Here is a 110804-nt window from a genome sequence, read left to right on the forward strand (position 1 = left end):
AACTTTTCCCCGTCTAGGCTGGACATTAAGAAGGGCATATTCCCTTCACCAACTGTCTCGGACGGTGGACCCGCAATGGGTCCGGTGGCGGGCCTGTATGGGATTTTCTTGTAATTGTCACGCGGAATCTCTCCTCCGTCCGTCCTGAGCGAAGTCGAACGGCTGGATTCGACCTAAACCCGATCCGCCTGCACTACCGCATCCAGCGCCCGCAGGGCCGACAGGATGCGGTTGAGGTGCTGCGCGTCGGCCACTTCCAGATCGATGATGTCGGTATGGAACGGCCCTTCGCGATTCACCAGTTGCAGGTTGAGGATGTTCGCCTTGGTCGCGCCGAAGACATTCGCGACGGCGGCGAGCGCGCCCGGCTGGTTCTTGACGATCACCGTAAGGCGCGCCATCCCGCCCTTGGACTTGCTGTCCCAGGCAAGGTCGATCCAGTCGTCGTCCTGCCCGGCTTCCAGCGACCGGCAGTCGATTGTGTGCACCTCAATCGGCTCGCCCGTGCGGCGCACGCCGACGATCCGGTCGCCTGGAACCGGGTGGCAGCAGTCGCCCAGATTATAGGCGATGCCCGGCGTCAGGCCGCGAATGGACACCGGCTCATGCTGGCGCGGATGCGCTTCCTCCACGCCCTCCGCTTCGGTCGAGCCGGGGATGAGCGCCTCCATCACTTCCCTGTCGCGCAGGCGATGGGTCGCGATGGCGATCATCAGCGCCGCGCGATCCTCCAGCTTCAGCCGCTTGAGCGCGGCGGTCAGCGCCTTGTCGCCCAGCTCGCTCGCCAGTTCGAGCGGGAAACGGCCGACGATCTCCTCATAGAGCTTTTCGCCCAGCGCGATCTCCTCGCCCCGCTGCTTCTGCCGGATATAGCGGCGGATGGCGGCGCGCGCCTTGCCGGTGACGGCGAAGGTGAGCCAGCCGGGCTGGGGCTGCTGCCCTTCGGATTTCAGGATTTCCACCTGATCGCCGTTTTCCAGCGCCGTCCGCAACGGCACGACCCGTCCATTGACCTTTGCGCCCACCGTCTGGTCGCCCAATGTCGTGTGCACCGCATAGGCGAAGTCCACCGGCGTCGATCCCTTGGGCAACTGGTGCAGCTCGCCCTTTGGGGAAAAGGCGAAGATGCGGTCCTGATACATCGCCATGCGGGTGTGTTCGAGCAGCTCGTCCGCGTCATGGCTCTGTTCCAGGATTTCGACCAGATCGCGCAGCCATGCCGCCTGATGATCTTTCGCATCGCCCTTCTGTTTATAAGCCCAGTGCGCCGCCAGCCCCAGTTCCGCGTCATGGTGCATGTCGCGGCTGCGGATCTGCACCTCGATGCGGGCATTGTCCTGATGGATGACCGTCGTGTGCAGCGAACGGTATCCGTTGCGTTTGGGGGTGGAGATATAATCCTTGAACCGGCCCGGCACCATCTTGAAGGTGCGGTGGATGACGCCCAGCGCCTTGTAGCAGTCATCGGCCGTCTCTGTGATGACGCGGAAGGCCATTACGTCGGTCAGCTGCTCGAAGCTGATGTGCCGTTCCTGCATCTTCTTCCAGATGGAATAGGGATGCTTTTCCCGCCCCGACACCGTGACGGGCAGGTCGTGGCTGCCCAGCAGCAGTTGCAGTTCAGCGCCGATCCGGTCGACCTTGTCATGGCCGCCTTCCTTCAGTTGCTCCAGCCGCTTGGTGATGCTGTCATAGGCTTCCGGCTCGAGTTCGCGGAAGGCGAGCAGCTGCATCTCGCGCATGAAGTCGTACATGCCGATCCGTTCTGCCAGCGGCGCGTAGATGTCCATCGTTTCGCGCGCTATGCGGCGGCGCTTGGCTTCATTCTTGATGAAATGCAGCGTCCGCATATTGTGCAGCCGGTCGGCGAGCTTCACCAGCAGCACGCGGATATCGTCCGACATGGCGAGCAGGAATTTGCGGAGATTTTCCGCCGCCCGCTCATTTTCGCTCATCGCCTCGATCTTGCTGAGCTTGGTGACGCCGTCGACCATGCGCGCGACATCCTTGCCGAACGCGTGCTCTATCTCCTCATAGGTAACGAGCGTGTCCTCTATCGTGTCGTGCAGCAGCGCGGTCACGATGGTCTGGTCGTCCAGGTTGAAGTCGGTCAAAATGCCTGCGACTTCAATCGGATGGCTGAAATATGGATCGCCGCTGGCGCGCTTTTGCGATCCATGTTTCTGGACGGAAAAGACATAGGCGCGGTTTATCATCGCTTCGTCCGCATCCGGATCGTAGCGCTTCACCCTTTCGACAAGTTCATACTGGCGTAACATCGTTTCCCGATTGTGTGGGAAGTGGGTTGTCGCGCAACAAAAAAATCCCATCTTGAGAGGAATTCTGCTGCGCTTTTGCAACGGAGGCCGCTTTACGCTATCGAGTCACACTCATGAAACACAGTCTGGCGCAGGATCTGGGACAATGCGCGCTGCCGAGCGCGCTGGAGATGATGGGCGAACGCTGGTCGTTCCTGATCTTGCGAGGAGCGATGGGGGGACTTCGGCATTTCGAGGAGTTCCAGTCCGTCCTTGGGATCGCCCGCAACATCCTCGCCAATCGTCTGACGCGCTTGGTCGAAAACGGCATCATGGCCCGCCAGCCGATGCAATGCGACCGGCGCAAGGTCGAATATCGCCTGACGGAAAAGGGGCTGGAGCTGGCCCCGGTCATGGTCGCGCTGCGCCAATGGGGCGAAAGATGGGGCTGCGGTCCGCAATTCTGTCAGGTGCTGGCCGACAGCCGTGACCGCCAGCCGATCCGCCGGATGACGATCCAGTCGCATGACGGCCGCGACCTGGCTGTGGAGGACCTGGTCTGGCTCTGCCCGGACGGCGCCAAGCCGGTGGTGCAGGAATCCGCCGCCGCCTGATATGCGTGCATTGCGCAGCGGCTTCACCGGCGGCATGAAATCCCCTACGCTGCGCGCGATGTCACCGCCTCGTATCCAGCCGCAACCCTTTTTCGCGGACAAGAATCGCGCTTTCTGGAACCTCCAGTCGCTGGGCTGGGCAGGAGCCTTCCTGTTGCGCGGCTCCTCCACCATCGCCAACGGCCAGCCGCTTTCCAGCCTGATCCCGGTGTTGATCTCCACGGTCAGCGGCTATTCGGTCACGCTTCTGATCGCGGTGATCTTCCGCTTTCTGCTGAAGCAGAAGCCGGTCGTCACCTGGGGCGTCTCGATCATCACGGTGCTGGCGGCGGCGGGGCTGGTCGCCTTCATCGACGCCTGGGTCTTCTCCACCCAGAACCGCGCGAGCGAGACGGCCGGCGTCCAGCTTTTCCTTGGTGCCTTCTATCTCTCGGTCACGCTGCTCGGCGCGTGGTCGGCGCTTTACTATGCCATCAATTTCTATCTCACGGTGGAAGAGCAGGCGGATCAGCTCCTACGCCTTGAAACCCAGGCATCCAGCGCGCAATTGGCCATGCTGCGCTATCAGCTCAATCCCCATTTCCTGTTCAATACGCTCAACAGCATCTCGACGCTGGTTCTGCTGAAACAGACCGACCGGGCCAATGCGATGCTTTCGCGCCTGTCGTCCTTCCTGCGCTATACCCTTATCAACGAACCCACCGCGCAGGTCACGATCGAGCAGGAGGTGGAGACGCTCAAACTCTATCTCGAAATCGAAAAGATGCGGTTCGAGGACCGGCTGCGCCCCGTCTTCACCATCGATCCGGCGGTCGCGCAGGCGCGGCTGCCCTCGCTGCTGCTGCAACCGCTGGTCGAAAACGCCATCAAATATGCCGTGACCCCCAAGGAGGAGGGGGCCGAAATCTCCGTCACGGCGCAGCCTGCCGGTGAAAACGTCCGGATCATCGTATCGGACAGCGGCCCGGGATTGAATGAAGGAGCCATGCGTCCGAACAATCCTGTGAGCGCGGGAACAGGCGTTGGGCTGGCGAACATCCGAGATCGGCTTATTCAGGCTTTCGGGGAACGACAGAGCTTCGAAACGCGTTCCACGCCAGGCGGTTTTTCGGTCATCATCGAAATGCCGCTTAATCTGGATGAACCATCGAAAGTGGCTGCATGACCATCAGAACGATCCTCGTCGACGACGAAAGCCTGGCTATTCAGGGCCTCAAGCTTCGTCTGGAAGCGCATGAGGATGTTGAAATCGTCGAAACCTGCTCCAATGGCCGCGAAGCCATTCGCGCCATAAAGACGCATAAACCCGATCTTGTGTTCCTTGATATTCAGATGCCGGGATTTGACGGCTTTTCCGTCGTCCAGGGCATGATGGAGGTCGAACCGCCGCTCTTCATCTTCGTGACCGCTTATAGCGACCATGCGATCCGCGCTTTCGAGGCGCAGGCGGTCGATTACCTGATGAAGCCGGTGGAGGAGGGCCGCCTTGCCGACGCGCTCGACCGCGTACGCCAGCGCCTGTCCGAAAAACGGCAGGTGCAGGAGGCGGAAAAGCTCCGCGAAGTGCTGGCCGAAGTCGCGCCCGACGCGATGAACGAATGGCATAGCGAGGAAGGCGCGCCTGCCTCCAATCGTTTCGAAAAGCTCATCAATATCAAGGACCGCGGCCAGATCTTCCGCGTGGACGTGGATTCGATAGAGCGGATCGACGCGGCGGGCGACTATATGTGCATCTACACCGCCGACAATTCGCTGATCCTGCGGGAGACGATGAAGGATCTGGAAAAGCGCCTCGACCCCCGCAATTTCCAGCGCGTCCACCGCTCCACCATCGTGAACCTGTCGCAGGTGCGTCAGGTGAAGCCCCACACCAACGGCGAATGCTTCCTGGTGCTGGAAAGCGGCGCGCAGGTGAAGGTCAGCCGATCCTATCGCGACGTCGTGGCGCGTTTCGTCCACTAGGAGCTTATCGAAACACCCATTGCCGGTTGAGCAGGAACACCACTGCCGGCGTCACGAAGAGCATCGCCGGGATGGGCGACCATTCCGGCCATTGCATATGGGTGACGCACAGCCACACCCATAGCGCGTTGAGCGCATAGCTCACCAGCGACACCGCGACGAAGCGCGCCCCGCGCCCCGCATGGCCGCTTTCCCCGCCATGCCCGCGGAAGGTGAAGGCGTTGTGGGACACATAGCCGATCGCTACCGCCGCGGCATAGCCGATCCCGTTGGCGATCTGCGCATGCAGCCCCACAGGCGCGGCAAGCACCCAGTAGATCGCCGCCTGGCAAGCCGTGACGAACAGGCCCGTCACGCCGTAGCGGACGATCTGCCACAACAAATCCTGCTGGTCGGCCGACAGTCGCTGGATGATTTTCATATGTCCCCGTTGCGCTTTGATGCGGAGCGTCTAATCCACCACCCATGAACTTGCAAAGCTGGCCAGTCCTGCGCGTCCGCGCAGTCACCATCGCGGCGGGATTTTCCGATTATGCGGCAAGGCACTGGAAATGGCTCACGCTCCTCCTGTGGATCGCCATAGCGGCGGGCTTCCTCGTCAATCGCTGGCCCGCGATCCACTGGTTGGTGCTCAGCGATACGGATGACAATATCCGCTATGTGCAGGTGAAGGACTGGCTGGCGGGGCAGGGTTGGTACGACCTGCGTCAATATCGGCTCGATCCGCCCAGGGGATTCGACATCCACTGGTCGCGGCTGGTGGATTTGCCGATTGCGGGGCTGATACTGTTCTTCCGCGCGTTCCTGGATCAGGGCATGGCGGATCGTCTCGCCTGCGCCGTCGCGCCGTTGCTGCCCCTGCTGCTCCTGATGCTCAGCCTCGGCTTCATCGCCCGCCGTCTGGCCGGGGGTAATGCGTGGATCATCGCCGCGCTCGCGCCGCTCGCCGCGCAGATGGGCCTTGGCATGTTCGCGCCGATGCGGATCGACCATCATGGCTGGCAACTGGCGCTTGCCGTCACCATGCTGGCGGGGCTGGTCGACCGCAACTGGCTGCGCGGGGGCATCGTCGCGGGAATCAGCACCGCGCTGTCGCTGACCATCGGGATGGAGATGATCGTCTATCTGGCGGCTGGCGGCGCGCTGATCGCCTTGCGCTGGGTGTTCAAGGAAGGCGCGGGCCGCCGGATGCTGCCCTATGCGCTCAGCCTGACCGGCGCGACGTCCCTGCTGTTCGTGCTGTTCGCCAGCTACGCAAACCGGCAGATGGTGTGCGATGCGATCTCGCCCATCTGGGTCTCCATCTTCGCGGCGGCTTCGGCGGGCATGGTGCTGCTCGCCCTTATGCCGCTGCGAAGCTGGCAGGCGCGGCTCGTGGCGGGATTGGCCGTCGGCGCGGCGGTCGCGGCCTTCGCCTGGTTCAACTGGCCGCAATGCCTGAGCGGCGCCTATCAGATATCTCCCGAACTCCAGCGTCTCTGGCTCGCCAACATCCGCGAGGCGAAGCCCCTGACGGCGCAGACGCGCGATGTCGCCGTGCCGCTGATGGCGCTCCCGGTCGCGGGGCTCTTGGGTCTGCTCTGGGCCTTGTGGGATTCGCGCCGCGACGCGGATCGCCTGTGGGCATGGGTGACGGTCGGGCTGATGATGCTCTTTTCCACCGCCCTGCTGTTCTGGGCCTTGCGCGCGGGTCCGGCGGCGCAATTGATGGCGATCCCGCCCGCAGCCTGGGCCGCGCATCGCCTGCTCGTGCTCATGGCCACGGGCCGCCCCATGATAAGGGTGGCTGCATGGGCCGCGATGCTGCTGCTTGCCGCCTTTGCCTTCGCCTATCCGCTCTATCCGCAGATCAGGAACGGGGTGGCCGCGATGACGGGCGAAAAGCCGAAGCCATGGCGTCCGCAGGCCAAGGCCCGCACTGACGCGATCAGGAAAGCCAATGGCCGGTGTCGCACCCTGCCCGCGCTGGAGGTGATGAACGACCTGCCGCCGGCCACCATCTTCACCATGGTCGATCTTGGCCCGCGCATCATCGCCACGACGCACCACAGCGCAGTCGCCGGCCCCTATCATCGCAACGGCGCGGTGATCCTGGACATCCATCATGCCTTTGACGGGCCTGCCGATGCCTTCCGCCCCATCGCGGCGAAGCATCATGCGACCTATCTGCTGATCTGCCCCAATTTTCCCGAAGGCACCATCTATCAGACGCGAAGCCCACAGGGTTTCTACGCCGACCTGATGCGCGGCAAGGTGCCGGGCTGGCTGCACCCCATGTCGATCAGGAGCGGAACCGAATTACCCTATACGCTCTATCGGATCGACTATTCAGCGCCGGGCAGCGAAGAAGCCGCGCAAAAGCGCTGACGCCTCCGCCTCTGCCAGGCCGCCATAGACCTCAGGTCGGTGCAGGCATTGCGGCTGGGCGAAGAGGCGCGGTCCCTGCTCCAGCGCGCCGCCCTTGGGGTCCGACACGGCATAATAGAGCCGCGCGATCCGCGCATGGGAAATCGCGCCCGCGCACATCGGGCAAGGTTCCAGCGTCACCCAAAGGTCGCATCCGGTCAGGCGGAAATCTCCGATCCGCCGCGAGGCTTCCCGGATCGCCACCATCTCGGCATGGGCGGTCGGATCCTTGTCGCGCCGGTTGCGGTTCTCGCCCTCGCCGATGATGCGTCCGCCCAGCGTCACCACCGCGCCGATCGGCACTTCGCCTGCCTGCTGCGCCGCATAAGCGAGATCAAGCGCGCGGCGCATCGGATCGGGCAGGGGAAAGGGCGACGCCATGGGCCGCCCTTATCACGGATGCCCTCGCTGGCGAAACGGTCAGGGTTTCTTCACGTCCACGGTCGGCACCTCGACCGTTTCGTTGCGGCTTCCCATTTCCACCTTGGCGACATTCGCATCATATTTGGGAAGCTGGCCGCCCTTGACGGAGATTTCCGGCAGGCTGCCTTCCCGCGTTTTTTGCAGGTCGATAAACCCCGTCGCAATTCCCGCCGCCAGAATCAGCAGCACGATCAGCAATAGCCCACCAATCACTCGCATTTCACCCTCCTATGGGATATGCGGCAAAGAACGCCCCGCCGGTCGGAAAGGTTGCGCTTGCGGCATGATCGCGCGGCGCGGGCGGCTTGACGGGAAAGGGGAATCCCGCTACTGGCGCCGCTTTCCGAACGAAACCGAACAGCAAGGTTGATTATATTATGTCGCGCATTTGCGAGCTGACCGGCAAGGGCCGCCAGGTGGGGCACAATGTTTCCCACGCCAACAACAAGACGAAGCGTGTGTTCCTGCCCAACCTGCAGAACGTCACCCTGATCTCCGAAGCGCTCGAAAAGGGCGTAAAGCTGCGCGTGTCGACGCATGGCCTGCGTTCGGTCGAACATAATGGCGGCTTGGACAATTGGCTGCTGAAAACCGGCGACGACAAGCTGTCGCTCAAGGCCCAGCGCCTGAAGCGCGACATTGTCAAGAAGAAGGCTGCCGCCGCAGCCTGATTTCTTCTGATTCGTTTCGGTAAAGGAGCGGTCTGGCGACAGGCCGCTTTTTTGCGTGAATCATCGCCCCTTCGCCGCACCTTCCCTATTGACGCAGGGCGAATTTCAGCAGCAAGGTTCGCTGGAAGAATTCATGATTGTCGTCCGATACGACCCAGATCATGGTTTCGCCGCCCTCGCGCGTCACGGCCAGCCCTTCGAAATTGTCGGCCAGCAACGGCGGCGCGAGCCGCGCCAGCGGCTGCGCGCGTAATCGCGTGCCGGGTTCCAGCCGCTCGGGCAGTTCCACGATCGCGATGACGCCGGTGAACAATTCCTGCAAGGTCAGCCGCCGGTTCAACACCAGCAGCCGCCGTTCATCCAGCGCCACGGCATCGGTGGGGCGATAGCCCTGCGGGGGCGTATAGCGCAGATGGATCGGAGAGGGCGTGTCCGGGTCCGCCGGGTCGCCGGAAAAGAGCAGGGTGTCATGATGGCCGTCCGCCGTCATCCCCATCTCCGCTATGGCGATGAAGCGCCCATCGGGCAGCCGTGCGAGGGATTCGATGGAGCCGGTTTTCGGCCATGCCTCGATCTCCGGCCATGTCCGGCAAGCCTCTACCCGGGCAAAGCCGGAGGAATAGCGGCAGATCATCTGCTGCAATTCAAAGCCTACCCAATAGCGGTCCGTTGCGGGGTCATGCGTCATGGACTCTGAATCCCACGCCCACCACGGCTTTTCCTTGTCCTGCGGGCGGACGGGCAGGGGCGCGATGAAGGGGCGGCGCCGCGCTTCGCCGGGACCGACGTGAAAGCCCATCAATATGCCCGCGTCGCTCAACCCCAATATCTGTCCCGCCGGTTCCACCAGCAGCGACGATATGCCGCCGAAATTGGGGTTCCGGCTCGTCAATTCCCATCCCGCGATATAGTCGAGCCGGCCCACGCGCCGCATCGCCGGATCGCCCGCGTTCAGCGCCACGGCGCGCGCGGCCACGGGCAACATGCCGGGATGCAGCAATTGCGGCTTGTTCTTGTGGCCCGCCGGCAGCAGCAGAATGGCAAGGGCCAGGACGATCAGGATTCGACGCATCGCGGGTTGCATAGGATAATATCGGGCGGCGCGCAGCATTCGCGTGATGGATCGACATAGCTGAACAGCGCCTGTCACGCTCATTCAGGCTCGGCTCAATGCGAATCGGGCATAAGAGGGATCAATCAGGGCGAATCCGTCTTTCGGCACTGCCCGCACGATGGCTTTTGGAGGAGCAACGCCATGAAGATGAAGTTTCTTGTGAATATGGGAGCTGCGCTGGCCATGGGCGTCGCTTCTCTCGCGGTGACCGCGACCCCTGCCATGGCTCGCGACGGCTGGGGCCGCCATTATGACCGCGGCCACTCCTATAGGGGCGATCGCGGCTACCGTGGCTATCGCGGTGATTATTATCGCGGCAATCGCGGCGACCGCTACTACCGCAACAACTATTATCGCGGCTATCGAGGCGGCTACCGCTGCCGCGACAGCGGCACCGGCGGCACGATCATCGGCGCGATCGCCGGCGGTCTGCTCGGCAATGAAGTAGGCAAGGGCAGCGGCCGCTATGGCAGTGGCGACGGCACCACGGGCGCTATTGTGGGCGCGGGCGTGGGAGCGCTTGCGGGCCGCGCGATCGACCGTGATTGCTAAGCTGACCGTCCTTATCGGACTCGATTGAGACAGGGCCGCTCCGCAAGGGGCGGCCCTGTCCGGTTGGTGTTCATGCGGTGGACACTCCGCGCATGGCTGGCTGTCATGGGGTGGATTCCCGCCATTCATCCGTCATCCCGGCTTTCGCTGGGACGACGGAGGTCGGATGACCGAAAATGGCCGCAAGCGGTCATTGCAAGTGATTGGATTTACGGGATTTTCGCGCCAGAACCGTTTTCGTCGGCAGGCTCGGCCCGATCCCGGTCGGCGCGCAAGGCGGTCATCGCCGCGGGATTGAGGCCCGCTTCTTTGTCCCGTATCTGTCCCGCCCGCGCATCCAGCATTGCCGCTGCATCGTTGAGCGCGCTGGCTTCGCTCGCGCTGACGCCGCCCACCCCATCCGCAGGCCCCGACCCGCAGGCCGTCAGGCAGACCAGTGCCGCCATGCTGGCAAGATAGCGGATCATCTCCATCCTCCTTCGCGCATAAGAAAAGGGCCGCTCCGTTTCCGGCGCGGCCCTTTCACAAAAACTTGCCCGAGACGGGATTACATCGCGTTCGAAGCGGTGTTCGCGGCGGCATTCGAAGCGTTGGCAGCCGCGTTCGACGCATCGTCAGCGGCGTTCAGCGCAGCGTTCATGGCGTTGTCGGCGGCGTTCGATGCGTTATCCGCGGCGTTCGCGGCGGCATTGGCGGCGTTGTCCGCACCGCCCGAGCAGGCGGCGAGGCCGAGCGACGCGGCGAGAACGAGCGAAAGAGCAATCGACTTGGTCATGGGCTAAACCCCTCTCTGAGAATAAAAAACGGTGCAGACCATCTCGGAGAAAAGCTCACCCCCCATTGCGTCTGCCGGGCGATTCGTAATGCGTTGAAGTTCGCAAGGCAATCCTCTTCATGTGGATTAAGGGCGGACTTTCAGCGATTTCATGTAAAATACCCAGCGAAAGAGCGCGATTGACGTATATAAAGTTTTCTTTATATATGGGTGTCATGAGCGCCGCACTCGACATTTTCCGTGCCCTTGGCGATCCCACGCGCCTGCGGATCATCCATTTGCTGCGTGCGATGGAACTGGCCGTGGGCGAAATCGCGCAGGTCGTGGGGCAAAGCCAGCCGCGCGTGTCCCGTCACGTCCGCATCCTCGCCGAAGCCGGTCTTGTCGAGCGGCGCAAGGAAGGAAACTGGGTTTTCCTTCGCCTTGGCAAGGATGCCGCCCTCGCGCCCTATCTCGCTTTGTTCGACCGGATCGAACCGTCGCAGGCCGAACATCTGTGGCAGCAGGCGGACCTCGCCCGCCTGGCCGCCGTGCGGGCGGACCGTTCGCGGGCGGCGGAAAGCTATTTCGCCGAACATGCGGAGGAATGGGACGCGATCCGCTCGCTCCACGTTGCCGAAGCCGATGTGGAAGCAGCCATGACCGCGCTCCTCGCGCAGGAGCCGATCGGCCATCTCCTCGATATCGGCACGGGGACGGGCCGCATGATCGAGCTTTTCGGCCCCGAAGCCGCGCAGGTGACCGCGCTCGACCGCAGCCCCGACATGCTCCGCCTCGCCCGCGCGAAGCTGCCGGAGGATGCGGGCGACAAATATGCGCTGGTGCTGGGCGATTTCGGCGAATTGCCGATGGAGCGGGGCAGTGTCGACACGGTGGTCTTGCATCAGGTGCTGCATTACGCGCAGGCGCCCGAAGCCGTCATCGCCGAAGCTGCCCGCGTCACCGCCGCGCAGGGCCGGGTGCTGATCGCCGATTTCGCCGCTCATGAGCGCGAGGAACTGCGTCTGCGCGATCAACATGCGCGTCTGGGCTTTTCCGACGAGCAGATCGAAAACTGGTTCGCGCAGGCGGGCCTTGACCTGGAACGGGTGGAAAGCCTGCCCGGACAGGAACTTACCGTGCAACTCTGGCTGGGCCGCCGCCGTGGCGCGCGCGTCCTGCCGATCGAAGGACGCATTTCCGCATGACCCTCAGCTTCCCCTCCGTCGAAGAGGCGCGGCGCGCACTGGATGCGCCGCTCTATGCCGATCTGGCGGGCGACCTTAACGTCAGCTTCGAATTCTTCCCGCCCAAGACGGAGAAGATGGAGGAGCAGCTCTGGTCCGCGATCGAGACGCTGACGCCGCTGGGGCCGAAATTCGTTTCCGTCACCTATGGCGCAGGCGGTTCGACGCGGGAGCGCACGCACAACACGGTGGCGCGCATCGCGAAGGAAACGCCGCTCGCCGCCGCCGCGCACCTCACCTGCGTTGCGGCCAGCAAGGATGAGATCGCCGAGGTCGCCGATGCCTATTGGGACGCGGGCGTGCGCCACATCGTCGCCCTGCGCGGTGATCCGCCGGTGGCAGGCGCGAAGTTCGAGGCGCATCCGCAGGGCTATCAGGGCGCGGCCGAACTGGTCGATGGGCTGGTGAAACGCCATCCCTTCGAGATTTCCGTGGCCGCCTATCCCGAAACGCATCCCGATGCGGCGAGCGCCCAAGGCGACCTCGACAATCTCAAGCGCAAGCTGGACGCGGGCGCGACCCGCGCCATCACGCAATTCTTTTTCGAACCGGACACCTTCTTCCGCTTTCGCGATACGGCGGCGGCGGCGGGCATTTCGGCGGACATCATCCCCGGCATCATGCCCGTCAGCAATTTCGCCGCGGTCCAGCGCATGTCGGCCATGTGCAACACCGATGTGCCGCTTTGGATGGGCCGCCTGTTCGAGGGGCTGGACACGCTTCCCGCCGCACGGCAGCTTGTTTCCGCGACGCTGGCGGCGGAGCTTTGCCGCAAGCTTTATGCGGGCGGGGTGCGCGACTTCCATTTCTACACACTCAACCGTGCGGAACTCAGTTACGCCATCTGTCATCTGTTGGGCCTGCGACCGGAGAAAAGTGCATGACCGCCGAGGAACAATTCCGCGCCATCGCGGCGGAAAAGATCATGATATTCGACGGCGGCTATGGCACGTCGATCCAGAAGCATGGCCTGACCGAAGCGGACTATCGCGGCGATCTGGAGCTGCCCAAGGACCAGAAGGGCAATAACGATCTGCTCTGCCTGACCCGCCCCGACATCGTGGAGGGCATCCACGCCGCCTATCTGGAGGCGGGCGCGGACATGGTGGAAACCAACACCTTCTCCTCCACGAAGATCGCCATGGCCGACTATGGCTGTGAACATCTGGTGCGCGACATCAACATCGCCGCCGCGAAACTCGCGCGCAAGGCGTGTGATGCGGCGACCGCGAAGGATGGCCGCCCGCGCTTCGTGGCGGGGTCCATCGGCCCCACGAACAAGACGCTGTCGATCTCGCCGGACGTGAACGACCCCGCTTACCGCGAGGTGGATTATGATACGCTGAAAGCGGACTATCGCGAACAATGCGATGCCCTGATCGAAGGCGGCGTCGATTTCCTGTTGGTCGAAACCTGCTTCGACACGCTCAATGCCAAGGCGGCGGGCATGGCTGCCCGCGAAGCCGAAGCGGCGGCGGGCCGTTCGGTGCCGCTGATGCTCAGCTTTACCATCACCGATATGTCGGGCCGCAACCTGTCGGGGCACACGATCAATGCCTTCTGGTATTCGCTGCGCCATCTGAAGCCGATCACCATCGGCGTGAACTGCGCGTTCGGCGCGGATCTGCTGCGGCCTTATCTCAGCGAACTGGCGAAGAATGCCGACACGCTGATCCTGGCCTATCCCAATGCGGGATTGCCCAACGAACTGGGCCAATATGACGAACTGCCTGAAACCACGGCCAGCCTCATCCGCCAATGGGTGGACGAAGGACTGGTCAACATGGTCGGCGGCTGCTGCGGCACCACGCCCGCGCATATCGGCGCGGTGGCGAAGGCGCTTGCGGGCCACAAGCCGCGCGTCGTGCCGGAACTGCCGGTCGTGACGCGCCTCGCGGGTCTTGAACCGATGCACATCGCGGCCTGATACCCACCTCCGTTCGTGTCGCGCAAAGTCGAGACACGAACGCAACCGCCTCTCGACTTCGCTCGAAGCGAACGGATTGACAGAATGACCACCCAACCTTCCGCCACCAACTTCGTCAACATCGGTGAGCGCACCAACGTCACCGGATCGGCCAAGTTCAAGAAGCTCATCATGGCGGGCGACTATGCCACCGCCATCGACATCGCGCGCGATCAGGTGGAGAACGGCGCGCAGGTGGTGGACGTCAACATGGACGAAGGGCTGCTCGACGCTGTCGAGGCGATGACGACCTTCCTGAAACTCATGACGTCGGAACCGGATATCAGCCGCGTGCCGGTGATGATCGACAGCTCCAAATGGGAAGTCATCGAAGCGGGCCTCAAATGCGTGTCCGGCAAGCCCATCGTCAACTCGATCAGCATGAAGGAAGGGGAGGAAGCCTTCCTTGTTCATGCCCGAAAGGTTATGGCTTACGGCGCGGCGGTGGTCGTCATGGCCTTCGACGAAACGGGCCAGGCCGACACCAAGGAGCGCAAGGTCGAAATCTGCGCCCGCGCCTATGACCTGCTGGTCGGCATCGGTTTTCCGCCGGAAGACATCATCTTCGACCCCAATATCTTCGCCGTCGCGACGGGCATCGAGGAGCATAATAATTACGGCGTCGACTTCATCGAAGCCTGCAAGGAGATCAAGGCCCGCTGCCCGCATGTCCACATTTCGGGCGGCCTGTCGAATCTCAGCTTCTCCTTCCGCGGCAATGAGCCGGTGCGGCGGGCGATGCACTCCATTTTCCTGTATCACGCCATTCCGGCGGGCATGGACATGGGCATCGTCAATGCGGGCCAGCTCGACGTCTATGACGCCATCGACCCCGAACTGCGCGAAGCCTGCGAGGACGTCATCCTCAACCGCCCCCAGCGCGATCCCAGCGTCACGCCCACCGAGCGGCTGGTCGAACTCGCCGAAAAATTCCGGGGCACCGGCGGGGAAGTCGACAAGGCGGCCGAGGAATGGCGCGGCTGGCCGGTCGCCAAGCGCCTCGAACATGCGCTGGTCAAGGGCATCGACATGTATGTGGTCGAGGATACGGAGGAAGCCCGCCTTTCCGCAGACAAGCCTATCGAAGTGATCGAAGGCCCCCTGATGGACGGCATGAACGTGGTCGGCGACCTGTTCGGCGCGGGCAAGATGTTCCTGCCGCAAGTCGTCAAATCCGCCCGCGTCATGAAGAAGGCGGTGGCCCATCTCCTCCCCTATATCGAAGCCGCGAAGGAACCCGGCGCCAAGGGCAAGGGCAAGGTCGTCATGGCGACCGTCAAGGGCGACGTGCACGACATCGGCAAGAACATCGTCGGCGTCGTGCTCCAGTGCAATGGCTTCGAAGTGATCGACCTGGGCGTCATGGTGCCGTGGCAGGACATATTGAAGGCCGCGAACGAGAATGACGCCGACATGATCGGCCTGTCCGGCCTCATCACGCCCTCGCTGGACGAAATGGTGACGGTGGCGCAGGAAATGCAGCGCGCCGACATGTCGATGCCGCTGCTGATCGGCGGAGCCACCACGTCGCGGGTGCACACGGCGCTCCGCATCGACCCGGCCTTCACTGGCCCTGTCGTTCATGTGCTGGACGCCAGCCGGGCGGTGGGCGTGGCGACCGCGCTCGTCTCGCAAACGCAGAAGACCGATTTCGTCCAGAAGACCAAGGACGATTATGAGCATGTCCGCGTCGCCCGCGCGAATAAGGGGCAGAGCGCCCTCCTGTCGCTGGAGGACGCCCGCGCCAATGCCTTCGAGATCGACGAGAATCTGAAGCCGCCCCGTCCGCGCCTGCCCGGCGTTCATCGCTTCCCCGACTGGGACTTGAAGGATCTGCGCGACTATATCGACTGGACCCCTTTCTTCCGCGCCTGGGAACTGGCGGGCAATTATCCCGCGATCCTCACCGATGACATCGTCGGCGAAAGCGCCGCCAGCCTGTTTGCCGACGCGCAGAAGATGCTCGACCGCATCATCGACGAAAAATGGCTGACCGCGCGCGGCGTCGCGGGGCTGTGGCCCTGCGCCCGCGAAGGCGACGACATCATCGTCCATGTCGAGGATGAACGGCATGTCCGCCTCCCCATGCTGCGCCAGCAGATCGCCAAGCGGGAAGGGCGGGCGAATATGTGCCTCGCCGACTTCATCAGCCCGGACGGCGACTGGATCGGCGGTTTCGCGGTGTCGCTCCACGGCATCGAGCCGCATCTGGCCCGCTTCAAGAACGCGATCGACGATTATTCGGACATATTGCTGAAGGCGCTGGCCGACCGCCTGGCCGAAGCCTTCGCCGAGCGGCTCCACCATTATGTCCGCACCGCGCTCTGGGGCTATGCGGAGGGTGAGCAACTCACCAACGAAGCGCTCATCAAGGAGCAATATCGCGGCATCCGTCCCGCGCCGGGCTATCCCGCCTGCCCGGAACACAGCCTGAAACCCTTGCTGTTCGACATGCTGGATGCCCATCACGCGACGGGCATCACGCTGACGGAAAGCTTCGCCATGCTCCCCACGGCGGCGGTCAGCGGCTTCTATTTCGGCCATCCGCAGGCGGAATATTTCGGCGTGGCGCGCATCGGCCGCGACCAGTTGGAGGATTACGCCCAGCGACGCGGCGTCGACGTGGAAACGGCGGAAAGGTGGCTGCGGCCTAATCTGGACTGACCGGATCGCCTTAACGACTATCATATATCCTGTGCCATAACGGGGCAGGAATCCGTTAACCACGTCCCTGCATTGGCCGCGCGCCGGGCAGGGTCTACATGCCGCTCATGCGTATCCTTTCCACGACCGTCCTCGTTTCCGCCGCCGTAGCCGCCACCGCTCTGGCGCAGGTGGCACCCGCGCCCTTCACCGTCGCGGAAACGGGCCAGGCTTTTCAGTCGCTCGCCGATGCCGTCAACGCCATCGGCGACCGCAAGGGCACAGTGGTCATCGCGCCCGGCACCTATCGCCAGTGCGCGGTGCAGCAGGGCGGAGACGTCACCTTCACCGCGGCGGCCCCCGGCACGGCCATATTCGACGGCGCGATCTGCGAGGGCAAGGGCGCGCTCGTCCTGCGCGGCCGCGCGAGCAAGGTGGACGGCATCGTCTTTCAGAACCTGCGCGTGCCCGACGGCAACGGCGCGGGCATCCGTCTGGAAAGCGGCAATCTCACCGTTACGAACAGCCTGTTCCGCAACAGCGAACAAGGCATCCTCGCCGGCGACGCTCCGCAGAACAGCGTCACCATCGACAAGTCGACCTTCCGCCATCTGGGCCGCTGCGACCGCGATCTGGATTGCGCGCACGGCGTCTATATCGGCCGCTATGGCAGCCTCACCGTCACCCGCTCGCGCTTCGATCAGGGCGACGGCGGCCATTATCTGAAAACCCGCACGCCGCGCGTCACGATCACCGACAACAGCTTCGACGATAGCGCCGGGCATCTCACCAATTATATGATCGACCTGTCAAACGGGGCGAGCGGCACGATCAGCGGCAATGAAATGGTGCAGGGCAAGGACAAGGACAATCACAGCGCCTTCATCACCGTCGCGCCCGAAGGACGGGAGCATGACAGTGCGGGCCTCACCATCGCGGACAACAGCGCGTCCTTCGTGCCGGGCCTCCAGCGCAGCAGCAGCTTCGTCGCCAACTTCACCGACGATGCGGTGAAGATCGGCGCGAACAAGCTGGCGAGCGGCATCAAGGTTTCCGACCGCCGCTGATGGCTTGCCAGCGGGGCGCATGGGTCGGATAATCGTCCCCATGCGCACAACTTATGAATCCGCCACCGTCCGCCTCTATCACCTGAGCGACGCGCAGGAGGGTGGGGCGGCCACGACCCTTTTTTACGGCCCGCTGAACGAAGCCCTTCTTATCGCCGAAGGGCAGCCTGCCGATGTGCAGGACAGCCTGTTCCTGGCCACCGACAATGACGTTGTCGCCTATCTCGACCTGATCGGCGGGTGAAAGGATAGTCCCCCGCCTTCAGTCTGGTTTGGGTGGTTTGCGGAGGTTGTGCAGATTTTCTTCCGTCATCCCAGCCATTACCCGTCCGCAAAGCCAAACGGCGCATGGGTCCGCCGGAAATCGTCGGGCAGCACCTCGCGCCCGATGGGCGGAGCGGATCGGGCCATGCACTGACTGCGGTGGCACAGGCGGCAGGTGACGCCGATGGGGGTAGGCTCGCGCCGGGATTCTCCGGGTGCTTCGCCTTGCGTATAGATGAGCCGATGGGCGTGCTCCGCCGCGCAGCAGAGTGCAATCGCCCGGTCGACGCGCGGCGTCCCCCATCCGCCGCCGCCCGCCCGCACCGATCGCGCGATGGAAAAGAAGCGCTCGCCATCGGGCAGTTCCAGCCATTGCGTCACCACCTCGCGCGGCGTTTCGAACACCCGATGCACGGACCAGAGCGGACATGACCCGCCATGCCGCGCAAAGGGAAAGCCCGCCCCGTCCAGCCGCTTGCTGACATTGCCCGCCGGGTCGACCCGGATGAAGAAGAAGGGCACGCACTCCTGCCCCGGCTTCTGCAAGGTCGTTAGCCGGTGCGCCGTCTGCTCGAAACTGGTGCCGAACTGCCGCGCCAGCGCCTCCACATCGTAGCGCCGCGCTTCCACCGCCTTGGCAAAGACCGTGTAGGGCATCAGGATCGCCGCCGCGCCATAGCTTGCCAGCGCCCGCCGCGCGAGCCGCCGCCCGCTTTCGCCGGCGAATTGCCCTTCCTTGAGCAGCGTGTCGAACGCCTTGCGCATCTCCAGATAGGCGATCTGGAGCGCAAGCTGGAAATGGCTGCTCGCCCCGTCCAACGCGTCATCGATCAGCACCGCATCTCGATGCCGGTCCAGCCGCCGCATCGACCCCGCCATCACCTCCGAAGGCAACCGCCGCACCCTGAGGCCATGCTTCGCCTTGAGCCAGCCCTGCAAGCCGCCCGCGCCCTCGATCTCCGCCGCCAGCGTTTCGCCCGCATCGTCCAGCAGCGGAAAGCTGTTCCGCCGCGCCGCCACGAAGCGCCGCGATTCCGCCACCGGATCGGGCGCGTCCCCGGCGTCAGCGCGTTCCGACTCCGCCCCCCTGTCGGCCAGCGCAAGCTGCTCCTCACGATAGGCGGTATAGAGCCGCAGCAGCGCCTCGGTCATGCCCGGATAGTTGACCGCCACATCCTGCGTCGCCAGCGCGGGCAGGTCTATGTCCGCGAACATCGGGTCTTTCAGCACCGCCTGCAATCGCGCGGTCTGCTCCGCGCCGCCGTCGCCCGCCAGTTCGCTCATGTCCAGCCGATAGGTCCGCGCCAGCCGCAGCAGCATATCGGCGGTCAGCGGCCTCTGATTGCGTTCCAGCAGCGCGACATAGGATGCGGAAATCTCCAGATCCGCCGCCATGTCCGCTTGCGTCAGCCCCAATTCCCGCCGCAGCCTCCGCAAGCGCGGCCCCATGTAAACCGGACGATCCTTGGCCATTGTAAAGCGCTCCTGTGCAGGCCTTACAACTTTACACCAGATTTTTGTAAAGATCGACAACTGAACTTCGCAGGGGGTGCCGCCGATGCGCAGCCCCTCATAAAAGCGACGCCAGCTCAACATCATGGAAACGACGCACATGACCTATAACCAGGAAATCGCAAAGGCTGACGCGCTGATCGGCGGACAGGGGAATTGGGATGGCATCGCGCCTGAGTCCGTCGCCCGGATGCGCCTCCAGAATCGCTTTCACACCGGCCTCGACATCGCGCGCTACACCGCCGCGATCATGCGCCGCGACATGGCCGCCTATGACGCCGATCCGTCCGCCTACACCCAGTCGCTCGGCTGCTGGCACGGCTTCATCGGGCAGCAGAAGCTGATTTCCATCAAGAAGCATTTCGGATCGACCAAGGGCAAATATCTCTATCTCTCCGGCTGGATGGTCGCCGCGCTGCGTTCCGACTTCGGCCCGCTCCCCGACCAGTCGATGCATGAGAAGACCAGCGTTCCCGCCCTGATCGAGGAACTCTACACCTTCCTGCGCCAGGCCGACGCCCGCGAACTCAGCCTGCTGTTCCGCGATCTCGACAAAGCGCGTGAAACCGGCAATGCGGTCGAAATCCAGCGCCTGACCCACGCCATCGATACATACGAAACCCATGTCGTTCCCATCATCGCGGATATCGACGCGGGCTTCGGCAATGCGGAGGCGACCTACCTGCTCGCCAAGAAGATGATCCAGGCGGGGGCCTGCGCGCTCCAGATCGAAAACCAGGTGTCCGACGAAAAGCAGTGCGGCCATCAGGACGGCAAGGTCACGGTCCCGCATGAGGACTTCCTGGCGAAGATCCGTGCCTGCCGCTATGCCTTCCTGGAGTTGGGCGTGGACGACGGCATCATCGTCGCCCGCACGGATTCGCTGGGCGCGGGCCTCACCAAGCAGATCGCCTACAGCCGCGAGCCGGGCGATATCGGCGACCAGTATAACAGCTTCCTCGACTGCGAAGAGGTCGACCTGACCGGGATCGGCAATGGCGACGTTATCATCAGCCGCGAAGGCAAGCTGCTGCGCCCCAAGCGTCTGCCGTCGAACCTGTTTCAGTTCCGCTCCGGCACGGGCGAAGACCGCTGCGTCCTCGACTGTATCACCTCGCTGCAAAATGGGGCGGATCTGCTGTGGATCGAGACGGAAAAGCCGCATGTCGAACAGATCGCCGGCATGGTCGACCGCATCCGCGAAGTCATCCCCAACGCCAAGCTGGTCTACAATAATTCGCCCAGCTTCAACTGGACGCTGAACTTCCGCCAGCAGATATTCGACCGCTGGAACGCGGAGGGCAAGGATGTGTCCGCCTATGACCGTGCAAAACTGATGAGCGCGGACTATGACGCGACCGACCTCGCTGCCGAGGCCGATGAGAAGATCCGCACCTTCCAGAAGGACGCGGCCGCGCGCGCGGGCATCTTCCACCACCTCATCACGCTGCCGACCTATCACACGGCGGCGCTCAGCACCGACAATCTGGCCAAGGATTATTTCGGCGAGGCCGGGATGCTGGGCTATGTCGCCGGGGTCCAGCGCAAGGAAATCCGCCAGGGCATCGCCTGCGTCAAGCATCAGAACATGTCGGGTTCGGACATCGGCGACGATCACAAGGAATATTTTGCCGGGGAAGCCGCGCTCAAAGCGGGCGGCGTCCACAACACCATGAACCAGTTCGCGGCCTGACTTCCGCGCGCGTGAATCCATAGTCGCAAGGGTATCGCTGCTCCTTGCGATAAGGGTGGAAAGACTGGCGGCCCGGTGCGCTCCTGCGCCGGGCCGTCTTTTTGCGGGAAAGGAAAAGGTTGCGGTGTAACTTTCTTACCCGATGAAGCGATGAAACAGCAGATTCCGGTCCTTTTCCTCTTTCGTCCCGTGCCTGACGGGTCTAGGGGGAAAGGATCATGGTCAAGCCGAGCACGCTCTACGAAAAAATCTGGGACGCCCACGTCATCGAACGCCGTCCCGACGGAACCTGTCTGATCTATATCGACCGCCACCTTGTGCATGAGGTGACGAGTCCCCAGGCTTTCGAAGGACTACGCCTCGCCGGGCGCAAGGTGCGCCGTCCGGACCTGACGCTGGCGGTGCCGGATCACAACCTGCCTACCACGCCGCGCCGCGACGCGACGGGTCATCGCATCCCCATCGCCGATCCCGAAAGCGCGCAGCAGCTCGCCGCGCTGGAGCGGAACGCGCCTGAATTTGGCGTGCGCCTGTTCGGCGACACCGATCCGCAGCAGGGCATCGTCCATGTCGTCGGCCCCGAACAGGGCTTTACGCTGCCGGGCGCCACGCTGGTCTGCGGGGACAGCCACACCAGCTCGCACGGCGCGCTGGGCGCGTTGGCCTTCGGCATCGGCACCAGCGAGGTGGAGCATGTGCTCGCCACCCAGACGCTGCTGCTCAAGCAGTCGAAGACGATGGAAGTCCGCATCGACGGCGAACTGGGCTTTGGCGTCACGCCCAAGGATGTGGCGCTTGCCATCTGCGCCCGGATCGGCACGGCGGGCGGCACGGGCTATGTCATGGAATATCGCGGGTCCGTCTTCCGCGACATGTCGATCGAGGGCCGCCTGACCGTCGCCAATATGTCGATCGAGGCGGGCGCGCGATCAGGCCTGTTCGCGCCGGACGAAAAGACCTTCGCCTATCTGAAGGGCCGCCCGATGGCTCCCACGGGCGCGGCCTGGGACGCCGCTATCGCCTGGTGGAAGACGCTCAAGACCGACGAAGGCGCGGTTTTCGACAAGGTCGTGGTGATCGATGCTGCCGACATCGTGCCCAACGTCACCTGGGGCACCAGCCCCGAGGATGTGGTGGCCGTGACCGGCGTGGTGCCGGACCCGGAAAGCTTCGCCGACGCCTCCAAGCGCGCCGCCGCGCAGAAATCGCTCGACTATATGGGCCTGACTCCCGGTCAGCGGATGCAGGACGTACCGGTCGAACATATCTTCATCGGCAGTTGCACCAACAGCCGGATCGAGGATTTGCGCGCCGCCGCCGCCCTGCTCAAGGGGCGCCATATCGCCAGCGGCATCAAGCAGGCGATGGTCGTCCCCGGCTCCGGCCTCGTGAAGTTGCAGGCGGAGGCCGAAGGGCTGGACCGCGTCTTCAAGGAAGCGGGCTTCGAATGGCGCGAGCCGGGCTGTTCGGCCTGCCTCGGCATGAACCCGGACAAGGTGCCGGCGGGGGAACGCTGCGCGTCGACCAGCAACCGCAACTTCATGGGGCGGCAGGGTCCGGGGTCGCGCACGCATCTCGTCTCGCCGGTCATGGCGGCGGCGGCGGCGGTGACGGGCCGCCTGACCGATGTGCGCGAACTGTTGGATAAAAAGGTAGGGGCGGTCGCATGAAGAAGATTTTCTGGTTGCTCACGCTGGGCGCGCTGGCAAGCGCCGCCATGGCCGCGACGCTGGGCCGCGCCGAAGACGGCCCTGCCACGGAGACGAAGCAGGTCCGCTGATGGAAAAACTTACTGAAGTCGAAGGCCGGGCCTATCCGTTCGGCATGAAGAATGTCGACACCGACATCGTCATCCCCGCGCATTGGCTCAAGACGATCAGCCGTGCGGGGCTTGGCAAGGGCGCGTTCGAAGTGCTTCGCAAGGAACCAGGCAATGTCTTCGACGATCCGGAATATGCGGGCAGCCCGATCCTGATCGCGGGCGACAATTTCGGCTGCGGCTCCAGCCGCGAACATGCCGCCTGGGCGCTCGCCGACCTGGGCATCAAGGTCGTGATCGCGCCCAGTTTCTCGGATATTTTTTCCGGCAACGCCTTCAAGAACGGCATCCTGACCGTGGTGCTGCCGCAGGATGCCATCGACCGGCTGATGGAGGTCGCGAAGAGCGATCCGATCCATATCGATCTGGAACATCAGACGGTGACGACGCGGTTCCAGGACCGCTTCCAGTTCGAAATCGATCCTTTCCGCAAGCATTGCCTGCTGGGCGGTCTTGACGAGATCGGCCTGACGCTCGGCAACAAGGGTGAGATCGACCGTTTCGAGGACAAGTTGGCCGTCGAAAAGCCTTGGCTCGTTCCGACCGTTGCCTAAGCGCGCGGTTCGGCATATCTGCGATACTGACAACCGGGCTTTTGGACGGGGCATGACATGACCACTTTCGACGATCGTGAACGGGCTTTTGAAAATATGTTCGCGCATGATGCGGAAATGCAGTTCCGCATCCAGGCGCGCCGCAACCGCCTTGTGGGTGAATGGGCCGCGGCCCGCATGGGGCTGACGCCGGAAGAAACCGATGCTTATGCAAAGGCGGTGGTGCAGGCCAATTTCGAGGAAGCGGGCGACGAGGATGTGGTCCGCAAGCTGCTGGGCGACATGATCCAGGCGGGCGTCGACATCGACGAAGCGGGCGTGCGCGCGGCGCTGGATGAGCAGCAGGTCATCGCCCGCCGCCAGTTCATCGAAGCGCAGTAAGGACAGGAACGGGAAAGCCGCCATGCCGATGGCCTCCGATGAAATCGCCGACATGATCCGGGCCGCGATTCCGGATGCGCAGGTGGAGATCACCGACCTTGCCGGCGACGGCGACCATTATGCGGCGCGCGTCGTGTCGGAAAGTTTTCGCGGCCTGACCCGGGTGGCGCAGCAGCGCGCCGTCTATGCCGCGCTGGGCGGCCGGATGGGCGGCGTGCTCCACGCCTTGCAACTGACCACCGCCGTTCCCAACTAAAGCGACGGAAAATATGTTCGCGCCGCGCACGATGCACGGCGCCAGACAGGAATGGACCCAATTACATGACCGACGCCGTGCAGCAGCGGATCGCGCAGATCGTCAACGGCAATGACGTGGTGCTCTTCATGAAGGGCACGCCGCTCTTTCCGCAATGCGGTTTTTCCAGCCGCGCCATCGCCATATTGGAGCATCTGGGCGTCGCCTATGAAAGCGTCGACGTGTTGCAGGACCAGGCGATCCGTCAGGGCATCAAGGCCTTCTCCGACTGGCCGACCATCCCCCAGCTTTATGTGAAGGGCGAATTCGTCGGCGGCAGCGACATCATGATGGAAATGTATGAAGCGGGCGAATTGCACCAATTGATGACCGATCAAGGCGTCGCTTCGGCCAACTGACCTGTTTGCGAGAGTTTCGGGAAGGCGGTCCGATGATTCGGGCCGCTTTTTTCGTGGGTCGCGCGGTTTGCAAGCAAGCGTCGATGACGGTTAAGGACGGTTCGCGGACGCTGTAGAATCCCTCTTTCTTCCGTCATGCCAGCGGAAGCCGGCATCTCTCTTTCTTAGGACGCAACCAAGTTTAAGTGAGATCCCAGTGTCGGCGTATGCCGCCCTTCGGCTCGCTGGGATGACGGACACTGAACCTCCGCTTCTGGCTGAAAACCGCCATCGCAAGATCCTGGATTTGCAATTCGGACAGGACCGGGTGGGGGATGCGGCGGAGATCGGCCTGCATCCCCCAGTAGTTGAACGGTCGGGGACGTCCTGCATGACGCAAACCCCGTGCCAGAGCCGTCAAGCGATGGAAAAGCGCTCCTCCAAAGGTTAACGCGCTTCCCCGGCAGCTACGAAATGTAAAATATCCCGACATTTCCGCGCTTTCGAAACCTATTGACTACATCTGTAATCAATGCGACTACATGTGTAGTTGAAGACTCGCAAGCGAAAGCGCATGATGGCCGTCAGTGAAAAGATCAGCGAAGCCGAACTGGTCGTGATGGAGGCGCTGTGGCAGCGCGCGCCGCTCACCGCCGCGGATGTTGCGGATCAGGTGGCGGCGGATCGCGGCTGGAGCGTCCAGACGGTCAAGACCCTGCTTTCCCGTCTGATGGCGAAGGACATCATCGCCGCCGACCAGGACGGCCGCCGTTTCCTCTACCGCCCGATGGTCGTGCGGGAGGAATATGTCGCGAGCGAATCGGGACGGCTGGTCAATCGCCTGTTCGGCGGGCGCATATCCCCGCTCGTGGCCCAACTCGCCGAGCAGGACCAGCTGACGGCCGACGACATAGCGGAACTGGAAGGGATATTGAAAGGGCTGAGATCATGAGCGTCTGGCTGGCCGAAACCCTGATCGCCACGACCCTGCTGATGGCGCTGGTCATGATGGTGCGCCGTCCCGCCGCCCGCTGGCTGGGGGCTGGGGTCGCCTATTGGCTCTGGGCGCTGCCCCTCGCGCGGATGCTGCTGCCCGCCTTGCCGCAGCAGGTCGTGGCGCCATCCCCGCTTCAGGCCGCCGTCAACCGATCCGGCATTCCCGATTTCATCACCGTTGCATCCGTCGCATCGCCTGCCGATGCCGTTTCCAGTCCGCCATGGCTGGAGATCGCAATAGCGGTCTGGCTGCTGGGCGTGGCCGCCTTCCTGACGGTGCAACTGGTCGGCTATATCCGTTTCCGCCAGCATATGTTGAAGGGCGCGACCCCGATCGGGCAGGAAGGGCGCATCCGCATCGTCACCAGCCCGCAGGCCGGTGGCCCGCTCGCCTTTGGAGTGCTGCGTCCCTATATCGTGCTGCCGGTCGATTTCGCGTTTCGCTTCGAGGTGGAGGAGCAGGCGATGGCCATCGCCCATGAACGCGCGCATCACGATCATGGCGACCTTGCCGCCAACATGGCCGCGCTGCTGTTGCTGGCGCTCCATTGGTGCAATCCCGTCGCCTGGATCGCCTATCGCGCCTATCGCGCCGATCAGGAGCAAGCCTGCGACGCGCGTGTGCTGGCGCTTTACGGGCAGGATCAGGCCCATGCCTATGGCCGCGCCATATTGAAGGCGGCGGGCGGACGGCAGTTCGCCGGAGCCTGCCATCTCACTCATATCGCTGCCTTGAAGGGGAGGCTGATAATGCTTTCGAACCATGAAATGTCGCTCCGGCGGATAAGCTGGGGCATGGCCTTTGTGGGGCTGGTGACGGTCACTGGCCTTGCGCTGACCGCGTCGGGCGGACGCGCCGCGCAGCAGGTCGCCGCGATCACGGAGCAGGTAGATGCCGTCAATCTGGGCCGGCTCGCCACCCTGGTGGCGCAGCCGGCCAACGCAGACGAGCCAGTCGCCGCCGTCGCTTGGCAGGAGTCTGCCGCGCCGCGCGAACCGGTTGCCCCGGTTTCCCTCACGCAGGCGGACGGGATTATTCCGCCCGCGCCGCCAGTTCCCTTGGTTCCCCCGGCGCCCGTCGCCGACATGGTGCCGCCGGTTCCGCCAGTGCCGCCGGTTCCGCCTGTCGCCCTGCACGGGTCCAGTGCCCGGATGGAAGACCATGCCATCTCCAGCGAAGCCGATATCCGCCGCCGGGTGCCCGATGTGGACGTCCGCAACGGCTGCGAAGGCGACCGGACCGTCAGCCATCGCGACACCGTCGACGCCGACGGCCGCCGCCACATCCGTGTCCGCATCTGCGAACCGGCGATAAGGGCGCAGGCCAACACCGCCGTGCGCGCGGGCCTCGTCAAGGCGCGGGCGCAGGTCTCGCGCGCGGCCCGCATGGGCGATGCGATCAAGGCCGAAGTGCTGCGCGATCTGGATGAGGAGATCGCCCGGATCGACACCGGCGCGCCCGACTGACCTCCTTAAACGGCGACGATTTCCGGCAGGATCGCGTCCAGCAGCAGCATCCCCGCCGCCTCGATGCGCAGGTTTTGCCCCGATTGCGCGACAAGGCCATGGGCGGAAAGCCGCGCGACCGCATTCCCGTCGACCAGATCGGCCACCGCCAGCCCGGAAAGCGCCGCGATCCGCTCCAGATCCACGCCTTCCGCCAGACGCAGCCCCATCAGCAACGCCTCGCGCGCACGATCCTGACCACCAAGCGCCTCTTCGCCGTGCAATCCGTGCCCATTGCGCTGGACCGCGCTCATCCAGTTTTCCGGCTTCTTGTGGCGCAGCGTCGCCATGCCCAGCCGCCGCCCATGCGCGCCGGGTCCGATCCCGGCATAGTCGCCATAGCGCCAGTAGATGAGGTTATGGCGGCTTGCCTGCCCCGGCCGGGCGTGATTGCTGATCTCATAGGCAGGAATGCCCGCTGCCGCCGTCATCGCCTGCGTCTGTTCATAGAGCGTCGCGGCATGGTCGCTGTCCGCCGGCGTCAGCTTTCCCTGCGCCACCAGCGTCGCAAAGCGCGTCCCCGGCTCGATGGTCAGTTGATAGAGCGACAGATGATCCGTGCCGAAGGACAGGCCGCGCGCCAGTTCCGTTCCCCAGTCGCCTTCGCTCTGTCCCGGCCGCGCATAGATGAGGTCGAAATTCACCCGCCCGAAAACGGACTGCGCGACGTCCAGCGCCGCAAGCCCCTCGCGCACGTCATGCGCGCGGCCCAGGAAGTGCAGCGCCTCATCCTCCAGCGCCTGTAGCCCCAGCGACACGCGATTGACCCCCGCGGCCGCCAGATCGGCAAAGCGCGCCGCCTCGACCGAACTGGGATTGGCTTCCAGCGTGATCTCCAGGTCGGGAACGGGCCGCCAATATCCCGCCGCCGCCTCGATCAGCGCGGCGACGATGGCGGGCGGCATCAGCGAAGGCGTCCCGCCGCCGAAGAAGATGGACGACAGCGGCCGTCCGCCCGTCAGCGCCGCTTCATGCCGCAGGTCGGCCAGCAGCGCGTCCCGCCATGCGTCGGCATCCACCTGCTCCCGAACATGGCTGTTGAAGTCGCAATAGGGACATTTGGAAACGCAAAATGGCCAGTGCACATATAAGGCAAGCGGGTCGGCCGCAGCCGATGCGGGGATGATGGGGCGGGATGACATGGGCGTGGCGTTCTTAGACCGCTTTGCCAGGCGCGGCCAGCGATTGCGGCTGCCGGGCGCGTCCTTGCGGCGTCGGGCTGCTAGGATTTAGGGGATTATGCAGGTGTAAGCACCGATCTTGCGATGGTTTCGGTCAATTGCGGTCACCCAACCTCCGTCATCCCAGCGACCCGAAGGGCGGCGTAAGCCAATGCTGGGATCTCGTTAGGCCTGGCTGTGTCTTAAGAAGAGAGATGCCCGCTTTTGCTGGCATGACGGAAGAGCGCTTACGCAACGTCCGCTCCCGACCAAACGCGGTCATGCAGCGCGGGTTGGCAAACGGCACCATCCTGCTCCCGCGACGGCAGGGGCATGAATCACATATCCCCTAGAAAACCGCCGCGACCAGCTTCGCGAAGGCGTCCGCCCGGTGGCTCATCGCGTGCTTCTTTTCCGGCTCCATCTCGCCGAAGCTGATTTCATGGCCCAGCGGCTGGAACATCGGGTCGTAGCCGAAGCCCTTGTCCCCGCGCGGCGGCCAGATCAGCGTGCCGTCGACACGCCCTTCGAACGCCTCGACATGCCCGTCGGGCCATGCCAGCGCCAGCGCGCAGACGAAATGCGCGTCATGGCCCGCATCCGGTCCCTTGGCTTCCACCGCGTCCCACACAGTCTGCATGGCCAGCCGGAAATCCTTGTCCAGACCCGCCCAGCGCGCCGAAAAGATGCCCGGATCGCCGTTCAGCGCGTCCACGCACAGGCCGCTGTCATCGGCCAGCGCGGGCAGGCCCGACAGGTCTGCCGCCTGCAACGCCTTCAATTCGGCATTGGCGATGAAGGTCGTGCCGGTCTCATCCGGTTCGGGCAGGTCCAGTGCGCCCGCCGACACCGTCTCGATGCCATAGGACATCAGCAGTTCGCCGATTTCCCGCACCTTGCCCGCATTATGGCTGGCGATCACCAGCTTGCCGGGGCCCAGCTTGCGGATGGCCTGTTCCTGTCCGAAATCGTCGCTCATGCTCGGTCCTAACGATTGGGGGGGAAGGAAGGGGCGTATTTTACCGCCCCGTCGCCTTGTCCTGCGCCGCGAAGATCTTCGCGCAGCCGATCCGCGCCAGGCGCAGCAGCCGCAGCAGTTCTTCCTCGTCATAGGTCGCGCCTTCGGCCGTGGCCTGCACCTCGGCGAACTTGCCGTCGCCCGTCAGGATCAGGTTGGCGTCCGCTTCCGCATTGCTGTCCTCCGCATAATCGAGGTCCAGCACCGGCGTCCCCTTGTAGATGCCGCAACTGATCGCCGCGACCTTCTGCACGATGGGGTCTTCCTTCAAGGCGCCCGATGCGATCAGCTTGTCCACCGCGACCCGCAGCGCCACCCAGCTTCCAGAAATCGCCGCCGTGCGCGTGCCGCCATCGGCCTGGATCACGTCGCAATCGACGACGATCTGCCGCTCGCCCAGTTTCTGGAGGTCAACCACCGCGCGCAGCGAGCGCCCGATCAGCCGCTGAATCTCCTGCGTCCGGCCCGACTGCTTGCCCTTGGCAGCCTCGCGGCTGCCGCGCGTGTGAGTGGCGCGGGGCAACATGCCATATTCCGCCGTGACCCAGCCCGACCCCTTGCCGCGCAGGAAAGGCGGCACCTTCTCCTCCACCGAAGCGGTGCACAGCACGCGCGTATCGCCGAAGCTGATGAGGCAGCTTCCTTCGGCATGGATGGTGAAACCGGGTTCCATGGTGATGTCGCGCATCTGGTCGGGCGCGCGGCCGGAAGGACGCATATATTTGTTACTCCGAAGCGTTCAGGGGTGGGGCTTAGCGTCCGTTGCGGCGTCATGCCAGTGCCGATAGAGGATAAGAGCGGGAAAAGGAGGTTCGCGATGCGGACGATCATGAGTTTGGCGGCGGTCGCGCTGCTTGCGGGCTGCGCCATGGATCGGGCGGAACTGGAAAAGCCGGTAAGGGCAGGGGACACGATTCGCTTTTCCGCCGGTCCCTGTTTCGGCGCGTGCCCCAGCTATACGCTGCGCGTCACGCCGGACGGATCGGGCCTGATCGAGCCGGAACGCTTCACCGCCGTCCCCGGGCCGACCCGCTTCACCGTCACTCCGGCGCAATATCGGCGTTTCCACAGCGCCCTTTCCGCCTATCGCCCAGCGCCAGGCACCACCAGGCGAATCACCCATGGCGAAAATTGCGATCGCTTCGCCACCGACATGCCCGGCTATGTCATCGAATGGACCCATGGGGAGGGTGCGCCCACGCGGCTGGAATATCAATCCGGCTGCATGGACGCGCGTTATGGCCGCCTGCGCGCCATGATTGCGTCGGTTCCCAGGCTGCTGGGGCTGGAGGCCATGCTCAAGCCCACCCTGCCGCGCAAAGCCGGCACTTGAGCGGCGCGCCCGCCTTGCCTAGATAGGTGCCCATGGCGGTTACCCCGATCACGGAACTGAATGAACGCGCGCGCGACGTGTTCCGCCTGGTGGTGGAAAGCTATCTGGGCACCGGCCTGCCCGTGGGATCGCGCACGATCAGCCGCATGGCCTCGCTCAGCCTGTCGCCCGCTTCCATCCGCAATGTGATGCAGGATCTGGAGGAGCTTGGCCTGCTCGCCGCGCCGCATACCTCCGCCGGGCGGATGCCGACCGAAACGGGCCTGCGCCTGTTCGTGGACGGCATGATGCAGGCGGCCGAGCCTTCGCCGGAGGAACGCCGCGCCATAGAGGCGGGCCTGACCGAAAGCGGCCCGATCGAGGAAGCCCTGTCCGCCGCGACCGCCGCCCTGTCCGGCCTGTCCGCTTGCGCGGGCGTCGTCATGGTGCCCAAGCGGGAGCCGGTGCTGCGGCAATTCGGATTCGTGTCGCTCAATGACCGTCAGGCCCTGGCCGTGCTGGTGGGGCACGACGGATCCGTCGAAAACCGCATCCTCGACCTGCCCGAAGGCGTCACGCCCTCCCTGCTGGCGGAGGCGGCCAATTTCATGTCCGCCCGTTTTGCCGGGCTGACGCTCAACCAGGCGGGCGAAGCCCTGCGGCAGGAGCTGGAAAACGAGCGCACCGCGCTTCAGGGGCTTGCGCGCGAACTGGTCGAGCGCGGCGTCGCCATCTGGTCGCAGGACGCTGATGAAAGACCCGTTCTGATCGTGCGCGGCCAATCGCATCTGCTGGATGACGGCACCGCTGCCGACCTTGAACGGGTGCGGCAGTTGCTGGAACAGCTTGAAGGCAAGCGGGAGATATTCGGCCTGCTGCAAGGCGCGCTCGCGGGCAACGCGACCAAAATCTTCATCGGGTCGGAAAACAAGCTCTTTTCCCTGTCCGGTTCTTCGGTCATAGCCGCCCCTTACCGAGGCGGGGACGGCCGGGTCGTCGGCGTGGTCGGCGTTATCGGTCCAACGCGCTTGAACTATGCGCGGGTGATCCCCATGGTGGACTTCACCGCCCAGACATTGTCGAGATTGATGAGATGAGCGAAGACAAAGAGAATATCGAAAATACCGAGGTTGTGGACCAGCTTCCCGAAGACATGGCGCCTGCCGGCGACACGGCGGAGGACCGCCTGACCGCGCTGGAAAACGAACTGGCGGCGGCGAAGCAGGACATCCTCTACGCCCATGCCGAAACCCAGAATGTGCGCCGCCGCCTGGAAAAGGAGCTGGCCGACGCGCGCGCTTATGCGTCCACCTCCTTTGCCCGCGACATGCTGTCGGTGGCCGACAATCTGACCCGCGCGTTGCAGGCCATCCCCGCCGACCTGCGCGAGGATGAGAAGTTCAAGGGTCTGGTCGCCGGGCTGGAAGCCACGGCCCGCGAACTGGAAAGCGTTTTCGGCCGCCACGGCATTCAGAAAGTGGAATCGATCGGCCAGCCGCTCGATCCCAACAAGCATCAGGCGATGATGGAAATGCCTTCCGCCGATGCGGAACCCGGCACCGTGCTGGTGGAAATGCAGGCAGGCTATACCATCAAGGACCGCTTGCTGCGTCCCGCGCTGGTCAGCGTGGCGAAGAAGCCGGATTGATTGCACCCGTCACCAGGCGGTATCGGGATTTCAAGGAACGGCGCGGACATATTGGTTCGCGCCGTTTTTTGTGGTCGTTGGAACCGAAGGGGTCGGTGCCTGGCTCTTCCGTCCGCATCTTAACCATAAAAAGATATATCTTAAATCTTGCATGGCGCGATTTTTAAGATATATCTGGATGCATCACGAAATAGCAAAGAGATTAAGATGCATTTCCATATTTCCCATCGCGGTCATGGAGGCCGCTCTTCTCACCATGACGGGCGAGACCGGTTTGCCGGTCCCGACGGCTTCGGCCGGGCTTTTGGCGGCGGTGGCCGTTCCCGCTCCTTTGGTGACGAACCCTTCGGCGGAGACAGCCGAGGCGGGCGTGGCGGCGGGCGGCGGCGGCTTTTCACCAACGACATGCTGCAACTCATCCTGCTGCACCTGATCGCCGCCGCTCCGCGTCATGGCTACGACCTGATCCGCGAGATCGAAAGCCTGTCGGGACAGGTCTATGCGCCCAGTCCGGGCGTGGTCTATCCGACGCTCACTTTGCTGGCCGATATGGGCCTGATCGCCGAACAGCCCGGCGAAGGCAGCCGCAAGCTGTTCGCCGTCACCGATACCGGAACGGCGCGTCTGGCCGAAAATCAGGCTGAGGTGAAAGCCATCCTGGAACGGCTCGCCCATCTGGCGAAGAAGGCCGAGCGCAGCGACGGCGCGCCCGTCCGCCGGGCCATGCACAATCTGGCCATGGCAGTCCGAGGCCGCCTTGAAAAGGAAGGGGCCGATACCCAGACCATGTTCGACGCGGCGGCCCTGATCGATGAGGCCGCCCACAAGATCGAAAGGCTCTGAGGATGACGCTCACCGCCCATGTGCCGACCGGCCATGCCAGCCGCTATCTGCAACAGCTCTGCAAGCATTGGAGTCACAAGTTCGACACTGATTTCGACGCGGAACAGGGCCGGATCGCGTTCCCGATGGGACCGATCCGCATGACCGCTGCCCCCGACACGCTGACGGTCACGATCGAGCCGAACGGGGATGCGGATGTCGAACGCTTCAAGCAGGTGGTGGCCGATCATCTCGACCGCTTCGCCTTCCGCGAAGCCCCGCTGACTTTCGACTGGCAATAGGGGAGGGGCCTCCCCCTAGCGCGTAGGCATCCGCCGCGCGCTCGCCAGATGATGGGCATGTGTGATCGCGACGGCGAGTGCATCGGCGGCGTCGGTCCCCGCGATCTTCGCGCCGGGCAGCAGCCGCGCAACCATGGCGTGGACCTGATCCTTGGAGGCATTGCCCACGCCCACCACGGACTTCTTCACCAGCCGGGCGGCATATTCGCCCACCTCCATGCCGGATCGCGCCGCCGCCAGCAGGATGACGCCGCGCGCCTGCCCCAGTTTCAGCGTCGATTGCGGATTGACGTTGACGAACACCTCCTCGACCGCCGCGCCATCGGGTCGGTGCTCCAGGATCAGGTCGGTCAGCGCCATGTCCAGAGCCATCAGCCGCGTCGGCAGCGGCAGTTCCGAATCCGTCCTGATCTGCCCATTGCCGATATGGCGCAGCCGGTTCCCGTCCGCCGCGATTAGCCCCCAGCCCGTCGTGCCGAGGCCGGGATCAAGGCCGAGCAGGATCATAAGATCGTCACGCGGAGACGCGGAGATCAGAGGCAGGCAAGGCCGTGCCCGCCGCCAGGCCGGGCCATTCAGCGGCCGTGGACCGCTCGGCCGCTCCCTGCGCGTTTCCGCGTCTCCGCGCGCGCTTCACTATCCCAGCTTTTCCATCACCGCGTCGGACACTTCATAATTGCCCCACACGGTCTGGACGTCGTCATCGTCTTCCAGCGTGTCGACCAGCTTCATCAAGGTCGCGGCGTTGCCTTCGTCGACTTCCACCGTGGTCTGCGGCTTCCAAGCCAGCTTGGCGCTTTCCGCCGGGCCGAGCGAGGCTTCCAGCGCCTTCGCGACCTCATGCAGCGCGTCCATCGCGGTCCAGACTTCATGCTCGTCCTCGTTGGACGACACGTCCTCCGCGCCTGCTTCCAGCGCCGCCTCGAAGATCGCGTCGGCATCGCCCGCACCGGCAGGATAGGTGATGAGGCCCATGCGGTCGAAGCCATGGCTCACGGCGCCCGAAGCGCCCAGATTGCCGCCATTCTTGGAAAAGGCCGTGCGCACATTGGTCGCGGTGCGGTTGCGGTTGTCGGTCAGCGCCTCGACGATGATCGCCACGCCGCCGGGGCCATAGCCTTCATAGCGGACTTCCTCGTAATTCTCCATGTCGCCGCCCGCCGCCTTGTCGATGGCGCGCTGGATATTGTCCTTGGGCATGGATTGGGCCTTGGCCGCGTTGACGGCCAGGCGCAGACGGGGATTCATGTCCGGGTCGGGCATCCCCATCTTGGCCGCGACGGTGATTTCGCGGGACAGCTTGGAGAACATCGACGAGCGCTTCTTGTCCTGCGCGCCCTTGCGATGCATGATGTTCTTGAATTTGGAATGGCCGGCCACAGCCCGCTCCTGAAACTGTTGGTGCTAAGGAGCGCGCTCTAGCGTTCAGGACGCTTTCGCGCAACTCGGACGAGTATCGCCGTGCCCGAAGCCGCCCGAACGCCCGCCCACGATATTGCGCAGGCTGGCGAACAGGACGCGGAACAGATTGGCGCCCACCATCACCTCCCCGGTGACGATGCCGAGATACTCCTTCGCCGGCAGCCCTTCCAGACGGCTGGTGGTACTGACGATGATCTCGGTCATGGCTGCTTCTTTCTGGACAAGAATTCGTTCTATTATAATGGCTTGAACAATAGCGGAGGTCATTGCATGGACGAAGAGGAATTCAGCTTTATTGGCATTCTTTCAAGCGACGTTCGTCAGGCGCTGGCCCGCCTCGATGAATCGAACACGCCTTCCGATCGCAGGAATGCCCTGAGAACTATTATTTCCGCTGCAGAAGGGCTTGCGTGGGTTTTCCGCAACCATGTCGTGTCGATTGCCCGGACCGTTGATGATCTTGCACCGCTGGTTGAAATGGCATTTGCCGAAACGGCGGTTTTCGTAAGTGAGCAAGGTAAGATCGTGCCGCAAGCGCGTCATTTATCGATGACGGCTTTGGTTCGACTGACCATCAACGTGGCACAATCGATGGTGCCCGCCATTGGAGTAGACTTCGGTGTGCCTGGATGGAACGATTTGAAATTGTCTATTAAAATTCGCAACAGGGTTACCCATCCGAAGATCGGAAAGGATCTTCTTGTGTCGGGCCATGACATTGAAATTGCGAAATCAGGCTTCGTTTGGCTTGCCGGCATGGTTGCGGACGTGATGGAGCATACCAACAGGATATTGTCGGATCATGCCGCCCTTGGCAGAGAACTGATCGAAGAACTCCGCAAGGGCGACCCTGATGCCTTGGCTCTGCTTCAACGCGTTCATGACGAACGCGATGATTGAAGATCGAACTTATTCGATGCCCAGAGCCGCCTTGTAGGTTTCCAGAATGGCTTCCATTTCCTGACGGTCGTGTACCGGCATTTTTCGTATGCGGACGATCTGACGCATGATTTTCACGTCATAGCCATTGGCCTTGGCTTCCAGATAGACGTCCTTGATGTCGTCTCCGATGCCCTTCTTTTCCTCTTCCAGGCGTTCGATGCGTTCGATGAAGAGGCGTAGCTGTTCGGCGGCGACATTGCCATCGCTCATGGGAATCTCCGTGTGAGTGTGAATCGGTTGACGCACGCTCCTAATGGCTGTCGGCGTTCTTCGCCACACTCTCCTTCATCTTCTCCAACTGCTCGGGCGTCGCTTCCGTCTGATAGCGATCCTTCCATTCGGAAAAGGGCATTCCGTGAATGAGTTCCCGCGCCTGTTCGCGAGTCAGATTACCGTCCGCCTCGGCGATCCAGTCGGCAAGGCAGTTGCGGCAGAAGCCGGCCATCCCCATCAGGTCGATATTCTGAACGTCGGTGCGATGTTGCAGATGCGCCACAAGCCGCCGGAAGGCGGTTGCGGCGACCGCGTCGTTGAGTATGGTGTCGTTCACGGCGAAGCCTTTCGCTGGTCTACACAATCCTGTCGTGCAGCACGGATAATCGATAACCGCGTCCTGGCAAGCCAGAGGCGATCATACGATCAGGAGACGATAATGATACGATTGCCGCCCCGCTCGCGAAAGGTCCGGATTCTCGCCACCCTCGGCCCGGCGAGCGACACGCCGGAGATGATCCGCGCGCTGTTCGTCGCCGGGGCCGACGCCTTTCGCATCAATATGAGCCATGGCGGTCATGAGGACCACGCCGCCCGTATCGCCACGATCCGCGCAATGGAAAAGGAATTCGGACGGCCGACCACAATCCTGGGCGATCTCCAAGGGCCGAAATTGCGCGTCGGCATCTTCGCGCGGGGCCTTGCCGTCCTGAAAACCGGCGCGCGCTTCATCCTGGATCGTGATGAAAAGCCCGGCGACGCGAAGCGGGTGAACCTGCCGCACCCCGAAATCTATGCCGCGCTGGTGCCCGAAACGCGCCTGCTGCTGGACGACGGCAAGCTGGTGCTGCGCGTCAAGAAAGTGCTGGACGACCGCATCGAAACGGTGGTGGAGGTCGGCGGCGCGCTCTCCAACCGCAAGGGCGTCAATGTGCCGGACGTGGTCGTCCCCGTGCCCGCGCTCACCGACAAGGACCGCCGCGACCTGGCTTTCGCGATCGAACAGGGGCTGGACTGGATCGCGCTCAGTTTCGTTCAGCGGCCGGAGGATCTGGCTGAGGCGCGGCGGCTGATGGGCGGTCATGGCGCGCTGATGGCGAAGATCGAAAAGCCCTCCGCCGTGCAGCGGCTGGAGGAAATCCTGGAGTTGGCCGACGGCGTCATGGTGGCGCGCGGCGACCTGGGCGTCGAACTGCCGCCGCAGGCCGTGCCGCCGCTCCAGAAGCAGATCGTGGCGACCGCGCGCCGCATGGGCCGCCCGGTCGTGGTCGCGACCCAGATGCTCGAATCGATGATAAAGGCGCCCATGCCCACCCGCGCGGAAGTGTCGGACGTCGCCACGGCGGTCTATGACGGGGCGGACGCGATCATGCTGTCGGCGGAAACCGCGGCAGGCGACTGGCCGGTCGAGGCGGTGGCGATGATGGACAGTATCGCGCACAGCGTGGAGCGCGACCCCGGCTATTTCGCCCGCCTGCATTTCACCGAGACGCAACCCGACGCCACCACCGCCGATGCGCTGGCGGAAGGCGCGGGCGGCATCGTTTCCGTTGTCGGGGCGAGCGCGATCACCTGCTACACCACATCGGGCAGCACGGTGCGGCGCGTGGCCCGCGAGCGGCCGCTGGTGTCGATATTGGCGCTGACGCCGCGCCTCGACACGGCGCGAAAGCTGGGCCTCACCTGGGGCGTCCATGCCGTGCGGACCAAGGATGTGGCCAATTTCGAGGAGATGGTCGGCAAGGCCCGTCGCATGGCGCTGCGTCATGGCATGGTGGACAAGGGCGGGAAGATCGTCGTGCTGGCAGGCGTTCCCTTCGGCACGCCGGGGTCGACCAATGTGCTGCACGTCGCCGCCATTCGCGGCGATGAGCTTAAGGGGCGGGAATAGGGGGGAGCAATCCCAGCGTGGTCAGCTCCTTCCGCAGCGTGCCCGCATCGCGGAAATGATGGCCGCGCATCCCCATGGCCCGTGCGCCCGCCACATTCTCTTCCCGGTCGTCGATGAAGAGGGTGGCCTTTGCCGCCACTTCGAATCGTTCCAGCGCCAGCCGGTAGATGGCGGCATCCGGCTTCACCAGCCCTTCCGCCCCGGACACGACGATATCGCGGAATGGTGCGAAGAAGGCCGCTTCCCGCGCATGAAAGGGGACCCAGAACTCCGCGCTGAAATTGGTGAGGGCGAATAGCGGCACGCTCGCCTCATGCAGTTCCGCGACGATCCGGGCCATGCCGTCCACGGCCGGAGTCACGCTGTCGATGAAGCGTTCGCCCCACAGGCGGATCAGGTCCGCATGGCCGGGATGCCGCGCGATCAGTTCCGCGCTGGTTTGCGCGAAGGGGCGGCCCGCATCATGCTGGAAATGCCAGTCCGCCGTCACGACATCACGCAGAAACGCATCAAGCGCCTGATCGTCGGGGATCAGGCGCTCATAAAGAATCCTGGGATTCCAGTGATAGAGGACATTGCCGACGTCGAAGATGACGGCGGCGACCTCCGCCACGGATTCAGTCATCGCATCGCTGAAGCGGACAACCGGTGCCCACTTTTCCGCGCGATGCTTTGTTTAGCCCTGGCGGGCCTTGAAGCGGCGGTTGGTCTTGTTGATGACATAGGTGCGGCCGCGACGACGGATCACACGGTTGTCCCGGTGACGGCCCTTGAGCGACTTGAGCGAATTGCGGATCTTCATGGAAGCCAGCCTCTGATGAATCTTTATGATCGGAAAATCGAAGCGCAGCCCCTATGGGCGGGGCAGGCGAAAGTCAAGGGCGAGGGCCGCTCTTTTCCCGCCGTTCATCCTATATGCAGCAAAGCCGTGGCTGATGCGTTAGGAAGGAATTGGCCGCATGGCAACGTGTCAGGGCATATCATCCCGGGAGTGCATCCATGTTGAAGAAGATCGTCCTTCCCTGCTGTCTCGCCCTTTCGCTCGCCGCTTGCGCGACGGCGGTGCCGCCGGTGGAGGTGACGCGCTTCCATGTCGGCGATCCGGCGCGCAGCGGCACCATCGCGGTGGAGGAGATGCCCGGCAATCCGGACGTCAGCCTGGAATACCGCACCTACTCCAATGCCGTGCAGCAGGAATTGCAGAAGGTGGGCTTCACCCCCACCGCCGAGGGCGCGAAGAGCGACTATGTCGCGCTGGTCGCTTTCCGCCGGGGTTTCCGCCCAACCGGCTATGGCCGTGACGGCAATCCCGTCAGCGTGGGCGTAGGCGGCGGCGTGGGCAGCGGCGGCTATTCGGGCCTTGGCGTGGGCATCGGCATCGATCTGTCGGGCAAGCCCAAGGATATCGTTTCCACCGAACTCCAGGTCCAGATTCGCCGCCGGTCCGATTCCACGACTGTCTGGGAAGGCCGCGCCATCACGCAGGCGCGCGAAGGATCGCCCGCCGCGCAGCCCGGCCTCGCCGCCGGAAAGCTCGCGACGGCGCTCATCCAGGGCTATCCGGGCGAGTCGGGGCGCACTATAACCGTCAAATGACCATCTCGATTTCCAGCGCTTTCGACAGCGGCAACATTCGCGTTCTTTCCATCGACGACACGCCCGCCGGCGTCCGCGCCGAGCTGGAGATCGTCCGCGATCATCAGAGCGATTTCTACCAATGGTTCCACTTCCGCGTGGCGGGCGTTGCCGGGCGGGACGTGGAGCTGGCGATCACCAATTGCGCCCATTCGGCCTATCCCGACGGCTGGCCGGGCTATCAGGCGCGCTATAGCGAGGATCGCGAGAACTGGCTGCTCGCCGACACGGATTATGCGGACGGCACGCTCACCATCCGCCTGTCGCCGGATGTCAACGCGGTCTGGCTCGCCTATTTCGCGCCCTATTCGATGGAGCGCCACCATGACCTGATCGCCTGGGCCGCCTGTCAGCCGGGCGTCGTCCACCGCGAACTGGGGCTCACCCTCGACGGCCAGCCGCTCGATCTGCTGACGCTGGGGGAGGGGCGCAAACAGGTCTGGCTCTACGCCCGTCAGCATCCGGGCGAGAGCATGGCGGAATGGTGGATGGAAGGCGCGCTGGAACGCCTGACCGACGAGGAGGACGCCGTCGCCCGCCTGCTGCGGCAGAAAGCGACCTTCCACATCGTCCCCAACATGAACCCGGACGGCAGCCGCCGGGGGCATCTGCGTACCAATGCGGCGGGCGTGAACCTCAACCGCGAATGGCATGAACCCTCCATGGAGCGCGGCCCCGAAGTCTTCCTCGTCCGCGCGGCGATGGACGAAACGGGCGTCGACTTCGCGATGGACGTGCATGGCGACGAAGCCATTCCCGCCGTCTTCCTCGCGGGTTTCGAGGGTATTCCGTCGATCACGGACCGGCAGCTTGAGCTGTTCCACCGCTATCGCGACACGCTCGCCGCGCGCACGCCCGATTTCCAGACGAAGCGCGGCTATCCCGTGGCGGGGGAGGGGAAGGCGAATCTGTCCATGTCCACCAACCAGCTTGCCGAGCGTTTCGGCGCGGTGGCGATGACGCTGGAAATGCCGTTCAAGGACAATGAAGACCTGCCCGACTCTGACTATGGCTGGTCGCCCGCCCGCTCGATGCAGTTGGGCAAGGACTGCCTCGCCGTGCTGGCCGAGATGATCGACGAGATTTGAGTTTGTCTGGTCTGGGTGGTTTGCGGACGTTTCAGCCGAACAGCTCGTCCAGGAAATCCGTCATCGCCCGGAAGCTCCGCCGGTCCGCGTCGGCACTGTAGAACATCCCCCTGTCGACCATGTTCGCCGACTTGTCGGTGAAGGCGTGGCCCGTGCGGCCATAGGCATGGATCTGCCAGTCGCATCCCGCCTCCGTCAGTTCCTCCGCCAGCGCGGCGGTCGCCTTGGGCGGCGCGATGGGATCGTCCCACCCATGGCAGATCAGAAGCTTCGCGCGGATCGCGGCATTGGCGAAGGGCGGCGCATCATAGACGCCATGAAAGCTCACCCCGCCCGATATGTCCGCCCCGCTCCGCGCCAGATCGAGCACGCACTTCCCGCCAAAGCAGAAGCCCAGCGCCGCCGTCCGCGCGCCGTCCGCCTCGTCCATCCCCTTAAGCACGTCATGCGCCGCGTTCACCCGTTCGCGCAGCAAGGCCCGGTCGCCGTTCAGCACATCCATATAGCGCCCGAAATCCGCATCCGACCGTTTCGCCCGCTTGCCCTGACCGAACACATCGGCGACCAGCACGGCATACCCCAGCGCTGCGACCTGCTCCGCATAGGCGAAGTCCGTTTCCTTCGTTCCCAGCACATTGGGGAACAGCAGCACGCCCGGCCGCATGCCTGCCGCCGCATCATCCGATACGGCCATGCTTTCGAACAGGCCGCCCGGCCCTTCATGCACGATGATCCGGCGTTGAATTGTCATGATCAGATACTCCCAAATCCCCAGGCCTCGCCCCGTTCCGCGCTGTTGAACCGGCGCGGGCGTTTCCAGCCGATCCGCGGCCGCTTGCGGAGGCGCAGCGTCGGCCAGTCGCCCCGGTCGCTCCGTTCGGCGAGCCGCATCCCCTGCACGCGATAGGCCGCCAGCACCGCGTCCGCCTGTTCCTTAAGCAGCCCCGCCAGCACGATCGTCCCGCCTTCCTCCACCAGCGCGCAAAGCGAAGGCGCCAGCTCAATCAGCGGCCCGGCCAGGATATTGGCGATCAGCAGGTCATAAGGCGCGCGTCCGACGATCGCGGGATGATCCGCCCCCGCCGCCGTGAACAGCGCCACCTGACCCGCGCCGGCGCCCAGCCGCACCCCATTGGCGCGCGCGTTGTCCGCGCTGATCTCCACCGCCACCGGATCGATATCCGAAGCGGTCGCCAGCGCCCGCGGCCAGAGGCGGAGCGCGGCGAAGGCCAGCAGCCCCGTGCCCGTCCCGATATCGGCGACGTTGCGGAACCGCATCCCCACGCGCCGCATCCGGTCCAGCATCATCAGGCAGCCGGATGTGGTTTCATGCTGCCCGGTGCCGAAGGCGCGGCTCGCGCAGATCAGGAAATTGACATAATCCGGCTGTTCGGGATCGCCGGGCAAGTTGCGGACATGGAAACGCCCGGCGGTGACAGGCTCCAGCCCCTGCTGGCTCAGCGTCACCCAGTCCTCATCGGGAAGCTGTTCGACCACCGGCCTGACCGCTCCCGCGCTCGGCACCAGCGTCCGCAGCAGCTTGACGGCGGCGGGGCCGGGCCTGCCCTCGAAATAGGCTTCCAGCCGCCAGCTATTCTCATTGTCCGGCTCCGCCTCGCTGGTCATCAGCACGGGCGGCTTGTCCATCATCGCAAAGGCGGCGATGTCGCCCTCCAGCGCTTCGGCTTCGGCGCGGGTGCAGGGCAGGGTAACTTTCCAGCTTTGGACAGGAACGGCATCGGTCATGCCGCCGCCTTAAATCACCGGACGGGGAAGGGGAAGTATCAGCGCGCGCAGTGCGCCGCCGACGGCCCTGCGATGGCTGGTTGCGGCCGAAGGGGGCATTCAACATTGGGATGACGGATGAGTGGCGGGAATCCGCCCGCCACCGCCATCGCCCCTTAAGCAACCTGCCGGCTGAAGTCCGAAGACGCCGCGCGCAGGCTGGACAATTGGCCTTCCACTGTCGTGAAGCCGCGCTCCAACTGATCGATTTCCGACGCCACCACTTCGGTATCCTGCCGTATGGCCGAGATGGTGGTCGACATCGAGTCGGCGGCCAGCGCCGTTTCGTCCACGGCCGCCGTGATCATCGTCACGGTCTGCGCCTGCTGGTCCATCGCGTGGCGGATGCGTTCGGCGCTGGTCTGCACTTCGCCCACCGTGTCGCGGATGCGTTCGTTGGTCTGGACGGACTGGCGGGTCGACGCCTGGATATCGGCGATCTTGCCCGCGATCTCGTCGGTCGCCCGCGCGGTCTGGTTGGCCAGGCTCTTCACTTCCTGCGCGACCACGGCGAAACCGCGCCCCGCATCACCCGCGCGCGCCGCTTCGATGGTGGCGTTGAGCGCAAGAAGATTGGTCTGCCCCGCAATGTCGCGGATCAGGCCCAGGATCGATTCGATCGACTTGGCATGTTCGGACAGGGTGGTGGACATGGCGACGGCGTCGCTCGACTGCTCCGCCGCCCGATGCGCGACATCGGCGGCGCTTTCCACCTCGGCGCGCGCATCCTCGATCGCGCGGATCAACCCGGCGGAGGTGCGCGCCGCGTCCCGCATGGCGAGGGCGGACTGCTCGGCGGCGGCGGCGACCTCGGACGCCTTGCCCAGCATCCCGCGCGTTGCGGCGGACGCATCCTTCGCCTGTTCGCGCAGCGATTCGCCCAGATGCGACGCGCCGTCGATCTCGGCCGCGATACGCTGTTCGAAGAGTGAACCGAAGCGCTGCCGTTCAGCGCGCTGGGCGTCGGCTATATCCTGCGCCATGACATTGCTCATTATGCCGATGCTGATCATGGATATGCGGTTGACCGTCCGCAGCAGCCGCTGGCAGCGCGGCCGGTCGTCCCAGATGCGGTCGCACAGAAGTTCCGCGATCTTCTCGTCGCCGCGCGCGACCGACGCCAGCACCGCCGCGCCCGACAGGCCGTGCTTGCCCGCGTGGCGGACGCAGGCGGTCGCCATATTGCCCCATTCCCCGGCGTCATAGCGCGACAGCTTTTCCCGCACATATTGACGTGCGCCGACTTCGATCTTGCGCAGCGCTTCGGATGACAGATAGCCGGCCAGCTTCGCTTCGGCCACATAGGTGTCGAAGAATGTCTGCCCGACGATATCGATGGAATCTTCGATCAGCCCAAATATTTCCAGCGCTTCCGGTCCGATCGTCGGATCGAACTCGGCCAGATTGTCGGCCCGGATGATCCAGTTGTTTGAAGAAGACTGCATAGGATAAGGTGTCCCCTGGATGGTGCGCGATCACATCCCGGCTTCAATAGCCTGCTTTGGTTAATCGATTCTTTATCCTGCCGTTCGCGCGACACTTTCCGCCGTGCCTTGCCCTTCGCCGCGTTCGCTCTTAAGGGGAGCGGAATCAGACAAGCATCAGGGACATGGGTAGATATGGCGCGATCCACCAGCCGGCCGCTCTCGCCGCATTTGACGATATGGAAATGGGGGCCTGCAATGGCCATCTCCATCCTGCACCGCATCACCGGCAACGGACTCGCCATCGTCGGCGCGCTGGGGCTGGTGTGGTGGCTGATGGCCGCCGCGGCCGGACCGGAAGCCTATGCGACCTTCGTGAAGTGCGCGACCTCGCCCATCGGCTATATCGTCATGATCGGCCTCACCTGGGCTTTCTTCCAGCATCTCTTTTCCGGCCTTCGCCACTTCGTGCTCGACATGGGCGCCGGCTATGAGCTTCGGACCAACAAGACCTGGTCGATCGTCGTGATGATCGGGTCCGTGGTCGTCACGGCGCTTGTCTGGGCCATTATCTGCGGGGGTAAGTTCTGATGGGAACGGGAACCGGAATCGGCCGTGTCCGTGGCCTTGGATCGGCGCATCACGGCGCGCATCACTGGCTGGCGCAGCGCTATACCGCCATCGGCAATCTGCTGCTCGTCCTCTGGCTGATCTTCAACCTGCTGACGCTGCCCGGCCTCGATTATGCAAGCGTGGTCGAATGGATCGCCAATCCGCTGGTGGCGGTGCCGATGATGCTGATGATCGTCAGCGTCTTCTGGCATCTGCGGCTGGGGATGCAGGTGATGCTGGAGGACTATGTCCATGACAAGGGCCTCAGCTTCTTCTCGATCCTTGCCCTGAACTTCTACGCCATCGGCGGCGCGGCCGCCGGCATCTTCGCCATCGCGAAGATCGCCTTCACGGGAGCTGCTTCCTGATGACCGAAGCCTATAAGATCATCGATCACACTTATGATACCGTGGTGGTGGGTGCGGGCGGTTCCGGCCTGCGCGCGACCATGGGCAGCGCCGAAGCGGGCCTCAAGACCGCCTGCATCACGAAGCTCTTCCCGACCCGCAGCCACACCGTGGCCGCGCAGGGCGGCATTGCGGCCAGCCTTGGCAACAACTCGCCCGATCACTGGACCTGGCACATGTACGACACTGTCAAGGGGTCGGACTGGCTGGGCGATCAGGACGCGATCGAATATATGGTGCGCGAAGCGCCCGCCGCCGTGATCGAGCTGGAACATGCCGGTGTGCCGTTCAGCCGCAACGACAACGGCACCATCTATCAGCGGCCCTTCGGCGGCCACATGCAGAATATGGGCGAAGGCCCGCCGGTGCAGCGCACCTGCGCCGCCGCCGACCGCACAGGCCACGCCATGCTGCACGCGCTCTATCAGCAGTCGCTGAAATATGACGCGGATTTCTACATCGAATATTTCGCCATCGACCTGATCATGGAAGATGGTCCGAACGGCAAGGAATGCCGGGGCGTCATCGCCATCTGCATGGAAGACGGCTCCATTCACCGCTTCCGCAGCCATGCTGTCGTGCTGGCGACAGGCGGCTATGGCCGCGCCTATTTCTCCGCCACTTCGGCGCATAGCTGCACCGGCGACGGCGGCGGCATGGTGCTGCGCGCGGGCCTGCCCTTGCAGGATCTCGAGTTCGTTCAGTTCCACCCGACCGGCATCTACGGCGCGGGCGTGCTCATCACCGAAGGCGCGCGCGGCGAGGGCGGTTATCTCACCAATTCCGAAGGCGAGCGTTTCATGGAACGCTATGCCCCTTCGGCCAAGGACCTTGCCTCGCGCGACGTCGTGTCGCGCTCCATGGCGATGGAAATGCGCGAAGGGCGCGGCGTCGGCCCGAACAAGGACCATATCTTCCTCCACCTCGATCATATCGATCCCAAGGTGCTGGCGGAGCGCCTGCCGGGTATCACCGAAAGCGGCAAGATCTTCGCGGGCGTCGACCTGACCCGCCAGCCGCTGCCCGTGACCCCGACCGTCCATTATAATATGGGCGGCATTCCCTGCAATTATCATGGCCAGGTGGTGACGAAGGTCGGCGACGATCCCGAAGTCGTGGTGCCGGGCCTCTATGCTGTCGGCGAAGCGGCCTGCGTGTCGGTCCATGGCGCGAACCGCCTCGGCTCCAACTCGCTGATCGACCTTGTCGTCTTCGGCCGCGCGACCGGCCTGCACCTCAAGGACACGATCAAGCCCAACGGCGCGCATCGCCCGCTGCCCAAGGATTCGGCCGATCTGGCGCTGAGCCGCCTCGACCACTACCGCAATGCCAAGGGCGGATCGCCCACGGCGCAAATCCGTCTCGAAATGCAGCACACCATGCAGAAACATGCCGCCGTGTTCCGCGACAGCGCGCTTCTGGCCGAAGGCGTCGAGAAGATGGCGCAGGTCAACAAGCGGCTTCAGGACGTATCCATCGCCGACCGCTCGCTGATCTGGAACACCGACCTGATCGAGACGCTGGAGCTGGACAACCTGATGAGCCAGGCCGTCTGCACCATGGTCGGCGCGGAAAACCGCAAGGAAAGCCGGGGCGCCCACGCGCATGAGGATTATCCGAACCGCGACGACGAAAACTGGATGAAGCACACGGTCAGCTGGTTCGAAGGCTGGGGCGGCAATGGCGGCAAGGTCAGCCTCGATTATCGTCCGGTCCACGACTACACGCTCACCGACGAGGCCGAATATATCAAGCCCAAGGCGCGCGTGTACTGATCCGCCCGCATAGGCTGAAAAAAGCACAAGGGGCGGGCCGGAAGGCTCGCCTTTTTTGTTGATGCGCGGTTTTCAGGCAGGTGCAGCGATGACGGGTTTGGGCGGGGAGCGGCCATTCCTCACTCGTCATGCTAAGCGAGTTCAGGGTGGCGGTAGAGTTGAGGGTCGGAAAAATGGCCATTTCTTCCCACCGCACCCAATAACTTGCCCTGCAACCCCGTCAGGGTGTATCATACTGCTTGTTGGCCATAAGGCGGTCCTCATGTCGAGACTGCGCTTGCCCGGAGATGGATGGCCCGGCGCGTCCCGACCGAGACAGATATATCACGCCTTTCATAGGTCAGCCTTCGGGAGAGCGACCATGGCAATAGTGCATCCAACCCCTCTGGCATCCGCCGGCGAAGATTATGAAATCCGCGCCCTCGACTTCAACGACCTCCGCATCGCGCTGAGGCAGGGCTGGGAGGATTTTCAAGCCAAGCGCGGCGATCTAGTCTTTGTCGGCTTCATCTATCCCATCGTCGTCCTGCTGGCGATCTTCTCGGTCAGCCGCGTATCGATGTTGCCCTTCATCTTTCCGCTGGTGGCCGGAACGGTCATGCTGGGGCCGCTTTTTGCCAGCGGCTTCTATGAACTCGCGCGGCGCAGGGAAGCGGGCCCCGATGCGGGCTGGCGGCATTTCCTCGATGTCGTGCGCGGTCCGTCCGCGCCCGCGCTGCTCGACCTCGCCAGCGTCACCGCCGCATTGTATATGGCGTGGATTGGCGTGGCGTGGTTCATCTATCACGCGACCCTGTCGCGTCTGGGCCCGGAAGCGGTCGGTTCGGCCGGGGCCTTCCTGCGCTCGATCTTCACGACCCCGGAAGGCTGGAGTATGATCGTCTTCGGCAATCTGGCGGGCCTCTGCTTCGCTATCGTCACGCTCGCGGTCAGCGCCGTCTCCTTCCCCATGGTGATCGACAAGCCGGTCAGTTGGGGCGTGGCGCTGCGAACCTCCGTCCGCGTCGCTCGGCGCAATCCGCTGACGATCACGGTCTGGGGCCTGATCGTCGTCGCCCTGTTGGTGCTGGGGGCGCTCCCGGCGCTGGTCGGTCTTGCGGTGGTCCTGCCGGTGCTCGGCTATGCAACATGGCATCTCTACACGCGGGCGGTGGTCCGATAGGGGGGGAAGGATTTCGGAGCGAGGCCGCGGCAGGGAAAAGCGGATTCCAACCGGTTCGATGTGAATCGGACGGACTCTAGAGCGCCATGAGAATGGGGCGAGCTTCCTCCAGCGCCCTTTGCCCATCGCCCGGATTGCCGTCGAACAGAGCAACGACCACATGCTTGCCGCGTTTCAGCACGATGGCGTAGTTGGCTTTGAACAAGCCGAAATGGGACAGGCCGTTGCGCGACACTTTCCATCCCAATCCATAATAGGCCGCGCCCGCATAGGGCGGCTTTTCCATGATACGCGGATCTGTCGGGCGGGCGGCGAAGCGCCAGTAGGTCATGGCCGTGCCGGACCAGCCGCCCGCCGGCCCCAGCCAGTCGTCATAGCGCATGTCGCGGGTCGCCGGGATCAACTTGCGCGCGGCGGCGTCGAAGGACATGCCGGTCCTGCGTTCCACCAGGGCGCCCAGGATGCAATAGCCGATATTGGAATAGGCCTGCCGCGTGCCCGGCTTGAATTGTTTGGGCGGTGGCGGAATATCGACGCAGCGGTCGTCGGTCTGCCGCTGGGTCACGGGATCGCCCGTTATGGACCGGTCCCACCCGCCCGCATGGTGCATCAGGTTTCGGGGCGATGTTCCCGCCACGCCCTCATCCAACGACAGGATGCGCCGATCGGCCAGTTCCATGACCATCGCCGCGGTGATGGGCTTGGACAGGCTGTAATAAGGATAGATTCTGGCCGGATCGGAATCGATGGTCAGCGTTCGCGGTATTTCATCCCGGTCGCCATAGACGATGCTGACCGATGTAAGCCCATGGCGGGCCATGAAGACCTTCAGCCGTTGCCGGGGATCGAAAGCGCCGGAAAGCAGAATGGCGGCATAGGCAAACAGAATCAGCAATAGCGACAGGAGGACGGGAAGGAATTTACCGCCCGACTGTCCGCCCCCGCCCATCATGGTTGCGGACAATCGAGGTCAGGGGTCGGGAAGTCAAATGGAAAGAGGGAGGGCGCAGCCATCCGGCCACGCCCTCTATTGCCCGACAGCAATATTTGCGATCCGCGTCCGGTCAGACGGTCAGGAACATCTCCGGGTCCAGCGCCATCAGGCTGTCCGCGCCGCCCTCGATCTTGCGGCGGAGCGCGCCTGCATCCGGCATGATCCGCTCAGCGAAGAAGCGCGCCGTCACCAGCTTGGTCTCCAGGAACTTCGCGTCCCCTTCGCCCGCATCCAGCAGAGCCGCCGCCGCCTTGGCCATGCGCAGCCACATCAGCCCCGTCGCGACGATGCCCATGATGTGCATGTAATGATGCGCTGCCGCCCCGGCATTGTCGGGGTTCTTCATGGCGTTCTGCATCAACCACATGGTCGCGGCTTGAAGCTGCTGGGAAGCCTTCTCCAGCGCCTCGGCGAAGCTCGCGAGCTTCTCGATTTCCTTGGCTTCGGCGATTTCGGTGGTGACGATCTTGAGGAAAGCCTGCATCGCCCGGCCGCCGTTCATCGGCAGCTTGCGGCCCACAAGGTCCATTGCCTGAATGCCGTTGGTGCCTTCGTATATCTGGGCGATCCTGGCGTCGCGCACATATTGCTCGACCCCGTTTTCCCAGATGTACCCATGGCCGCCGAACACCTGCTGACAGGCGACGGTCACGTCGAAGCCCTTGTCCGTGCCATAGCCCTTGATGACCGGGGTGAGCAGCCCGATCAGATCGTCGGCCAGTTGGCGTTCCTCTTCACTCGCGGCATTGTGGGCCAGATCGACCTGCAACGCGCCCCACAGGATCAGCGCCCGCAGCCCTTCGGTCAGCGCCTTCGCCTCCATCAGCATCCGCCGCACATCGGGATGGACGAACAGCGTATCGGCCTTCTCATGCAAGTCTTTCGGCCCGGTCAGCGCCCGGCCCTGCCGCCGCTCCCGGGCATAATGCACGGCATTCTGGAAGGCGACCTCGCCTTGGGCCAGCCCTTGCAGCCCCACGCCCAGCCGCGCGGCGTTCATCATGATGAACATGGCGGCCAGACCCTTGTTCTCCTCGCCCACCAGCCATCCGGTCGCGCCGTCATAGTTCATGACGCAGGTGGCGTTGCCGTGAATGCCCATCTTGTGCTCGATCGAGCCGCAGGACACCGCATTCCGCTCGCCCAGCGATCCGTCATCCCGCACCATGAACTTGGGCACCACGAACAGGGAGATGCCCTTGGTCCCTTCCGGCGCATCGGGTGTCTTGGCGAGCACCAGATGGATGATGTTGTCCGACAGGTCATGCTCGCCCGCCGAAATGAAGATCTTGGTGCCGGTGATCTGATAGCTGCCATCCGCACCCGGAACGGCCTTGGTCTTGATGAGGCCAAGATCGGTGCCGCATTGCGGTTCCGTCAGGTTCATCGTGCCGGTCCATGTGCCCGCCACCATGTTGGGCACATAGGTCGCCTTCTGCGCGTCGCTGCCCTTGGCCAGCAGCGCCGCGATCGCGCCCGTCGTCAGGCCATGATACATTTCGAAGGACTGGTTGGCCGACAGCACATATTCGTTGAACGCCGTCGCCAGCACCGTGGGCATCCCCTGACCGCCGAACTCGGCGGGCGCGTGCAGCGTCGTCCAGCCGCCCTCGACGAACTTCTCATAGCCTTCCTTGAAGCCGGTGGGCGTCGTCACGCTGCCGTCCGGATGCCGGGTGCAGCCTTCCTTGTCGCCCACCATGTTCAGGGGGAAAAGCACCTCCGCCGCCATCTTCCCGCCTTCGGTCAGGATCGCCTCGACCAGATCGGGCGTCACATTCTCGAAACCGGGCAGGTTGGCATGGCGGTCCAGCCCCACGACATGATCGAGAACGAAACGGGTGTCGCGGACGGGCGCTGAATAGCTGGGCATGATCTTCTCCGAACGGTTCTGTTCTGTTTGGGGGTGGGGTCGGTTCTATTGGATGGCGGCGACGAAGTCCGACAGTTCCGCAATCGCCGCGTCGATATCGTCCTTCTGCCGGGTGAGCAGGTCGATACGCGCCCTGCACTTGGCTATGGTGACGCGCCGCTGCGCCTCATGTTCCTCGTCGGCGTCGTAAAGGTCGATCATCTCGCGGATGTCCGACAGACTGAAACCCACCCGCTTGCCACGCAATATCCACGCCAGCCGCGCCCGGTCGCGCCGAGAATAGATGCGGGCCAGCCCCTGCCGCTCCGGCGAGATCAGCCCTTCATCCTCATAGAAGCGCAGGGCGCGCGCGGTGACGCCGAATTCTTCCGACAGATCGGTGATGCTGTAGGTCTGCCGTTCGCTCTGATCCGGCAGTTCGATGCCGGCAATGCTGGTGCGTTGATCCATATCGGCTATTTAGAACTGCCTTACGTTTACGTCAAGGTCAGTTTGTTGCTCGCCTTGGACGCTTTGTCCTGATGACAGCGCTCCTCGTCTCCGCTAGGGCACTGGCCATGCTGGGGGCAATCAGACAGTCGGATAATGCGGGGGGCCTGTTGGCCGCGCTGGCTCTGCTTGTCCTTGCCATTCAGGTGCTGGCGCCTTCGGGCTTCATGCCGGTGCGGACGGAAAAGGGCGTCGTGGTGACGCTCTGTTCCGGCTCCGGCCCGGTCAAAGTCATGGTGGAGCGCGATTCCGTGGCGCAGGGCCGGATGAAGCAGCAGCATCACCAGCCCGCCGATGACGGCATGATGCAGCAGCATTGCGCCTTCGCTGGAGCCAACGCCACGCCTACAGTTCCGCCGCTGCTGTTGGCGGACGTCCCGCTGCCCGCGTGGCAACTGGCGTTCGGGCCGATCGCCTTCGCGCTCAAAACGGGTTTCATCGCCCGGCTGGCCGCGCCGCCACCGCCTTCTTCAGGACCGCCATCCATCCTCTGAAAATCCATGCCGTTGCGCGTTGGGCGATGACCTGACGCGCCGCTTTACGCACATGTTTTCAGAAGGTTTCCCTTTCCATGACCCTTTATTTCCGCGCCCGTGGCGCGTCGCTCTGCGCGATTGCCTGCGCTCTTTCCGCCGTTCCGGCTTTCGCCGATGAAGCTGATCAACGCATCATCGTCACCGCCAGCCCGATCATAGAAGAAGCCGCGGCCAAGGTTGCCCGCACCCCTGGCGGCGTGGATGTCATCGCGGCCGAAGACTATCAGGACAAGCTCGCCGTTTCCCTGCGCGATGCACTGAGTTTCTCGCCCGGCGTCTATACCCAGCCGCGCTTCGGGCAGGAGGTCCGCATCTCGATTCGCGGTTCCGGCATTTCGCGCGGCTATCATATGCGCGGCCTGACTCTGTTGCAGGACGGCATCCCGATCAACAGCGCCGACGACAATGGCGATTTCCAGGAACTCGACCCGCAGGTCTTCCAGCATATCGAGGTCTATCGCGGCGCTAACGCCCTGCGGTTTGGCGGATCGACGCTGGGCGGCGCGATCAACGCGGTGACGCCGACGGGGCAAAGCGCGCCCGGCATCGACATGCGGATCGACGGCGGATACTTCGATACGGTGCGCGGCAAGCTGGCCTATGGCTATGCCGATGATCGCGCCGATGCATGGGCCGCCATCACCGCCGACCGATCCGATGGCGACCGCGATCATGGCAGGCGCAAGGCGCTGCGTTTCAACGGCAATGTCGGCTTTCGCCTCAGCGATACGGTGGAAACTCGCTTCTATGCCAGCGTCCAGAGCATCCGCCAGAAATTGTCCGGCGCATTGACGGAGGCGGATGCGCTCGACCATCCAGCCAAGGGCAATTTCACCGGCGATCAGGCGCGCAATATCGATTCGATCCGGCTCCAGAACCGCACCACCGTCCAGATCGATGGCGGCCGGATTGCGTTCGGTGCTTTTTACAACGCCAAGGAACTCTATCACCCCATATATCAGGTGATCGACCAGAACTCCGAAGATCGCGGCGTCTTTGCCAGCCTCGACTGGGCAGGCGACTTCGCTGGAATGCCGGTGGAAATGGCGCTGGGCACTCAGGCGCGCTTCGGCAGGACCATCGCCAAGCAGTTCGTCAATAACTCCGGCAAGCGCGCCGCGCCGACCGCCTATGCGATCCAGAAGGCGCAGACGATCAACAGCTATGGCGAGTTGCGCGTCGCGCCTGTCGCGGACCTGTGGCTGATTGCGGGCGGCCTCTACACCCATGGCGCGCGCAAGATCGACAACCGTTTCCTGCCCGAACGCAGCGGCAAGGCGGATTTCGACACAATCGCCCCGAAATTCGGCCTGCTCTATGCGCCGGCGAGCACGGTGCAGGTCTATGCGAACTACAGCCGCTCGGTCGAACTGCCCGGCTTTGGCGAACTCAGCCAGACCCCCTTGGGCGGCGCGCCCGGCTTCACGCCGGTGGGCGCGCAAAAGGCATGGACGGCGGAGATCGGCACGCGCGGCCGCATCGGCATCGCGGCATGGGACATCAGCCTCTATCGCGCCACGTTGAAGGGCGAGATGCTGCAATTTTTGCTTGATCCGGACTTTCCTCCTTTCACCTTCAACGCCGACCGCACCCGGCATCAGGGCATCGAGGCGGGCCTGGACCTGACGCTCGCTTCATGGGCGACGCTGCGGCAGATGTATCAATATAGCGACTTCCGCTTCCGGCGTGACGCGACCTATGGCGACAATCGCCTGCCGGTGGTGCCGCGTCACTTCTACCGCGCCGAACTGCGGCTGGGCACGGATCGTGCCAGCATCTCCCCTTCGGTCGAATGGGCGCCGCAGGGCGCATGGGTCGACTATGCCAACACGAAGAAAGTTGACGGCTATGCCATGCTGAATCTCAGCGCGCAGGCGCAGGTGAGGGACGGCGTGACCCTTTTCCTCGACGCCCGCAACCTGACGCAGAAGCGCGCCATCGGAGATATCAGCGCCGTGGTCCAATATATGGGGCAGGCGAGTTTCTATCCGCTGGAACGCCGCGCTTTCTACGGCGGCGTCCGCGCCCGCTTTTGAGGGATAGGGGGCAGCCGGTTCCCTTTCCCGCGCGCATCCTTTAGGGGGCATCCCCATGTTGCGCCTTTCGGGACTGAAGCTGCCCCTCGACCACCCGGCCGAGGCGATGCCCGCCGCCATTTGCGAGCGCTTGCGGATTGCGCCCCACGAGTTGCTGAACCACGTCGTCGTCCGCCGCGGCAATGACGCCCGGCGCAAGAATGCGATCCAGCTTGTCTACACCATCGACGTCGAACTGGCCGACGAAGCGGTGGTGCTGGAGCGCCTTGCTAAGGATCATGATGTCCGTCTGCGCCCCGACACGGACTATAAATTCGTGGCCGAGGCGCCCGAAGGCTGGTCCGGCAAGCGCCCCGTCGTCATTGGCGCGGGGCCATGCGGGCTGTTCGCGGGCCTGATCCTCGCGCAGATGGGGTTCCGCCCGATCATTCTCGACCGGGGCAAGGTGGTGCGCGAACGCACCAGGGACACATGGGGCCTGTGGCGGCGCGGCGAACTCAATCCCGACAGCAACGTCCAGTTCGGCGAGGGCGGGGCGGGCACCTTCTCCGACGGCAAGCTCTATTGCCGGGTGAAAGACCCTCGCTTCCTTGGTCGCAAGGTGCTGGAGGAATTTGTCGCGGCGGGCGCTCCGTCAGATATTCTCACCGAAGCGCATCCCCATATCGGCACCTTCCGCCTCGTCACCATGGTGGAAGCGATGCGCCGCCAGATCGAGGCGCTGGGCGGAGAATATCGCTGGCAGCACCGCGTCGACGAACTCGAACTGGAGCGACAGGGCGACGGCACGCAGCGCCTGCGCGGCCTGCACCTTCACGACGGCGGTTTCATCGAAGCGGATCATGTCGTCATGGCGGTCGGCCACAGCGCGCGCCCCACTTTCGAGATGCTGCACCGGCGCGGCGTGCATATCGAACCCAAGCCCTTTTCCATCGGTGTCCGCATCGAACATCCCCAGAGCTGGATCGACCGCGCCCGCTTCGGCCCGTGCGCGGGGCATCCGGTGCTGGGCGCGGCGGCCTACAGCCTTGCCCATCACTGCGCCAATGACCGCACGGTCTACAGCTTCTGCATGTGTCCGGGCGGCCGCGTGGTCGCCGCCACGTCGGAGGAAGGGCGCGTCGTCACCAACGGCATGAGCCAATATTCGCGCGCCGAATTCAACGCCAATTCCGGCCTCGTCGTCGGCATCGACCCGCAGCGAGACTATCCCGAAGGCCCGCTGGCGGGCATCGACCTGCAACGGCGGCTGGAATCGCTCGCCTATGTCGCGGGCGGTTCCTCCTACCACGCGCCGGGGCAGACGGTCGGCGATTTCCTGGCGGGACGTCCCTCGACCCGCCTTGGCGAAGTCATTCCCTCCTACAAGCCGGGCGTCACCCTGACGGACCTGTCGCTCTGCCTGCCCGATTTCGTGTTGGAGGCGTTTCGCGAGGCGCTTCCCGTCTTCGGTCGCCAGATCGCCCATTACGACCATCCCGATGCCGTCATGACCGGCGTGGAAACCCGCACATCTTCCCCCATCCGCATTACGCGGGGCGGGGATTTCCAGAGCCTCAACGTCGCGGGCCTCTATCCGGCGGGCGAGGGGGCGGGCTATGCGGGCGGCATCCTCTCCGCCGCCATCGACGGCATCAAGGTCGCCGAAGCGGTCGCCCTGCGCATCGCGGCCGGTCAATAGTCATAGACGGCGGTGTAGGGCATCTGAAAATAGTTGAGGCCGCTGCCGACCGCCTGGCTACGCGCGAACGGCTGTTCTTGAAAAACAGGTCCTTGATGTTGAGGCTGACGCCGAAAAATATGTCGCGCTTGGGGATGATCCCGGCGGCGTGGTCGGCATTGGTGAAATCCTTGCCGCGATAGCCGACCTGTAGCTCGACGAAGCGCAACGGGCTGTCGTGCAGGCCCCTCGATCCGGCCAGTTCCAGCGCCAGCACGGCCATATTCAAGGTAAGGAGTGGCGTTTGCGCGGCGTTCGACAGAGTGGTGGGATTTTGCTTGCCCGGACTGCGCGATAGAATTGATGCATGGGTAGCGTGGAATGGTTTCCAATCGAAGATATGCCGGTCGAGTTGAAGGACGGCCGCGATCTTCTGTTCTGGAAGGATGGTCATCCGGCCGTTGCTTCTTGGGATCGTTTTTTGGCGGATAACGGCAATTGGGAGTATGACTGGGCTACGCTGGAGGGCGATCACTTCGGCGGTGCTACCTATTTCGCTGAGATCAACAAACCTCAGCGAATGAAAATATCCCGGCGTTTTCGGGGAAGGCAACCCCGGTCCCGCCGCGAGATTGTAGAAAATGGCAGGAAGCAGCCATTCCGCCAGCGTCAGGGAAAAGGTCGATACCCCATCCGTTCGCCCCGTCCCTGAACTCTACGCCTTGCGATCGGTCCAAGCGCCGCGCCCGGAGACAGGGAAGCCCGTAAGCAGCCTCGCTCGCATGGGCGGAACCCCTGAAACAGCGGTCCAAAGGCCCTTATGTCAAGGGCCAGGCCCGGCGTGAGGGAGAAGCCGAGTGGAAGGCTTTTCCGTCGCAAGCGGCGTGAAGCTTGGTAATGTCTGCTCCATGTTGCATGGCGCTGCCGGGAATGCGCAGAAATACCTGGACATTGGCGGAAATCCGCAGAAGCCGCATGTCATGCGAGGATGTAGCAAATCCGGCCTTCGAAATTGCCTAAGATAATATTTTATTGAGGAAGTTTTGGATGCCCGACGAGGATTCGAACCTCGATTGACGGAGTCAGAGTCCGCAATAACCCCTAGGTTTTCTGCGGTTTTTGGCTTCCATGTGCCATTCATGTGCCATCGGCTCAGCCGATCCCCCGCATATGACGCGCCATTCCGTCAAGCGATGATTGACACTTGGCTGTCAAGTGATACATTACGTCCATGGAAATCGAGAGTATCAACCACAAGGCGCTGAGGAGCCTTTACCTTGAGGGTAAGGAGAAAGGCTTGATCGAGCCGCTGCGCCTCAAAAAGATGCTTTCGTTCATTACGCTGGCGGCTTCACTGGACGAATTGCAAGTCCCGCCGAACTATAAACTGCACCAGCTAACCGGAGATCGTGCTGGCACATGGTCAATGTGGGTCACGCGCAATTGGCGGATGACGTTTCAGATTAACGATGATGGCGCGATCATTGAGATGGATTTGGAGGACTATCATGGGTCTTAAGATGCACCCCTCGCTATACGTTCACCCCGGCGATTGGCTGAAGACTGAGATCGTTGAGCCTCACGGGGTCACTGTGACGGCTTTGGCCGAGCATTTCGGTGTATCGCGTCAGGCGCTCAGCGCGTTGCTGAACGGCCATGCGGCACTATCCGCCGATATGGCTATCCGCTTTGAAAATGCGTTCGGCGTTAAGGCTGATACGATGTTGCGGATGCAGACCGCCTATGATTTGGCCCGCGCTCGCGAGCATGAGGCTGATCTGGCGGTTTCGAGCCTGATTGCGGCCTAGCCGATTAACTCGCGTTCGATGGCTGCGGCAACGGCGCTGTCTTGGTCGGCCTGATCGAAAAGATGGCCGTATGTGTCGAACGTGACCTGTATCGATCCGTGCCCCATCCACTTCTGGACGCGCTTGGGATTCACCCGCTGTTCGATCCAGAGTGAGGCGGCGGCGTGGCGGAAGTCGTGCAGGGTATAGCGGGGCACCATCACCGGCTGTTCGTGCTTGTCGAGCATTGGCTTGCCGTCGTCGCGTGTCACCATATGGTGACAGTTGGCGGCGATCTGGACGGCGGCCATGACTTTGCCGTTCATGTATTGATGGCTCATGACCTTGTGGGCGATGGAAGGGAACACAAGCCCGTCATCGCTGGCAGGGCAGGCGAGCTTCCACGCCTTTAGCGCGGTGATCGCGGAGTCGGGCAGGGGGATGGTCCTATACCCGGCTTCGGACTTGGGCGGGCCGATGATGTTCTTTAGGTCGGCGCGCTGCTCCACCGTGACCGTTCCCGCTTTGAGATCGATGCACCGCCACGGCAAGCCGCGAAGCTCTGAGGCGCGCAATCCGGCGAAGATGGCGATCAGGGCCAGCGGATGAGCCATCGGCTCTGTGGATGCCTTCGCGGCCTCCAGAATGGCCTTCAATTCGGCTTTGGTCGGAATGATGACCTTGGGCTTCTCGCGCTTCGCACGGCGCACCTTTACCCCGGCGACGACATTCTGTGCGACATAGCCCCGGCCCATCGCTTCATTCACGATGGCGGCGAGGGACCGCAGGACGCGCATGGCCATAGGGCGGGATAGCTTGTCCATAAGCTGATCGCGCCAGCCTTCTGCCATCGGGCGCGTGATCTGCGATAGCTTCCTGTCGCCACACATGGGCACGATATGCAGGCGCACATGCTGGTCATAGGCTGCGAGGGTGGATGCCTCCAGCTTCTCGCGCTGGCCCCGCTTGATCCAGAGATCGGCGGCTTTGGCGATGGTTATTGTCTGCGAATCGGGCGTGTGTGTGCCCTGCGTCACCTGATAGGCCGCTGTCGTTAGCCAGGCATCGGCCTCCTTTTTGCGCGTGAACTGCTTGCGGCGGCGGTTCCCGGCTTGATCCACATAATCGACCTGCCAGCCCGTCTTTTCGCTGCCGTCCGGGGCGACCCAGCTACGTTTGCGGATGCTGGTCATTACGCTTCGCCAGAGTTTCGTTAATTGCTCGTGCCCCTTCCTCAATCAACTTGGCTTGCTTTTCGACATTGCTCTGCAATTCCGAGAATGCTTTTTCTGCATCAATGTTCAAATGTTCCTCCATTCTAAGAAACAGAATGGCGACGAGCGGCCTAAGAAGAATAACAATCCAGCGGTAAAAAACCCCAATAGTAGGATTGATTGCATCTTGCCCGAAAAATGCTGGCAATTTGCTTACCTCTACAAATTCGAATGCCTCGTAATAATCAATTTCACTTTCTCCATCCGTCGAGAGGTCGCGCAGAGATTCCGGGGACACGCAGAGCGCAAGCTCATTGGATAAGACTCTGCCGTCGTCAGACTTAAGCTCCCCCGGAGCCGCCGCAAACAGCATATAAATTCGCGTCTCCAACCAATTTTTTGAAATGAGATCGACTGTCCGCTGAGGCGACACGCCAGCTTGCATGAACTCGATAGCAAGGGCGAGCTGCATAACCATGTCGAGGTCATACTCTGCGCGTCGGCCCTTCCCGGTATTGCTCCCCCGGGGAAAACCGAGACGCTGGAAATGTCGAAGCCTCGCTTTGAACGCGCCCTCCGATTCGTCGGCTATCCCGTTCATCGCTGCCAGCAATTTGATTAATTCGGAATAGGTTAGCGTCACAGCGGCCTCAAAAACAAAATGTGGTTTTTTGGTATTGCACGGAATTCGCGGAAAGCCTAATAACACTAACACTAGTTTTTGTGTAGAACGGAGATTGTGCAATGTTGAGCCAAGACCTCATTGCGGGGGCCACTGCCGCCGCCACCTATGCGGGCCTCACGCCGCGAGCGATTTACCACCTTGTCGAACAGGGCCACCTCCCTGTGATCCGCAAGGGCAAGCGCCTGTATTTCCGTAAGTCGGAACTGGAAGCGGCGTTCCGTTCGGAGGCGGTCAATGGCTGAGCGGCCTAAGCTGTCGCTGCTGCGGACTGATCGCCGCATCCTCATCACGCAGGAGGGCGGGCAATTTCGCGTCTGCGTCGATCCCGCACCCGATGGCCCGGACCTGACGGCCATCTTCCCGACCTATCGCGCGGCGCGTGGCAATGCTGGTGGCCTGCGTCTCGTGCATCGCTGGTCGATCATCGACCAGACATGTCCCGGCGAGGGAATGAGCAAGTGAAGCAAGCGGTCGAGGGAACGGCTGGAACCCGTTCACCCCGACCTGTTCAACTCGGAGCATACCAAATGAACGGAACTGATATAGCAACTAAGGAGGGCGCTGTCGCCCCGACATTCATCCGTCCCGACACAATCGACGCTACGGCGCTGCTTGCGTGCATCGAAAGGCACCTTCATCATACTGGCACCTATGCCACCGTTTTCGGGCAGCGTGCCGTCAATGATCCCAGATTTGTGCATGATCTTCGCAAGGGTCGCCGCGTCACCCGCCGCACCGCTTCGCGTGTCGAATCCTATCTGGCGAAGGGGGCGTGACCATGGAGGCGATAGACCACCCCAGCGCGCAGCCCGTGCCCCCTGCTGCTGTCTCCCGCATCCTGTCGCGCTTTTCGCGGACGGAGCTAGAGGGCTTTGTCGCGGTAGCCATCGATCTGATGGACGTGGCAGACGACGACCCCGATCTTGAGGACGACGACCCCGCTGGCGGCAATGTCGAGGACGAGGGCGAGCGGGAGGAAGGCGACTGATGGCGAAGCGGAAAGCACGCGCTGACTGTCGGGCCGACACGCGGGGAGGGGCATGGGCGGGCATCCCCGTCTGTGTCGTCAACAGCCCTGCCTATCGTGACCTGAGCCTGTGGGCGCGTGCGATCCTTGTCGAGCTGGTCGCGCGCATGAACGGCTATAACAACGGGCACATTGCCCTGAGCGTGGCGGAAATCTGCACGGCGCTGAGCAATAGCAGCCGGAGCCGTGCGGCCAAGGCGATTGCCGAGCTTATGGAGCATGGCTTCATTGACGTGACGCACGAGGCGATGTGGAAGGAGCGGAAGGCGCGTGAGTATCGCCTGACGTTCGTGACGACCGCTTACCCGCCCTTCGGCGCGACCAATGATTATCGGAACTGGGAACCCCGGAAACAAAACAGCGGTAACGGTGTGTTACCAGAAACACCCTCTACTGGTAACGGTGTGTTACCAGACGCCGTTTCCACTGGTAACGGTGCGTTACCAAGGCTTTTGGCGCATCAACGGAAATCCGCCAAAAATGGGAAATCGCCCAATCCTGTTTCTGGTAACACACCGTTCCCCCTTATATATAACCATACCCCTCCCCGAAAAACGGGGGATGGAAACAAGTCTGACAGCACTGGAAACATGGATGGGCCATCGCAGGCCGTGCCCCCCTCAAAAGGGGGCGACGGGCAGAGCGCGGCGGTCATTAGGGAAAAGCTGAAAAGCCTGCTGCGGTCCAGCCCTACGGGAACGCAGACACGGCTTGCCGAGGCTGCACGGATACCGGGCGGCACCCTCTCCAAATTCATCAACGAGGGCAAGGCGCTGTCGGCGGCCCATAGTGTGCGGCTGCAACTCACAATGGCGGAACTGGAAAAATCGGCGGGCGCATCGCGTGCCGCGTGAAGGGAGCGAACAATGAGCATTTCGGATAAACTGATGGGCGCGTCCTATCCTGCTGTGACGATAGAGAAATGGACGGGGCTTGATGGCTGGCCCTACCTGCGCGTGTTCCTCATGACTGGCCCACATGATGAGCCGGTGCCAGAGGGCCGAGAATATCAGACTAGAGCGGAGGCGGTGGCCGCAGCTGAGACATTCGGCGCGGCGCTGCTGCCTGCTGGCTTCCAGATTGTTCATATGACCGATGGCCGTGGCTGACTGGCCCTACAACACCGTGCAGTGGCAGCGCCTGCGTCTGGCTCACCTTGCTATCGAACCGATGTGCAGGGGGTGCAGGGAGCGCGGGCAACTCGCCCCCGCCAACACGGTGGATCATGTCCATCCTATCAGCGAGGGCGGGCCTGCTTTTCCCGGCCATGACGGTCTAGCATCCTACTGCGCCGGTTGCCACAGCGCCAAAACAGCGAGGGGTGCAGAGGCAGGCGCGATCAGGAGCGCGAAGCCGCGACGGGGCTGCGATGTGAACGGCACACCGCTCGACCCGGCGCATCCGTGGAACAGCGAAAAATCGCTCAGGGCTGACGGATCAGGACCGACGCCTGACCTTCACAATCAGTTAGTTTCAAAAGGAAACCTATAATGGGTGCAAGGGGTCCGGGCGCTGGTCGCCTGAAAGCCGTTGCTGCGAGGGCTGTGTCGGCTGCGCTTCCGTGGGAGCAGGAGAACATGCCGCCTGCCGAGAAGGTGTTGGCCTTCCTGCGAACCCTGCCCATCGTGTCGGGCCTCAAGGCTGGCGAGAAGATGGAATTGCTGGCGTTTCAGGAGCAATTCGTGCGCGGGATATATGAACCCTGCGACGATCAGGGCAAGCGTCTGGTGCGTCTTGCTGCGCTGTCTGTGGCGCGTGGCAACGGCAAATCTGGTCTGCTGGCCGGTCTGTCGCTGGCTCACCTCATGGGGCCGATGCTGGAACCCTATGGCGAGTGCTATGCCGCCGCACTCGACCGCGAACAGGCTGCGGTCCTGTATCGCATGGTCTGCGCCTATATTTACGAAACCCCATGGATGGCTGCGCGTGTGAATATCCGCGACCAGTTCAAGGAAATCACCGACCACGAAAGCGGCTCGATCTGGCGGGCGCTGACTTCGGACGCGCGCAAGGCCCACGGCTTGGCCCCGTCCTTCTGGGTGGCGGACGAGGTGGCGCAATGGCGATCCCGTGAACTATGGGATAATCTGCGGACGGGCATGGCGAAGCGCAAACATGCCCTGGGCGTCACGATCAGCACGCAGGCGGCGGACGATCTGCATTTCTGGTCTGAGATGCTGGACGCGGAGCCAGCACCATCGGTCTATGTCCAGCTTCACGCCGCACCTGATGATTGCGCGCTGGATGACCGGGAGGCATGGGCGGCGGCTAATCCTGCGCTGGGCGCGTTCCTCAATGAGGATGAGTTTGCGGACGCTGCGGCTATGGCCATGCGCTCGCCATCCTTTGCACCTGCCTTCCGCCTGCTGAACCTCAACCAGCGGATTGCAGCCGAGGGCCGGTTCATCGAACAGGCGGATTGGGACGCGAACGGCGATCCCTTCGACCTGGCCGAGATGGAGGGCAAGCGATGCTATGGGGGCCTCGACCTGTCCAGCACGCGCGACCTGACCGCGCTGGCACTGTGGTTCCCTGATGAGGGCAAGCTGCTGGTCTGGCATTGGGTGCCTGCCGACACGATAGGCGAGCGCGTCGAGCGCGACCGCGTGCCCTATGATCGCTGGGCGGAGGATGGCTGGATCGAAAAGACCGTGGGCCGCGCAACGGATCGTGTCGCCATTGCGCGCCAGCTTGCCGATATTCGCGGACGCTATGACGTGCAGGGCATCGCCTTCGACCGCTGGCGCTTTGAGGATTTGGGCAAACTGCTGTCGGATGAAGGGATTGACCTGCCCATGATGGAGTTCGTGCCGGGGTTCAAAAGCTATGCCCCTGCTGTGGATGCGTTCGAACGCGCGGTGCTCGACCGCAAGATGCAGCACAACGGCAATCCCCTGCTGCGCTGGCAGGCGGGCAACGTCATGGTCGAGACGGACCCGACCGGCAACCGCAAGCCGACAAAGGCAAAGAGCCTGGACCGCATCGACGGCATCGTGTCAGCCATCATGGCCTGCGGACTCGCGGCCACCGATGAGGGGCCGCAAGTCTACAAGGGCGATGGGCTGATGTGGGTTTAGATGCCGCCCAGCTTTACCATACCGGCGCGCGGGCTGGCGGGGCTTTTCAACCAGACCGATGCAATGAATGCTTCACGATCTTGGATGAAGCCGATTTTATCAATGGGATAATCGCCGGGATTTTCGTCATCGGTGAGCCGCAGGAATTGCCCCGCCTGCGGCATCGTCTCGAAATCGAAGTCATAGCCGAGATAATCACCCCGCGTCGCGGGATCGGGTATGAATACACGAACCTTCATTGACGGATTCCCCCTTTTATGTCCTATTGAGAGCGGACCGAGCCGCTGCGTCAACAGCGGCCCGGCCCTAACCACAGCAACCTGATTACGAGGTTATCATGGCTAAGCACTCCTTACGGGCGGATTCCGTCTCCGTCACTATTGCGAATCGCCGTCCTGACACGATCGACGGCACCCCTCTCCTGAAAAAGATCGAAGCGCACATCGTCGCGTGCGGGACATCGCCAACTGTGTTTGGACGGCGCGCTGTCAATGATCCCTGTCTTGTGTTCGATATGCGGCGCGGGAGGTGGCTGACCCGCCGCACAGCCTCACGCATCGAATCCTATCTGGCGAAGGGGGCATGATGATGGGCGCGATCAATCATCCCTCACGCCAGCCTGTCCCTCCTGCGGCAATCTCCCGCGTCCTGTCGCGCTTTTCCCGTTCCGAGCTGGAGGGCTTTGTCGCGGTCGCCATCGACTTGCTGGACCTGATGGACGGCGATCCCGACCTGGAGGACAATCATGACGGCGACGACCAAGGTGATCAGTCATGGATCGAATGGCACATGGCGCGCGGAAGCCAGAATATCCTTCCCGGTCATGAGGATGACGAGGACGCCGATCCGGCCGAGGACGGCGATAGCGATTGCTGCGCGGCTGGTGATGATCGGTTGCATTGATCCCGGCTCCCGCTTGCGCGGGCGGGGGCTTATTCCGTGCTTTGCACATAATTCTTGCACCACGTTCCGTTCCGTGCAATACACGGAATGAGATTGAAAGGTGCGTATATGGCTACCATGCCGGAATTGATTGGAGTACTGGAACAGCATCGTGTCGATAGTGGCGCGACGTTGGAACTGTTCGGCCGTCGCCTCCGGGAAGCGAACCGGATCACGAAAGGAAAACGCGGGCGCGGCGCTGCCCACATGACCTATTTGGACGCCGCCCGCATGTTGATCGCTTGCGCGGCGACCGACCACCCGGAGCGCGCCGTTGATGCTGAATATGTATTCAGCAACCTTGTTCGACACTCCGACATGGGCACCGACGCCGATTTCCCTATGACTGTGCCCGACGCCCAGACGCTCGACCATGTGCTGGCGATGGCATTGCAGGCCATTGGCGAGGGTAAGGTTGAAGAGGTTGCCACGGCCCGCTGGCGGACGAAGTTCCCCCAGCCCGAGATTCCCGTGTCCATCAACATGTGGCTGATGGTTCATCGCAGCCACGTCAGCGCTGATCTGCGATTGCTAGATGGTCGCTATATCTACCACCATCCCGCGCTCAAAGCCCTCACCGACAGCACGGCCAATGGTACATTATCAGAGGTTTACAAGGTTGCTACCGATGCCTTGAGCCGCGAGACGCATCGCTTCCGCACCGGCAAGAACCTCAGGGCTGAATTCGACGCGCCCCTGTTGCGAACTGTCGCCAACCTAATTGCGGGGGGGCGGCAATGAATAATGCCGTCATCCTACATCAAAGCGATTTGGCTATTTGTTCCCGAATCGTCCCCCATTTCAGATTGGGCCTGTGCTGGCCCAATACCCGCCTCCCGGCCGGGCGCCCCCGCGTCAGGGCACGAAGCATGGGCACACATGCAGGCCGGACCTTTAGCCATCGTCGCGAGACAGACGGCAATCACCGCGCCGGGGGCTTCGGTCCCCGGCCAGATTGAGGAAGTGACATGAAAACGAGTGACTTGATTGAACAGAGCGCGGCGATCGAGTCGCGCATGAAGGCGGCTCACGAAGCCGATGACCAGCCCGCGTTCGAGGCCGCTGAGGCCGAATTCAACGCCATCAAGCCCAAGCTGGAGCGCCAGCGCAAGATTGACGCCATGGAGCGCCGCGAGGCTGGCACACCACTCAATGGCGACAACAAGCTGACCAGCGAAATCCGTTCCCGCTTCAACATCGGGCGCGCCATCGCGGGCGCTGCGGGGCTGGCGGTCGATTGGGGCTTCGAGAGCGAGATGCAAGGCGAACTGGCGAAGCGCGCAGGTCGCAATGCCGAGGGTGTATTCATCCCGACCGAGTGCTTCGAAACCCGCGTTCTGACCACCACGACCGGTGCCGAACTGGTGCCGACCGATCACCGCCCCGACCAGTATGTCAATGCGCTGGTAGCATCGGCCAAGGTGCGCGCGCTGGGTTCAACCATCCTTTCCGGCCTCACCGGCAATCTTTCGATCCCACGCGAAACCGCAAGCCCCGCAATCGGCTGGGTCGCGGAGAACACCGCCTTGACCGCTGGCGATGCCGATTTTGACAGCATCACCCTGTCGCCCAAACATGCGGGCGCGCTGTCGGAATGGTCCCGCAACATGCTCATGCAGGCCAGCCCGGACGTGGAAGCCCTGCTGCGCCAAATGCTGGCCCGCAATCTCGCGCTGGCGATCGACAAGGCGGCTATCCTTGGCGGCGGCGCCAATGAACCCAAGGGCGTTTTGGCCACGACCGGCATTCAGAAGCTCACGGCCCCGGCTTCGCTGTTCGACGCGGTGGCCGATGCCGTGGCGCTGGCCGATGTGGAGAATGTGGGCGCATCGCGCGGCCTGCTGACCACCCCGGAAATCCGCAAGATCGCCGCCAAGGCATTGGACGCCAACGGCCTGCCTATCGGGCTGGACAAGGTTTTCGGCGGCGTTTCCTCCACCTTCTCCAATCAGGTGCCCAAGACGCTGGGCGGAAGCCCCGGAACCGAGCATGGCATGATCTACGGCGACTGGTCGGAACTGCTGATCGGCATCTGGTCGGAAATCGACATTCTCGTAAACCCGTTTGAATCGACGGCCTACAGCAAGGGCAATGTCATGATCCGCGCCATGGCGACGGTCGATTGCGCGGTGCGCCACCCCAAGGCGTTCGTGTCGATCGAGGACGTGACCACGGCGACCCCGGCCATGCCGGAAGTGGTGACGCCCTGATGAGCGCGGCGGCATCCATCGAGCGGCGGGCCTTCACGGAGGTCCGCACCGCTGGGCGGCGTATCGAGGGGTATGCCGCCACGTTCAACGCCGAGGCGAACCTTGGCGCGTTCCGGGAGCGCATTGCCCCCGGCGCGTTCCGTTCGGCACTGTCGGGCGATATCCTGGCACTGCTGGATCATGACCCCGGCAACGTGCTGGGCCGCACCCGTTCGGGCACGCTGCGGCTGTCCGAGGACAGCCGGGGCCTCGCCTTCTCGCTCGACCTTCCCGAGACGCAGGCCGGGCGCGACGTGCTGGCGCTGGCCAAGCGCGGCGACCTGGGCGGCATGTCCTTCGGCTTCACGGTCCCCAAGGGCGGCGAAAGCTGGAGCGGCGAAACCCGGACCTTGCGGACGGTCGATCTGAAAGAGATCAGCATCGTTCAGGCATGGCCCGCCTATCCCGATACCGAGATCGCGTTGCGGAGTCGTTGCCATGATGGCCATGCCCTGCGCCGTCGCCGGTCCCTCATTCTCGCGGAGGTGGCCCGTGCGATTGGCTGATCGTCTCCTTTCCCGGCTGGGCTATGAGCGCCGCGACGCCAGCGATCCGTCATGGGCGGCGCTGGCCCCCGGCATCGGTTACACCGCCAGCCTGTCGGCCCGCGCGGCGGAGAACCTCGCCACGGTGCTGGCCTGCACCAACGCTATCGCCAGTGCGATCGGCAGCATCCCCGCGCTGGTCTACCGGAGAGACGCCGAGGGCAACCGCACGGAGGTTGCATCGCATCCCGTGGCGCGACTGTGCCGGGTCGGCGCGAACCCCGGCATGTCATGGCCCGACACGATCGAACATTGGATCGCATCGGCCCTGCTGACGGGCAACGGCCTGCTGGCGATCGAGCGTTCCGGCAATGGGCAGCTATCGGGCCTGCGCTGGCTCCCGTGGGGCATGGTGACGGTCGCGGAACTGTCGAGCGGACGCCTCGCCTATGACTATGCGGACGGGCGCGGCAATGTGCGTCGCTATCTTGAAAGCGAGGTGCTGCACCTGCGCGACCGGACGGACGATGGCAAGATAGGGCGCAGCAGGCTCTCACGGGCTGCCGAGACGGTGCAGGCCGCCCATGCGGCCAACACGGCGGCGTCGTCCTTCCTGGCCAACGGCGCGCGCCCCAGCGGCCTGATCGAAGTTCCCGGCACCATGAAGCCGGAACAGCGCCAGAGTCTCCGGGAGCAAATCCAGGGCACCCATGAGGGCGCGGCCAATGCCGGGCGGACGATGGTGCTGGACGGCGGCATGACGTGGAAGGCGAACCAGATAAGCCCGGAGGATGCCGAGCTTCTGGAAACGCGGCAATTTGCTGTCGTGGAGTTGTGCCGGCTGTTCCAGGTGCCCCCGCCAATCATTCAGGACTATTCGCACAACACGTTCACCAACAGCGCCCAGGCGGGCTTGTGGTTCGCGACGTTCTGCCTTGCGCCCTGGGCGCGCAAGATCGAGGCGGAGTTTGCGCGGAGCGTCCTGCCGACCGGGTACGAACTGGAGCTGGACCTGTCGGGCTTCCTGCGCGGCGACCCTGAAACCCGGTGGAACGCGCACAAGATCGCGATTGAAACGGGCGTGCTGGACGCGGATGAAGTGCGCCAGATTGAAGGCTGGAATCCCCGCAAGGAGGAACCTGCGGGCGTCCGTAGTCCTGCCCCTGCGAACCAGGGAGAACAGTCCCATGTCTGATCTTGTCACCCTTGCAGAAGCCAAGCTGCATCTTCGCGTCACCCATGACGATGAGGATACGGCCATCGCCATGATGATCGCGGCGGCATCGGAAGCCGTGGCGGATATAGTTGGGGAGATCGACCCCGACGACATTCCAGTGCGCGTCAAGCTGGCCGTCCTGACCCGCGTGGCGGTCATGTTCGACACCCGTGACAGTATCGAGGCGGGCAAGGGCGAACTGCCCATGCTGACGCCGCTGCGGAAGCTGGAGGTGTAGTTCGTGGCGGCACGCGCTCAACCCCGATGGCAGCGAGTTCAACGTGCTCAGGGCGCGGCGGATTATGCTGGCTATCGGAGTGAGCGCGACTTCCTCGCAGCGGTGCAACGGGGGGAAATGCCCCCGCCTTTCGAGCATGTCGGTGCACCCGCTTGGGATATAGTCGATCTGGATGCCTACATAGAGGCGATCAAGGCGGGCGCTCAAAGTAAGCGCAAATGGCAGGAAAGGGCACCGGCTCGTGTCTAAGTCGCTCTGGCCCGGCGTGCGCGTTAAAACCGCCAAAGGGAAAAAATATTGGTATTGGACCCGCGTTGAACCGGGAGCGCCATGGGTTCGCCTCCCCTCCCCCTATGATGATGCGGACGGCTTCATGCGAAAGCTGGCTCACTACCAGCGTGTCACAGCCCGCATAGCCGAACACAAGCGCGAGGGGACGTTCGGCGCATTGGTAACGACCTATCGCGGCTCGCGCGATTATGAACGCCTGTCGGCCAATACCCGCATTTCCTATGATCGCTATCTCGACCGCTTGGTAGTCGCCTATGCTGATGCGCCGCTGGTCGAAATGACGCCAGAGGACATTCAGGTTCGTGTCATGGACGCTAACAGCGACACGCCAGCGGCGGCGGACATGATGCTGACCATCCTGCGCGTGCTCTACAAGTTCGCCCTGAAGCGACGGCGCGGGCTGGAGGACTGGACGGCAGGCATTGAGCCATACGGGAACAAGACGGAGCGGGAGCCATGGCCGCTGCATATGCTCGACGCGGCTAAGGCGAGCGATGATCCGCTATTCCGCCTTGCGGTAAAGCTGGCACTCTACACTGGGCAACGCCCTGGCGACGTTTGCAACATGACCTGGAACGCCGTTCAGGGCGGCTATATCCGCGTTCGGCAGCAAAAGACCGGCACGCCTGTCGAGATCGCCATGCACACCGAATTGGCGGCTGAACTGGCGACGGCCAAGCGATCGGATCGGCACCTGTTTATCCTGTCGAATCGGCAGGGCGGGCCGCTCACGTCCAAGGTATTACTGAAATGGTGCCAAGCCTTCACGCGCAAGCTCGGCCGCAACTACTCGCCCCATGGCCTACGCAAAAACGCCACTAATGAATTGTTCGAGGCGGGATGCACTGCGGCGGAAGTCGCGGCCATCACCGGACACAAATCCCTGTCGATGCTGGAGCATTACGGCAAGGCGCGGAGCCAGCCGAAACTAGCGGCTCGCGCCATCGGCAAGTGGACAGAAACAGAACAAGAACGGGAAAACCACAAGGCAAATGGAAAACCACGTCAATAAGGGTCGGAAAACAAAGGCGAAATTCGGATGAGCAATAACCAATCATTATTGCGACGAATTTGCCGAAAGCCACGCCAAATTCCTGACCATGCGGGAAGCCCTGGGCGCATCCATTCCTTCCGCAGGCGTCGCCTGCGCCTTCGAAAGGCAGATGCTGGGTCGCCTGACCGAGGACAGGGCGGAAGGCCCGTTCGATCCCGACTCCCTGACCGAAGATTATGAAGCCGGCCTCCGCGTCGGCGAAATGGGCGGCCGGGGCATATTCGTTCGGATGCGCGACGAAAAAGGCGCGTTGGTCGCGACTCGGGAATATTTCCCGGACACTCTGGACGCGGCCATCAGGCAGAAGGCCCGCTGGATCATCGGCATATCGCTTGCAGGATGGGACCGGCTGGGGTGGCATGGCGGCGCGTCGGAATGGTGGATGCGCATCCGCGACCGTCGCGCCGCGCTGGCAGCGCTCGTGCTGTTCGCGGCCTATCTATCCCTCTTGCTGTGGGCCGCGCTGCTGGTCATCGGGTTTTTCTTTGCCTACACGCCGCCGCCTTATCCCCGAATAATCCACGCATTGTTGCTTCTGAATGGGGGATTGATGATCTGGCGCGCAATCCTGCGCGCGATATTTGCAGCGCATAGCTATGGCTGGCGTCATGGGATCGCCTCGATCCCGCGGATATGCATCGCCAATCTGATTGCGATCATGGCGGCACGCCGCGCTATCTTCCTCTATGTCCGGTCGCTGCTGGGCAGGCCGTTGACGTGGGACAAGACTGAACATCGCTTTCCCGAATTGCGGTCGCAGGAATGACGCCCACAGCCAGCGGGCGTCCGCTTCGCTTTTTCGGGTTGCTGATTTTGGGATGGATCGCCTTGCGCATCGTCGCCGTGCAGATGGACGGGCCGATGCATCCGCCGCCGTCGCCGCGCAGTGCGCCGTCGTCCCCTCCATCCTTCGCGATGCGGCCCAACCCGTCTGCTCGACCGTCGGCGCGGACGCGAGCCAGGGCGAAGACCCATGTCTTTCGCCATCGCCCGCTTCGAGCCGAAAGCAACATCCCGACCGTTCCTGCTGAATTGACGTCCTTTCCCTATGGCATCGCTCAATCGGAATATCGGCCCGAAGACCACTATGCCTCCGATCCGACGTCCCGGGCGGGACTTGTTCCTCTCCATCCGTCGCCAAGCCGCTGGCGCGCAAGCGCCTGGCTGTTCTGGAGAAATGGCAGCGCTGTTCCAAATGCCCTTTCACCCGGTCGGCTAGGCGCTTCTCAAGCGGGAATGCGGGTCGACTTCCTTCCTGCGCCATCCATTCAACCGCGAGTCACGGCATATGGACGGATAACCGGTGCGCTCGATCACCCGATTGCTCCGGAGGCGGCGCTAGGGTTTTCCGCCCAACCCATGCCGCACATTCCCGTGAGCATCGGACTGGAACGCCGCATGGCGTTGGGCAAAGGAGGAAGGAACGCGAATGCGGTCCTGATCGTGGGAGGATTTGGCCCGACTGCCCTCACCAGCGATATCGAAACGGAAGGCTATACCCAGATGGGGGTTGTCGGGCTGCATAGCCGCGACATGTTCATCGACGGCAAACTGTCGGTCCTTTCGCCTGTCGGCAAAACCCCAATCCATATCGGAGGCAGTCTGTCGGGCGGGGCGCAGCCCGATCTGAACCGCCTGGACATCGGCCCCGAATTGCAGTGGCGTTTCCCTCTTCCCAATGCGAATGCCCGCCTTGCGGTGGAATGGCGTGAACGCATCGCCGGTGGGACGTTCCCTCCCTCCGGGCTGGCGGTGACGCTGGCCGCGGATTTTTAGCCGGTTCAGCATCGCGCGCCTTTATATGTGGACGCTTTGGCACTAACCCGTGGAGACATGGATCTTTACCTGCCCATCGCCAATCTGTCGGTGAACGCCCTCGTCATTATCGGGCTGGGCGGCGTCGTCGGCCTGTTGTCCGGCATGTTCGGCGTGGGAGGCGGTTTCCTGACGACGCCTCTGCTCATCTTCTACGGCATCCCGCCTACCGTGGCGGCTGCGTCGGCGGCATCCCAGGTGACGGGCGCCAGCGTTTCGGGCGTTGTCACGCATATGGAGCGCGGCACGGTCGATTTCCGCATGGGCGGCGTCCTGATCGCGGGCGGCGTACTGGGCGCGGGCATCGGCGTCCTGCTGTTCAGGCTGCTCCAGGCGCTGGGTCAGATCGATACGGTGATCGGCATCCTTTACGTGCTGATGCTGGGCGGCATCGGAACATTGATGGCCAAGGAATCGATCCAGGCGTTGATCGCTCTGAAGAGCGGCAAACGAATCCAGGCGCGCAAGCGCCGCCACCATCCGCTCGTCGCGGCATTGCCGATGCGCTGGCGCTTCTACCGCTCGGGACTGTACATTTCCCCGCTCGCGCCTCTGCTTCTGGGCATGGCGACCGGCATCCTCACCATGCTGCTTGGCGTGGGGGGCGGCTTCATCCTCGTGCCCGCGATGCTGTACCTGCTGGGCATGACGACTCAATCGGTGGTCGGCACCTCCCTTTTCCAGATCCTGTTCGTCACCATGGCGACCACGATGATGCACGCCATGACGACGAAGGCAGTGGATCTGGTCCTTGCCATACTGCTCCTCATCGGCAGCGTGACCGGCGCGCAGGTCGGGACACGCATATCGATGACGCTCCGCCCCGAATATCTGCGCATCCTGCTGGCCGCGATCGTCCTGCTTGTCGCGGCCCGGATGGCGCTCGGCCTGGGATGGCGGCCGGACGAAATCTATACGATAGAAGTCCAGTGAGGCGCGCCTTCATCCCTTGCCTGTTGGCGCCCGCGCTCATCCTGTTCCTGGGCGCCGCCGACGAACCCCAACTGGTGCCCGACGTGTCGCAACGCACCGTCGAAATCCAGTACAGCTTCACGGGCGCGGACCTGCTGCTGTTCGGCGCGATCGTCTATCCCGATGGCCGACGCCCCACGAAACCGGCGGATATCGTCGTGATCCTCAAAGGCCCCGACCAATCCATCCTGATGCGCGAGAAGGAGAAGGTGGCGGGCATCTGGGTGAATGCCGACCGCGCGCGTTTCCGCTCCGCGCCCAGTTTCTACGCCATGGCGTCGTCCCGGCCGATCGAGAAGATCGTCGATGACAAGACTGCCGCCATTTACGAACTGGGCGTGGACAAGCTGCAATTGTCGCCATCCTCGCTCAATGACAGCGCGGAGCTTGAGCGGTTTCAGGCTGGTCTGGTGGATTTGCGCAGGCGGGCTGGTCTCTATGTCGAAAAGCCGGGCACGGTGGAGATCACCGACGGCGTGCTGTATCGCGCGCGGTTGCCGCTGTCGGCCCGGGTCACGATAGGCGACTATACGGCAGAGACTTTCCTGGTTCAGGACGGGCGCGTGGTGGCGGCGGCGATCCGTGACATCACCGTCCGCAAATCGGGCCTTGAGCAGTTCATGGCCATGGCGGCGGAGCATTGGTCTTTCCCTTACGGCCTGACGGCCATTGTCATTGCCGTCGGCATGGGGTGGGCGGCCGGAGCGATAGCGCGGCGGATCTGATCCGCGCCGGCGAAGAAAGGACAGGACGCTGCAACCGTCATTCCCCTACAAGCGGCTGGGCATCATCGGCGCGGGCCGGGCCGGCCAGGCTTTCGCGAAGGCCCTCGCCCCATTTTCGCGGGCCGCTCCGCTGCTTTACAACCGTTCGCCCGCACGGCTCGCCGAAGCGCTGGCCAAATTGCCGAACGTCCGGCCTGCCGAGCGGGCGGAGGACATATGGCAAGCCTGCGATCTCATCGTCATGGCGGTTTCGGACGACGCCGTGGCGGACATGGCGGAGCGGCTGTCGCAACAAGCATCAGGCGATCCCCGCCCCTTCCTGTTCCACCTTAGCGGACGATGCGGCGCTACCCTGCTGGAACCGTTGCGGGAGCAAGGGGCTGTGACGGCGGCTGTCCATCCGGTGATGACCTTTACCGGCGATCCCGAAAGCGAAGTCCGGCGCATGGCGCGCATTCCCTTTGGCGTGACGGGCAGTTCAGCCGAAGCCATCGTCCGGGCAATGGCGGTCGTGCAGTTGCTGGGCGGCCGGGCGTTCGTCATCGCGGAGGAGAAGCGTTCGCTCTATCACGCCGCGCTCAGCCATGCGGCGAACCACCTGGTGACGCTGATGGCTGGAGCGGCGCGGACGCTGGAAGCGGCGGATGTGGGCGATCCCGCCGCCGTGCTGGGACCGCTGGTGCGGGCGGCCATGGAGAACAGCCTGGCGAGCGGGTTCGCAGCCTTGTCCGGCCCCTTGCTGCGGGGAGACCGGGGCACCATCGGGGACCATCTGGACGCTTTTGATCGATATTGCCCCGATGTGCTGCCGGATTATCGGGCCATGGCACTGGCGACGCTGCGGGACATGGAGCGGCATGGCATGGGACAGGCCGACGCCATGCCCGATCTGCGGCGAATGCTGGAGGATGGCTAGCCCCTAACTACCCTCCAGCATCTCGATCATGATGGAGAAGTCGCGGGTCGCCTTCCCCTGATTGGCGAGAAGCTGGTAGAGCGCTTCGGCGGCGTTGCCCATGGGGACGCTGGCGTTGACGGAGGCGGCGGCTTCCGTCGCGAGCTTCAGGTCCTTGAGCATCAGGCCGACCGCGAAGCCGCCCTGATAGTCATTGTCCGAAGGGCTTTGCGGGCCGACGCTAGGGACGGGGCAATAGCTGGTCATCGACCAGCTCTGGCCGGACGAGACGCTGGAGATATCATAGAAGGTCTGCGGGTCCAGGCCCAGCTTTCGCGCCATGGCGAAGCTTTCGCAAGTCGCGATCATCGTTGCGCCCAGCAGCATGTTATTACAAATTTTCGCCGCCTGACCATTGCCCGCGCCGCCCGCGTGGATGACGGCCTTGCCCATGGCGGAGAGGATCGGCTTCGCCTTGGCGAAAGCCGCGTCCGTGCCGCCGACCATAAAGGTGAGCGTGCCGCCATTGGCCGCCGCGATGCCGCCGGAGACGGGCGCGTCGACCATGTCGAAACCCTTCGCCGCCGCGGCTTCGATGACCCGGCGGGCAGTCGTCACATCGATGGTCGAGCAGTCGAGGAACAGGGCGCCCGCCTTTGCCGCGCCGAAGACTTCGCCGGTATAGACGCCTTCGACATGCTTGCCGGTGGGAAGCATGGTGACGACGGCATCCGCGCCGGTGACGGCTTCGGCGGCGCTGGTGGCGCGCACGGCCCCTGCTGTCTCGGCACGGGCAAGCGCATCTTCGGACAGGTCGAAAGCGCGCACGGCATAGCCGTTCTTCAACAGGTTCGCGGCCATGCCGCCGCCCATATTTCCCAGGCCTATGAAGGCGATGGTGAGACTCATGTCAGGCTCCTTTCAACTCTTGACGTCGCATGGGAAAGCCCTTCCTTCACCCCTGAAGGTCCGGCAGCGGGGTCCATTGCCTGTCAGGCTGCAAGGGCGCGAAGATCGCGTCGATCATCGCATCCGTCACGCCTTCGGGCGTCGCCGGGTTCCACTTTGGCGCATTGTCCTTGTCGAAGATTACCGCGCGCACCCCTTCGACAAGATCGGGGCGGCGGATCACATGACAGGCAAGGCCATATTCCATCCGCATATTGTCGGCGAAGTCGGTCATGGCCGCGCCCTCGGCAAGCTGGCGGAGAGCGACCTTGATCGTCTGGGGAGATTTGCCGTTCAGCACGGCGCGCTGCTTCGCCGCCCATTCGCCGCCGTCCGCATCGAGCGCGGCGAGGATATCCTCCAGCCGGCCGGAGGCGAAGAGACGGTCGATATCGGGGCGCATCGCTTCCAGATTCGAGGGCGGCGGCGTTTCGGCATTGTCGTTGAGGATGGCGAACAGGTTTTGCGGATGGGCGAGGATAGCGTCCTTGACCGCTTCCAGCCTGTCCGAGGACATATAATGCGTGGCAATCCCGATGACGCGGCAGTCAGCCCCGTCAATCCGCGCACCTGTGGCCGCGAGCCATGCGCCGATCCGTCCCGGCAGGCGCGGCAGGAACCAGCCGCCGCCCACATCGGGGAACAGACCGATGCCGGTTTCGGGCATGGCGAAAACGGTGCGCTCCGTCGCGACACGGTAGCGCGCGGGGAGCGAGATGCCGACGCCACCGCCCATGACGATGCCGTCCATGAAGGCGACGATCGGCTTTTCATAGACGAACAGCAGATGGTTCATCCGATATTCGACGAAGAAGAAGTGCTCCGCCTCGACGCAATCGGCCTTCGCGCTGTTGGCGATGAGCGCAATGTCGCCGCCCGCGCAGAAGCCGCGTCCTTCGGCATGGTCGATCATGATCGCGGCCACGGCATCATCCTTGCGCCATGCAAGCAGCGCTTCATTGATCGCCTCGCACATTTCCGGCGTCAGGGCATGAAGCGCCTTGGGCCGGTTGAGGCGGATGCGGCCGATGCCGTTTTCGATGAGGGTCAGGACTTGGTCGGTCATTCATCTCTCCTTCCTCGCCCCTTCGGGGAGAGAATATACAGCTTCGGCGCGGACGTGCCCAAGCGGAGTTGGAGAGGAGGATCGCGACGGGATCGCCCCCTCACCCCGCTTCGATCAGGCACCGAGTCTTAAACCCTCCCCCAAAAGGACAAGAGATTATTTACTGCCGCAGCATGTCGCGGGCGACGATCATCCGCATGACCTGATTGGTGCCTTCCAGAATCGAATGGACGCGCAGGTCGCGCCAGAAGCGTTCGACCGGATAGTCCATCAGATAGCCATAACCGCCATGCAATTGCAGCGCCCGGTCGACCACGGAAGAGCCGGTGTCCGTCGCGAAGCGCTTGGCCATGGCGGCGAAGCGGGTCTTGTCGGGCGCGTTCTCCGTCACCTTGACAGCGGCGGCGTAGAGCAGCGTGCGGGCGGCCTGAAGCTCTGTCTCCATGTCGGCCAGCATGAACTGGGTATTCTGGAAATCGGCGATGGCCTGACCGAACTGCTTGCGGTCCCTGGTATAGGCGACCGCTTCGTCGATGCAGCGCTGCGCGCCGCCCAGCGAGCAGGCCCCGATATTGAGCCGTCCCCCGTCCAGCCCCATCATAGCGATGCGGAAGCCTTCCCCTTCCCCGCCGACCAGATTTTCGGCCGGCACGCGCACCCCGTCGAAATTGACCTGCGCAGTAGGCTGCGAGTGCCAGCCGAGCTTGCGTTCCCGCGCGCCGAAGCTGACGCCCTCCATATCCTTTTCGATGACGAGGCAGCTTATGCCCTTGGGACCATCCCCGCCGGTTCGGACCATGGTGACATAAATGTCGTTCTCGCCGCCGCCGGAGATGAACTGCTTGGAGCCGGTGACGACATAATGGTCGCCGTCCCGCACGGCACGGGTCTTGAGCGCGGCGGCGTCGGAGCCGGAGCCGGCTTCGGTCAGGCAATAGCTGCCCATGCGCTCCATCGGCACCATGGAGGGCAGATATTTGTCCCTGAGCGCCTGACTGCCGAAGCGGTCGATCATCCACGACGCCATGTTGTGGATCGACAGGAAGGCGCTGGTGGAAGGACAACCATAGGCCATCGCCTCCATGATGAGCGCGGCTTCCAGACGGCCAAGCCCGATGCCGCCGGACGCTTCGGACACATAGATGCCGCCGAAGCCCAGCGCCGCCGCCGCGCGGATCGTGTCGCGGGGGAAGATGTGCTTTTCATCCCACTCCGCCGCGTGAGGCGTGATCGCGTCGGCGGTGAAGCGGCGCGCAAGATCCTGAATCTCGCGCTGCTCATCGGTAAGGTCGAACTGGCTCACGACATGTCTCAGCCCATGGTGGGAATGACGAAGGCGCTGTCGCCGCTCCCCCCGCCATCGGGCCATCGCTGGGTGACGGTCTTCACCTTGGTCCAGAATTTGACCCCTTCCATGCCGTGCTGGTTGGTGTCGCCGAAGGCCGAGCGCTTCCAGCCGCCGAAGCTGTGATAGGCGACCGGCACCGGGATCGGCACGTTGATGCCGACCATGCCGACATCGACCCGCGCGGCGAATTCACGCGCGGCGTGGCCGTTGCGGGTGAAGATGGCGACGCCATTGCCATATTGGTGCTTGCTGGGGAGCGCCAGCGCCTCCTCGAAGGTTTCCGCGCGGACCATCTGGAGGACGGGGCCGAAAATCTCCTCCTTGTAGGCGGACATATCGGGCGTCACATGGTCGAACAGCGTCGGGCCGACGAAGAAGCCCTCCTCATATCCCTGCAATGTAAAGCCGCGACCGTCCACCACCAGTTCGGCGCCTTCATCCACTCCGGTCTGAATCCACTGTTCGATCTTCGCCTTGTGCTGGGCGTTGATGACGGGGCCGTAATGCGCCTCCGCATCGGTGGAGATGCCGACGCGCAGGGCTTCGATGGCGGGGATCAGCTTCTGGCGGAGGGCAACGGCGGTTTTCTCGCCTACCGGTACGACGACGGGAAGCGCCATGCACCGCTCGCCCGCCGAACCGAAGGCCGCGCCGGTGAGGTCATTGACCACCTGATCGAGATCGGCATCCGGCATGACGATGCCGTGATTCTTCGCGCCGCCCATGGCCTGCACACGCTTGCCCGCCGCGACGCCGCGATTGTAGACATAATGGGCGATGTCCGACGATCCGACGAAGCTGACCGCGCCGATGCCGGGATGGTCGAGGATCGCGTCCACCATTTCCTTGTCGCCATGGACGACCTGAAAAATGCCCTCGGGCAGACCCGCTTCAAGGAAGAGTTCGCCCAGGCGCACGGGCACGGACGGATCGCGTTCCGAAGGCTTGAGGATGAAGGCATTGCCGGTCGCGATGGCGACGGCGGACATCCAGAGCGGGATCATCGCCGGGAAGTTGAAGGGGGTGATGCCCGCGCCGATGCCGACAGGCTGACGCATGGAAAAGACGTCGATCCCCGGCCCCGCGCCCTGCGTGAACTCGCCCTTCAGCACATGGGGGATGCCACAGGCAAATTCGACGACTTCAAGCCCGCGCTGGATGTCGCCCTTCGCATCGGCGATCACCTTGCCATGTTCGGAACTGAGCAGATGGGCGAGCTCGTCCATGTTCCGCTCCACCAGTTCCTTGAAGCGGAACATGATGCGGGCGCGGCGCTGCGGGTTGACGGCGGCCCATGCGGGCTGCGCCTTGCGCGCGGCTTCGACCACGCGGTCGAGCAAGGCGGCGTCGCCCAGCGCGACACGGGCCTGCACGCCGCCATTATTGGGATCGAAAATTTCGCCATAGCGCGCAGGTGCCGCGTCGTGGGCGAAGGCGAGTTTGTGGGAAATCTCACGCATGGCGGCATCCTTTTCCTTCGGGTTGACGCGGCTCTAGCAATAGCGTGTAATTGCAAGCAACGACGAAATTTCGCATGTCTATACTGCAAGAATGCAGCCGAGGGAAATGATGTTCGACTGGGACGACCTGCGCGTGTTTCTGGCCGTGGCCCGGGCGCGGAAGGTCGCTCCGGCGGCGCGGACGCTGGGAATCGACGGGACCACGATCATGCGGCGGCTTACACGTCTGGAAAAGTCGCTGGGCGCGGAACTGTTCGAGATGGCCTCAGGCGAGCGGGCGCTGACCGTCAGGGGGCAAGCTTTGCTGCGCCATGCCGAAACGGTCGAAAGCGCGGCCATGTCGGCAATCGAGGATGTGGCGGGGCAAGAACAACAGCTTGCGGGACAGGTGCGGCTGTCGGTGGCGGAGGGCTTCGGGACATGGGTGCTGGCGCCCGGCCTTGCCGAGTTCAGCCAGCGGCATCCGGGCATCAGGCTGGACCTCATCACCGCTTCGGGCTTCCTCAATCCTTCGAAACGCGAGGCGGACATGGCGCTGATGCTGGCGCGGCCGCAGCGCGGGCGGCTATCGGTCAAGCGGCTGGGGGAATATCGGCTGCATCTTTACGCGTCCGCCGATTATCTGAAGCGGGCGGAAAGGCCGGAGCACCCCTCCCGACTGCGCGATCATGTGCTGGTCGGCTATGTTCCGGAGTTCATCTTTTCCCCGGAGCTCGATTATCTCGACGAGGTGGAGACGGGGCTGGAGGCGCATCTGCGCGCGACCAGCATCAACATGCAATATCGCATGATCCGCGACGGCAGCGGCATCGGCGTGCTGCCCGATTTCATCGCGCGGAGCGATCCGAATCTGATCGAACTGATGGCGGACAGGGTGGAGATCGTGCGCCATTTCTGGCTGGTGACGCATGAGGACTTACGCAAGGTCGCCCGCATCGCGGCGGTCGGCGCATGGTTGCAGGAACGCGTCGCCGCGGCGTCGGCTCGACGGGACAGAGCTGCCCACATCCCGTTGAAGGGCGTTTCCCTTACTCCGTCATGAAAGGCGCGATGGGCGGCGGGTCGATATCTCCCGCCGCGACGAAACCGGGGTTGAAGAAGCGCGCCTTGCCATAGGCCATGGGCGCGCCATCGGGCGCGAGCAGCTTGCCCCCGGCGGCACGCAGCACGGCGTCCCCCGCGCCGATGTCCCATTCGCAGGTCGGGGCAAGGCGGGGATAGAGGTCCGCCTCCCCCGCCGCGACCATGCAGATCTTGAGCGAGGAGCCGAAGGACACCCGTTCCGCCACGTCGAACTGGCCAAGATAGGCATCGGTTTCGGGCGTATTGTGCGATTTCGAGGCGACCACCGACAGGCCCCCGCCGGGTAGGTCGCGCACATGGATCGGCGCCCGATCACCAATTTCGCCTTCGCGCGATACAGGGGCGCTCCACGCCGCCCCGCTTTGCACGTCGCCCACGAAGAGGCGGCCCTTGGCCGGCGCGTAGACAATGCCGAAGACGGGCTGGCGCGCTTCGATCAGCGCGATGTTGACGGTGAAGTCACCGCGCCGCTCGATAAACTCCTTGGTCCCGTCAAGCGGATCGACGAGAAAGAAGGTGCCCTCTGTCCGGGGCACGCGGCCTGCGGCCACCTCCTCTTCCGCGATCACGGGGATATCGCCCGCGACCCGCGCCAGCGCTTCGAGGATGATCTTCTCCCCGGCGGCGTCCGCCTGCGTCACGGGACTGTTGTCCGACTTGGTTTCCACCGAGAAGCCGGCGTCATAGATGGCCATGATCGCCTGTCCCGCATCGATGGCCGCGGCAACGAGGGCATCGGCGATCCGCGTAATGTTCACCGGCTGGTTGGATGGCTGCATTCTGGATGACTCTTTCTTCTGAAAGCGCGATGCGCGCCCAACGCTTATAGCGCTGTCGCCGCCAAGACCAATCAGCGATTGTCTGATTACGCTTCCGACCAGCGCCGGAGCAGATTGTGATACACGCCGGTCAGACGGATTATCTGGGCATGGCCGTGGCCCAGATCGGCGGCTAGTGCCTGGATGCTGCAGTCTAGATCGAACAGCATCTGCCGCGCGGCATCGTCGCGGATCATGGATTGCATCCAGAAGAAGCTCGCCACGCGCCGCCCGCGCGTGACCGGCTCTACGCGATGCAGGGAGGATGACGGATAGAGCACCGCGTCGCCCGCCGCCAACTTGACCTGCTGCACGCCGAAATGGGTTTCGATGGTCAGTTCGCCGCCGTCATAGGCGTCCGGCTCTTCCAGAAAGATGGTGATGGAAAGGTCCGACCGGACGCGAAACCCCGTGCCTGCCTGAATCCGCACGGCATTGTCGACATGGGTGCCGAACGCCTGCCTGTCCGCATAGCTGTTGAACAAAGGCGGAAATATCTTAAGCGGAAGCGCAGCGGCGATGAACAGCGGCGACCGCCCGATCGCGTCCAACACCATCTGCCCGGCCTGCTTCGCTTCGGGCGCGTCCTCCGGCAATTGCAGATTCCGTTTGGCGAGCGCCGACTGATGACCGGACGTGGCGTTGCCGTCGACCCACTGCGCCCCGTCGATCAGGGTGCGGACGGCATGCACGGCCGTCGCATCGAGCAATTGAGGAACGGCGATCAGCATGGTCTGGAAACTCGAAAATAGCGCGCCCGTCAGGCGGCGTCCACGCGCAGCACGAAGGGGATTTCGACCACGCCCCTGACGCGCACCGGCTCGCCGTCGCGCACGGTGGGCCGCCAGCGCCATCCGCGCACGGCGTCGCGGGCGGCATCGTCCAGCCGCTTGAAGCCGCTGCTCTGCGCGACGGCGACGCTTTCGACCGCGCCGTCGATGCCCAGCGTCAGCGAAAGGACGACCGTGCCCTGCTCCCGCTTGCGGCGGCTTTCTATCGGATAGCGGGGCGGCTTGCCGGACACCATCTGGGTCGCGAGATCGCCGCCCTGCACCGTGCTGGGGGGCGCGGGCGGTGCGGGCGGAGCCGGGGCGGCCTTGACCGGAACGGGTGATGGCACGGGAACAGGGATCGGCGTGGTCGCCACGAGTTGAACCGGCGGCACCGGCATCTGCACCAGGGGCGCCGGCGCTACGATTTCAGGCTTGGAAGGCGGAGGCGGAGGCGTTTCTTCCGACGGCGGCGGCGGTGCGGGCGGCGTCAGATTAACGACGGTCAGCCTGGCCTCACGCACGGCGATCACATGCTGACGGACCTGCATCATGGCGAAGATCAGCGCTGCATGGACGGCGACGATGAGGAGGATGGCGGGCAGATTGGGGCCGCGCCGCTGGCCGAAGCGCCCTGCTTCCGCCGCCCGCGAAGGCTGAGGCGCGCGCGTATTCTGGCCCGGCCGGCGGGGATCGGGAAACTGCCGAGATGCCGGCAAGTCCAACATATCGTCGATCCTGTCTTCCGCTACCGATAGCATGATCGCCCCCTCCTTCCATCAGCGAGCCAGCAAAGGGCCATATCGCGAACCATAATGCGAATCAATTGCATACTCATGCACCAGATTCCTGTGATGGACCAACATGCGGGCGGGCAGCGGCCCGAGGAGAAAGGAGTGCACCGCTGCCCGCCCCTTCCCCGGCCGGGACAAGCCGGGGAGATTTTTGGGATCAGAACTTGTAGTTCAGGCTGAACACCGCCGAACGTGTCGGTGCAGGCTGCGCCCAGCTGCCGCCTGTCTGATTCCTTACGGTGGTCACATATTTCTTGTTGGTGAAGTTCTGGACATTGACCTGCGCCGTCAGATTTTCCGTGATCGGATAGTTCACCATGAAACGATGGATCGTGTAGCTCGGCACGCGATAGGGTACATAACTGTCTGTCTGCAACTGCGCGAGCGTCGGATAGTTGAGCAGGAATTTGCCCTGATAGGTCAACCCGTAACCCAACTCCAATCCGAAATCGAAGCGATAGGTCGTGAACAGGCTACCCGAATGTTTCGGCGTGTTCTGCAATTGGCTGCCGGCAGTCGGATCAAGATAGGTCGCGTCATTGCCGCACGGATTGATCGGCGGCCCGCCGGGATTGGCCGGATCGGGACGCGGCCCCGGATTGGCGAGACAGTAATCGGACACGCCGCGCCGGATTTTCGACTTCAGATACATGTAGTTGGCTGAAATTGTCCAATTGGGCGTAATGTTGCCCGACGCACCAAGCGACAGGCCTTCCCCGCGCTGCTTGCCGTCCATCGTCTGGTCGGGAAGCGTCGGATCATTGGAATTGACCTTGATCGAATTACGATCGTTGCGGAACAACGCAGCAGTCAGCAATAACTTCGCATCGAACAGGTCAGCCTTCACGCCGATCTCATAATTTTCTGTCGTTTCCGGCTTCAGGCGGCAATTGGCCGCCGAGCAGGCGCCATCGACCGAAGCCTTGGAGGGCAGTTTGGAGTTGCCATAGGCAACATAGACGCTGATATTGGGCGTCGGTTTCACCACCGCGCCGATACGGTATGAGAAGAGATTGTCATCCATTTCGAAATAGGTGGGATTGGTTATGGCTGGATCGGTCGGAACAACCAGTTCGCCCAAATCAGGACCGCTGGTCGACCTTCACCCCGGACTCGTCGAGGGCCGTATCGGTGACGGTGACGCCGCCCAGCTTCGAGGCTTGGGCGTCATCCTGCGCATGGGCGGTGGACGCGAGCGCAAGCGCGCTGACGCAACTCAGCGCTAGGAAAGATGGAACATTTGCGGATTTGGACATGAACAGCCCCCCTTTTTAATCGGGATTCCTGCTATCGCGAGTTGTTCTCAGAGTCAATGCTATTGCGAATAATTCTTATCTTACGAAGACAGCGTCCTTTCGAAAAGCCAGCAGCGGATGGCGCTGGCGAGGTTAGGCGGTTGCGCCGCCGCCAGACGCTCCACATCGATCCGGGCGATAAGGACATTGACCGGAACCTCCTCCCGCGCGGCTTGCGCGCAAAGGGCGTCCCAGAAGATCGGCTCAAGGCTGACCGCCGTCTGATGACCGGCGATCGTCACGCTCCGCTTCGCGGGCGGCGCAAAGGGAGAGGCTCCGGCGGACCGGGCCGAAGGAGCCTCATCCCGTTCCATCAATACATGTGCTGCCCGCCGTTGATCGAAAGCGTGCTGCCGGTGATGAAGGCCGCGTCCTCGCTGCACAGGAACGCCACGCCCCGCGCGATTTCATGGGCATGGCCGAGACGCCCCACTGGAATCTTCGCCACGATCTTTTCCAGCACCGGCGCAGGCACGGCGGCCACCATGTCGGTGTCGATATAGCCGGGCGCGATCGCGTTGACGGTGATGCCGTATTTCGCGCCCTCCTGCGCCAGTGCCTTGGTGAAGCCATGGATGCCGGATTTGGCCGCGGCATAGTTCACCTGGCCATATTGGCCCGCCTGCCCGTTGACCGAACCGATATTGACGATGCGGCCCCAGCCGCGTTCGCGCATGCCGCCGAACGTCGCCTTGGCCATGTTGAAACAGCCGCCCAGATTGATGCGCATCACATCGTTCCAGTCTTCAAAGCTCATCCGCGCGAGCACGCCATCGCGGGTGATACCCGCATTGTTGACTACAATGTCGACAGGACCGAGCTTTTCAGCCACCTGCGCGCATCCGTCGAGGCAGGCCTGATGATCGCCGACATCCCATTTGAAGGCCGCGATGCCGGTCCTGTCGGTAAAGACGCGTGCCTTTTCCTCATTACCGGCATAGTTGGCCGCGATGGTGTAGCCGAGATCCTTGAGGGCCAGGCTGATCGCCTCGCCAATTCCGCGTGTTCCGCCAGTGACGACAGCAACCTTGCTCATAAGCCCTCCTATAACTTCCAGTCGAACAACCTCACTTAAATTCACCAGCCGGCCAGTTCCCGACCGATCAGATTCTCATACAAGTTGATAGCCTCCGCAGAGGCGTTCAAACAAGCCAGATGTGCGAATTTCCGCCCTCCTGAGGCAAGAAAATCCTCCCGCCCTCGCATGCCGATCTCTTCAAGGGTTTCGAGGCAGTCAGCGGAAAAGCCGGGGGTAAGAACCGCTACCGTGCGGACGCCGTCCGATGGGAGCGTCTTCAGCGTCTCGTCAGTGGCCGGTCCGAGCCATTTCGCGGGTCCGAAACGCGACTGGAAAGTGATTCGGACTTCGCGATCCAATGCCTGAGCCAGCAGGCGCGCCGTCTCAAGCGACTGGGCATGATAGGGATCGCCCAGCGTCCGGGTCCGCTCCGGCATTCCGTGGAAGCTGGCGAGAAGGAGATCGGGCTCGAAATCCAGCGCGGCCAGTTGCCGCTGCGTCGACGCCCTGAGCGCTTCGATATAAGCACGATCATCGAAATAGGGCGGCAGGGTTCGGATCGCGGGCTGGGCACGGACCTTCGACAGCGCTTCTGCCGCGCAATCGATGGCGGTAGCGGTCGTGGCTGCGCAATATTGCGGATACAGGGGAGCCAGCAGGATGCGGTCGCACCCCGCTTCCCTCAACGCGTCCAACCGCGTGGCAATCGAAGGATTGCCATAACGCATGGCCCAGTCGACCGTGACGCCGGGACCGAAACGTCCGGCCAGGGCAGTCGCCGTGTCGCGCGTATTCACCGCAAGGGGAGAGCCGTCCTTCGTCCAGATCTGGGCATAGGCATGGGCCGACTTGCGCGGACGGGCGAGAAGGATCGGCCCCCGCAGGATCGGTTGCCAGAGCCATTGCGGGATTTCCACCACGCGGGGGTCCGACAGAAACTCGGCCAGATAGCGTCGGACGGAGGGCGCATCGGGCGCATCGGGTGTGCCGAGATTGATGAGGAGAACGCCGATGCGGGGCATATTCAATCCTGAGACAAGAGCGGCAGGCTTCGGAACCTCTGGCCGGTAACGGTGAATAAGGCGTTGGCGACGGCGGGAGCCACCATGGGCGCGGCGATTTCCGTCGCGCCGGCCGGTTTCGCCGTGCTGCGGATCAATTCGACCGTGATCTCCCCTATGTCGCTGAGGCGCGGAAGGTTCATGCGGCCCAGAATGGCGCGTCCGGGCATGGCCTTGTCATAGGGAACCGAAGCCCCCATCGCACAGGCAAGGCCGTAGATCAGACCGCTTTCCACCTGTTGCCGGGCGATATCGGGATTGACCTGATCGCCGCAGTCGACCGCCGCGACCATCCGGCCCACCATCAGCTTGCCGCCGGTAATCGCGGCTTCCACCAGCACCGCGCCGAATGCGTCGCCGATCCGATGCGCGGCGATCCCCTGTCCGCTGCCCGCAATGCCGCCCTGCCATCCCCCCATGGCGGCGGCGGTCGAAAGGCAGTGGGCGAGACGCGGATTGCCTCCCAGCATCTGGATGCGGAAAGACATGGCCTCCATCTGCGCCAGATGGGCGAGTTCGTCCATGAAGCTTTCGGTGAAGAACGTGCTGTGCAGATGAGCGTTGCCGCGCACGAAACCAAGAGGCAGATATACATCTGACGGATAGTGGTCGATGGCCCAGTTGGAGACGGCATAGGGTATCTCCATACCCGCGATCGCAAGTCTTGTCGCCTTGTCCGCACTCTGGGCCGCCGCTTCGTGGGGCAAGGCGCCGTTCGCAATACGCGCCCAGGTCTGGCTCATCGCGCAGGGGGCGGCGACTTTCGCCAGCCAGCCCTCTATCACGCCGCTGCGGCCGAGCTTTGCCGCCATGCGGGCATGGGCGGGCGGGCTTGGCCGGTCATGAATGACATCTTCCAGCCGCGACCAGAGCAATTGGACGGGACGTCCCATGTCCCGCGCGATCAGCGCCGCCTGCACCGCTGCCTCGAAATCCATCTTGCGCCCGAAAGAGCCGCCCGCGTGCACGGGGTAAAGCGTCACGGAAGCCCGGTCGATCCCCAGTGCGTCGGCAATGGCCGTGCGGGCGAGACCTGGGGCCTGCGTGGCGGTCCACACCTCAGCCCCGGCGTCGGTGACGCGCGCGGTAGCGCACATCGGTTCCAACGCGAGGTGCAGGCCCGCGTCCACGCGATATTCGCTGGCCAGGATCGTCGCGCCCTCAAACACCGGCAACAGGTCGCCCTGCGTATAAAGACGGCGGCCATGGGAACCGGAAAAGGCATCCTCCAGCGCGGCGTCGATGCGTTCGTCGCTGACGGGCGGCCCATCCAGCATGAATATGGGATCGGCCAGATCGAGCGCCTTGTTCGCCGCCCACCAGTTGGTTCCAACCGCGGCGACCCAGCGTTCCGACCGAACCAGCTTCAGGAAGCCAGTGACGCTCCTGGCTGCGCCCTCATTCACGCTTTCCAGCCTGGCTGCGCCCTCATTCACGCTTTCCAGCCGCGCATCGCCGATCGGCCCTTGGCGGATCGACGCGAAGACCATGTCGGGCAGGCGGATGTCGGCGGCGAAATTATGGCTGCCGTCGAGCTTGGAAGGCGTGTCGAGCCGGGGCAAATCCTGTCCCGCCAACCGCCCCTCCATCCCCTGCCGCAGGGGCAGGATCTCGGGAAGGTCGAACGCCGCCGCCTCCTCAACCACATCTCCAAAGCGCAGCGTCCGCTGGCCGCCGTCGGAAATCAGACCTTCCTGAATGTCGCAGCTTTCCCACGGCACATTCCAGCGCTTCGCCGCCGCCTTGCACAGCAGGATGCGCGCCGCGGCCCCGGCATCGCGATAGGCATCGTGGAACATCGGCACGGAGGTTCCGCCACCCGTCAGCATCAGCGCCTTGCGCGTCGCATATTGATCGAGCGCCCAGTCGCCCGCCTCCCCGCCGATGCGAGTCCAGTCGCTCGCCAGCCACTCACGCGCCAGAAGGGTGTTCGCATAAAGGGGGCTTTCCGGCGCGCTTTGCACCGCGATGGTGCGCCAGTCGGCGCCCAGTTCGTCCGCGAGAATCTGGGGCAGCAAGGTCGTTATCCCCTGCCCCATTTCCAGTTGCGGCACGATGACGATCACCTGTCCCGCCCGATCGATCTTGAGGAAGGCGTTGAAGACGAACTCCCCCGGCGCGGCGTTGAGATTGGGCTTGTAGCTGCGCGGCCAGACGGCCCATGCGAGCAGCAGCCCCGCGCCGGCGCCTCCCCCGACAAGCAGGGCGCGGCGGTCGATTCCCTGCCTGCCCTTGCCCTTCTGCCTTAGCGGTGCTCGCCCCATATCCCGACTGATAGAGAGCGGCAAAGGCGCTGCATAGCCTTATTCGGCGCGGATGGGCGCAAGGCCGAGGCGCGGGATTTCGATTGCGGGGCAACGGTCCATCACGACCTTGAGGCCAGCGGCTTCCGCGCGCGTGGCCGCTTCCGGGTTGATGACGCCGAGCTGCATCCAGACCGCCTTTGCCCCGGCGGCGATGGCGTCGTCCACTGCCTCGCCCGCCGCCTCGCTGCGGCGGAAGATGTCGACCATGTCGATGGGCACGCCAATGTCGGACAGCCGGTCCCAGACGAACTCGCCATGGACATGCTCTCCCGCGATCTGGGGATTGACCGGCAGGACGCGATAGCCATGGTCCTGAAGCGCCTTCATGACGCCATAGCTGGGGCGGTCGGGTCGGTCGGAAATGCCGATCAGCGCAATGGTGCGGGTTTCATTCAGCAGATCGGCGATATCCTGCGGCTCGGTCAATGGCATGGCGGCCTCCTTGGTTCAGCTTCCCCAGATGGGAGAGACGCGGCGTAAAGCAAGACGTTCCCATTTATGTGTGCTTTGGGAGAGAGGGCGGGATCACGCGATCCGCTGTCCTGCGGCCCCGCCTATCCTTATCGCGCGACGTATTCCGCGATCTTTTCCGCGATGGCGCGAAACGCCTGCCCATGCACATCGTCGCCCGCCGCGGGAGGATCGCCCGCGTCCGACCGGCGGCGAATGTCGATGGCGAGCGGGATGCGGCCCAGAAAGGCCATGCCCATCTCCTTCGCCGCCGCTTCCGCGCCGCCCGCGCCGAAGGGATCGGATATCTCGCCGCAATGGGGACAGGCATAGCCCGCCATATTCTCGACCAAACCGATCAGCGGCACATGCGCCTGCTCGAACAGGTTGACGGCGCGGGTGGCGTCGATCAGCGCCAGATCCTGCGGCGTGGAAACGATCACCACGCCGGCGGGCTTGTGCTTCTGGATCATCGAAAGCTGAATGTCGCCGGTGCCCGGCGGCATGTCGACGATCAGCGTTTCCACGTCGCCCCATTCGGCGTCGATGAGCTGGCCCAGCGCATTGCTGACCATCGGCCCGCGCCACGCCAGCGCGCGGCCCGGCTCCACCAGATGGGCCATGGACAGCATGGGCACACCCACCGGGCTTTGCACGGGGATCAGATGTTTGTCGCGCGCCTGCGGCTTTTGATCCTCGCTCGCCATCAGGCGGGCCTGCGACGGGCCATAGATGTCGGCATCGACAAGGCCCACGCGATGGCCCAGCCGTTTGAGGGCCACGGCCAGATTGGCCGACAGCGTGGATTTGCCGACGCCCCCTTTTCCTGACGCGACCGCGATGATCCGCAATTCCTTGCGTTCGGCGGTCATGGCGATGCGGACATCGCTCACGCCCGGAACGGTCAGCGCGCCTTCGCGAATGGCGGCGGCGATGGCGTCGCGCTGCTCGGCGGTCAGGCCGCCTACTTCCAGCGCGAGGGTCATGACGCCGTCCTTGACGCGCGGCGTGCTGGCGCGGTCGCCGGTGAGGGTCTTGAGGCGTGCGGCAAAGCTGTCGAGATCGGTCATGGCTGCCCTCTAAAGCCTTTCGGCATGGCGGGGAAAGAGGCTTTGCCCGGCTGGCGCATTTTCCGCTTCGCGCGCCGTCCGGAAATGCTTTCAAACAATATTCCCGTCAAAGGGCACTGTTTTTCGCGGCCCACCCTTCCTATAGAGGCCAGATGAAGAGAATTTTCGGGTGGATGCCCGGCATCGCGAGCGCCATGGTCCAAGGACCGTGGGGCGGCAAGAGCGAAGGGCCGGATGGCAATGACGGACCGGGCAAGGGCCAGGACGGGGGCGAGGGTGGACCGCGCAATCCATGGACTCAGCCTGGCAAGCCGGGCGGGCAGAAAGGCCCCTCCGCGATCGAGGAGCTGCTGCGCCGCAGCCGCGAGAGTTTTGGCGGCGGCGGTAACGGCGGCTTCGGCAACCTGCCTCCGCGCGCCAGCGGCAAGGCGTTGTGGCCGATCGCCATCGGCATTCTCATTCTGCTGTGGCTGGCGCTCACCTGCTTTCACCGCGTCGGGCCGCAGGAGCGCGGCGTCGTCACGCTGCTGGGCAAATACAGCCGGACGCTGACACCGGGTATCAGCCTGACGCTGCCCGCGCCGTTCGAGAGCGTGACGACCGTGGACGTGGAGGAAATCCGCACCATCGACATCGGATCGGCCGCCGCCGAGAGCGAGAATCTGGTGCTGACGGGCGACCAGAACATCATCGACCTCGCCTATTCGGTACGCTGGAACATCCGTAATCCCGAACTCTATCTATTCCAGCTTTCCGACCCCGATACGTCCGTCCGCGAAGTCGCCGAAAGCGCGATGCGCTCGGTCGTCGCCAGCGTCAGCCTGGACGACGCGCTGGGCGCGGGCCGCACGGAGATCGAGCAGCAGGTCGAACTGCGGATGCAGGAGATACTCGACGGCTACAAATCCGGCATCCGGGTTCAGGGCGTCGCGATCAAGCAGGCCGACCCGCCAACCGCCGTCAACGACGCGTTCAAGGCGGTGTCCGCCGCGCAGCAGACTGCGCAGACCTACCTCAACGAAGCGCGCGCCGCGGCGCAGCAGGTGACGGCCAAGGCACAGGGCGAGGCCGCGGCCTTCGACAAGGTGTATGAACAATACAGGCTCTCGCCCGAAGTGACCCGCCGCCGCATGTATTATGAAACCATGGAGGGCGTTCTGTCCAACGTCGACAAGACGATCGTGGAGAGCGGCGGCGTAACCCCCTATCTGCCGCTGCCCGAACTCAAGCGCCGGGCGCAGGCCGCGCCCGCGACCGCGCAGGGCAATGCGGCCCAGGCCGAGGGGAATCAGTGATGCCCGCCATCCAACGCCATCCCATCGCCATCGCGCTGATCGTCATCGCCCTGCTGCTGCTGATCGGCAGCACCGTCGCCATCGTGCCGGAAACCAAGCAGGGCGTTGTCGTCCGCTTCGGCGATCCCAAGGCGATCATCAACCGCTATCGCGCCAATGAGACGTTCGGCAAGACCGGCGCGGGCGTCATCCTGCGCTGGCCGTTCATCGACCAGATCGTGTGGATCGACAAGCGCGTCCTGTCGGTCGAAATGGAGCGGCAGCAGGTGCTTTCGACCGATCAGCTTCGGTTGCAGGTGGACGCCTTCGCCCGTTACCGCATCGTCGATCCGCTCCGCATGTATATCGCGGCCGGAAGCGAGGAGCGGGTTTCCGACGCGCTGCGCCCGATCCTGGGATCGGCGCTTCGCAACGAACTGGGCAAGCGGCCCTTCGCGGCGCTGCTCAGCCCGGAGCGGGGGCAGGTGATGCAGAATATCGAAGCAGGCCTCGACCGCGTGGCGCGGCAATATGGCGCGGAAATCGTCGATGTCCGCATCAAGCGCGCCGACCTGCCCGACGGCACGCCGCTGGAAAGCGCCTTCACCCGGATGCGGACCGCGCGCGAGCAGGAAGCGCTCACCATCCGCGCCCAGGGTGCCAAGCAGGCCCAGATCATCCGCGCCGAAGCGGACGCGAACGCCGCGCGCATCTATTCCGACAGCTTCGGCAAAGATCCGCAATTCTACGACTTCTATCGGGCGATGCAGTCTTATCGCTTCACCTTCGCGCCCGACAAGCAGGGGCAGACCAACATGATCCTGTCACGCGACAACGAATTCCTGCGGCAATTCCAGGGACGATGAGGTCATTACGGAACCAGAGTCATTCAATGTGGGTTAAGGCGGGGCGGCGCATCCAGAACCAGCCTAGAGTCCGCCCTTCCACTCCCGAAGATCATGAGAGGACCGTCACGAGTGCGTTACGCTTATGCCATTACCGGCGCCCTGCTGCTTGGCGGCACCGCCATCGCTGTCACCTCCAGCTCCAATGTCGGCGCGCAGACCGCGCAGAATGAAGGGATACAGGCCGCCGCGCCCGCCGGAGCGCCCGCCAGCCTCGCCGATATGGTGGAAAAGCTGCAACCCGCCGTCGTCAACATCTCGACCAAGCAGCGCGTGCAGGTGCAGAATCCCTTCGCGGGCACGCCCTTCGGCGACCTGTTCGGTTTCGGCCAGGGCGGCGGTCAGCCCCAGACCCGGCAGGCGCAGTCGCTGGGGTCGGGCTTCATCATCTCGCCGGACGGATATATCGTCACCAACAACCATGTGGTGTCCGCGGGCGCGGAAGGCGCGACCGTCGATTCCATCACGGTGACACTCACCAACCGCGAGGAATATCCGGCCAAGCTGGTGGGCCGCGATCCCGCTACCGACATCGCCGTGCTGAAGATCGATGCGAAGAAGCCCATGCCCTTCGTCAAGTTCGGCGACAGCACCCGCGCCCGCGTGGGCGACTGGGTGGTGGCCATCGGCAATCCCTTCGCGCTTTCCGGCACGGTGACGGCGGGCATCATCTCCGCCCTGCATCGCGGCACCGGCGGCACCTATGACAAGTTCATCCAGACCGACGCGTCGATCAATCAGGGCAACAGCGGCGGCCCGATGTTCGACATGCGCGGCAATGTGATCGGCATCAACAGCCAGATACTGTCCCCGTCGGGCGGCAATGTCGGCATCGGCTTCGCGATCCCGTCGGAACAGGCGGCGCCCATCGTCGAGACGCTCCGCAAGGGACAGGCGGTCAAGCGCGGCTATCTGGGCATCCAGATCACGCCGCTGGGCGAAGACATGGCCGATTCCCTCGGCCTCGCGAAGAATCGCGGTGAGTTCGTGCAAGGCGTAGAGCCGGGCAAGGGCGCGGAAAAGGCCGGAATCAGGGCGGGCGACGTGATCGTCAGCGTCGCGGGCCAAGAAGTGACGCCGGACCAGAACCTGTCCTCCATCGTCGCGAACCAGGCCATCGGCGCGCGCGTGCCCATCGTCCTCATCCGCAACGGCCAGCGCCAGACCGTCACCGCAGTCGTCGGCGAACGCCCGCCCGAAGACCAGCTCAACAGCTTCGCGCAGCAGGATGACGATGCGCTCGGCCAGCAGGACAGCCAGTCGGACAACGGCCAGGCGGCACAGAAGTCGCTCGGCATTTCCGCCATTCCGCTCACCCCCGGCATCGTCCGGCAGCTGGGCATTCCGGCCGACACGCGCGGGATCGTCATCACGGCGATCGACGCCTCCACCGATGCGGGGGCCAAGGGCCTGCGCCGCGGCGATGTGATCATCAGCGCGAACAACCGCCCGGTCGCCAGCCAGGGCGATCTGGACGCGGCGGTGAAGCAGGTGTCGTCGCAAGGCCGCAGCGCGATCCTGTTGCAGGTTCTGCGTCGCGGACAGCCGCCGATCTTCCTGCCGGTGCGGCTGCGCGACAAATAAGGCCGGAGGAACAATCGAATCATGACAGGCCGCGCTTGTCGGATCGGTGCGATTTCCCGTAAATGGGAACGGGCCGATCCGATGGGCGCGGCCCGATGCTTTTTGAGGAGCGGGAATCAATGAGCGACGGCATTTTCATCGGATTGGGCGCACCGGAAAAGGATGGCGGCATTCCGCAGAACCTGAATCTGCGGCGCGCCAATCGCCACGGCCTGATCGCGGGCGCGACCGGCACGGGCAAGACGGTGACGCTGCAAGGGGTCGCCGAAAGCTTTTCCGCGCTGGGCGTGCCGGTGTTCGTCGCCGATGTGAAGGGCGACCTGTCGGGCATCTCCATGGCCGGATCGCCGACCGCGAAGAATGCCGACAAACTGGTCGAGCGAGCCAGGGAAATCGGGATCGAAAATTACAGCTATGCCGACAATCCGGCCATCTTCTGGGACCTCTATGGCGAGCAGGGCCACCCGATCCGCACCACCGTCAGCGAAATGGGGCCGCTGCTGCTCGCCCGGCTGATGGGCCTTAACGAAACGCAGGAAGGCGTGCTGTCCATCGCCTTCAAATATGCCGATGAGGAAGGGCTGCTGCTGCTCGACCTTGCCGACCTGCAATCCATGCTGGCCTATTGCGCGGACAATGCGGACAGCCTTTCCTCGCGCTACGGCAATGTCACCAAGGCGAGCGTGGGCGCCATCCAGCGGCAGCTCCTTCAGCTCGAAAGCCAGGGCGGCGCGCATTTCTTCGGGGAACCGGCGCTCGACATCCATGACTTCCTGAAGGTGGATGACAAGGGACGGGGCTATGTCAATATCCTCGCCGCCGACAAGCTGATGCAAAGCCCGAAGCTCTACGCGACGTTCCTGCTGTGGCTGCTCTCCGAACTGTTCGAAACGCTGCCGGAGGTGGGCGACCCGGATAAGCCGGTGCTGGTCTTCTTCTTCGACGAGGCGCATCTGCTGTTCGACGATGTGCCGCCGGCGCTGGAGGACAAGATCGAGCAGGTCGTGCGCCTGATCCGGTCCAAGGGCGTGGGCGTCTATTTCGTGACGCAAAACCCGATCGACATTCCCGAAGCGGTGGCGGGGCAGCTCGGCAATCGCGTGCAGCATGCCTTGCGCGCTTTCACGCCCCGCGACCAGCGGGCGATCAAGGCGGCGGCGGAGACGTTCCGCATCAACCCCGACCTCAATGTCGAAACGGCGATCACGGAACTCAAGGTCGGCGAGGCGCTGGTTTCGCTGCTGCAGGAGGACGGATCGCCCGGCATCGTTCAGCGCACCCTGATCGCCCCGCCCCGCTCGCGGCTGGGGCCGGTGGATGCGAAGGAGCGCGCGATCATTCAGTCCATTTCCCCCTGCACGGGCAAATATGACACGGCCGTCAACCGGGAGTCTGCGCAGGAAATCCTTGCCGCGCGGGGCCAGGCCGCCGCTGCCGCGGCCGAAGCGGCCAAGGCGAAGGAGGAAGCCGACAAAGCCGCCGCCGCTCAGGCCAAGGTGGAGGCGAAACAGCGCGAGCAGGAGCTGAAGGAACAGGCCCGCCGCGAAGCCGCCGCCGCGCGGGAAGCGGCCAAGCCCGGCGCCTTCGACAAAGCGGTTCAGTCGGCGACCCGTTCCGCCGCTTCCTCGGTCGGGCGGCAGGTCGCCAATGAACTGGGCCGCGCGGTGTTCGGCGGATCGAGCCGCCGTTCCTCCAGCGGGATCGCGGGCAGGCTGGTCCGGGGCATATTGGGGGGCCTGTTCAAATAGGCTTATCATCGCTTCGCGGATGGCGGTATCATGATCCGAGGAAACAGGGAGGACAGCATGAGACAGGCGTTCATAATGGCGGCATTGGGACTGGGCCTGACGGGCGGGACGGCTGTTCTCGCGCAGGGCCATGGCGACCTGCACCGCGCCGTCGACGCCGCGATCCTGAGCGATATTTCCAAGGACCGGCAGGCAGAACGGGATGCGAAGCGCCAGCCCTATGCCTCGCCGGGCCAAGGCTCCATCGCGACGGCGGGCGCGGCAAGGGACGCCTGCGGGGCCAAGGCGCGCGAGCAGGCCGGTTTCGGGGCGAAGATCATTGGCACGCCCGGCGCGAGCAGCATGGCGACCGGATGGGAAGTCGAAGGCGTCGTCGGTCAGGCGAACGGGCCTGCCGTGCCTTTCGTCTGCTCCGTGCGGAACGGGTCGGTGACGGGCATCCTGCTTCGCTCGGGTGAATAGAGCGGGACGGGACCTTTTCGGAGGGATGCCCATATCCCCTTCCATGCCCCCCTCCTCCTCGCACCGGATAGGACGCGTGACGCGGCGATGATAGGTGGAGGGCGGACGTTGCTTACCCCTCGCTTTTGGGGAGAGGTTTGCGAAGCCTGGTCGTAGCTGGGTGAGGAGTTAGCGATCCGCAGGATCGCGGCTCTGTAGCCTCTCCCCCTCCTCCAACTGCGCCCCAGGGGGAAGGGTAAGAGGAACATTCCGTCATGCCAACGAAAGCCGGCATCTCTCTTCTTAGGACACAACCAGGCCACATGAGATCCCAGCTTTCGCTGGGATGACGAATTGGGGAAATGGCCGCTTCCCGCCCCGCCCCATTGCTGTTTGCAACGCGGCGCGGCTAAGGAGAGCGCATGACGCCCTCCTCCGCTGCCCATCATCCTCTGCGCTATTCCAATTTCCGGGCTTATCTGGCGGGGCGCTTTACGGCCGTGCTGGCGCAATATGGCATGATGATCGTGCTGGGGTGGCAAGCCTATAATATCGCGCGGGAAACGATGAGTCCGTCGGGCGCGGCCGCGCAGTTGGGGCTGATCGGACTGGCGCAGTTCCTGCCGCTGTTCTTCCTGACGCCGGTGACGGGTTGGGTCGCGGACCATTTCGACCGGCGCATGATAACGCGGATCACATTGTTCCTGCTGACATTGTCGTCGGGCCTGCTGGCCTTCGCGACATGGGAGGGGTGGGTCAGTCTGCCGTTGATCTTCGGCATAGCGGCCATCGTGGGCATCGCGCGGGCCTTCAACGGTCCCGCCTATAGCGCGCTGGCGCCCAATCTGGTGCCGCGCGAAGTGCTGCCCAACGCCATCGCCATTTCCAGCGTCGTCTGGCAGACCGGCATGATCGCGGGGCCGGCGCTGGGCGGCTATGCCTATGCCGTTGAGCCGTGGGGGGCCTATGCGCTGGCGTCGGGACTGTTCGCCTGCTCGCTGATCGGCATGATGCTGATCGGCCCGGTGCCCCAGCCGCCGCGCGACACCAGCCGCCACCCGATCCGGCAGATGGTGGACGGTTTCGCCTATGTCCGCACCAACCGGCTGGTGCTCGCCACGATCACGCTGGACCTGTTCGCGGTGCTGCTCGCCGGGGCGACGGCGCTGCTGCCGGTCTATGCGCGCGACATATTGCATGTGGGATCGGCGGGGCTGGGGCATCTGGCCGCCGCCCCCGGCATCGGCGCGGGAATAACGGCGCTCTATTTCTCCTTCCGGCCGATGAAGAAGGAGGTGGGACTGAAGATGCTGGGCGCGGTGGTCCTCTTCGGCCTCGCCACCATCGCCTTCGGCTGCACCGCCTTCCTCCCGCGCGCTATTGCCGTCGAAGCGGGGATAGCGGCCCTCATCGTGCTGGGCAGCGCCGACATGGTGTCGGTCTATGTCCGGCAATCGCTGATCCAGCTCCACACGCCCGACGCCATGCGGGGCCGGGTGTCGAGCCTGTCGCAACTCACCATCTCCGCCTCCAATGAACTGGGAGAAGCGGAGTCCGGTTTCCTCGCCGCGCTGGTCGGGCCGATTGCGGCCGTGATCGGCGGAGGAATCGGCGCTATTGTCATCACCCTTGTCTGGGCGCGGCTCTTTCCCGAACTGCGCCTTGCACGCACCTTCGACCCACCCGACATAAGGGAGGCGGACATCAGCCAGGAGAAGTCCTCATGAAAGCTGCCAATATTCTCGAAACCATCGGCAATACGCCGCATATCCGCGTCAACAAGCTATTCGGAGACGCCGAGGTCTGGATCAAGTCCGAACGATCCAACCCCGCCGGGTCGATCAAGGACCGCATCGCCCTGGCCATGATCGAGGCGGCGGAAGCTTCGGGCGAATTGAAGCCCGGGGGCACCATCGTCGAGCCGACGTCAGGCAATACCGGCGTGGGCCTTGCCATGGTCGCGGCGGTCAAGGGATACAAGCTGATCCTGGTCATGCCGGAAAGCATGTCGATAGAGCGACGCCGCCTGATGCTGGCCTATGGCGCGAGCTTCGATCTGACGCCGCGCGAAAAGGGCATGAAGGGCGCCATCGAGCGCGCGCTGGAGCTGATCGACCAGACGCCGGGTTCATGGATGCCCCAGCAGTTCGAAAATCCCGCCAATATCGACGTGCATGTCCGCACCACCGCGCAGGAGATCGCGAACGATTTCGCCGATACGCCGATCGATGCGCTGATCACGGGCGTCGGCACCGGCGGGCATATCACGGGCGTCGCCGAAGTGCTCAAGAAGCTGTGGCCGAATCTGAAGGTCTATGCGGTGGAACCCACCCTTTCCCCCGTCATCAGCGGCGGACAGCCCGGACCGCATTCGATTCAGGGAATCGGCGCGGGTTTCATCCCGGCCAATCTCCATACCCAATTGCTGGACGGCGTGATCCAGGTCGATCCCGCCGATGCCAAGGACTATGCGCGGCGCGCGGCAAGCGAAGAAGGGATGCTGGTCGGCATCTCCTCCGGCGCGACGCTGGCGGCCATCGCCCAGAAGATCAAGGAACTGCCCGCAGGAAGCCGCGTTCTGGGCTTCAACTATGACACGGGCGAACGCTATCTTTCCGTGCCCGATTTCCTGCCCGAATAAGGCCGGGCCGAAATCGGCGTGACGGACAGGACTTATCCAGGAGAGCCGCATCCGGCGATGTGGCTGCTCTGGCTTGTGCTGTTCGTCGGACTGCCGATGGCGATAGCAAGCTGGGAAGCGGGGAATCGCCCCGCCGCCCCGCCGCGCCTGGTTGGGACAGGCGCGGCGGACGCGGTCCGCCCGCCCAGCCTCCCGCCTCCGGTCGAGCCGCTGGAGGTCTATGCGCTTGAACGCGATCAGGCGCGGGCGCTCAATGCCGCCATTCCCTTTTCGAAAGCGGCCAATCCGGCGGCGCGGCCCTTTGTCTTCGCCGGGTCGGAGGCGGCTCTGGCGCGCGCGACCGATTGCCTCGCGGCGGCGCAACTCTATGAGTCGGGCGACGACATGGCGGGCGAAAGGGCGGTGGCGCAGGTGGTGCTCAACCGCGTGCGGCATCCCGCCTTCCCCAAAACAGTGTGCGGCGTGGTCTTTCAGGGGCAGGAACGCACGACCGGTTGTCAGTTCACCTTCACCTGCGACGGGGCGCTGGCGCGCACGCCGGGGCAGGCGGCATGGGAACGGGCGCGCGCGATCGCGAAGCAGGCGCTGGCGGGCAAGGTGTTCAAGCCGGTGGGTCATGCCACGCATTACCATACCGACTGGGTGGTGCCTTATTGGAGCGGCAGCCTGGACAAGGTGACGGCGGTGGGCACGCATCTGTTCTTCCGCTGGCGGGGATGGTGGGGGACGCCGCCTGCCTTTCGGAAAGCGCAAGACATGGACGAGCCGATCGTCAGCCGAATCGCCCGCCTGTCTCCGGCGCATCAGGGCCTGCCCGGCCTGACACCCGGAATGTCGCCGTCGATGCTGGCTGGCGGCACGGCGACCGAACTGGCAGGCAAACCGCAACAGCCGGTGGAGGCCAATGCCATCGCCGGAGCGCGGCTGGTCGTGATGGTTCCGGGCGCCAAGAGCTTTCTGGTCGAACTGGCAAGAGAGAGCATGCCGGACAACTGGCCTGCCATGGCGCGCACTTTCTGCGCCGGGCGGCGGGAATGCCGCATCATGGGCTGGCGCGCGGGGAACACTCCTTCCAGCGTGCCTCTGTCGGGTGAACAGATGGAAAACATGACCTTCGCCTATATCCACAATGCGGCGACGGGATTGCAGCGGTCCTTATGGAACTGCGCGCAGTTTCCCCGCGCCAACCGCAATGAATGCATGCGCCAGCGCGAGCCGGTCATCGCAGAGGGGCCGGGCGCGGCGGCGGATGCTCCGAAATCCACCCCTCCCCTGATCGGCGTTCGGCGACAAGAGCGCTTTGAAACCGTGAAGATCGCGCCGCCAACCTTGCCGGCCGTCGCGGCGCCGACGGTAAAGCCATAAAGGCAGCAATGCGATTTGCGTGGGCCGGAGAAAAAGCGCTCCCCCTCCCCCTTCACAAATCCTACAGCGCGTCCTATATGGCTTTCATGAAATCCGGTCGATCCACCGCTCTGTGGAGGTTGACCGGCCCTTGATCCCACCGGGGTCCGAAATCGGGTAGCGCGCGGTTTTCGGCGGAATTGGGTGGGTTTGATGGGTGCACAAGACGCTGCCAGTGCGGATCGGACAGTCCCGGCCCGCACTTTTTTGCGTGGCGAATCGAGTCGAATCTGGCCCGAAAATCGTCCCGTCAGGCTGAGTTTTCGCTGCGATGCGAAAAAATGCGACGAACAAAAGGCAGGAAACGCATGGCGACCAAAGCTCTTCCCCCCATCAGCAACACCGGCGCGAAGAAGCGCATCCGCAAGGTGTTCGGCGACATCCACGAAGTGGTGCAGATGCCGAACCTGATCGAGGTCCAGAGGGAGAGCTACGAACAATTCCTGCGGTCCGATCCCAAGATCGGCTATGTTTCGGGCCTTGAAAAGACGCTGCGCTCCGTCTTCCCGATCCGCGACTTTGCGGGCACGGCGGAAATGGACTTCGTCCATTATGAGCTGGAAGACCCGAAATATGACGTGGAAGAATGCCGCCAGCGCGGCATCACCTACGCCGCGCCGATGCGCGTCACGCTGCGCCTGATCGTGTTCGAAGTCGACCAGGACACCGAAACCCGTTCCGTGCTCGATATCAAGGAGCAGGATGTCTATATGGGCGACATGCCGCTCATGACCGGCAACGGCACCTTCATCGTCAACGGAACCGAGCGCGTCATCGTGTCGCAGATGCACCGCTCGCCGGGCGTGCTGTTCGACCATGACCGGGGCAAGACCCACTCTTCGGGCAAATATCTGTTCGCCGCGCGCGTCATCCCCTATCGCGGTTCGTGGCTGGACTTCGAGTTCGACGCCAAGGACATCGTCAACGTCCGCATCGACCGCAAGCGCAAACTGCCGGTCACGGCGCTGCTCTATGCACTGGGCCTGACGGCGGAGGATATCCTCGGCTATTTCTACAACAAGGTCGTTTTCGTCCGTGGCGAAGGCGGCTGGCAGATTCCCTATGTCGCCGAAGCATGGCGCGGCCAGAAGCCCGCTTTCGACATCGTCGACGCCAAGTCGGGCGAAGTCGTCTTCGCGGCGGGCCACAAGATTTCGCCCCGCGCCGCCAACAAGGCGGAGAAAGACGGGCTTGAGACGCTGCTGATCCCGACCGAGGAAGTCTATGGCCGCTACAGCGCCTATGACCTCGTCAACGAGAAGACCGGCGAAATCTATATCGAGGCGGGCGACGAAGTGTCGCCGGAGAACCTTGAGAAGCTGGACAAGGCGGGCATCGACCGTCTGGAACTGCTGGACATCGACCATGTGACCACCGGTCCGTGGATCCGTAACACGCTGAAAGCCGACAAGGCCGAGGAACGCGATCAGGCGCTCTCCGACATCTATCGCGTCATGCGCCCCGGCGAACCGCCGACGAAGGAAACCGCCGAGGCGCTGTTCGCTGGCCTGTTCTTTGATCCGGAACGCTATGACCTGTCGGCGGTCGGCCGCGTGAAGCTCAACATGCGCCTCGATCTGGACGCAGAGGACACCGTGACGACGCTGCGGGTCGAGGACATCCTCGCCGTGGTCAAGGAACTGGTGAACCTCAAGGACGGCAAGGGCGAGATCGACGATATCGACAATCTCGGCAACCGCCGCGTGCGTTCGGTCGGCGAACTGCTGGAGAACCAGTATCGCGTCGGCCTGCTGCGCATGGAACGCGCCGTCAAGGAGCGCATGTCGAGCGTCGACGTGTCGACCGTGATGCCCAACGACCTCATCAACGCGAAGCCCGCCGTGGCCGCAGTGCGCGAGTTCTTCGGTTCGTCGCAGCTTTCGCAGTTCATGGACCAGACCAACCCGCTGTCGGAAGTCACCCACAAGCGCCGCGTGTCGGCGCTTGGGCCGGGCGGTCTGACCCGCGAGCGCGCGGGCTTCGAAGTGCGCGACGTTCACCCGACCCACTATGGCCGCATCTGCCCGATCGAGACGCCGGAAGGCCCGAACATCGGTCTGATCAACTCGCTGGCCACATTCAGCCGCGTGAACAAATATGGCTTCATCGAGACGCCCTATCGCAAGGTGATCGACGGCAAGGTGACGAACGACGTCGTCTATCTGTCGGCCATGGAAGAAGCCAAGCACACCATCGCGCAGGCGAACGCCGAAGTGAACGCCGATGGATCGCTGGCCGAAGACCTGATCTCCGCGCGGGAAGCGGGCGAATTCCTGATGGCGCCCCGTGACCACATCACATTGATGGACGTCAGCCCCAAACAGCTCGTGTCGGTGGCGGCTTCGCTCATTCCGTTCCTGGAAAACGATGACGCCAACCGCGCGCTGATGGGATCGAACATGCAGCGTCAGGCGGTGCCGCTGGTCCAGGCCGAAGCGCCGTTCGTCGGCACCGGCATGGAAGGTACGGTCGCGCGCGATTCCGGCGCGGCCATCGCCGCCAAGCGCGCGGGCATCGTCGATCAGGTCGACGCGGCCCGTATCGTCATCCGCGTGACCGGCGACATTGCCGCCGGACAGTCGGGCGTCGACATCTACACGCTCCAGAAGTTCCAGCGGTCCAACCAGGACACCTGCATCAACCAGCGTCCGCTGGTGAAGGTGGGCGACCTCATTGAAGCTGGCGATGTGATCGCGGACGGCCCGTCGACCGAGTTCGGCGAGCTGGCGCTGGGGCGCAACACGCTGGTCGCGTTCATGCCGTGGAATGGCTACAACTATGAGGATTCCATCCTCATCAGCGAACGCATCGTGAAGGATGACGTCTTCACCTCGATCCATATCGAGGAGTTCGAAGTCATGGCCCGCGACACCAAGCTGGGCCCGGAAGACATCACCCGCGACATTCCGAACGTCGGTGAAGAAGCGCTGCGTAACCTCGACGAGGCAGGCATCGTCTATATCGGCGCGGAGGTCGAGCCGGGCGACATCCTGGTCGGCAAGATCACGCCCAAGGGCGAAAGCCCGATGACGCCGGAAGAAAAGCTGCTGCGCGCCATCTTCGGCGAAAAGGCGAGCGATGTGCGCGATACGTCCCTGCGCCTGCCGCCGGGCGTTGCCGGCACGGTCGTCGAAGTGCGCGTGTTCAACCGCCACGGCATCGACAAGGACGAGCGCGCCATGGCGATCGAGCGCGAGGAGATCGACCGCCTGGCGAAGGACCGCGAAGACGAACGCGCGATCCTCAACCGCGCGACCTTCAACCGCCTGCGCGAGATGCTGTTGGGCCAGACCGCCACGGCCGCGCCCAAGGGCATCCGCAAGGGCGTGGCGATCGACGAGGCTCTGCTGGGCGAAGTCGAGCGCCACGAATGGTGGAAGTTCGCGGTCGAGGACGACAAGATCCAGAGCGATCTGGAAGCCGTCAAGGCGCAGTATGACGAAGCCGTCCGCTCGATCGTCGACAAGTTCGAGGACCGCGTCGACAAGCTGCAGCGCGGCGACGAGCTGCCCCCGGGCGTGCTCAAGATGGTCAAGGTCTTCGTCGCGGTGAAGCGCAAGCTGCAGCCGGGCGACAAGATGGCCGGCCGTCACGGCAACAAGGGCGTCATCTCGCGCATCCTGCCGATCGAGGACATGCCGTTCCTGGAGGACGGCACCCATGTCGACATCGTGCTGAACCCGCTGGGCGTGCCGTCGCGCATGAATGTCGGGCAGATTTTCGAAACGCATCTGGGCTGGGCCGCGCGCGGTCTGGGCCAGCAGCTCAAGCACGCGCTGGAAGATTGGCGGGAAGCCAATCCGAACGCGCAGGCTGGCGACATGCCGGATGCGGTCAAGACGCGCCTGCTCGAAACCTACGGCCCGCAATATGCGGACCAGATCAATGGGCGGACCGCGGACCAGATCGTCGATCTGGCGCAGCATCTGGAACGCGGCGTGCCGATGGCGACGCCGGTGTTCGACGGTGCGCGCGAAGCGGACGTGTCGGCGATGCTGGAACTGGCGGGGCTGAACTCGTCGGGTCAGAGCGACCTGTATGACGGCCGCACGGGCGACAAGTTCGACCGTAAGGTGACGGTGGGCATTATTTACATGCTCAAGCTGCACCACTTGGTCGATGACAAGATCCACGCCCGTTCCATCGGCCCCTACAGCCTCGTCACCCAGCAGCCGCTGGGCGGTAAGGCGCAGTTCGGCGGCCAGCGCTTCGGTGAAATGGAGGTGTGGGCGCTCCAGGCCTATGGCGCCGCCTACACCTTGCAGGAAATGCTGACGGTGAAGTCGGACGACGTGGTCGGCCGCACCAAGGTCTACGAAGCGATCGTCAAGGGCGACGACACCTTCGAAGCTGGCATCCCCGAAAGCTTCAACGTGCTCGTCAAGGAAATGCGCTCGCTGGGCCTCAACGTCGAACTCGCCGCGATGGACGAGATCGAAGAAGACGGCGACGGCTTGGCGCAGGCGGCCGAGTAAGAGTTGTCGCGGGTTTCTGACACTAATCTCAATCCGGTTTTCCGCCAGTTGGTGGAAAACTCGGATTGTGTCTGCATCGAAGCCAATGGAAATGCCCTAGGCAGGTCTGAGCGCATTGAAAAGGACGGTGTTATCCTCCGCTATTTCTCAGAAGTCGGAGGATCGGATCAGATGTTTGACGCAAGGTCTACCGCTCTGGTTCGCGCTGAGAATAACTTGACGGTGGTTCCTAGCTTCAAACGCGCCTTTTCGGATCTGGGCCTAAAATTCGCAGGCAGCGACATGGATTTTAAAACAGTAGATCAAAACTTCGAGGCAGTGAGGGTTTATCTTGGCGACAAAGATAGTCTGTTAGCGCGCCTGAGAGAGCAGGTGGAATTGTTGCGTATTGGGCGCGTCCATGGAGCGGGCGCAGTGCGGAGGTTTACCGCAGGTATTCGCGACAAGCTTTTCGCACAGCAAATGGCGAAGGTTGATGAGACTTATCGACAAGACGCGCGGGACCAACTGCCGAAATATGAACAAGCAATAGAATCTCTTTCGAGGAATTCGAAATGAACGAACTGACCAACTTCGCGAACCCCGTCCAGAAGGCGGAGACCTTCGACCAGATCCAGATCGGCCTTGCCTCGCCTGAGCGCATCCGGTCCTGGTCCTTCGGCGAGATCAAGAAGCCGGAAACCATCAACTACCGCACGTTCAAGCCCGAACGCGACGGCCTGTTCTGCGCGCGCATCTTCGGTCCGATCAAGGACTACGAATGCCTGTGCGGCAAGTACAAGCGCATGAAGTACAAGGGCATCGTCTGCGAAAAGTGCGGTGTCGAAGTCACGGTGTCGAAGGTCCGCCGCGAGCGGATGGGGCATATCGAACTGGCCGCGCCGGTCGCGCATATCTGGTTCCTGAAGTCGCTGCCCAGCCGCATCGGCCTGCTGCTCGACATGCAGCTCAAGCAGCTTGAGCGCGTGCTCTATTTCGAAAGCTACATCGTCACCGAGCCGGGCCTGACCCCGCTGGAGAAGTTCCAGCTTCTGACAGAGGACGAACTGCTCGACGCGCAGGACGAATATGGCGAGGACGCCTTCACCGCCGGGATCGGCGCGGAAGCGGTCAAGCAGATGCTGATGGATCTCGACCTGGAAGGCGAGAAGGTCGCGCTGCTCGACGAGCTTGCCACCACCAAGTCGGAACTCAAGCCCAAGAAGATCATCAAGCGGCTCAAGGTCGTCGAGAGCTTCCTGGAATCGGGCAACCGGCCGGAATGGATGATCCTGGACGTGGTGCCGGTCATCCCGCCCGAACTGCGCCCGTTGGTGCCGCTGGACGGCGGCCGCTTCGCGACGTCGGACCTCAATGACCTCTACCGCCGCGTCATCAACCGTAACAACCGCCTGAAGCGGCTGATGGAACTGCGCGCGCCGGACATCATCGTCCGCAACGAAAAGCGCATGTTGCAGGAAGCCGTCGACGCCCTGTTCGACAATGGCCGTCGCGGCCGTGTCATCACCGGCGCGAACAAGCGTCCGCTCAAGTCGCTGTCCGACATGCTCAAGGGCAAGCAGGGCCGCTTCCGCCAGAACCTGCTCGGCAAGCGCGTCGACTATTCGGGTCGTTCGGTCATCGTGACCGGTCCCGAACTCAAGCTGCACCAGTGCGGCCTGCCCAAGAAGATGGCGCTCGAACTGTTCAAGCCCTTCATCTACGCGCGGCTTGACGCCAAGGGTCTCAGCATGACCCTCAAGCAGGCGAAGAAGTGGGTCGAGAAGGAGCGCAAGGAAGTCTGGGACATCCTGGACGAAGTGATCCGCGAGCATCCGGTCATGCTGAACCGTGCGCCGACACTGCACCGTCTGGGCATCCAGGCGTTCGAACCCGTGCTGATCGAAGGCAAGGCGATCCAGCTTCACCCGCTGGTCTGCTCGGCGTTCAACGCGGACTTCGACGGCGACCAGATGGCCGTGCACGTTCCCCTGAGCCTTGAGGCCCAGCTGGAAGCGCGCGTGCTGATGATGTCGACCAACAACATCCTCAGCCCCGCGAACGGCAAGCCGATCATCGTCCCCTCGCAGGACATGGTGCTGGGTATCTATTACCTGTCCATGGAACGCGAAGGCGAGCCGGGTGAAGGCATGCTGCTGGCCGACATGCAGGAAGTGCATCAGGCGCTCTTCGCCAAGGCGGTGACGCTGCACACGAAGATCACCAGCCGCGTGCCGCAGACCGACGAAGCCGGCAATCAGTATATGAAGCGCTTCGAGACGACGCCGGGTCGCATGCTGCTGGGCGAGTGCCTGCCCAAGAGCCACAAGGTGCCCTTCGACGTCGTCAACCGCCTTCTCACCAAGAAGGAAATCGGGGACGTCATCGATCAGGTCTATCGCCACACCGGCCAGAAGGACACGGTGCTGTTTGCCGACGCGATCATGGCGCTGGGCTTCCGCCACGCGTTCCAGGCGGGCATTTCGTTCGGCAAGGACGACATGGTCATCCCCGATTCCAAGGAAGGAACCGTTGCGGAAACCAAGGCGCTGGTGGCTGATTATGAACAGCAATATCAGGACGGCCTGATCACCCAGCAGGAAAAGTACAACAAGGTGATCGACGCCTGGAGCCGTTGCGGCGACGTGGTCGCGAACGCCATGATGGACGAAATCCGCGCCCAGCCCAAGGACCCGCAGACCGGCCGTCTGGCCCCGATCAACTCCATCTACATGATGGCGCACTCGGGTGCGCGTGGTTCGCAGGCCCAGATGAAGCAGCTTGCCGGTATGCGCGGCCTCATGGCCAAGCCGAGCGGCGAGATCATCGAAACGCCGATCATCTCGAACTTCAAGGAAGGCCTCACCGTCCTTGAATATTTCAACTCCACCCACGGCGCCCGCAAGGGCCTGGCCGACACCGCGCTCAAGACGGCGAACTCGGGCTACCTGACCCGTCGTCTGGTCGACGTGTCGCAGGACTGCACCGTTGTCGAGGAGGATTGCGGCACCGAAAAGGCGCTGGAGATGAAGGCCATCATCCAGGGCGGCTCCGTCATCGCATCGCTGGGCGAGCGCATCCTGGGCCGCACCACGGCGCAGGATATCGTCGACACGAAGGACGGCAGCGTCGTGGTTCCGGTCGGCACCCTGCTGGACGAAGCTCTGGTGGCCGAGATCGAAGCCATCGGCACACAGGCGGTGAAGATTCGCAGTCCGCTGATCTGCGAAAGCAAGATGGGCGTTTGCGCCAAGTGCTACGGCCGCGACCTGGCTCGCGGCACGCCGGTCAACATCGGTGAAGCGGTCGGCGTCATCGCGGCGCAGTCCATCGGCGAACCGGGCACGCAGCTCACCATGCGGACCTTCCACATCGGCGGCGCGGCGAACTTCAACGAAACGTCGAACCTGGAAGCCGTGTCCGACGGTACGCTGGAACTGCGCGACATGCCGACGATCACCGATAAGAACGGTCGCCGCCTGTCGCTCGCCCGCAACGGCGAGATCGCGATCATCGACAGCGAGGGCCGCGAACGCGCGACCCATCGCCTGCCCTATGGCGCGACCGTTCTGTTCGCGGACGGCGCGCCGGTGAAGCAGGGCGACCGCATCGCGGAATGGGACCCCTTCACCATGCCGGTCATCACCGAAAAACCGGGCATCGTGAAGTATCAGGACCTGATCGACGGCAAGACGCTGACCGAACAGACCGACGAAGCCACCGGCATCGCCCAGCGCGTCGTCACCGAGCATCGCGGTTCCGCCCGCACGAAGGAGGATCTGCGTCCGCGTCTTACCCTGCTGGACGACGAATCCGGCGAGGCCGCCCGCTACATGCTGGCGGTGGGCGCCACCCTGTCGGTCGATGACGGGGCGCAGGTGCAGGCCGGCGACGTGCTGGCGCGCGTCTCTCGCGAAGCCGCGAAGACCCGCGACATCACCGGCGGTCTGCCCCGCGTCGCCGAACTGTTCGAAGCCCGCAAGCCCAAGGACAATGCGATCATTGCCAAGGTGTCGGGCCGCGTCCAGTTCCTCAAGGACTATAAGGCGAAGCGCAAGATCGCCATCGTCCCCGAGGATGGCGGCGAGCCGGTCGAATATCTGATCCCCAAGAGCAAGGTGATCGACGTTCAGGAAGGCGACTATGTGAAGCGCGGCGACAACCTGATCGGCGGTTCGCCCGACCCGCATGACATTCTGGAAGTGCTCGGCATCGAGCCGCTGGCCGAATATCTGGTCGCGGAAATCCAGGAAGTCTATCGCTTGCAGGGCGTGAAGATCAACGACAAGCACATCGAAACGATCGTTCGCCAGATGCTGCAGAAGGTCGAGATCATCGAATCCGGCGACACCACGCTGCTGGTGGGCGAGCAGGTCGACCGCGAGGAAATGGACGAGATCAACAGCAAGCTCGCGCCGGGTTTCCAGCCCGCCGCTGGCAAGCCGGTGCTGCTGGGCATCACCAAGGCCTCGCTCCAGACCCGTTCCTTCATCTCGGCCGCGTCCTTCCAGGAAACGACCCGCGTCCTCACGGAAGCGGCGGTTCAGGGCAAGAAGGACACGCTGGTCGGCCTCAAGGAAAACGTCATCGTCGGCCGCCTGATCCCGGCGGGCACGGGCGCCGGCATGAACCGGATGCGCGTCGCCGCCTCGTCACGCGACGCTGCGCTGCGGGCCGCTCTGCGGGCGTCGAGTCAGGTCGACCTGATCGCGCCCAAATCGGCTGCCGAGGAACATGCCGCCGAACTGGCGCAAGGCCCGGAAGCGGCGATCGGCGACGATCCGCTGGGCGTTGTCCAGGGTGAGGACTTCACCACGCAGGATCTGGATTGAATTGTCCGGAGGGGCCGCTTCCCACGAGGAAGCGGCCCCCTTGCTTGGTTCCCAAGGATTGATTTTATCTATCCGGCAGTGTCCTTGCCTTTAAATCGCGATAGTCATTTTGACGATTGACCCCCACATGCGGGTGCGAAAGTCCCTTGACCGCTTCTGAAACCGCGCTTATTTGCGGCCTCCCAAGCGGAGACTATTCCGCCTTTGATGCCCGATCGTCTAAAGGTAAGACTACGGACTCTGACTCCGTCAATTGAGGTTCGAATCCTCATCGGGCATCCAAACTTTACCAAGCAAAATCAGTAACTTGATCTCAGCCGCGGCCGATTTGCGCTCAGATTTCATGTGCCAACGGTGTGACGCGGTTTTCCTAGCTTTTCCGCCGTTTTCCGCGACCTAGCGGCGGCTCCGTGGCACATGGATGGCACATGAGAATAGGCCAGCAGGGCTATGTGCTTAGTTCCTCGGCCATCAGCTCGATGCCTTCCCGGTAGCCAAGCTCTGCCGGTCCCGCGATGATCTCCAGCGTCCGCCCGTCGATGATAAGGCGCATGGTCATGTCCACGTCATCCCGCCAGCGCATCCGAACGCGAGCGGGCCGACGCGCCAGATTGATGACCTCGGCCATATCCTCGCCCCGGCTCGGTAGAATGTCCTGCACTTCAGCCCATACCGTCACCATCGGTTCCCAGGCAACGATAGGCGTTCCATACATCGGGTCTTGTGATTCGACGCGATGCTGGATCGTCACACGCCGGTTGAGCCTTCCCGCGTCCATCAGACCTCCAGCGCCCGCAACGGGGTCAGCATCGGCAACTCCCCCTTGCCCGGTTCCAGACTATCCCGCTGGTCAAACATGACGCCCACGCGGGTCAGGACGGCCAGCTTGATCCGCGCCGGGGTTTCCCCCTCGCCATCCCAACCGCTCGCCACGTCGCGCACGGCATCGGACGCCGCCGCGATCATCATGGCGATGGCCGTATCCTCATCGTCATGGATGACGCGCAGGTGCAGCTTTGCTTCTGCAAGGGTGACAAGATCAGACATGGGACTGTTCTCCCTGATTCTCGATCACCTGTTTCCCGTCGTCTGGATTCGCCGGACTACGGACGCCAGCAGGTTCCTCCTTGCGCGGGTTCCAGCCCTCAATCTGGCGAACTTCGTTGGCATCCAGCACCTTGTTCCGCAGCGCGATCTCATGCGCCTGCCAGCGGGTTTGCGGATCGCCGCGAAGGAAGCCGGACAGGTCCAGTTCCAGTTCGTAGGGGCCATTGGTCGGGAACACAGACCGGGCAAATTCCGCCTCGATCTTCCGTGCCCATGGGGCCAGCGTGAACATGGCGAACCAGCGACCCGCCGTCTCGCTGTTCGTGAAAGTGTTGTGGCTATAGTCCTGCACCAGCGGCGGCGGCACCTGAAACAGGCGGCAGATTTCTTCCGTGCCGAATTTCCGGGTTTCCAGCAGTTCGCTATCTTCCGGGGACAGGGACACGCCGTTCCACTTCATGCCGCCATCCAACACCAGCGTCGAACCGGCATTGCCTGCCCCGCCGTGGCGGCTCTGGAAGCCTTCCCGCAGTTCCTTGCGCTGATCGGGCTTCATGGTGCCGGGAACCTCGATCCAGCCGCTGGGGGACGCCCCGTTGGCGAGAAAGGCACTGGCATGGCTGTTGGCAAGCTGGACAGCCTCAACGGCGCTGGCGGCCCGCGAGAGACGCGACACGCCGATCTTGCCGTCATCGGTGCGGTCGCGAAGGTGGATGACTTCACCGGCCAGCAGGCGGCGCACATGCCCGCGCCCGTCCGACACGTCATAGGCCAGTCGCCCGCTCGCCAGTTCCGCGACCGTCACCATGCCCCACGGGATATAGGCGAGGCCCGCAAGCTGCCCGTTGCCGGATCGGATGATCTCGGCAAGGCCGTTGCCGGTCAGCAGCGTGGAGGCGACCAGATGGCCGATGAACTCCGGCCAGGTCATGCCTTCGTTTACGCCATTGACGGTCAGGCGGCGCAGGGGATGGCTCAAAGCCTCGATCCTGTTTTCGCCCTCCAGCCGATAGACCAGCGCCGGGATGCTGGCGAGGCTGTCCGCGATGACATTCACGCAACCCAGCACCGCGC

Annotated in this window: 114 protein-coding genes, 2 tRNA genes and 2 pseudogenes (1 of these 118 only partly in view); 71 read left to right on the forward strand and 47 right to left on the reverse strand. The window is 63.6% G+C overall.

Annotation, left to right across the window (positions count from 1 at the left end):
• Nucleotides 1-173: 173 nt before the first annotated feature.
• Nucleotides 174-2279, reverse strand: coding sequence for a RelA/SpoT family protein (locus IQ35_RS07395; RefSeq protein WP_031292430.1), 2106 nt, complete (start codon nt 2277-2279; stop codon nt 174-176).
• A gap of 113 nt (nt 2280-2392) precedes the next feature.
• On the opposite strand from IQ35_RS07395, the gene IQ35_RS07400 reads away from it, so the two are divergent.
• From IQ35_RS07400 to IQ35_RS07410, 3 genes are read left to right on the forward strand one after another with little or no spacing between them, the layout of a single operon-like run.
• Complete coding sequence (locus IQ35_RS07400; RefSeq protein WP_021247269.1) at nt 2393-2872, forward strand: winged helix-turn-helix transcriptional regulator; 480 nt, start codon at nt 2393-2395, stop codon at nt 2870-2872.
• Nucleotides 2873-2930: 58 nt separating this feature from the next.
• The gene (locus IQ35_RS07405) at nt 2931-4037 is read left to right on the forward strand and encodes a sensor histidine kinase (protein WP_031292427.1); all 1107 of its coding nucleotides are present in this window, start codon (nt 2931-2933) and stop codon (nt 4035-4037) included.
• A complete protein-coding gene (locus IQ35_RS07410) occupies nt 4034-4834 on the forward strand; it encodes a LytR/AlgR family response regulator transcription factor (RefSeq protein ID WP_021247267.1) in 801 nt (266 codons plus the stop codon). The genes IQ35_RS07405 and IQ35_RS07410 overlap by 4 nt, the downstream gene beginning before the upstream one ends.
• Nucleotides 4835-4838: 4 nt before the next feature.
• Here IQ35_RS07410 and IQ35_RS07415 read toward each other — a convergent pair whose 3' ends face one another.
• A complete protein-coding gene (locus IQ35_RS07415; protein ID WP_021247266.1) occupies nt 4839-5255 on the reverse strand; it encodes a GtrA family protein in 417 nt (138 codons plus the stop codon).
• Between the two features lie 44 nt (nt 5256-5299).
• Here IQ35_RS07415 and IQ35_RS07420 point away from each other — a divergent pair, with 44 nt between their 5' ends.
• A complete protein-coding gene (locus IQ35_RS07420; protein WP_145072421.1) occupies nt 5300-7201 on the forward strand; it encodes a hypothetical protein in 1902 nt (633 codons plus the stop codon).
• Here the strand turns inward: IQ35_RS07420 and IQ35_RS07425 are convergent.
• Both IQ35_RS07425 and IQ35_RS07430 read right to left on the reverse strand, forming a co-directional pair.
• Entirely contained in the window at nt 7163-7621 is a 459-nt protein-coding gene (locus IQ35_RS07425) for a nucleoside deaminase (RefSeq protein WP_021247264.1), read from the reverse strand. The genes IQ35_RS07420 and IQ35_RS07425 overlap by 39 nt on opposite strands.
• A gap of 39 nt (nt 7622-7660) precedes the next feature.
• Complete coding sequence (locus IQ35_RS07430; protein WP_031292424.1) at nt 7661-7882, reverse strand: hypothetical protein; 222 nt, start codon at nt 7880-7882, stop codon at nt 7661-7663.
• Nucleotides 7883-8040: 158 nt separating this feature from the next.
• Here IQ35_RS07430 and rpmB point away from each other — a divergent pair, with 158 nt between their 5' ends.
• Nucleotides 8041-8334, forward strand: a complete 294-nt coding sequence (gene rpmB / locus IQ35_RS07435; RefSeq protein WP_021247262.1) for a 50S ribosomal protein L28 — start codon at nt 8041-8043, stop codon at nt 8332-8334.
• A gap of 85 nt (nt 8335-8419) precedes the next feature.
• Here the strand turns inward: rpmB and IQ35_RS07440 are convergent, their stop codons facing one another.
• Entirely contained in the window at nt 8420-9406 is a 987-nt protein-coding gene (locus tag IQ35_RS07440) for an esterase-like activity of phytase family protein (protein WP_031292422.1), read from the reverse strand.
• A 183-nt stretch (nt 9407-9589) separates the two neighbouring features.
• On the opposite strand from IQ35_RS07440, the gene IQ35_RS07445 reads away from it, so the two are divergent.
• Nucleotides 9590-10000 (forward strand): glycine zipper 2TM domain-containing protein, encoded by a 411-nt coding sequence (locus IQ35_RS07445; RefSeq protein ID WP_021247260.1) that lies wholly within the window; start codon nt 9590-9592, stop codon nt 9998-10000.
• Between the two features lie 209 nt (nt 10001-10209).
• Here the strand turns inward: IQ35_RS07445 and IQ35_RS07450 are convergent, their stop codons facing one another.
• Entirely contained in the window at nt 10210-10467 is a 258-nt protein-coding gene (locus IQ35_RS07450) for a hypothetical protein (protein ID WP_031292420.1), read from the reverse strand.
• Between the two features lie 80 nt (nt 10468-10547).
• Complete coding sequence (locus IQ35_RS07455; protein WP_021247258.1) at nt 10548-10775, reverse strand: hypothetical protein; 228 nt, start codon at nt 10773-10775, stop codon at nt 10548-10550.
• A gap of 215 nt (nt 10776-10990) precedes the next feature.
• Between IQ35_RS07455 and IQ35_RS07460 the strand changes: the two genes are divergently transcribed.
• The 6 genes from IQ35_RS07460 (at nt 10991) to IQ35_RS07485 (ending at nt 17921) form a co-directional block, all read left to right on the forward strand.
• Nucleotides 10991-11962 (forward strand): ArsR/SmtB family transcription factor, encoded by a 972-nt coding sequence (locus tag IQ35_RS07460; RefSeq protein ID WP_031292418.1) that lies wholly within the window; start codon nt 10991-10993, stop codon nt 11960-11962.
• Complete coding sequence (metF, locus tag IQ35_RS07465) at nt 11959-12885, forward strand: methylenetetrahydrofolate reductase (protein WP_021247256.1); 927 nt, start codon at nt 11959-11961, stop codon at nt 12883-12885. The genes IQ35_RS07460 and metF overlap by 4 nt, the downstream gene beginning before the upstream one ends.
• The gene (locus tag IQ35_RS07470; protein WP_021247255.1) at nt 12882-13928 is read left to right on the forward strand and encodes a homocysteine S-methyltransferase family protein; all 1047 of its coding nucleotides are present in this window, start codon (nt 12882-12884) and stop codon (nt 13926-13928) included. The genes metF and IQ35_RS07470 overlap by 4 nt, the downstream gene beginning before the upstream one ends.
• A gap of 84 nt (nt 13929-14012) precedes the next feature.
• Nucleotides 14013-16631, forward strand: a complete 2619-nt coding sequence (metH, locus tag IQ35_RS07475; protein WP_145072423.1) for a methionine synthase — start codon at nt 14013-14015, stop codon at nt 16629-16631.
• A 107-nt stretch (nt 16632-16738) separates the two neighbouring features.
• The gene (locus tag IQ35_RS07480) at nt 16739-17677 is read left to right on the forward strand and encodes a right-handed parallel beta-helix repeat-containing protein (RefSeq protein WP_145072425.1); all 939 of its coding nucleotides are present in this window, start codon (nt 16739-16741) and stop codon (nt 17675-17677) included.
• Nucleotides 17678-17717: 40 nt separating this feature from the next.
• The gene (locus tag IQ35_RS07485) at nt 17718-17921 is read left to right on the forward strand and encodes a hypothetical protein (RefSeq protein ID WP_021247252.1); all 204 of its coding nucleotides are present in this window, start codon (nt 17718-17720) and stop codon (nt 17919-17921) included.
• A gap of 77 nt (nt 17922-17998) precedes the next feature.
• Here IQ35_RS07485 and IQ35_RS07490 read toward each other — a convergent pair whose 3' ends face one another.
• The gene (locus IQ35_RS07490; protein ID WP_021247251.1) at nt 17999-19414 is read right to left on the reverse strand and encodes a helix-turn-helix domain-containing protein; all 1416 of its coding nucleotides are present in this window, start codon (nt 19412-19414) and stop codon (nt 17999-18001) included.
• A 139-nt stretch (nt 19415-19553) separates the two neighbouring features.
• On the opposite strand from IQ35_RS07490, the gene IQ35_RS07495 reads away from it, so the two are divergent.
• The 8 genes from IQ35_RS07495 (at nt 19554) to IQ35_RS07530 (ending at nt 26996) form a co-directional block, all read left to right on the forward strand.
• On the forward strand, nt 19554-21146 hold the full coding sequence (locus tag IQ35_RS07495) for an isocitrate lyase (protein ID WP_031292411.1): 1593 nt from the start codon (nt 19554-19556) through the stop codon (nt 21144-21146).
• Between the two features lie 218 nt (nt 21147-21364).
• Nucleotides 21365-22816, forward strand: coding sequence for a 3-isopropylmalate dehydratase large subunit (leuC, locus tag IQ35_RS07500; RefSeq protein ID WP_021247249.1), 1452 nt, complete (start codon nt 21365-21367; stop codon nt 22814-22816).
• Nucleotides 22817-22925: 109 nt separating this feature from the next.
• Nucleotides 22926-23519: a 3-isopropylmalate dehydratase small subunit gene (gene leuD, locus IQ35_RS07505; RefSeq protein ID WP_145072427.1), complete on the forward strand. Its 594-nt coding sequence runs from the start codon at nt 22926-22928 to the stop codon at nt 23517-23519.
• Nucleotides 23520-23576: 57 nt separating this feature from the next.
• Nucleotides 23577-23900, forward strand: coding sequence for a DUF1476 domain-containing protein (locus tag IQ35_RS07510; RefSeq protein ID WP_021247246.1), 324 nt, complete (start codon nt 23577-23579; stop codon nt 23898-23900).
• 22 nt (nt 23901-23922) lie between these two features.
• Nucleotides 23923-24156: a BolA/IbaG family iron-sulfur metabolism protein gene (locus IQ35_RS07515; RefSeq protein WP_021247245.1), complete on the forward strand. Its 234-nt coding sequence runs from the start codon at nt 23923-23925 to the stop codon at nt 24154-24156.
• Between the two features lie 65 nt (nt 24157-24221).
• A complete protein-coding gene (gene grxD / locus IQ35_RS07520) occupies nt 24222-24554 on the forward strand; it encodes a Grx4 family monothiol glutaredoxin (RefSeq protein ID WP_021247244.1) in 333 nt (110 codons plus the stop codon).
• Between the two features lie 553 nt (nt 24555-25107).
• Nucleotides 25108-25485: a BlaI/MecI/CopY family transcriptional regulator gene (locus tag IQ35_RS07525; protein WP_145072429.1), complete on the forward strand. Its 378-nt coding sequence runs from the start codon at nt 25108-25110 to the stop codon at nt 25483-25485.
• Nucleotides 25482-26996 (forward strand): M56 family metallopeptidase, encoded by a 1515-nt coding sequence (locus IQ35_RS07530; protein ID WP_145072431.1) that lies wholly within the window; start codon nt 25482-25484, stop codon nt 26994-26996. Before IQ35_RS07525 ends, IQ35_RS07530 begins: the two co-directional genes overlap by 4 nt.
• A 5-nt stretch (nt 26997-27001) precedes the next feature.
• Here the strand turns inward: IQ35_RS07530 and hemW are convergent, their stop codons facing one another.
• The 3 genes from hemW to rph all read right to left on the reverse strand — a co-directional run bounded on the left by hemW (nt 27002) and on the right by rph (nt 29931).
• Complete coding sequence (gene hemW, locus IQ35_RS07535; protein ID WP_145072434.1) at nt 27002-28177, reverse strand: radical SAM family heme chaperone HemW; 1176 nt, start codon at nt 28175-28177, stop codon at nt 27002-27004.
• A 367-nt stretch (nt 28178-28544) separates the two neighbouring features.
• Complete coding sequence (gene rdgB / locus IQ35_RS07540; protein ID WP_021247239.1) at nt 28545-29174, reverse strand: RdgB/HAM1 family non-canonical purine NTP pyrophosphatase; 630 nt, start codon at nt 29172-29174, stop codon at nt 28545-28547.
• A gap of 40 nt (nt 29175-29214) precedes the next feature.
• Nucleotides 29215-29931 (reverse strand): ribonuclease PH, encoded by a 717-nt coding sequence (gene rph / locus IQ35_RS07545; protein WP_021247238.1) that lies wholly within the window; start codon nt 29929-29931, stop codon nt 29215-29217.
• A 99-nt stretch (nt 29932-30030) separates the two neighbouring features.
• Between rph and IQ35_RS07550 the strand changes: the two genes are divergently transcribed.
• The 5 genes from IQ35_RS07550 to IQ35_RS07570 all read left to right on the forward strand — a co-directional run bounded on the left by IQ35_RS07550 (nt 30031) and on the right by IQ35_RS07570 (nt 33297).
• On the forward strand, nt 30031-30546 hold the full coding sequence (locus IQ35_RS07550) for a DUF6438 domain-containing protein (RefSeq protein WP_021247237.1): 516 nt from the start codon (nt 30031-30033) through the stop codon (nt 30544-30546).
• A 32-nt stretch (nt 30547-30578) separates the two neighbouring features.
• The gene (gene hrcA / locus IQ35_RS07555; RefSeq protein WP_021247236.1) at nt 30579-31622 is read left to right on the forward strand and encodes a heat-inducible transcriptional repressor HrcA; all 1044 of its coding nucleotides are present in this window, start codon (nt 30579-30581) and stop codon (nt 31620-31622) included.
• Nucleotides 31619-32173, forward strand: coding sequence for a nucleotide exchange factor GrpE (grpE, locus tag IQ35_RS07560; RefSeq protein WP_021247235.1), 555 nt, complete (start codon nt 31619-31621; stop codon nt 32171-32173). Before hrcA ends, grpE begins: the two co-directional genes overlap by 4 nt.
• Nucleotides 32174-32380: 207 nt before the next feature.
• Nucleotides 32381-33016 carry a PadR family transcriptional regulator gene (locus IQ35_RS07565; protein ID WP_145072436.1) on the forward strand — a complete coding sequence of 212 codons (636 nt, stop codon included), beginning with the start codon at nt 32381-32383 and terminating at the stop codon, nt 33014-33016.
• A 2-nt stretch (nt 33017-33018) separates the two neighbouring features.
• On the forward strand, nt 33019-33297 hold the full coding sequence (locus tag IQ35_RS07570; protein ID WP_021247233.1) for a DUF2218 domain-containing protein: 279 nt from the start codon (nt 33019-33021) through the stop codon (nt 33295-33297).
• A gap of 15 nt (nt 33298-33312) precedes the next feature.
• Here IQ35_RS07570 and ruvC read toward each other — a convergent pair whose 3' ends face one another.
• From ruvC to IQ35_RS07585, 3 genes and pseudogenes are all read right to left on the reverse strand, one after another.
• Nucleotides 33313-33804, reverse strand: a complete 492-nt coding sequence (gene ruvC, locus IQ35_RS07575; protein WP_021247232.1) for a crossover junction endodeoxyribonuclease RuvC — start codon at nt 33802-33804, stop codon at nt 33313-33315.
• A gap of 129 nt (nt 33805-33933) precedes the next feature.
• Nucleotides 33934-34677 carry a YebC/PmpR family DNA-binding transcriptional regulator gene (locus IQ35_RS07580; protein WP_021247231.1) on the reverse strand — a complete coding sequence of 248 codons (744 nt, stop codon included), beginning with the start codon at nt 34675-34677 and terminating at the stop codon, nt 33934-33936.
• 87 nt (nt 34678-34764) lie between these two features.
• Nucleotides 34765-34923: pseudogene (locus tag IQ35_RS07585) on the reverse strand (heavy metal-binding domain-containing protein); the annotation flags it as partial.
• A 66-nt stretch (nt 34924-34989) separates the two neighbouring features.
• Here IQ35_RS07585 and IQ35_RS07590 point away from each other — a divergent pair.
• Nucleotides 34990-35619 (forward strand): hypothetical protein, encoded by a 630-nt coding sequence (locus IQ35_RS07590; protein WP_021247229.1) that lies wholly within the window; start codon nt 34990-34992, stop codon nt 35617-35619.
• Nucleotides 35620-35628: 9 nt separating this feature from the next.
• On the opposite strand, the gene IQ35_RS07595 is transcribed toward IQ35_RS07590, so the two are convergent.
• Both IQ35_RS07595 and IQ35_RS07600 read right to left on the reverse strand, forming a co-directional pair.
• A complete protein-coding gene (locus IQ35_RS07595; protein WP_021247228.1) occupies nt 35629-35871 on the reverse strand; it encodes a DUF2312 domain-containing protein in 243 nt (80 codons plus the stop codon).
• Nucleotides 35872-35911: 40 nt separating this feature from the next.
• A complete protein-coding gene (locus IQ35_RS07600; protein WP_021247227.1) occupies nt 35912-36211 on the reverse strand; it encodes a DUF1244 domain-containing protein in 300 nt (99 codons plus the stop codon).
• 102 nt (nt 36212-36313) lie between these two features.
• Here IQ35_RS07600 and pyk point away from each other — a divergent pair, with 102 nt between their 5' ends.
• A complete protein-coding gene (gene pyk, locus IQ35_RS07605) occupies nt 36314-37765 on the forward strand; it encodes a pyruvate kinase (RefSeq protein WP_021247226.1) in 1452 nt (483 codons plus the stop codon).
• Here the strand turns inward: pyk and IQ35_RS07610 are convergent.
• Nucleotides 37749-38390 (reverse strand): HAD family hydrolase, encoded by a 642-nt coding sequence (locus tag IQ35_RS07610; RefSeq protein WP_221441997.1) that lies wholly within the window; start codon nt 38388-38390, stop codon nt 37749-37751. The genes pyk and IQ35_RS07610 overlap by 17 nt on opposite strands.
• 51 nt (nt 38391-38441) lie before the next feature.
• On the reverse strand, nt 38442-38567 hold the full coding sequence (ykgO, locus tag IQ35_RS07615; protein WP_004210176.1) for a type B 50S ribosomal protein L36: 126 nt from the start codon (nt 38565-38567) through the stop codon (nt 38442-38444).
• 197 nt (nt 38568-38764) lie between these two features.
• On the opposite strand from ykgO, the gene IQ35_RS07620 reads away from it, so the two are divergent.
• Both IQ35_RS07620 and IQ35_RS07625 read left to right on the forward strand, forming a co-directional pair.
• On the forward strand, nt 38765-39361 hold the full coding sequence (locus tag IQ35_RS07620) for a DUF4136 domain-containing protein (protein ID WP_021247224.1): 597 nt from the start codon (nt 38765-38767) through the stop codon (nt 39359-39361).
• Nucleotides 39358-40488, forward strand: coding sequence for a M14 family metallopeptidase (locus IQ35_RS07625; RefSeq protein ID WP_145072438.1), 1131 nt, complete (start codon nt 39358-39360; stop codon nt 40486-40488). The genes IQ35_RS07620 and IQ35_RS07625 overlap by 4 nt, the downstream gene beginning before the upstream one ends.
• Nucleotides 40489-40519: 31 nt before the next feature.
• Here the strand turns inward: IQ35_RS07625 and IQ35_RS07630 are convergent, their stop codons facing one another.
• The 3 genes from IQ35_RS07630 to IQ35_RS07640 all read right to left on the reverse strand — a co-directional run bounded on the left by IQ35_RS07630 (nt 40520) and on the right by IQ35_RS07640 (nt 43718).
• Nucleotides 40520-41239: a dienelactone hydrolase family protein gene (locus tag IQ35_RS07630; protein WP_145072440.1), complete on the reverse strand. Its 720-nt coding sequence runs from the start codon at nt 41237-41239 to the stop codon at nt 40520-40522.
• Between the two features lie 2 nt (nt 41240-41241).
• Entirely contained in the window at nt 41242-42234 is a 993-nt protein-coding gene (locus IQ35_RS07635) for a 50S ribosomal protein L11 methyltransferase (RefSeq protein WP_021247221.1), read from the reverse strand.
• Nucleotides 42235-42389: 155 nt separating this feature from the next.
• Nucleotides 42390-43718, reverse strand: a complete 1329-nt coding sequence (locus tag IQ35_RS07640; protein ID WP_021247220.1) for a methyl-accepting chemotaxis protein — start codon at nt 43716-43718, stop codon at nt 42390-42392.
• A gap of 174 nt (nt 43719-43892) precedes the next feature.
• On the opposite strand from IQ35_RS07640, the gene sdhC reads away from it, so the two are divergent.
• From sdhC to IQ35_RS07665, 4 genes are all read left to right on the forward strand, one after another.
• Nucleotides 43893-44288 carry a succinate dehydrogenase, cytochrome b556 subunit gene (gene sdhC, locus IQ35_RS07650; RefSeq protein WP_031292404.1) on the forward strand — a complete coding sequence of 132 codons (396 nt, stop codon included), beginning with the start codon at nt 43893-43895 and terminating at the stop codon, nt 44286-44288.
• Complete coding sequence (gene sdhD, locus IQ35_RS07655; RefSeq protein ID WP_021247218.1) at nt 44288-44677, forward strand: succinate dehydrogenase, hydrophobic membrane anchor protein; 390 nt, start codon at nt 44288-44290, stop codon at nt 44675-44677. The genes sdhC and sdhD overlap by 1 nt, the downstream gene beginning before the upstream one ends.
• Entirely contained in the window at nt 44677-46491 is a 1815-nt protein-coding gene (gene sdhA, locus IQ35_RS07660; protein ID WP_021247217.1) for a succinate dehydrogenase flavoprotein subunit, read from the forward strand. Before sdhD ends, sdhA begins: the two co-directional genes overlap by 1 nt.
• A 361-nt stretch (nt 46492-46852) precedes the next feature.
• Nucleotides 46853-47653, forward strand: coding sequence for a DUF2189 domain-containing protein (locus IQ35_RS07665; protein ID WP_145072444.1), 801 nt, complete (start codon nt 46853-46855; stop codon nt 47651-47653).
• Nucleotides 47654-47729: 76 nt separating this feature from the next.
• Here the strand turns inward: IQ35_RS07665 and IQ35_RS07670 are convergent, their stop codons facing one another.
• The 3 genes from IQ35_RS07670 to IQ35_RS07680 all read right to left on the reverse strand — a co-directional run bounded on the left by IQ35_RS07670 (nt 47730) and on the right by IQ35_RS07680 (nt 50970).
• Nucleotides 47730-48617, reverse strand: a complete 888-nt coding sequence (locus tag IQ35_RS07670) for a serine hydrolase domain-containing protein (protein WP_148648517.1) — start codon at nt 48615-48617, stop codon at nt 47730-47732.
• Between the two features lie 100 nt (nt 48618-48717).
• On the reverse strand, nt 48718-50520 hold the full coding sequence (locus IQ35_RS07675; protein WP_145072446.1) for an acyl-CoA dehydrogenase C-terminal domain-containing protein: 1803 nt from the start codon (nt 50518-50520) through the stop codon (nt 48718-48720).
• 45 nt (nt 50521-50565) lie between these two features.
• Nucleotides 50566-50970, reverse strand: coding sequence for a MerR family transcriptional regulator (locus IQ35_RS07680; RefSeq protein ID WP_021247213.1), 405 nt, complete (start codon nt 50968-50970; stop codon nt 50566-50568).
• Nucleotides 50971-51077: 107 nt separating this feature from the next.
• Here IQ35_RS07680 and IQ35_RS07685 point away from each other — a divergent pair, with 107 nt between their 5' ends.
• The 3 genes from IQ35_RS07685 to IQ35_RS07695 all read left to right on the forward strand — a co-directional run bounded on the left by IQ35_RS07685 (nt 51078) and on the right by IQ35_RS07695 (nt 55262).
• A complete protein-coding gene (locus IQ35_RS07685) occupies nt 51078-51503 on the forward strand; it encodes a DUF2946 family protein (protein WP_145072554.1) in 426 nt (141 codons plus the stop codon).
• Nucleotides 51504-51580: 77 nt separating this feature from the next.
• Nucleotides 51581-53581, forward strand: coding sequence for a TonB-dependent receptor family protein (locus IQ35_RS07690; RefSeq protein ID WP_145072448.1), 2001 nt, complete (start codon nt 51581-51583; stop codon nt 53579-53581).
• A gap of 55 nt (nt 53582-53636) precedes the next feature.
• Nucleotides 53637-55262, forward strand: a complete 1626-nt coding sequence (locus IQ35_RS07695; RefSeq protein ID WP_145072450.1) for an NAD(P)/FAD-dependent oxidoreductase — start codon at nt 53637-53639, stop codon at nt 55260-55262.
• Here the strand turns inward: IQ35_RS07695 and IQ35_RS21440 are convergent.
• Together IQ35_RS21440 and IQ35_RS21040 are read right to left on the reverse strand one after the other, a co-directional pair.
• Nucleotides 55216-55695: a hypothetical protein gene (locus IQ35_RS21440; RefSeq protein ID WP_021247209.1), complete on the reverse strand. Its 480-nt coding sequence runs from the start codon at nt 55693-55695 to the stop codon at nt 55216-55218. The genes IQ35_RS07695 and IQ35_RS21440 overlap by 47 nt on opposite strands.
• 590 nt (nt 55696-56285) lie before the next feature.
• Nucleotides 56286-56356: transfer RNA gene (locus IQ35_RS21040), tRNA-Gln, on the reverse strand.
• A gap of 116 nt (nt 56357-56472) precedes the next feature.
• On the opposite strand from IQ35_RS21040, the gene IQ35_RS07705 reads away from it, so the two are divergent.
• Both IQ35_RS07705 and IQ35_RS07710 read left to right on the forward strand, forming a co-directional pair.
• Nucleotides 56473-56760: a type II toxin-antitoxin system RelE/ParE family toxin gene (locus tag IQ35_RS07705; protein WP_145072452.1), complete on the forward strand. Its 288-nt coding sequence runs from the start codon at nt 56473-56475 to the stop codon at nt 56758-56760.
• Entirely contained in the window at nt 56750-57049 is a 300-nt protein-coding gene (locus tag IQ35_RS07710) for a HigA family addiction module antitoxin (protein WP_184204861.1), read from the forward strand. The genes IQ35_RS07705 and IQ35_RS07710 overlap by 11 nt, the downstream gene beginning before the upstream one ends.
• Here the strand turns inward: IQ35_RS07710 and IQ35_RS07715 are convergent.
• Together IQ35_RS07715 and IQ35_RS07720 are read right to left on the reverse strand one after the other, a co-directional pair.
• Entirely contained in the window at nt 57046-58221 is a 1176-nt protein-coding gene (locus IQ35_RS07715) for a tyrosine-type recombinase/integrase (RefSeq protein WP_145072454.1), read from the reverse strand. The genes IQ35_RS07710 and IQ35_RS07715 overlap by 4 nt on opposite strands.
• A complete protein-coding gene (locus tag IQ35_RS07720) occupies nt 58199-58885 on the reverse strand; it encodes a hypothetical protein (RefSeq protein WP_145072456.1) in 687 nt (228 codons plus the stop codon). The genes IQ35_RS07715 and IQ35_RS07720 overlap by 23 nt, the downstream gene beginning before the upstream one ends.
• Before the next feature lie 101 nt (nt 58886-58986).
• Here IQ35_RS07720 and IQ35_RS07725 point away from each other — a divergent pair, with 101 nt between their 5' ends.
• The 8 genes from IQ35_RS07725 to IQ35_RS07760 all read left to right on the forward strand — a co-directional run bounded on the left by IQ35_RS07725 (nt 58987) and on the right by IQ35_RS07760 (nt 63031).
• The gene (locus IQ35_RS07725; protein WP_145072458.1) at nt 58987-59169 is read left to right on the forward strand and encodes a helix-turn-helix domain-containing protein; all 183 of its coding nucleotides are present in this window, start codon (nt 58987-58989) and stop codon (nt 59167-59169) included.
• Nucleotides 59162-59389: a hypothetical protein gene (locus tag IQ35_RS07730; protein ID WP_242003304.1), complete on the forward strand. Its 228-nt coding sequence runs from the start codon at nt 59162-59164 to the stop codon at nt 59387-59389. Before IQ35_RS07725 ends, IQ35_RS07730 begins: the two co-directional genes overlap by 8 nt.
• A gap of 65 nt (nt 59390-59454) precedes the next feature.
• Nucleotides 59455-59703, forward strand: coding sequence for a hypothetical protein (locus tag IQ35_RS07735; protein WP_145072460.1), 249 nt, complete (start codon nt 59455-59457; stop codon nt 59701-59703).
• A 2-nt stretch (nt 59704-59705) separates the two neighbouring features.
• Entirely contained in the window at nt 59706-59915 is a 210-nt protein-coding gene (locus tag IQ35_RS07740) for a hypothetical protein (RefSeq protein WP_145072462.1), read from the forward strand.
• On the forward strand, nt 59915-60808 hold the full coding sequence (locus IQ35_RS07745; protein ID WP_145072464.1) for a hypothetical protein: 894 nt from the start codon (nt 59915-59917) through the stop codon (nt 60806-60808). Before IQ35_RS07740 ends, IQ35_RS07745 begins: the two co-directional genes overlap by 1 nt.
• 12 nt (nt 60809-60820) lie before the next feature.
• Entirely contained in the window at nt 60821-61063 is a 243-nt protein-coding gene (locus tag IQ35_RS07750; protein WP_145072466.1) for a hypothetical protein, read from the forward strand.
• A 61-nt stretch (nt 61064-61124) separates the two neighbouring features.
• Nucleotides 61125-61445, forward strand: coding sequence for an HNH endonuclease (locus tag IQ35_RS21885; RefSeq protein ID WP_376699475.1), 321 nt, complete (start codon nt 61125-61127; stop codon nt 61443-61445).
• Nucleotides 61445-63031, forward strand: coding sequence for a terminase large subunit (locus IQ35_RS07760; protein WP_145072470.1), 1587 nt, complete (start codon nt 61445-61447; stop codon nt 63029-63031). The genes IQ35_RS21885 and IQ35_RS07760 overlap by 1 nt, the downstream gene beginning before the upstream one ends.
• On the opposite strand, the gene IQ35_RS07765 is transcribed toward IQ35_RS07760, so the two are convergent.
• Nucleotides 63028-63270, reverse strand: a complete 243-nt coding sequence (locus IQ35_RS07765; protein WP_145072472.1) for a hypothetical protein — start codon at nt 63268-63270, stop codon at nt 63028-63030. The genes IQ35_RS07760 and IQ35_RS07765 overlap by 4 nt on opposite strands.
• 343 nt (nt 63271-63613) lie before the next feature.
• Here IQ35_RS07765 and IQ35_RS07775 point away from each other — a divergent pair, with 343 nt between their 5' ends.
• The 12 genes and pseudogenes from IQ35_RS07775 (at nt 63614) to IQ35_RS07830 (ending at nt 73934) form a co-directional block, all read left to right on the forward strand.
• Nucleotides 63614-63934 (forward strand): hypothetical protein, encoded by a 321-nt coding sequence (locus IQ35_RS07775; protein WP_145072474.1) that lies wholly within the window; start codon nt 63614-63616, stop codon nt 63932-63934.
• Between the two features lie 108 nt (nt 63935-64042).
• A complete protein-coding gene (locus IQ35_RS07780; RefSeq protein ID WP_145072476.1) occupies nt 64043-64714 on the forward strand; it encodes a hypothetical protein in 672 nt (223 codons plus the stop codon).
• A 227-nt stretch (nt 64715-64941) separates the two neighbouring features.
• The gene (locus tag IQ35_RS07785) at nt 64942-66183 is read left to right on the forward strand and encodes a phage major capsid protein (protein WP_145072478.1); all 1242 of its coding nucleotides are present in this window, start codon (nt 64942-64944) and stop codon (nt 66181-66183) included.
• The gene (locus IQ35_RS07790; RefSeq protein WP_145072480.1) at nt 66183-66728 is read left to right on the forward strand and encodes an HK97 family phage prohead protease; all 546 of its coding nucleotides are present in this window, start codon (nt 66183-66185) and stop codon (nt 66726-66728) included. The genes IQ35_RS07785 and IQ35_RS07790 overlap by 1 nt, the downstream gene beginning before the upstream one ends.
• Nucleotides 66715-67902, forward strand: a complete 1188-nt coding sequence (locus IQ35_RS07795; protein ID WP_145072482.1) for a phage portal protein — start codon at nt 66715-66717, stop codon at nt 67900-67902. The genes IQ35_RS07790 and IQ35_RS07795 overlap by 14 nt, the downstream gene beginning before the upstream one ends.
• Entirely contained in the window at nt 67895-68161 is a 267-nt protein-coding gene (locus IQ35_RS07800) for a head-tail connector protein (protein ID WP_158636615.1), read from the forward strand. The genes IQ35_RS07795 and IQ35_RS07800 overlap by 8 nt, the downstream gene beginning before the upstream one ends.
• A 373-nt stretch (nt 68162-68534) precedes the next feature.
• Entirely contained in the window at nt 68535-69464 is a 930-nt protein-coding gene (locus tag IQ35_RS07805; RefSeq protein ID WP_145072486.1) for a tyrosine-type recombinase/integrase, read from the forward strand.
• 31 nt (nt 69465-69495) lie between these two features.
• A pseudogene (locus IQ35_RS07810) lies at nt 69496-70272 on the forward strand (glycosyltransferase family 2 protein); the annotation flags it as partial.
• Between the two features lie 608 nt (nt 70273-70880).
• Complete coding sequence (locus IQ35_RS21445) at nt 70881-71282, forward strand: hypothetical protein (RefSeq protein WP_236614837.1); 402 nt, start codon at nt 70881-70883, stop codon at nt 71280-71282.
• Between the two features lie 57 nt (nt 71283-71339).
• Nucleotides 71340-72254 (forward strand): sulfite exporter TauE/SafE family protein, encoded by a 915-nt coding sequence (locus IQ35_RS07820; RefSeq protein ID WP_021247181.1) that lies wholly within the window; start codon nt 71340-71342, stop codon nt 72252-72254.
• Nucleotides 72251-73018 carry a TIGR02186 family protein gene (locus IQ35_RS07825; protein WP_021247182.1) on the forward strand — a complete coding sequence of 256 codons (768 nt, stop codon included), beginning with the start codon at nt 72251-72253 and terminating at the stop codon, nt 73016-73018. The genes IQ35_RS07820 and IQ35_RS07825 overlap by 4 nt, the downstream gene beginning before the upstream one ends.
• Nucleotides 73019-73082: 64 nt before the next feature.
• Nucleotides 73083-73934 (forward strand): Rossmann-like and DUF2520 domain-containing protein, encoded by an 852-nt coding sequence (locus IQ35_RS07830; RefSeq protein ID WP_323810565.1) that lies wholly within the window; start codon nt 73083-73085, stop codon nt 73932-73934.
• Between the two features lie 3 nt (nt 73935-73937).
• Here IQ35_RS07830 and mmsB read toward each other — a convergent pair whose 3' ends face one another.
• The 4 genes from mmsB to IQ35_RS07850 form a co-directional block, all read right to left on the reverse strand.
• Nucleotides 73938-74822 (reverse strand): 3-hydroxyisobutyrate dehydrogenase, encoded by an 885-nt coding sequence (gene mmsB, locus IQ35_RS07835; RefSeq protein WP_021247184.1) that lies wholly within the window; start codon nt 74820-74822, stop codon nt 73938-73940.
• 46 nt (nt 74823-74868) lie between these two features.
• Nucleotides 74869-75927: an enoyl-CoA hydratase/isomerase family protein gene (locus tag IQ35_RS07840; RefSeq protein WP_145072494.1), complete on the reverse strand. Its 1059-nt coding sequence runs from the start codon at nt 75925-75927 to the stop codon at nt 74869-74871.
• 160 nt (nt 75928-76087) lie between these two features.
• Complete coding sequence (locus IQ35_RS07845; RefSeq protein ID WP_145072496.1) at nt 76088-77230, reverse strand: acyl-CoA dehydrogenase family protein; 1143 nt, start codon at nt 77228-77230, stop codon at nt 76088-76090.
• Nucleotides 77231-77238: 8 nt separating this feature from the next.
• On the reverse strand, nt 77239-78735 hold the full coding sequence (locus IQ35_RS07850; protein ID WP_021247187.1) for a CoA-acylating methylmalonate-semialdehyde dehydrogenase: 1497 nt from the start codon (nt 78733-78735) through the stop codon (nt 77239-77241).
• Nucleotides 78736-78844: 109 nt separating this feature from the next.
• Here IQ35_RS07850 and IQ35_RS07855 point away from each other — a divergent pair, with 109 nt between their 5' ends.
• Nucleotides 78845-79777, forward strand: a complete 933-nt coding sequence (locus tag IQ35_RS07855; RefSeq protein ID WP_145072562.1) for a LysR family transcriptional regulator — start codon at nt 78845-78847, stop codon at nt 79775-79777.
• On the opposite strand, the gene cysQ is transcribed toward IQ35_RS07855, so the two are convergent.
• From cysQ to IQ35_RS07905, 11 genes are all read right to left on the reverse strand, one after another.
• On the reverse strand, nt 79764-80597 hold the full coding sequence (gene cysQ, locus IQ35_RS07860; RefSeq protein ID WP_021247189.1) for a 3'(2'),5'-bisphosphate nucleotidase CysQ: 834 nt from the start codon (nt 80595-80597) through the stop codon (nt 79764-79766). The genes IQ35_RS07855 and cysQ overlap by 14 nt on opposite strands.
• Nucleotides 80598-80683: 86 nt before the next feature.
• A complete protein-coding gene (locus tag IQ35_RS07865; RefSeq protein WP_145072498.1) occupies nt 80684-81367 on the reverse strand; it encodes a Fe2+-dependent dioxygenase in 684 nt (227 codons plus the stop codon).
• A 29-nt stretch (nt 81368-81396) separates the two neighbouring features.
• Nucleotides 81397-82167 (reverse strand): energy transducer TonB, encoded by a 771-nt coding sequence (locus IQ35_RS07870; protein WP_145072500.1) that lies wholly within the window; start codon nt 82165-82167, stop codon nt 81397-81399.
• A 190-nt stretch (nt 82168-82357) separates the two neighbouring features.
• A complete protein-coding gene (locus tag IQ35_RS07875) occupies nt 82358-83281 on the reverse strand; it encodes a TonB-dependent receptor (protein WP_242003305.1) in 924 nt (307 codons plus the stop codon).
• A gap of 1 nt (nt 83282) precedes the next feature.
• A complete protein-coding gene (locus IQ35_RS21045; RefSeq protein WP_158636617.1) occupies nt 83283-83456 on the reverse strand; it encodes a hypothetical protein in 174 nt (57 codons plus the stop codon).
• A gap of 80 nt (nt 83457-83536) precedes the next feature.
• A complete protein-coding gene (locus IQ35_RS07880) occupies nt 83537-83809 on the reverse strand; it encodes a ribbon-helix-helix domain-containing protein (RefSeq protein WP_145072501.1) in 273 nt (90 codons plus the stop codon).
• Entirely contained in the window at nt 83809-84531 is a 723-nt protein-coding gene (gene phbB, locus IQ35_RS07885) for an acetoacetyl-CoA reductase (RefSeq protein WP_145072503.1), read from the reverse strand. The genes IQ35_RS07880 and phbB overlap by 1 nt, the downstream gene beginning before the upstream one ends.
• 41 nt (nt 84532-84572) lie before the next feature.
• Nucleotides 84573-85535 (reverse strand): ferrochelatase, encoded by a 963-nt coding sequence (hemH, locus tag IQ35_RS07890; protein WP_021247195.1) that lies wholly within the window; start codon nt 85533-85535, stop codon nt 84573-84575.
• A gap of 2 nt (nt 85536-85537) precedes the next feature.
• Nucleotides 85538-87838 carry a xanthine dehydrogenase family protein molybdopterin-binding subunit gene (locus IQ35_RS07895; RefSeq protein WP_145072505.1) on the reverse strand — a complete coding sequence of 767 codons (2301 nt, stop codon included), beginning with the start codon at nt 87836-87838 and terminating at the stop codon, nt 85538-85540.
• A 39-nt stretch (nt 87839-87877) separates the two neighbouring features.
• Nucleotides 87878-88312, reverse strand: a complete 435-nt coding sequence (locus IQ35_RS07900) for a CoA-binding protein (RefSeq protein WP_145072507.1) — start codon at nt 88310-88312, stop codon at nt 87878-87880.
• A gap of 128 nt (nt 88313-88440) precedes the next feature.
• Nucleotides 88441-89400, reverse strand: a complete 960-nt coding sequence (locus tag IQ35_RS07905) for an Mrp/NBP35 family ATP-binding protein (protein ID WP_145072509.1) — start codon at nt 89398-89400, stop codon at nt 88441-88443.
• 152 nt (nt 89401-89552) lie between these two features.
• On the opposite strand from IQ35_RS07905, the gene hflK reads away from it, so the two are divergent.
• The 12 genes from hflK to IQ35_RS07965 all read left to right on the forward strand — a co-directional run bounded on the left by hflK (nt 89553) and on the right by IQ35_RS07965 (nt 108965).
• Complete coding sequence (gene hflK / locus IQ35_RS07910; RefSeq protein WP_031292393.1) at nt 89553-90695, forward strand: FtsH protease activity modulator HflK; 1143 nt, start codon at nt 89553-89555, stop codon at nt 90693-90695.
• Entirely contained in the window at nt 90695-91540 is an 846-nt protein-coding gene (gene hflC / locus IQ35_RS07915; protein WP_021247200.1) for a protease modulator HflC, read from the forward strand. The genes hflK and hflC overlap by 1 nt, the downstream gene beginning before the upstream one ends.
• Nucleotides 91541-91651: 111 nt before the next feature.
• A complete protein-coding gene (locus IQ35_RS07920; RefSeq protein WP_021247201.1) occupies nt 91652-93163 on the forward strand; it encodes a Do family serine endopeptidase in 1512 nt (503 codons plus the stop codon).
• Between the two features lie 119 nt (nt 93164-93282).
• Entirely contained in the window at nt 93283-94911 is a 1629-nt protein-coding gene (locus IQ35_RS07925) for a helicase HerA-like domain-containing protein (RefSeq protein ID WP_145072511.1), read from the forward strand.
• 57 nt (nt 94912-94968) lie between these two features.
• Complete coding sequence (locus IQ35_RS07930) at nt 94969-95373, forward strand: hypothetical protein (RefSeq protein WP_031292398.1); 405 nt, start codon at nt 94969-94971, stop codon at nt 95371-95373.
• A 401-nt stretch (nt 95374-95774) separates the two neighbouring features.
• Nucleotides 95775-97079 carry an MFS transporter gene (locus IQ35_RS07935; RefSeq protein ID WP_145072513.1) on the forward strand — a complete coding sequence of 435 codons (1305 nt, stop codon included), beginning with the start codon at nt 95775-95777 and terminating at the stop codon, nt 97077-97079.
• Nucleotides 97076-97993 carry a cysteine synthase A gene (cysK, locus tag IQ35_RS07940; RefSeq protein WP_145072515.1) on the forward strand — a complete coding sequence of 306 codons (918 nt, stop codon included), beginning with the start codon at nt 97076-97078 and terminating at the stop codon, nt 97991-97993. The genes IQ35_RS07935 and cysK overlap by 4 nt, the downstream gene beginning before the upstream one ends.
• A 57-nt stretch (nt 97994-98050) precedes the next feature.
• Nucleotides 98051-99358: a cell wall hydrolase gene (locus IQ35_RS07945; protein ID WP_145072564.1), complete on the forward strand. Its 1308-nt coding sequence runs from the start codon at nt 98051-98053 to the stop codon at nt 99356-99358.
• Nucleotides 99359-99705: 347 nt separating this feature from the next.
• Complete coding sequence (gene rpoB, locus IQ35_RS07950) at nt 99706-103872, forward strand: DNA-directed RNA polymerase subunit beta (protein ID WP_145072517.1); 4167 nt, start codon at nt 99706-99708, stop codon at nt 103870-103872.
• Between the two features lie 3 nt (nt 103873-103875).
• Nucleotides 103876-104430 carry a hypothetical protein gene (locus IQ35_RS07955; protein WP_158636619.1) on the forward strand — a complete coding sequence of 185 codons (555 nt, stop codon included), beginning with the start codon at nt 103876-103878 and terminating at the stop codon, nt 104428-104430.
• Nucleotides 104427-108683, forward strand: a complete 4257-nt coding sequence (gene rpoC, locus IQ35_RS07960) for a DNA-directed RNA polymerase subunit beta' (protein WP_021247208.1) — start codon at nt 104427-104429, stop codon at nt 108681-108683. Before IQ35_RS07955 ends, rpoC begins: the two co-directional genes overlap by 4 nt.
• A gap of 208 nt (nt 108684-108891) precedes the next feature.
• Nucleotides 108892-108965, forward strand: a tRNA-Gln gene (locus tag IQ35_RS07965).
• A 166-nt stretch (nt 108966-109131) separates the two neighbouring features.
• Here the strand turns inward: IQ35_RS07965 and IQ35_RS07970 are convergent.
• The 3 genes in view from IQ35_RS07970 to IQ35_RS07980 are tightly spaced (each overlapping or abutting the next) and all read right to left on the reverse strand, a layout consistent with a single transcriptional unit that may run on beyond the window.
• Nucleotides 109132-109461 carry a phage head closure protein gene (locus IQ35_RS07970; protein WP_145072521.1) on the reverse strand — a complete coding sequence of 110 codons (330 nt, stop codon included), beginning with the start codon at nt 109459-109461 and terminating at the stop codon, nt 109132-109134.
• Complete coding sequence (locus tag IQ35_RS07975; protein WP_145072523.1) at nt 109461-109730, reverse strand: head-tail connector protein; 270 nt, start codon at nt 109728-109730, stop codon at nt 109461-109463. Before IQ35_RS07975 ends, IQ35_RS07970 begins: the two co-directional genes overlap by 1 nt.
• On the reverse strand, nt 109723-110804 hold the 3' portion of the coding sequence (locus tag IQ35_RS07980) for a phage portal protein (protein ID WP_145072525.1). 133 nt of this gene lie beyond the right edge of the window; 1082 of the gene's 1215 nt are visible here — the last part of the coding sequence; the start codon falls outside the window, past its right edge; the stop codon is at nt 109723-109725. The genes IQ35_RS07975 and IQ35_RS07980 overlap by 8 nt, the downstream gene beginning before the upstream one ends.

The sequence above is a fragment of the Sphingobium wenxiniae genome (assembly GCF_007830065.1).
GTDB classification, from domain to species: Bacteria; Pseudomonadota; Alphaproteobacteria; order Sphingomonadales; family Sphingomonadaceae; genus Sphingobium; species Sphingobium wenxiniae.

Excerpts from the sequence above, each read along its gene's own strand:
- IQ35_RS07395 (WP_031292430.1), bottom strand. The coding sequence starts at position 2,279 with ATGTTACGCCAGTATGAACTTGTCGAAAGGGTGAAGCGCTACGATCCG.
- IQ35_RS07400 (WP_021247269.1), top strand. The coding sequence starts at position 2,393 with ATGAAACACAGTCTGGCGCAGGATCTGGGACAATGCGCGCTGCCGAGC.
- IQ35_RS07405 (WP_031292427.1), top strand. The coding sequence starts at position 2,931 with ATGTCACCGCCTCGTATCCAGCCGCAACCCTTTTTCGCGGACAAGAAT.
- IQ35_RS07410 (WP_021247267.1), top strand. The coding sequence starts at position 4,034 with ATGACCATCAGAACGATCCTCGTCGACGACGAAAGCCTGGCTATTCAG.
- IQ35_RS07415 (WP_021247266.1), bottom strand. The coding sequence starts at position 5,255 with ATGAAAATCATCCAGCGACTGTCGGCCGACCAGCAGGATTTGTTGTGG.
- IQ35_RS07420 (WP_145072421.1), top strand. The coding sequence starts at position 5,300 with ATGAACTTGCAAAGCTGGCCAGTCCTGCGCGTCCGCGCAGTCACCATC.
- IQ35_RS07425 (WP_021247264.1), bottom strand. The coding sequence starts at position 7,621 with ATGGCGTCGCCCTTTCCCCTGCCCGATCCGATGCGCCGCGCGCTTGAT.
- IQ35_RS07430 (WP_031292424.1), bottom strand. The coding sequence starts at position 7,882 with ATGCGAGTGATTGGTGGGCTATTGCTGATCGTGCTGCTGATTCTGGCG.
- rpmB (WP_021247262.1), top strand. The coding sequence starts at position 8,041 with ATGTCGCGCATTTGCGAGCTGACCGGCAAGGGCCGCCAGGTGGGGCAC.
- IQ35_RS07440 (WP_031292422.1), bottom strand. The coding sequence starts at position 9,406 with ATGCGTCGAATCCTGATCGTCCTGGCCCTTGCCATTCTGCTGCTGCCG.
- IQ35_RS07445 (WP_021247260.1), top strand. The coding sequence starts at position 9,590 with ATGAAGATGAAGTTTCTTGTGAATATGGGAGCTGCGCTGGCCATGGGC.
- IQ35_RS07450 (WP_031292420.1), bottom strand. The coding sequence starts at position 10,467 with ATGATCCGCTATCTTGCCAGCATGGCGGCACTGGTCTGCCTGACGGCC.
- IQ35_RS07455 (WP_021247258.1), bottom strand. The coding sequence starts at position 10,775 with ATGACCAAGTCGATTGCTCTTTCGCTCGTTCTCGCCGCGTCGCTCGGC.
- IQ35_RS07460 (WP_031292418.1), top strand. The coding sequence starts at position 10,991 with ATGAGCGCCGCACTCGACATTTTCCGTGCCCTTGGCGATCCCACGCGC.
- metF (WP_021247256.1), top strand. The coding sequence starts at position 11,959 with ATGACCCTCAGCTTCCCCTCCGTCGAAGAGGCGCGGCGCGCACTGGAT.
- IQ35_RS07470 (WP_021247255.1), top strand. The coding sequence starts at position 12,882 with ATGACCGCCGAGGAACAATTCCGCGCCATCGCGGCGGAAAAGATCATG.
- metH (WP_145072423.1), top strand. The coding sequence starts at position 14,013 with ATGACCACCCAACCTTCCGCCACCAACTTCGTCAACATCGGTGAGCGC.
- IQ35_RS07480 (WP_145072425.1), top strand. The coding sequence starts at position 16,739 with ATGCGTATCCTTTCCACGACCGTCCTCGTTTCCGCCGCCGTAGCCGCC.
- IQ35_RS07485 (WP_021247252.1), top strand. The coding sequence starts at position 17,718 with ATGCGCACAACTTATGAATCCGCCACCGTCCGCCTCTATCACCTGAGC.
- IQ35_RS07490 (WP_021247251.1), bottom strand. The coding sequence starts at position 19,414 with ATGGCCAAGGATCGTCCGGTTTACATGGGGCCGCGCTTGCGGAGGCTG.
- IQ35_RS07495 (WP_031292411.1), top strand. The coding sequence starts at position 19,554 with ATGACCTATAACCAGGAAATCGCAAAGGCTGACGCGCTGATCGGCGGA.
- leuC (WP_021247249.1), top strand. The coding sequence starts at position 21,365 with ATGGTCAAGCCGAGCACGCTCTACGAAAAAATCTGGGACGCCCACGTC.
- leuD (WP_145072427.1), top strand. The coding sequence starts at position 22,926 with ATGGAAAAACTTACTGAAGTCGAAGGCCGGGCCTATCCGTTCGGCATG.
- IQ35_RS07510 (WP_021247246.1), top strand. The coding sequence starts at position 23,577 with ATGACCACTTTCGACGATCGTGAACGGGCTTTTGAAAATATGTTCGCG.
- IQ35_RS07515 (WP_021247245.1), top strand. The coding sequence starts at position 23,923 with ATGCCGATGGCCTCCGATGAAATCGCCGACATGATCCGGGCCGCGATT.
- grxD (WP_021247244.1), top strand. The coding sequence starts at position 24,222 with ATGACCGACGCCGTGCAGCAGCGGATCGCGCAGATCGTCAACGGCAAT.
- IQ35_RS07525 (WP_145072429.1), top strand. The coding sequence starts at position 25,108 with ATGATGGCCGTCAGTGAAAAGATCAGCGAAGCCGAACTGGTCGTGATG.
- IQ35_RS07530 (WP_145072431.1), top strand. The coding sequence starts at position 25,482 with ATGAGCGTCTGGCTGGCCGAAACCCTGATCGCCACGACCCTGCTGATG.
- hemW (WP_145072434.1), bottom strand. The coding sequence starts at position 28,177 with ATGTCATCCCGCCCCATCATCCCCGCATCGGCTGCGGCCGACCCGCTT.
- rdgB (WP_021247239.1), bottom strand. The coding sequence starts at position 29,174 with ATGAGCGACGATTTCGGACAGGAACAGGCCATCCGCAAGCTGGGCCCC.
- rph (WP_021247238.1), bottom strand. The coding sequence starts at position 29,931 with ATGCGTCCTTCCGGCCGCGCGCCCGACCAGATGCGCGACATCACCATG.
- IQ35_RS07550 (WP_021247237.1), top strand. The coding sequence starts at position 30,031 with ATGCGGACGATCATGAGTTTGGCGGCGGTCGCGCTGCTTGCGGGCTGC.
- hrcA (WP_021247236.1), top strand. The coding sequence starts at position 30,579 with ATGGCGGTTACCCCGATCACGGAACTGAATGAACGCGCGCGCGACGTG.
- grpE (WP_021247235.1), top strand. The coding sequence starts at position 31,619 with ATGAGCGAAGACAAAGAGAATATCGAAAATACCGAGGTTGTGGACCAG.
- IQ35_RS07565 (WP_145072436.1), top strand. The coding sequence starts at position 32,381 with ATGCATTTCCATATTTCCCATCGCGGTCATGGAGGCCGCTCTTCTCAC.
- IQ35_RS07570 (WP_021247233.1), top strand. The coding sequence starts at position 33,019 with ATGACGCTCACCGCCCATGTGCCGACCGGCCATGCCAGCCGCTATCTG.
- ruvC (WP_021247232.1), bottom strand. The coding sequence starts at position 33,804 with ATGATCCTGCTCGGCCTTGATCCCGGCCTCGGCACGACGGGCTGGGGG.
- IQ35_RS07590 (WP_021247229.1), top strand. The coding sequence starts at position 34,990 with ATGGACGAAGAGGAATTCAGCTTTATTGGCATTCTTTCAAGCGACGTT.
- IQ35_RS07595 (WP_021247228.1), bottom strand. The coding sequence starts at position 35,871 with ATGAGCGATGGCAATGTCGCCGCCGAACAGCTACGCCTCTTCATCGAA.
- pyk (WP_021247226.1), top strand. The coding sequence starts at position 36,314 with ATGATACGATTGCCGCCCCGCTCGCGAAAGGTCCGGATTCTCGCCACC.
- IQ35_RS07610 (WP_221441997.1), bottom strand. The coding sequence starts at position 38,390 with ATGACTGAATCCGTGGCGGAGGTCGCCGCCGTCATCTTCGACGTCGGC.
- ykgO (WP_004210176.1), bottom strand. The coding sequence starts at position 38,567 with ATGAAGATCCGCAATTCGCTCAAGTCGCTCAAGGGCCGTCACCGGGAC.
- IQ35_RS07620 (WP_021247224.1), top strand. The coding sequence starts at position 38,765 with ATGTTGAAGAAGATCGTCCTTCCCTGCTGTCTCGCCCTTTCGCTCGCC.
- IQ35_RS07625 (WP_145072438.1), top strand. The coding sequence starts at position 39,358 with ATGACCATCTCGATTTCCAGCGCTTTCGACAGCGGCAACATTCGCGTT.
- IQ35_RS07630 (WP_145072440.1), bottom strand. The coding sequence starts at position 41,239 with ATGACAATTCAACGCCGGATCATCGTGCATGAAGGGCCGGGCGGCCTG.
- IQ35_RS07635 (WP_021247221.1), bottom strand. The coding sequence starts at position 42,234 with ATGACCGATGCCGTTCCTGTCCAAAGCTGGAAAGTTACCCTGCCCTGC.
- IQ35_RS07640 (WP_021247220.1), bottom strand. The coding sequence starts at position 43,718 with ATGCAGTCTTCTTCAAACAACTGGATCATCCGGGCCGACAATCTGGCC.
- sdhC (WP_031292404.1), top strand. The coding sequence starts at position 43,893 with ATGGCGCGATCCACCAGCCGGCCGCTCTCGCCGCATTTGACGATATGG.
- sdhD (WP_021247218.1), top strand. The coding sequence starts at position 44,288 with ATGGGAACGGGAACCGGAATCGGCCGTGTCCGTGGCCTTGGATCGGCG.
- sdhA (WP_021247217.1), top strand. The coding sequence starts at position 44,677 with ATGACCGAAGCCTATAAGATCATCGATCACACTTATGATACCGTGGTG.
- IQ35_RS07665 (WP_145072444.1), top strand. The coding sequence starts at position 46,853 with ATGGCAATAGTGCATCCAACCCCTCTGGCATCCGCCGGCGAAGATTAT.
- IQ35_RS07675 (WP_145072446.1), bottom strand. The coding sequence starts at position 50,520 with ATGCCCAGCTATTCAGCGCCCGTCCGCGACACCCGTTTCGTTCTCGAT.
- IQ35_RS07680 (WP_021247213.1), bottom strand. The coding sequence starts at position 50,970 with ATGGATCAACGCACCAGCATTGCCGGCATCGAACTGCCGGATCAGAGC.
- IQ35_RS07685 (WP_145072554.1), top strand. The coding sequence starts at position 51,078 with ATGCTGGGGGCAATCAGACAGTCGGATAATGCGGGGGGCCTGTTGGCC.
- IQ35_RS07690 (WP_145072448.1), top strand. The coding sequence starts at position 51,581 with ATGACCCTTTATTTCCGCGCCCGTGGCGCGTCGCTCTGCGCGATTGCC.
- IQ35_RS07695 (WP_145072450.1), top strand. The coding sequence starts at position 53,637 with ATGTTGCGCCTTTCGGGACTGAAGCTGCCCCTCGACCACCCGGCCGAG.
- IQ35_RS21440 (WP_021247209.1), bottom strand. The coding sequence starts at position 55,695 with ATGACCATCCTTCCAGAACAGAAGATCGCGGCCGTCCTTCAACTCGAC.
- IQ35_RS07705 (WP_145072452.1), top strand. The coding sequence starts at position 56,473 with ATGGAAATCGAGAGTATCAACCACAAGGCGCTGAGGAGCCTTTACCTT.
- IQ35_RS07710 (WP_184204861.1), top strand. The coding sequence starts at position 56,750 with ATGGGTCTTAAGATGCACCCCTCGCTATACGTTCACCCCGGCGATTGG.
- IQ35_RS07715 (WP_145072454.1), bottom strand. The coding sequence starts at position 58,221 with ATGACCAGCATCCGCAAACGTAGCTGGGTCGCCCCGGACGGCAGCGAA.
- IQ35_RS07725 (WP_145072458.1), top strand. The coding sequence starts at position 58,987 with ATGTTGAGCCAAGACCTCATTGCGGGGGCCACTGCCGCCGCCACCTAT.
- IQ35_RS07730 (WP_242003304.1), top strand. The coding sequence starts at position 59,162 with ATGGCTGAGCGGCCTAAGCTGTCGCTGCTGCGGACTGATCGCCGCATC.
- IQ35_RS07735 (WP_145072460.1), top strand. The coding sequence starts at position 59,455 with ATGAACGGAACTGATATAGCAACTAAGGAGGGCGCTGTCGCCCCGACA.
- IQ35_RS07740 (WP_145072462.1), top strand. The coding sequence starts at position 59,706 with ATGGAGGCGATAGACCACCCCAGCGCGCAGCCCGTGCCCCCTGCTGCT.
- IQ35_RS07745 (WP_145072464.1), top strand. The coding sequence starts at position 59,915 with ATGGCGAAGCGGAAAGCACGCGCTGACTGTCGGGCCGACACGCGGGGA.
- IQ35_RS07750 (WP_145072466.1), top strand. The coding sequence starts at position 60,821 with ATGAGCATTTCGGATAAACTGATGGGCGCGTCCTATCCTGCTGTGACG.
- IQ35_RS21885 (WP_376699475.1), top strand. The coding sequence starts at position 61,125 with ATGTGCAGGGGGTGCAGGGAGCGCGGGCAACTCGCCCCCGCCAACACG.
- IQ35_RS07760 (WP_145072470.1), top strand. The coding sequence starts at position 61,445 with ATGGGTGCAAGGGGTCCGGGCGCTGGTCGCCTGAAAGCCGTTGCTGCG.
- IQ35_RS07765 (WP_145072472.1), bottom strand. The coding sequence starts at position 63,270 with ATGAAGGTTCGTGTATTCATACCCGATCCCGCGACGCGGGGTGATTAT.
- IQ35_RS07775 (WP_145072474.1), top strand. The coding sequence starts at position 63,614 with ATGATGATGGGCGCGATCAATCATCCCTCACGCCAGCCTGTCCCTCCT.
- IQ35_RS07780 (WP_145072476.1), top strand. The coding sequence starts at position 64,043 with ATGGCTACCATGCCGGAATTGATTGGAGTACTGGAACAGCATCGTGTC.
- IQ35_RS07785 (WP_145072478.1), top strand. The coding sequence starts at position 64,942 with ATGAAAACGAGTGACTTGATTGAACAGAGCGCGGCGATCGAGTCGCGC.
- IQ35_RS07790 (WP_145072480.1), top strand. The coding sequence starts at position 66,183 with ATGAGCGCGGCGGCATCCATCGAGCGGCGGGCCTTCACGGAGGTCCGC.
- IQ35_RS07800 (WP_158636615.1), top strand. The coding sequence starts at position 67,895 with ATGTCTGATCTTGTCACCCTTGCAGAAGCCAAGCTGCATCTTCGCGTC.
- IQ35_RS07805 (WP_145072486.1), top strand. The coding sequence starts at position 68,535 with ATGCGAAAGCTGGCTCACTACCAGCGTGTCACAGCCCGCATAGCCGAA.
- IQ35_RS07820 (WP_021247181.1), top strand. The coding sequence starts at position 71,340 with ATGGATCTTTACCTGCCCATCGCCAATCTGTCGGTGAACGCCCTCGTC.
- mmsB (WP_021247184.1), bottom strand. The coding sequence starts at position 74,822 with ATGAGTCTCACCATCGCCTTCATAGGCCTGGGAAATATGGGCGGCGGC.
- IQ35_RS07840 (WP_145072494.1), bottom strand. The coding sequence starts at position 75,927 with ATGACCGACCAAGTCCTGACCCTCATCGAAAACGGCATCGGCCGCATC.
- IQ35_RS07850 (WP_021247187.1), bottom strand. The coding sequence starts at position 78,735 with ATGCGTGAGATTTCCCACAAACTCGCCTTCGCCCACGACGCGGCACCT.
- IQ35_RS07855 (WP_145072562.1), top strand. The coding sequence starts at position 78,845 with ATGTTCGACTGGGACGACCTGCGCGTGTTTCTGGCCGTGGCCCGGGCG.
- cysQ (WP_021247189.1), bottom strand. The coding sequence starts at position 80,597 with ATGCAGCCATCCAACCAGCCGGTGAACATTACGCGGATCGCCGATGCC.
- IQ35_RS07865 (WP_145072498.1), bottom strand. The coding sequence starts at position 81,367 with ATGCTGATCGCCGTTCCTCAATTGCTCGATGCGACGGCCGTGCATGCC.
- IQ35_RS07870 (WP_145072500.1), bottom strand. The coding sequence starts at position 82,167 with ATGCTATCGGTAGCGGAAGACAGGATCGACGATATGTTGGACTTGCCG.
- IQ35_RS21045 (WP_158636617.1), bottom strand. The coding sequence starts at position 83,456 with ATGTCCAAATCCGCAAATGTTCCATCTTTCCTAGCGCTGAGTTGCGTC.
- IQ35_RS07880 (WP_145072501.1), bottom strand. The coding sequence starts at position 83,809 with ATGGAACGGGATGAGGCTCCTTCGGCCCGGTCCGCCGGAGCCTCTCCC.
- phbB (WP_145072503.1), bottom strand. The coding sequence starts at position 84,531 with ATGAGCAAGGTTGCTGTCGTCACTGGCGGAACACGCGGAATTGGCGAG.
- hemH (WP_021247195.1), bottom strand. The coding sequence starts at position 85,535 with ATGCCCCGCATCGGCGTTCTCCTCATCAATCTCGGCACACCCGATGCG.
- IQ35_RS07895 (WP_145072505.1), bottom strand. The coding sequence starts at position 87,838 with ATGGGGCGAGCACCGCTAAGGCAGAAGGGCAAGGGCAGGCAGGGAATC.
- IQ35_RS07900 (WP_145072507.1), bottom strand. The coding sequence starts at position 88,312 with ATGCCATTGACCGAGCCGCAGGATATCGCCGATCTGCTGAATGAAACC.
- IQ35_RS07905 (WP_145072509.1), bottom strand. The coding sequence starts at position 89,400 with ATGACCGATCTCGACAGCTTTGCCGCACGCCTCAAGACCCTCACCGGC.
- hflK (WP_031292393.1), top strand. The coding sequence starts at position 89,553 with ATGAAGAGAATTTTCGGGTGGATGCCCGGCATCGCGAGCGCCATGGTC.
- hflC (WP_021247200.1), top strand. The coding sequence starts at position 90,695 with ATGCCCGCCATCCAACGCCATCCCATCGCCATCGCGCTGATCGTCATC.
- IQ35_RS07925 (WP_145072511.1), top strand. The coding sequence starts at position 93,283 with ATGAGCGACGGCATTTTCATCGGATTGGGCGCACCGGAAAAGGATGGC.
- IQ35_RS07930 (WP_031292398.1), top strand. The coding sequence starts at position 94,969 with ATGAGACAGGCGTTCATAATGGCGGCATTGGGACTGGGCCTGACGGGC.
- IQ35_RS07935 (WP_145072513.1), top strand. The coding sequence starts at position 95,775 with ATGACGCCCTCCTCCGCTGCCCATCATCCTCTGCGCTATTCCAATTTC.
- cysK (WP_145072515.1), top strand. The coding sequence starts at position 97,076 with ATGAAAGCTGCCAATATTCTCGAAACCATCGGCAATACGCCGCATATC.
- IQ35_RS07945 (WP_145072564.1), top strand. The coding sequence starts at position 98,051 with ATGTGGCTGCTCTGGCTTGTGCTGTTCGTCGGACTGCCGATGGCGATA.
- rpoB (WP_145072517.1), top strand. The coding sequence starts at position 99,706 with ATGGCGACCAAAGCTCTTCCCCCCATCAGCAACACCGGCGCGAAGAAG.
- rpoC (WP_021247208.1), top strand. The coding sequence starts at position 104,427 with ATGAACGAACTGACCAACTTCGCGAACCCCGTCCAGAAGGCGGAGACC.
- IQ35_RS07970 (WP_145072521.1), bottom strand. The coding sequence starts at position 109,461 with ATGGACGCGGGAAGGCTCAACCGGCGTGTGACGATCCAGCATCGCGTC.
- IQ35_RS07975 (WP_145072523.1), bottom strand. The coding sequence starts at position 109,730 with ATGTCTGATCTTGTCACCCTTGCAGAAGCAAAGCTGCACCTGCGCGTC.